Genomic DNA, 115343 nt, shown 5'->3' with positions numbered 1-115343 from the left:
GCCGAGCGCGCAGCGCCTACCGAAGACATGAAGAAGACCGCCACGCCCGGCAAGGCGAAGTGCGAAGCGGTGGCCGAGTTGCTGAACATCCCGCTCGAACGCACCATCAAGTCGATCATCGTCGCGACCGAGAACGAAGGCGCCGCGCCGACCATCTGGTTGCTGATGCTGCGTGGCGATCACGAGCTGAACGAAATCAAGGCAAGCAAGCTGCCCGGCCTGGCTGAATTCCGCATGGCGACCGAAGCCGAAATCGTCGAGACCTTCGGTACGCCGCCCGGCTACCTCGGCCCGATCGACACGAAGCAGCCGGTCAAGGTCGTGGCCGATCGCACGGTCGCGAACATGAGCGACTTCGTGGTCGGCGCGAACGAAGTGGACTTCCACATCACCGGTGTGAACTGGGGGCGCGATCTGCCCGAGCCGCTAGTTGCCGACATCCGCAACGTGAAGAAGGGCGATCCGTCGCCGGACGGCAAGGGCGTGATCGACATTTGCCGCGGTATCGAAGTCGGCCACGTCTTCCAGCTCGGCACCAAGTATTCGGAAGCGATGAACGCCACGTGCCTCGACGAAACCGGCAAGCCGCAGCCGATGGAAATGGGCTGCTACGGCATCGGCGTCACGCGCATTCTGGGCGCGGCCATCGAACAGAACTTCGACGACAAGGGCATCATCTGGCCGGAGTCGATCGCGCCGTTCGAAGTCGTGCTGTGCCCGATGGGTTACGACCGTAGCGAAGCCGTGCGCGAGCAGGCGGACAAGCTGTACGCGCAACTGGTGGAAGCGGGCGTCGACGTGATTCTCGACGACCGCGGCGAGCGCCCCGGCGTGATGTTCGCCGACTGGGAGCTGATCGGCGTGCCGCATCGTCTGGTGATCGGCGATCGTGGTCTGAAAGACGGCAAGCTGGAGTATCAAGGCCGTCGCGACGCCGAAGCCACGCTGCTGCCGGTGGACGACGCCGCGCAAACGGTCATCGGCAAAGTTCGCGCCGCGCTGGCGCGCTAACGGGAGCGGACGGTGGAATACACGTTCCTCTCCGCAACCGTCCTGCTGATCCTCATCACCGACCCGCTCGGCAACATTCCGATTTTCATCGGTTGCCTGCGGGGCGTGTCACCCGAACGTCGCACGATCGTCATCCTCCGCGAGGTGGCGATCGCGTTCGCGATCCTGCTGGTCTTCATGGTGCTCGGCGACCGCTTTCTGCGGATGATGAGTCTCACCGACCAGTCATTGCGGATCGGCGGCGGCATCGTACTGTTTCTTATCGCGCTGCGCATGGTGTTCCCGCATCCGGACGGTCCGTTCGGCGGCGACGTGCGCGGCGGCGAGCCGCTCATCGTGCCGCTGGCGATTCCCGCGCTGGCCGGCCCGTCGGCGCTGGCCACGGTGATGCTGCTGACGTCGCAGGCGCCGGGCAAGATGCTGGAATGGATCGGCGCGCTCACCGTCACGATGGTGGTCTGCGCGATCGTGCTGATGCTTTCGGAGCGGATTCAGAAATGGCTTGGCGAGCGCGCGATGATGGCGTTCGAGCGGCTGATGGGCCTCGTGCTGGTGGCGATTTCAGTCGAAATGATGCTGGGCGGTATCCGGTCTTTCGTGCATCAGCTATGACCTTGAGCGCTCACGTCACTACGGTTAAGCAATAAAAAAAGCGGCCCGCAAGCCGCTTTTTTTCTAACAGGCAATCGTAAACCTCAAGCGCCTTCGGTCAGCGCCCGAATGGTCGGCAGATTCCGCCAGTAGCCTTTGGCATCCATCCCACACCCAAACACATAACGGTCCGGCACTTCGAAACCGCAGTAGTCCGGGCGCAGCGGCTTCGCTTTCGGAATGATCTTCTCGCACAGCACGGCGCTCAAAAAGCGCTTCGCGCCCATTGCGAGAATACGGTCGCGGATCGCGGCCATCGTTTCGCCTTCATCGAGAATGTCGTCGAGGACCAGCACGACGCGATCCTTCACCGACTCGGCCGGCGCCACGCGCCATTGCATCTCGTTGCCGCCTTTGGTGGTGTTGCGATAACGCGTGAGATGGATGTAGTCGAACTCGAGCGGGAAATCGAGGTGCGGCAGCAGCATGCCGGTGAACACGGCCGCGCCGCCCATGACCGACAACACGAGCGGAAAGTCCTCGCTCATCTCGTCGCGAATGGCGGTCGCCATGCCGCTGATCGACGCGTTGACGTCCTCGGCCGAAACGATTTCTTCGGAGTGGCTGAAAATGTGGAGAGCTTCTTCGCGGTTCATGACGTCTGGCGAGCGTTGACTGTATACATAGTGTGAGGTGGGGCACCCTGAAGAAACTGCGCCTGCGGGGCGACGACGTGCGCTACAGCATAAACCCGCGCGAGCCCGACGTCAGCCGCGCGTGCGTTATTCAACTAGCGCATGCCGGGCAACATGCCCTTCATGCCGCGCATCATCTTTTGCAGATTGCCGCCCTTGAGCTTTTTCATCATCGTGCGCATCTGGTCGTACTGGTTCAGCATGCGGTTGACTTCTTGCACCTGCACGCCGGCACCCGCGGCGATGCGCCGCTTGCGGGTCGCCTTGATCAGGTCGGGCTTGGCGCGTTCGAGCGGTGTCATGGAATTGATGATGCCTTCCATGCGGCGCATCTGCTTTTCGGCCTGGCCCATGTCGGCGCCGGCGGCGGCCTGCTGGAACTGCGCGGGCAGTTTGTCCATCAGCGAGGACAGCCCGCCCATGCCTTTCATTTGCGTGAGTTGCGCGCGGAAATCGTTGAGGTCGAAGTCGCCGCCTTTCTTGACCTTGTCGGCGAGCTTCTGCGCGGCCTGGACGTCGACGCCTTTCTGCGCTTCTTCGACGAGGGCGAGAATGTCGCCCATGCCGAGAATCCGGTTCGCCATCCGGTCCGGGTGAAACACTTCGAGGCCGTCGAGTTTTTCGGCGACACCGACAAACTTGATCGGTTTGCCGGTGACATGGCGCACCGACAGTGCCGCACCGCCGCGTGAGTCGCCGTCGAGCTTGGTGAGCACCACACCGGTGAGGGGCAGCGCGTCGCTAAACGCCTTGGCGGTGTTCACCGCATCCTGACCGAGCATCGCGTCGACGACGAACAGCGTTTCCGCCGGCTTGAGCAAACTATGAAGCGCGGCGATTTCCTGCATCATCGCTTCGTCGATACCGAGACGGCCGGCCGTGTCGACCAGCAGCACGTCGTGGAAGTGACGCTTGGCCCAGTCGACGGCGGCGCGCGCGATATCGACGGGTTTCTGATCGGGTTCCGACGGGAAGAAGTCTGCGCCGACCTGCTCGGTCACCGTCTTCAACTGCGCGATAGCGGCAGGGCGGTAAACGTCGCACGAAACGGTGAGCACTTTCTTCTTGTACTTCTCGCGCAGCAGCTTGGCGAGCTTGCCGACCGTGGTCGTCTTGCCGGCGCCTTGCAAGCCGGCCATCAGGATGACGGCAGGCGGCGTGACGGCGAGGTTCAGTTCGACTGCCTTGCCCTCGTAGTCGCCGCCGATGATCGCGGTCAACTCGCGCTGCACCACGCCGACCAGCGCCTGACCCGGCGACAGACTGCTGATGACTTCCTCGCCGAGCGCTTTCTCTTTCACCTTGGCGATGAATTCGCGCACGACGGGCAAAGCCACGTCGGCTTCGAGAAGCGCAAGGCGCACTTCGCGCAGCATTTCCTGGGTGTTGGCCTCGGTGAGCCGGGCTTCGCCGCGCAGCGTCTTGACGACGCGCGCCATCCGTTGAGTCAGATTGTCGAGCATGGGGAGCGATGAACAGTGCGGCCCGAAAAGCGCGTGAAGAGGAACACGTCGCGGAGTTGGAGCCTAGTGTAAACTTCGAAGATGGATATTGTACTGTATGCCCTCACTGCGCTCCTCTACGGCGGCCTTGCCGTAGCCGGCTGGCGCTCGCACCGGCACACCGCCGTGCGTCCCATGCTCGAAAGCGTGCCGCCGATGCCTGCTCACGCAAGCGTCTCGGCGGCCTCGGGCATGAGCGCGTCGGGCCGCGTGCTGCTGTTCGTCGCGCTGCTCGCGCATGGGGTGCTGCTGCATACCACCATCTTTCCGCAGAACGCGATGGTGTTCGGTTTTGCGTTCGCCCTGTCGGCCATGTTCTGGCTCGGCGCCGGCATCTACTGGATCGAAAGTTTTTTCTTCCCGCTCGACGGCTTGCGTTTGCTGGTTCTGCCGCTCGCCTGCCTCGCTTCGTTGATGCCGTTGCTGTTCGGCGGCGTGCGCGTGTTGCCGTATTCCGCCGCGCCCCTGTTCAAGCTTCACTTTCTCATCGCCAACATCGCGTATGGTTTGTTCGCGATCGCGGCGCTCCACGCCATTCTCATGCTGCTCGTCGAGCGGCGCCTGCATGCCATGCGCGGCGGTATCTCGCCGCGCACGGCGGCCGCGGGCGACGGCTGGCTGTCGGGCTGGCTCGACACCTTGCCGCCGCTGCTCACGCTCGAGAAGTTGCTGTTCCGTCTGATCGGCGCGGGCTTCGTGCTGCTCACGCTGACGCTGTTATCGGGCATCCTGTTCAGCGAGCAACTGGTGGACCGCGCCTTGCGGCTCGATCACAAGACCGTGTTCGCGATTCTGTCGTGGCTCATGTTCGGCGCGCTGCTGACCGCGCGTAAAGTTTCCGGCTGGCGCGGCCGTGCGGCATTGCGCTGGGTGCTGGCCTCGTTCGTCGCGCTGTTGCTCGCGTACGTCGGCAGCCGTTTCGTATTCGAGGTGCTGTTGCACCGTGCAGTAGTCTGAGTGTGCCCATGCGACAAATATTCCTGTTGATCCTGTTGTTCTTCGTCGGCCAGTGGTTGGTGAAGGCGCTGCGTCGTCATGACGCGAACAATGCGGCCGGCGCCAAAGGCCGTGCCGGTTCTCGCGGGCCGGGTGCGCAACAGGCACAGCCGCAAGCCCGTCCGCAACTTCCCGAGCCGATGATCCGTTGTGTCGAATGCGGCGTGCACGCGCCGAAGAGCGACTCCGTACTCGTCGCCGGCGAGCCGTTCTGCTGCGCCGCGCATGCGCAACGTCATGGCGCGCGGCCGACGGGACGCGACGCCCGATGAGCGTCGACTTCACCGTCGATGCCGACGGTTGGGTCGCCGCCGCCCGCAAGCTCGTCTCTCCTAATCGTGAAGCACGCCCCGCCGGCGCCGAGCCGACGTTGATCGTCGTTCACAACATCAGCCTGCCGCCCGATGAGTTCGGCGGCACGGCCATCGCGGAACTGTTCCTCAACACGCTCGACTGCGATACGCACCCGTACTACGACACGCATCTGCGCGGCGTGCGGGTGTCTGCGCACTTCGTCGTGCATCGCGATGGCGCGCTCGAGCAGTTCGTGTCGTGCAACGAGCGAGCGTGGCACGCGGGACCGTCGAATTTTTTCGGGCGTGAGCGGTGCAACGATTTCTCGATCGGCATCGAACTCGAAGGCAGCGATACGACCGCGTTCGATGCGGCGCAATACCGCACGCTCGCCGCGCTGGTGAGCGCGCTCAACGCCCGCTATCCGGTCGCGGCGCTCGCCGGTCACTCGGACATCGCGCCCGGTCGCAAGACCGATCCGGGCCCGCATTTCGAATGGCGACGTCTGCAAAGCGACACCGCTTTGCCGGATAAGTATTTCCCCTATCTCAAGTTTTCCCACGACGCGCCGTAGCCCCCCTTTCGCGAGGTCACGCGCGGTGGAGAGAACGAGGCGCAGCCTCGTTCTCCGGGGAGCCGCTGTCTCGTCGCGCTATCCACTTGTCAAGCCATCGAAAGCAAATAAATCGATTTGACCTGTCTCGAAAGTCCACTATACTTGGTGCCAGAAATTCGGTTTCGCACTATATCTTGTGTTGCCAGAGGTGTTTTCCCAGCGGCGCCCCGCTCTTCGAGCATGGCGCCGCAAGCATTCCTGGCCATGAAAAAATCCCCTGCGGCGCTGCCGGTAGAGACCACCGGCGGCATCCAGCAGCACCCAGGAAAAGGACCCGGCAAGTGATCGCGACACACAAGACGAAGACCCTGCGCCATTCGAACCAGATCATGAATCGAACAATCGGGCAGGCCTCTTCGCAGTCGCATCACGCCGCCAGGCTCGACCGGTTTTTTTCCTGCCCCTCATCGCTCGCGCACGCAACGCAGCGTTCGTTTTAATCCGCAACATATCCAGGACCAGGAGCTTTGCACATGCAAACCACCGACAACGTGACGACCCGCTACGAGGGTTCACCGATTGGCCAGGCTTTCGGCCAGGCACAAGGCGCGCAATCGCTCGCGCCGCAGGCGACCTACGCCGACTACAAGGTGATCCGCCGTAATGGCAGCGTGGTGTCGTTCGAACCGTCGAAAATCGCCATCGCCGTGACGAAGGCGTTTCTCGCTGTGAACGGTGGTCAGGGCGCAGGCTCGGCGCGTGTGCGCGAACTGGTCGAGCAACTGACGCAAAGCGTCGTGCGCGCACTGCTGCGTAGCCGTCCGAACGGCGGCACGTTCCATATCGAAGATATTCAGGATCAGGTCGAACTCGCGCTGATGCGCGGCGGCGAACACAACGTCGCACGTGCGTACGTGCTGTATCGCGAGAAGCGCACGCAGGCGCGCGGTCACGACGAGCAGGCCGCCGCCACCACGCCGGGTCTGAACGTGACCGACAAGGGCGTGACGCATCCGCTCGACATGGCTGCGCTGCGCGGCATCATCGAAGCGGCCTGTGCGAACCTGGGCGACGCCGTGAGCGCCGAGCCGATCGTCGCCGAGACCGTGAAGAACCTGTACGACGGCGTGCCGATGAGCCAGGTCTACGACTCGGCTATTCTCGCCGCCCGCACGATGATCGAAAAAGATCCGGCGTATAGCCAGGTCACCGCGCGCATCCTGCTGCACACTATCCGCCGCGAGATTCTCGAAGACGAAGTCACGCAAGCCGAAATGGGTGAGCGTTACGCCGAATACTTCCCGCAATTCATCAAGCGCGGCGTGCAAGCCGAACTGCTCGACGACAAGCTGCTGCAGTTCGACCTCAAGCGTCTGGGCGCAGCGCTCGACAACAATCGCGACCTGCAATTCGGCTACCTCGGTCTGCAAACTTTGTACGACCGCTACTTCCTGCATCACGACGGCGTGCGCCTCGAAATGCCGCAGGCATTCTTTATGCGTGTCGCGATGGGTCTGTCGTTGAACGAGATCGACCGTGAAGCGCGCGCTATTGAGTTTTACAACGTGCTGTCGAGCTTCGACTTCATGTCGTCGACCCCGACTTTGTTCAACTCGGCCACGCGCCGCTCGCAACTGTCGTCGTGCTACCTGACGACGGTCGACGACGACCTCGACGGTATCTACGAAGCGCTGAAGGAAAACGCACTGCTGTCGAAGTTCGCCGGCGGCCTCGGCAACGACTGGACGCGCGTGCGTGCGCTCGGCTCGCACATCAAGGGCACCAACGGCAAGTCGCAAGGCGTCGTTCCGTTCCTGAAAGTGGTCAACGACACGGCCGTCGCCGTGAACCAGGGCGGCAAGCGCAAAGGCGCGGTGTGCGCGTACCTGGAAACGTGGCACCTGGACATCGAAGAATTCCTCGAGTTGCGTAAGAACACCGGCGACGACCGTCGTCGTACGCACGACATGAACACGGCGAACTGGATTCCCGACCTGTTCATGAAGCGCGTGCACGAAGGCGGCGACTGGACGCTGTTCTCGCCGTCCACCTGCCCGGATCTGCACGACAAGTTCGGCGCCGATTTCGAAAAGGCTTACACGGCTTACGAAGACAAGGCCGCGCGCGGCGAGTTGAAGCTGTTCAAGAAGGTGCCGGCCGCGCAACTGTGGCGCAAGATGCTGGGCATGCTGTTCGAAACCGGTCACCCGTGGATCACGTTCAAGGATCCGTGCAACATCCGTTCGCCGCAGCAGCACGTCGGTGTCGTGCACTCGTCGAACCTGTGCACGGAAATCACGCTGAACACCAGCGACGCCGAAATCGCCGTCTGCAACCTGGGCTCGGTCAACCTCGTCGCGCATCTGAAAGAACAGGCCGACGGCACGCTGGCACTCGACCACGAGAAGTTGAAGCGCACCATCAGCGTCGCGATGCGCATGCTCGACAACGTGATCGACATCAACTACTACGCGGTCGCCAAGGCGCGTAACTCGAACCTGAAGCATCGTCCGGTCGGGATGGGCATCATGGGCTTCCAGGACTGCCTGCATCTGCTGCGTACGCCGTACGCGTCGGAAGAAGCGGTCAAGTTCGCCGACACGTCGATGGAAGCGGTCTGCTACTACGCTTACTACGCGTCGACGGAACTGGCGCAGGAGCGTGGCCGTTACTCGAGCTACCGCGGCTCGCTGTGGGACCGCGGCATCCTGCCGCAAGACTCGGTGAAGCTGCTGGCCGAAGCACGCGGCGGTTACGTCGAAGTCGATTCGAGCGAATCGATGGACTGGACCGAACTGCGTTCGCGCATCGCCACCTACGGCATGCGCAACTCGAACTGCGTGGCGATTGCGCCGACGGCGACCATCTCGAACATCATCGGCGTGTCGGCCTGTATCGAACCGACGTTCCAGAACCTGTATGTGAAGTCGAACCTGTCGGGCGAGTTCACGGTGGTCAACGACTACCTGGTGCGCGACCTGAAGGCGCGCGGTCTGTGGGACGAAGTGATGGTCGCCGACCTGAAGTATTTCGACGGCACGCTCTCGCGCATCGACCGCATTCCGGCCGACCTGCGCGCGATCTACGCGACCGCGTTCGAACTCGATCCGGTCTGGCTCGTCGAAGCGGCCTCGCGTCGTCAGAAGTGGATCGACCAGGCGCAGTCGCTGAACATCTACATGGGCGGCGCATCGGGTAAAAAGCTCGACGAGATTTACAAGCTTGCATGGGTGCGCGGTCTGAAGACAACCTACTATCTGCGAACGATGGCGGCCACGCACGTCGAGAAATCGACGGTCGCGCACGGCGCGCTGAACGCAGTGAGCTCGGGTGGCGGCGAAGGTTCGGGCGGTGCTGCAGGTGGCGCGGCCGGTGGCTTCGGCGTGGGCGGCGGTGCGGCGTCGGGCGGCGGATTCAGTGCGGCTGCAAGCGGGATTGCGAGCGCAGCAGCAGCGTCGGTTGCAGTCGACGCAGCGCCGGAAGCAGACGGTCCGGTGTGCATGATGCGTCCGGGCGATGTCGGCTTCGACGAGTGCGAGGCTTGCCAGTAATAGCAGGTGAAGTAGCAGCACGAGCAGTTGCAGGATCGCTGCTTGCTGAACGACGGTAGGTGATCACCCGAACCCAGCGAGCAGCGATGCAGTAGAGAAAGCAATCCGCAGTCTGCATGTCGGAAGTCGAAGACGAGGCGCCGCACATCGAGCGCCTCGCGAAAGCGACGAGCGATGGGACCATTCACACGACGTCCACTCACATCGTTTCGACATTGCATTGAACTTCACCTCGCGGGCACTGACGAACAGGCAACGCGAGCCGAGGTGATAGACAGACGTGATGCAGAACACAGCAGCGCACTGCATCACATGCACGTCACGAGATACTGCAAAGCACGCTCCGCAATACAGATAGATAGAGCAGCGAATTGTCGCTTCGACACGTTGCTCTTCGAGTTCGCGAAGCACCTCGACACCACACGTTCAACGAGCTTCACGCGAGGCGACACAGAGAGTGTGTTGAACAAAGTGTTGTATGAACGTAGCAACGCGAATCGAAAACAGGATTTTTCATCAGCGAACTCTTTTATCGCTGATGAAAAGATGGTACAAACCGTTCTAAATTGATGGTGACATTTATGCTCAACTGGGATGACGAGATCACTGCCGTAACTCCCTCGAGCGCTACGCAACCGAATGGGTTGCGCAACGCTGCGGGATCGGCTGTCGGTTCGCAAGTCGGAACGCGTTCCGCTCCTCATGCTCCCTCGGCTCAAGAAGTGTTCGCGAACGACATCGCTGTCGCTCCGCTCGCTTCCACACCCGCTAATGGAATGGCTGCAGTGTCCGAAGCGCGCGTGAACGTTGCCGACAAGCGCATCATCAACGGCCAGACCGACGTCAATCAGTTGGTGCCGTTCAAATACAAGTGGGCGTGGGAAAAGTATCTGGCGGGTTGTGCCAACCACTGGATGCCGCAAGAAGTGAACATGTCGCGCGACATCGCCCTCTGGAAAGACCCGAACGGTCTGACCGAAGACGAGCGCCGCATCGTCAAGCGCAACCTGGGCTTCTTCGTCACCGCCGACTCGCTCGCCGCCAACAACATCGTACTGGGCACCTACCGCCACATCACGGCGCCCGAATGCCGTCAGTTCCTGCTGCGCCAGGCGTTCGAAGAGGCGATCCACACGCACGCCTATCAGTACATCGTCGAATCGCTGGGTCTCGACGAAGGCGAAATCTTCAACGCGTATCACGAGGTTTCCTCGATCCGCGCGAAAGACGAATTCCTGCTGCCCTTCATCCATTGCCTGACCGACCCGGCCTTCAAGACCGGCACGCTCGAAGCAGACCAAACGCTGCTGCGCTCGCTGATCGTGTTCGCCTGTGTGATGGAAGGCCTGTTCTTCTACGTCGGCTTTACGCAAATTCTGGCGCTGGGTCGTCAGAACAAGATGACCGGCGCGGCGGAGCAGTACCAATACATCCTGCGCGACGAGTCGATGCACTGCAATTTCGGCATCGACCTGATCAACCAGATCAAACTCGAAAACCCGCAACTCTGGACGGCTGAATTCCGCGCGGAAATCCGCGAGATCTTCCAGCAGGCGGTCGAGCTCGAATATCGTTACGCAGAAGACACGATGCCGCGCGGCGTGCTCGGCCTCAACGCGTCGATGTTCAAGAGCTATCTGCGCTTCATCTGTAACCGTCGTTGCCAGCAGATCGGTCTCGATCCGCTGTACCCGAACGAGGAAAACCCGTTCCCGTGGATGAGCGAGATGATCGACCTGAAGAAGGAACGCAACTTCTTCGAAACGCGAGTGATCGAATATCAGACTGGCGGCGCGCTGACCTGGGAGTGATCCGGCTGCGTGTCGACGAGGTAGAAGCATTCATTTTGGGGATGCCGCGGTTCGTCCGCGGCAATTTGGCCAGGAGCAGAACCGCCTGATGCAAAGCGTGCCCGGTGCGTCGCGTGCCTTCGCGATCCACAACCATGACAGGCACTTTGCGAACCCTTCAGTGGGTTGGGCAAACTTCCCCCCGGAAAAAGCCGCTGGCGTCGTCGCCGGCGGCCCGATCAAGCAATTGCCGGCGCTGGAATCCAGCGTCGACCATATCTGGCGCGCGGTGCCCAAGGGCACGGCGCGCCTTACCGCATTCATTAGCGTAAGCGCGCAGCACCTGCGTACGCCGATGAATAGCCCGCTTCGTAGCGCGCGCCCTGAGAAGCGTCCGCGGGAAGCGGGTTTTGACGAAGGGTAGTTTGAACTGACTCTCATCTGAAAACCTGAAGGAGAAAATGATGGCAACTGCTAAAAAAGCCGCCGCAAAGAAACCCGCAGCCAAGAAGGTCGCAGCAAAGAAGGCTGCTCCGGCTAAGAAGGCCGCACCGGCCAAGAAAGTCGCTGCAAAGAAAGTCGCAGTGAAGAAGGTTGCAGCGAAGAAGGCAGCACCGGCAAAGAAGGTTGCAGCGAAGAAAGCTGCACCGGCCAAGAAGGTTGCAGCCAAGAAAGTCGCCGTGAAGAAGGTTGCGGCGAAGAAGGTCGTGGCGAAGAAGGCAGCACCGGCCAAGAAAGCTGCAGCGAAGAAAGTTGCAGTGAAGAAGGTTGCAGCGAAGAAGGCCGCACCGGCTAAGAAGGCTGCGGCGAAGAAGGCTGCGCCCGCGAAAAAGGCTGCTGCTAAAAAGGCTGCCCCCGCGAAGAAGGCTGCTGCCAAGAAGGCTGCGCCCGCCAAAAAGGCTGCGCCCGCGAAAAAGGCTGCCGCTAAAAAGGCTGCACCTGCCAAGAAGGCTCCCGCGAAGAAGGCCGCCGCTCCTGCCAAGAAGGCTGCCCCTGCGAAGAAGGCTGTCGCCAAGAAAGCGGCTCCCGCACCCGCAGCGACGTCCGTCTCGAGCGCACCGGCAGCGACGGTGAAGACCGCGTTGAACCCGGCAGCAGCATGGCCGTTCCCGACGGGCAGCCGTCCGTAAGAGCCGTCCGTTAGCGGTAGAAGTATTTCGACACTCGCGTCACGGTGTCGATGATCGAGTAGCGCTTGAGTGCAGTGATCGAGCGTTACTCGGTCAGGGTCCCGTTGCCAGCTTGCTGGTGACGGGATTTTTTTTGCCCGCGATGTTCGTCATGGCCGAACGTCGTCATGGCCGCAGTTCGTCATGCCAGATCGAGCAGGCGAAAAAAAACGCATGCACAGGGGAGCGCATGCGTGTGAGGTCGTCGCAGCGGCGCACGAGGCGCGACTGCGCGAGAGGAAAAGTTTAGTGCGTGACGCGCGTGACGCCGCCGCTCGACAGCAGGCGTACGCGTTCGCCGGCGCGGAAGATTTCGCCGGTGGCGCTTTGCGTGATAGCGCGCAGATCGCCGTTATCGAGTCGCACGGTGATCTCGACACCGTCGCGTATCGCCGCGCCGTTTTCGACCGCATTGCCGGCCACCGCACCCGCGAGACCGCCGATGATGCCCGTCACGATCGACCCCGTGCCGCCGCCTAGCGCGCTACCTGCTACTGCACCGAGCGCGCCGCCGCCGATCGCGCCCAGGCCGCTCGGCTGGCCGTTGTTGGAACTGATCTTCACCGCGCGAACGCTGTCGACCGTCCCCAGGCGGACCGTCTCTTCACGCTGCGCCTGCGACGCCGTATAAACGTCGGCGGAGCTGCTGTTATACGCACAGCCCGACAACGCGAGCGATCCGCCGATCAACGTGGCCACCACCGCGCGCTTCATCGAGCGACGTATTGCGCGACTCGTTGTTTCCATTGCCTGACTCCCATGTCTGCGGTGTTACGACAGGTCGTAGCCGAACGCCTGCTTGAACCGTTCTTCGATCTGCGCGCGGGTGGGCGCATAGTTCTGCGGGCCCTGATGCTCGATCTTCAGCGCGCCCATCAGGCTCGCCAGGCGACCCGTGGTCGCCCAGCCGAGCTTGTTCTCGATGCCGTACAGCAAGCCGCCGCGAAACGCGTCGCCGCAACCCGTAGGATCCAGCACTTGCTGTGCCTTGACCGGCGGAATGTCTTCCACTTCGCCGTCGTGATGAATCTGCGCGCCGTGTTCGCCGAGCGTGACGATCAGCGCCTGCACCTTGCCCGCGATCTCTTCGACCGACCAGCCCGTCTTGTCGCTCACCAGTTTGGCTTCGTAGTCGTTGACCGCCACGTAGGTGGCAAGTTCAATCATGCGCCGCAGCGACTCGCCGTCGAACAGCGGCAAGCCCTGACCCGGATCGAAGATAAACGGTACGCCGGCCGCGGCGAGATGTTCGGAGTGCTGGATCATGCCGTCGAAGCCATCCGGCGCGACGATACCGAGCGTGATGCCCGCGGCCTGATCGGCGCGATTCAGATGCGACTGCATCATCGCGCCCGGATGGAACGCGGTGATCTGGTTGTTTTCCAGGTCGGTCGTGATCATTGCCTGCGCCGTGTACGTGTCCGGCACCACCAGCACGCTCTCGGTCGACAGGCCGAGTTGCGCGAAGCGGTCCATGTACAACTGCGCGTCGACCGCGCCGAGCGTGCCCATGATGCGCGCGTCGCCACCCAGCAGATGCAGCGAGTAGGCGATGTTGCCCGCGCAGCCGCCGAACTCGCGACGCATGGTCGGCACGAGGAAGCTCACGTTCAGGATGTGAACCTGCTCCGGCAGAATGTGCTCCCGGAAGCGACCTTCGAAGGTCATGATGTTGTCGTAGGCGAGCGAGCCGCAAATCAGCGTAGCCAAGGCGAGCGTTCCTGTAAAAATCGGATGAGAAGAGGTCGCGACGATGCGACAGCGCCGCGCACCCGGCGCGGCGCCGGCGTCCTGTGCGAAGGCGTTACTTCAGCGCCGCGAGTGCTGCGTCGTAGTTCGGCTCGTTCTTGATTTCGTCGACCAGCTCGGCGTGCACGACGTTGTCGTTCTCGTCGATCACCACGACCGCGCGTGCCGTCAGACCCGCCAGCGGGCCGCTCTTCACGTCGACGCCATACGCCTGCGCGAACTCATGGCCGCGGAACGTGGAAGCCGTGACGACGTTCTCGATACCTTCGGTCGTGCAGAAACGCGTCGCCGCGAACGGCAGGTCGCCCGACACGACGATCACCGACGTGTTGGTCAGCTTGGCCGCGGCTTCGTTGAACTTGCGGGTGGACGTTGCGCACGTCGGCGTATCGAGGCTCGGCACGATGTTCAGCACCTTGCGCTTGCCGGCGAAATCGGCCAGCGACAGCGGCTTCAGATCCTTGCCGACCAGCGAGAACGCAGCGGCTTTCTGGCCGACCGACGGGAACGTGCCGGCTACTTCGATCGGGTTACCACCCAGCGTGACTTGACTCATGTCGTTGTGCTCCGAAAAAGTCGTCAGTAATGACGGTGAACGCGCCCGGTCGAAGCCGGGCGCTCGGGATTGCGTTACGGATAGAAAATCTGTACGCGGAAATTGGAGGCGACCGCGTTGCCCGTATCGAGATGAACGATCATCGTTTCGGTCGTGTGCGCGGCCAGCCCGTTCGCGATCGTGGTGCCGGGGGCAACGTAGTCCTGCGGCCAGAGCACACGGCGAATCGCGACATTGTTCTGCGCGTCGAGCAGCGTGAGTTCGATAGCGGGGTAGGCGAGCGCGAGGTTGAAGCGGTTGCGCAGCGGCATCTTCAACTCGAGCTTGTGCGGGCCGTCGATCTGCCGCAAGTCGGACGGTTCGACCTGCAAGCCGTCGATGTCGTGCGGCGGTGTGATCTGGCAGCCTAGCTGCGCGCAGGCTTTTACATAGAGCGGTTGTGCGTGCGGGAAATAGACCAGCACGGTTTCGCGTTGCCACCAGGCGAGTTGCGCGAGCAGCGCGACGACCAGCAGTAACGCGACGATCGACCCACCGATGATCCACCCGAGGCGGCCACGCTCGGCCGGGCGCGTTTCGCGGACCACGGGGAACGGGTCGACGCCGTCGTCGACGGGGCGCACGGTGAAGGGTTCGCCGCTGGTGGCGGCGGCTGCGCCGAAGGAAGTTGGGGGCGACGCCGGGTTGGGGGCGGTAGTGGCGCCTACGCCGGCCGCGCCTACGCCGGCCGTCCCAAAGTAAGGCTCGTTATCGGGAACACCGTGAAGGCTCGCGGATTCCCGCAGAACGGGTTCATCGTCAGTAAAAGCGGAGGCACGCTCCGTTTTACGCCAGACCTGTGGTGCTTCTTCGGGTTCCGCAACCGGCGGCGCCGGTTGCGGCAACGGCGCGTGAGCGTGCTCCGCAGGCGGATCGATGTCGTAGGCAAACGGATCGAGCGGCGCATCCGGCAGATACGGCTCATGATCCGGTGCAACGTGTGCGGCCGCTACAGGTGACGTAACCGGCACACTGCCGGTGCGATGCAGCAACTCTTCGTCGATCGAAGCGTCGGCGACCGGCGCACGTGGGTCCCAGGTTTGCGAACTGAAGTCGGGCGCGGGCGGACTCACGCCCGGGAGCGCACCCATTGCCGCGGCGGCATCGACCGGTCGCGCGGACGCGAAGTCGCCGCCTTCGGGAATATCGAACAGACTGCTGGAAGCGTCGAAGACTTCGTGGCAATGCCCGCAGCGCACGAGGCCGCGGCGCAGCGAGAGCTGCGCCGGTTGCAGGCGAAAGACAGTCTCGCAGAAGGGACAACGCGTCGCCAGGAGCATAGGGATCCGTTGAGCCCGAAGGCCGTTGGTTGGACGATGCGCCTTATTCTAATGGCTTTCGCGGCGCGTTCCTGCCAGACATACCCAACCTTCGTGTTCGCGCCATACGCCGATGTCGATCCACTGCGCGTAGACCGCCGCGACTTCATCCGCCTGCCGCGCGAGGATGCCCGACAGCGCGATGCGACCGCCCGGTTTGACCTTCGAACTCAGCATCGACGCCATCAGTTTCAGCGGATTCGACAGGATGTTGGCGACCACGATATCGAACTCGCCAGTCGGGCACGCGTCCGGCAAACCGTAGGTGACGTCCGCGCGATTGCGCTCGCTATTGTGACGCGCCGACTCGACTGCCTGCGGATCGATGTCGATGCCATACACGGGATTCGCGCCGCACTTCTTCGCGAGAATCGCCAGAATGCCGGAGCCGCAACCGTAGTCGAGCACGGACTGGTTCGCCGCGACCGACTGCTCCAGCCACTCCATGCACAGGCGCGTGGTGGGGTGACTGCCGGTGCCGAAGGCCAGACCCGGATCGAGTTCCAGCACCAGTGCGTCGGGGTCCGGCGCATCGTGCCACGAGGGAACGACCCAGATGCGCTCGCCGATCGGAATCGGATCGAATTGCGACTGTGTCAGTCGCACCCAATCCTGATCTTCGACTTCACGCACGGTGAACGACGGTGCGTCTTTCAGCCCGATTTCATTGGCCGCAGCAGCCAGCAGCACGGCCGGCTCCTGGTCCGGCGAGAGCAGCGCGATCACCCGCGAGCGCTGCCACGCCGTCCGGTCCGGCGTCAGTCCGGGCTCGCCGAACAGCGGCTGCTCGTCGGGCGTGTCGGCGTCCGCATCTTCCACCGAGACGGACAGCGCACCCAACTCGAGTAACGCGTCGGAAAACTCCTCCGCGTGCTCGCGTGCCAGCTCGGCGATCAATTCCCGGTAGCTCATGGCGTCAGGCTTCTTCCGGCGCAGCTTGCTGCTTCGCCGCGAGACGTTTTTCGAGGTAGTGAATGCTGGTGCCGCCTTCGACGAACTTCGCGTCCAGCATCAGCTCACGGTGCAACGGGATGTTGGTCGAGATACCTTCCACCACCATTTCCGACAACGCGATCCGCATCCGCTTGATAGCCTGCTCGCGCGTGGCGCCGTAAGCGATCAGCTTGCCGATCATCGAGTCGTAGTTCGGCGGCACGAAATAGCCGTTGTACGCATGCGAGTCGACGCGGATACCGGGGCCGCCCGGCATGTGCCACGACGTGAGACGTCCCGGCGACGGCGTGAACTTGAACGGATCTTCCGCGTTGATCCGGCATTCGATTGCATGTCCCTTGAACACAATGTCGCGTTGACGGAAGGCGAGCTTCTCGCCGGCCGCAATGCGAATCTGTTCCTGCACGATGTCGACGCCCGTGATGAGTTCGGTCACGGGGTGCTCGACCTGCACGCGCGTGTTCATCTCGATGAAGTAGAACTCGCCGTTCTCATACAGAAACTCGAACGTGCCCGCGCCCAGATAGCCCATCTTCTTGCAGGCGTCCGCGCAACGATCGCCGATGCGGTCGATCAGGCGGCGCGCGATACCCGGCGCCGGCGCTTCTTCGATCACCTTCTGGTGACGACGTTGCATCGAGCAGTCGCGCTCGCCCAGCCAGATCGCGTTCTTGAACGAGTCGGCCAGAATCTGGATTTCGATGTGCCGCGGGTTCTCCAGGAATTTTTCCATGTAGACCTGCGGATTGCCGAACGCACGGCCGGCTTCTTCACGCGTCATGTTGACCGCGTTGACCAGCGCCGCTTCCGTGTGCACCACGCGCATGCCGCGACCGCCGCCGCCGCCGGCGGCCTTGATGATCACCGGATAGCCGACCTGGCGGGCAATTTTCACGATCTCTTTGGGATCGTCCGGCAATGCGCCTTCGGAACCCGGCACGCACGGCACGCCGGTCTTGATCATGGTTTGCTTGGCGGTCACCTTGTCGCCCATCATCCGGATCGTTTCCGGGCGCGGGCCGATGAAGGTGAAACCGGACTGCTCGACACGCTCGGCGAAGTCGGCGTTCTCCGACAGGAAGCCGTAGCCGGGGTGAATCGCTTCGGCGTCGGTGACTTCGGCTGCGCTGATCAGCGCCGGCATGTTCAGGTAGCTCAGATTCGAAGGTGCCGGGCCGATACAGACCGCCTCGTCGGCGAGCTTCACGTACTTGGCTTCCTTGTCGGCTTCCGAATAGACGACGACCGTCTTGACGCCGAGTTCGCGGCAGGCGCGCTGGATACGAAGCGCGATCTCGCCACGATTGGCAATGAGAATTTTTTCAAACATAGCGGGTTTTCGACTCATCAATAGGCGCCGGGTTGAAACAACACCGGCCGCCCCAGAGGATCGGTCGCGCGCCTTTTAAGCTGCGGGCGCGCGGGCGGCGAACAATGCGTGCCGCGTCAGCCGACCACGAACAGCGGTTGACCGTACTCGACCGCCTGGCCGTTTTCGACGAGGATTTCCTTCACCACGCCGGACTTGTCCGACTCGATTTCGTTGAGCAGCTTCATGGCTTCGATGATGCAGATGGTCTGGCCTTCCTTGACCGTATCGCCGACCTGGACGAACGGGTCGGCGCCCGGCGACGGCGCGCGGTAGAACGTGCCGACCATCGGCGAGGTCACCACGTGGCCTTGCGGTGCCGCAGCGGCGGGCGTAGCCGGCGCAGCAGCCGCGGCCGGCGCTTCGCCGCCCGGCGGCGGTGCCGGTTGTGCGTATTGCGGTGCGTACGAAGCGGACGGTTGCACGTAAACCGGCGGCGCGTTCTTGACGATGCGCACCTTGCCTTCGCCCTCGGTCACTTCGAGTTCGGAAATGCCGGACTCCGAGACGAGGTCGATCAGAGTTTTCAGTTTACGTAGATCCATCAGGAGCCCCTTTCAATGCGAGTATTGCCGGCGCAATGGCAGCCGGCGCGTATTAGACGTGTCTGGAAATCAGCCGCGCGTCGCGCCGGCGGCGAGCCGGTCGAGTGCGAATTCGAGTGCGTACAGATATCCCTTCCAGCCGAGGCCGCAGATGACGCCCTCTGCCTGGTCGGAGAAATACGAGTGATGCCGGAACGGTTCGCGACGATGCACGTTCGACAGATGAATCTCGACGAACGGGATGCCGACCCCCGCCAGTGCGTCCCGAATGGCCACGCTGGTGTGCGTGTACGCGGCGGGATTGATCAGAATGAAATCGGTTTGTTCGGTCCGGGCGGATTGGATGCGATCGACCAGCGCGCCTTCGTGGTTGCTCTGGAACGACGCGAGTTCGATGCCGGCGTCCGCTGCGCGGTCCGCCAAGGCTTGATCGATCTGCGGCAACGTCACGCGACCGTAAACCTCGGGTTCCCGGGTGCCGAGAAGGTTGAGGTTGGGTCCGTGCAGTACCAGCAGTCGCGTCATGGTCGCTTCTTTTTCCGTGGAATTGGGCGCACTTTAGCGCTGATTAGAGAAACTTGTCTAGTTTTCCAGACGAACGGTTCAGCGCCGAAGCGATGCTATAGCGGAGCCGGGCGCTCATCTTCTCCCAATTCCGCTTGATTAGCGCGCAATTTCGCTCGTTTTGCCGCTATCGGAGTGTCAAAAGAATGTTAAGTCTAGAGCGAGTCGAGCGTCTGTTTGAGCGCGGCGGGATCGATTTGGCCTAATTTTGTCGAGCGAATGTTGCCTTTTGCGTCGATCACGACGGTAAACGGTAAGGCGCCCGCAGTATTGCCGAACGCCCGCGCGAGGTCGGCGCCGCCGAATCCGGTCACGTAGATCGGGTAGGCCACTTTCACTTTTTGCAGGAACGCCTGCACATTTTTATCCGAATCGACGCCAAGTCCTACGAACTGGATCCCTTTCTTCGCGTAGTCGCGCTGCAGTTGCGACAGCGCGGGCATTTCCTCGACACAGGGGCCGCACCACGACGCCCAGAAGTTGACGACGATTGGATGGCCTTTGAGCAAACTTAGCGATTGCGGCTTGCCGTCGACGTCGGTCACCGGCGCGGCCCAGAGTTGCTGGACTGGGTTTTGACTCTGGCCGGAGGCCGTGGGCGCGGCACTGGCGACCTCGGTGTCGTGGCTCATCCAGCGGCTGGCGAAAACCCCGCCGGCCGCTGCGACGACGGCGACAAGCGCGCCCGCCAGAATCCGTCTCGTATTCATGTTGGTCTGTCTAGTTAGGGGAAGATGTATCGGCGGGCACGGGGTCGCTCTGGTCGAGCAGCAAGCGCACCGCTTGCAGATTCGCGCGCGCCGTGCGACCGCGTGTGTCGGCGCGGACCGCGCCGCGCAGGTCGTCCGTCTCGTACAGTGCGACGTGGATGCCGACCGGTGTGCCGTCGCGTCCTTCGTTCGTGGGGCGCCACAGGAAGCTCAGCGTTTCCACGTAACCGCGTCCCGCGAAATGCCGTGTCTCGGAGACGTCGTACTGAATATTGGCGTTCAGGAAGTAGATGGCGACTTCCTTTGGGTTGTCGCAGAACGCTTGCAGATGGATATCCGAATGCTCGCCGGCCGTGCCGCCCAGCACCGCGCCAGTCAGATACGGATTGAATTCGGCAAGTCGCTCCATCCAGTCGATCGCCACGCGCCGCAATCGGCGCAGCAGTGCCGGCTGGCTGTCGCCCTGGAATAAGGATTGGTACTCGCGGATTTCTTCTTCTATCTGATCGTTATCCGGCAGCCACTCGCCGGCAACGCGACTTTCGCCGACCACCTGACGGGCCGCTTTGCGTTTGGCCGTGGCGTAGTCGAGACCGTCTTCGGCAATCAGCCGGGCAGCCGCGATGGCGATTTCCTCGCGCACGCGCTGCGGATCGAAGTGTGATTTGCGGACCATCCGCGAATCATACTAGAGATTGATGACCCGCTTTTCCGGCTACCGCACGCTCCCGCAGGGTTGGCCGAACGGACGACCCGGGCTGGGGCGTGCATGAGGCGTCGGTTACAATAGCGTCCTTTGCGGACGGTCGTTTCAGCCGTCCCGCTGCACTCCCAACCCTCGCAAAACACGCCCGCGCGGCACGACAGGCTTATGCATATCCACATCCTCGGCATCTGCGGCACATTCATGGGCGGTCTCGCGGTGCTCGCGCGCGGCGCGGGTCATACCGTGACGGGCTGCGACGCCGGAGTGTATCCGCCGATGAGCACCCAGCTCGAGGCGCAGGGCATCGGTCTGATCGAGGGTTACGACGCGGCGCAACTCGACGGGCTGAACGCCGACCTGTTTGTCATCGGTAACGTGGTGTCGCGCGGCAACCCGCTAATGGAAGCGATTCTCGACCGCGGTCTGCCGTACGTGTCCGGTCCGCAATGGCTCGGCGAGCATGTTCTGAACGGCAAATGGGTGCTGGCCGTCGCCGGCACGCACGGCAAGACCACCACCAGCTCGATGCTGACGTGGCTTCTGGAAGACGCCGGCCTGAATCCAGGCTTTCTGATCGGCGGCGTGCCGCTCAACTTCGGCGTGTCGGCGCGGCTCACCGACTCGAGCTTTTTCGTCATCGAGGCCGACGAGTACGACACCGCGTTCTTCGACAAGCGCTCGAAGTTCGTCCATTACCGGCCGAAAACCGCCATCCTGAACAATCTCGAATTCGATCACGCCGACATCTTCCCCGATCTCGCCGCGATCGAAACCCAGTTCCATCACCTGGTCCGTACGGTTCCCGGCATCGGCCGCATCGTCACGAACGGTCGTGAAGATGCGCTCGAGCGCACGCTCACGCGCGGCTGCTGGAGCGAAGTCGAGCGTTTCGGTGTGCAGGGCGGCTGGGAAACCCTGCCGGCCGAAGACGGCGTGCCGGTCGACGAACGCTTCGCCGTGTATCACAACAGCGCGCGTGTCGGCGTGGTCGAGTGGCAGGTCCAGGGCGAGCACAACCGGTTGAATGCGCTGGCCGCGATCGCCGCCGCGCGTCACGTCGGCGTGCCGCCGGCGCAGGCTGCGGCATCGCTGGCGAGCTTTCGCAACGTGAAGCGCCGCATGGAAGTGCGCGGCAGCGTCGACGGCGTGACCGTCTACGACGACTTCGCGCACCATCCCACCGCGATCGACACCACGCTGGCCGGACTGCGCGCGCGCGTCGGCCGCCACAACACCCGCATTCTGGCCGTGCTGGAACCGCGCTCGAACACTATGAAGCTCGGCGTGATGAAAGCGCAATTGCCGGCCAGTCTTGCCGACGCCGATCTGGTCTTCGGTTACGGCGCGGCAAGCGGGCGCGATGCGCTCGGCTGGCAACTCGGCGAAGCGCTCGCGCCGCTCGGCGGCAAGGCGCAGGCGTTCGATAATCTCGACGCGCTGGTCAAGGCAGTGGTTCATGCAGCGCGCCCCGGCGACCAGATTCTGGTGATGAGCAACGGCGGCTTCGGCGGCGTGCATCAGAAACTGCTGGACGCCCTCTCTGCGCGAGGCTCATCGTGATTCTGTATCTGCACGGTTTTCGCTCTTCACCCAATTCGTTCAAGGCGCGCGTGCTGGCGGCGCGTCTCCTCGAGCTCGGTCGCGGCGACGAGTGGTGTTGTCCGATGCTGCCGGTCTCGCCGCTCGACACCGTTGCGCTCGCCGAATCGCTGGTGGCCAACGCGCAACCGGCGCACGTCACGCTGATCGGCAGTTCGCTCGGCGGCTATTTCGCCACGCATCTTGCCGAGAAGCACGGCTGGCCGGCCGTGTTGCTGAATCCGGCGGTCGTGCCGCAGCGCGATCTCAGCGCGTATCTCGGCGAGCAGCCGCTGTGGCACGGCGGCGGCAGCATTACCGTGGAGCCGCATCATCTGGACGAATTGCGCGCGCTGCGCGTGGACGCAATTACGCGGCCCGAGCGCTACTATCTGCTGGCCGCGACCGGCGACGAAGTGCTCGACTATCGCGAAATGCTCGCGCACTATCCCGGCGCGCGCACTACGCTGATCGAAGGGAGCGACCACGCGATCAGCGAGTTTCCGGACTATGTCGACGACGTGCTGGCGTTTTGCCGCGCCGCGGATATCCAGCCGCCGGCGCCACGCGAAGCGGCTTGAGGGCCTCGCGACCAGGCCGTGCGCATGGACGGCGCGCATGGACCGCACGCATGGACTGCACGATAAGTCCGCGCGAACCCGGCGGATCGTCCGCCAGTCACACCAGAACCAGATTCATTCGCCGGCGCGCCCAGCGCGCCGCGGATCCATTACCCCGCACCCGTTGCCGTGCCGCGCACGTAGTGACCGACCGTAGAACAGATCGGGCGCGCCGGTGGATGCAAGTCAGAACGAGAGTATTGAGTGAACGTTTTCTTCGAGGAATCGGGCAGTTTCAAGGCGGGCAGCGTGCTGTCGCGCCAGGGCGATGCTTTTCAGGTCGAGTTGCCGGGCGGCCGGCGCGCCAAGGTGCGCGCGAAGGACGTGCTGATCGAATTCGACAAGCCGAGCGCCGCCGAGTTGATGCAGCAGGCCGACGCCGCCGCGCAGGAGATCGACCTGGATTTTCTGTGGGAATGCGCATCGGACGACGAGTTTCCGTTTGCCGCGCTGGGCGCGGAGTACTTCGGCGAACGCTTCGGATCGATCGAGCGCGCGGCGCTGGTGCTGCGCCTGCACGGCTCGCCGGTGTACTTCCGCCGCAAGGGCCGCGGCATGTATCAGCGCGCGCCGCAGGAGCAACTCAAGATGGCGCTCGCCGGACTCGAGCGCAAGCGTCAGCAGGCACTCGTGCAGGCCGGCTATGAAGAAGAGCTGAAGGCCGGCCGTCTGCCGGAGGGCTTCGCGGGCGCCAAGGCGCTGGCGCTGCTCACCAAACCGGACAAGAACACTATTGAGTACAAGGCGCTCGAAGGCGCCGCTGCGGCGCGCGGTATTTCGCAGGCGCGTCTGCTGCTCGAATGCGGCGGCATTGCGTCGCCGCGCGCGTTGCACGAGGCCAAATTCCTGTCGGAGTTCTTCCCGCACGGCACGGGCTTCCCGCCGGTCACGGTCGGCAGTTTGCCGGACGATTTGCCGGAAGCGGATGTCCAGGCATTTTCGATCGACGACATCACCACCACGGAAATCGACGATGCGTTTTCCGTCGAGCATCTGAGCGACGGCCGCGTGCGGATCGGCGTGCATATCGCGGCGCCTGCGCTCGGCATTGCGCGTGGTGACGACGTCGACATGATCGCGCGCGCGCGTCTGTCGACCGTCTATATGCCCGGCGACAAGATCACGATGCTGCCCGACAGCGTGGTGGAAGCGTTCACGCTGGCCGAAGGCGGCTTGCGCCCGGCGCTGTCGCTGTATTCGATCATCAATCGCGAGACCCAGGAAATCGTCGCCAGCGAAACGCGCGCCGAGCGCGTGTTCGTGAAAAGCAATCTGCGTCACAACACGTTGGACGAACTGGTGACCGAAGAGGCGCTCGCAGCCGGTACCGGCGACTATCCGCACAAGGAGGACATCGCCGTCCTGTGGCCGTTCGCGCAGGCGTTGTTCGAAAAGCGTCAGGCGGCGCGCGCCGGGTACGGTCTGCGCCGCGAAGTGCAGCGCAACACCGACTTCAACTTCTACGTGGAAGGCGAGCACATCACGATCACGCCGCGCCGGCGCGGCTCGCCGCTCGACACGATCGTCGCCGAACTGGCGATTCTCGCGAATTCATCGTGGGGCGGCCTGCTGCACGATCATGGCGTGCCGGGCATCTATCGTTCGCAGCGTGCGTTCGGCGCGCCGACCGGTCCGAAGCGCACCCGCATGCAGACGACCGCCGCGCCGCACGAAGGGCTCGGCGTCACGCAATACGCGTGGAGCACGTCGCCGCTGCGGCGTTATGTCGACCTGGTCAACCAGTGGCAACTGATCGCGTGCGTCGAGCATGGCGTGACTGCGAAGCTCGCCGCGCCGTTCAAGCCGAAGGACGCCGATCTGTTCGCCGTCGTGCAGGGTTTCGACGATACGTACACCGCGTATGCCGATCACCAGCGGCGGATGGAGTATTTCTGGTGTCTGCGCTGGTTGAAGCAGGAGAACCGCAAGCAGGTGGTGGCGTCGGTGGTGAAGGGCGATCTGGTGCGCCTCGAAGAAATCCCGTTGCTGCTGCACGTGCCGGGCCTCGGCGTGCACGCGCGCGGTACCCGGTTGCAGATGGAAGTGATGTCGCTCGACGAACTGACGGTCGAAGCTTCCGTGCGACTGCTGCATGTGCTCGATGCGCCGACCGTGACGAGCGGCAGCGAGACCGAAGAAGCCGACGAGAGTGAAGAAGAGCTGGTCGATGCGGCGGATGCAAGTGCGGAGTCCGAGGCGGAAGCGGAGGCTGAAGCTGGCGGCGATGGGGATGGTGACGCCGCGGCCGGGGATGCTGCCGAGTCCGATGGTGCCGATGGTGCCGATGGTGCCGATGGTGCCTCCGGTCAGCAGCACGTCGCGGAGCCGGGGCGATGACTGCGAGCGCTTCCTTCGATCGCTATGCAGTGATCGGCAATCCGGTCGGGCATAGCAAGTCGCCGTTCATTCACGGGCGCTTTGCCGCGCAGACCGGCGAGCCGATCGAGTACGTTCCGCTGCTGGCTCCCGTCGATGCCTTCGTGCCGCACGTGCGGGCGTTTATCGAGGCGGGCGGACGCGGCCTGAACGTGACCGTGCCGTTCAAACTGGACGCGCATGCTTTTGCCGACACGCTGTCGCCGCGCGCGGCGGCCGCGGGAGCGGTGAACACGTTGCGGGTGGGAGCGGATGGCGTCTATGGCGACAACACCGATGGGTTCGGTCTGGTCCGCGATATCGAGGTGAATCTCGGCGTGTCGTTGAAGGGAGCGCGCATTCTGTTGCTGGGCGCGGGCGGCGCGGCGCGCGGCGTGGTGCTGCCGATGCTCGAGCGCGGACCGCATACGGTGACGATCGTCAACCGCACGTCGGCGAAAGCCGAGGCCCTGGTTGACCAGTTCGCGCCGGCTGCGCGGGACGCAGCGTGCCGCCTGAGCGGCGGCAGTGCGCGTGCGATCGAGGCGGGTGTGTACGACGTGATCGTCAACGCGACGGCGGGCAGTCTGGATGCGGCGTTGCCCGAGTGCGACGATCGCGCGTTCGGCAGCGGCACCTTGGCCTACGACATGATGTACGGCGCGCAGCCGACGGTGTTCATGGAGTACGCGAGCAAGTTGGGTGCGCGCAGCGCGGACGGACTCGGCATGCTGGTCGAGCAGGCTGCCGAATCGTTCCATGTGTGGCGCGGCGTGCGACCGTCCGGCGCGCCTGTGCTGGCCGAACTGCGTGCGTTGCTGGCGGCGCCGTCGCGGGCGTGATGGCTGATTGGCCCGAGATTTAACCCGAGAGTTGATCTGAGTGTGGAGACTACGATGACAGCAGCGCGGCGCGTTCGCATGCCGGGTTCGATGCGATGGATCGTTTACCTGGTGGCGGTGGTCGCGTTGGCGTGGCTGGCGACGCAGGCGTTTTACTTCGCGCAGATTGCGGTGTGGAATTACGTGAATCCGCGTTCAACGGCGTTCATGAGGTCGGATGCGTGGCGGTTGTCGTCCGACCGGCCCGATCTCTCGGTGCAGCGGACGTGGGTTCCCTACGATCAGATTTCGCACAATCTGAAGCGGGCAATCATCGCTTCCGAGGACGCGAATTTCGTCAATAACAACGGATACGAGACGGATGCGATCTTGCAGGCCTGGGAGCGGAATAAGGCCAAAGGCAAGATCGTGCGCGGCGGATCGACCATTACCCAGCAGTTGGCGCGGAACCTGTTTCTATCGCGGGAGAAGAGTTATATCCGCAAGGGACAGGAGTTGATCATTACGTGGATGCTCGAGACCTTGATGGACAAGGAGCGGATCTTCGAGATTTATCTGAACTCCGTGGAGTGGGGGAATGGGGTCTATGGCGCCGAGGCCGCGGCTCACTACTATTACAAGACGTCGGCGGGTCAGTTGACTGCGGCGCAGTCGGCGCGCCTGGCGGTGATGCTGCCGCAACCTAAGTATTTCGATGAACATCGGGCGTCGCCGTATCTTGCGCAGAGGGCGCGGGTTATCGCGCGGAGGATGGGTGCGGCTGAATTGCCGCAGTAGGTTTTTTGGTGTTGGTTATATGTTGATTGCCCGCGGATGTCGCGGGCTTTTTTTTGCGTGAGCGGGTTGTGTTTGTCGGTGTGTCGGTGTGTCGATCTTGGCCTTGATGGTTTTTGACAGTCCGGTTGGAGTCGTTCGGTAGGTTATGGGTTGTTTATCAATCCGTGACAGACAAGAAGATGAATCGGGACGCGTTCAGGCTGGTGTTCAGCCGACTGAGAGGAATGCTGGTTGCCGTTGAGGAGTCGGCGACGGCGGCGGGTGGGAGTGGTGGGAGCAGGCGCTCGCGGCGGGGTGTCCTGGTCGCGTCTCTTGTGGGTATTGTGCTGGGCGGCGCGGCTCCCGGTGTTTCCGTTGCCCAGATCGTGCCGGGTGGTGAGCATGCGCCTTCGGTCGTTCAGACACGTAATGGGCTGCCGCAGGTGGATATCAACCGGCCTTCGGGGGCGGGTGTTTCGGTTAATACGTATGGGCAGTTCGATGTGCCCCCGCGTGGGGGTCGTGCTGAACAATTCGCCGGTGATTGTGCAGACGCAGCAGGCTGGATTGATTAACGGGAATCCGAATCTGGGTGCTGGTCAGGCGGCGCGGGTGATTGTTAATCAGGTTAGTAGCCGTGCGGCGAGTCAGATCAATGGGCAGGTTGAAGTTGCTGGTCAGCGGGCCGAGGTGGTGATCGCCAATGGGTCTGAATCAGTGTGAACGGTGGTGGGTTCATCAACACCTCGCGCGCGATCCTGACGACGGGGACGCCGAACTATGCGGCCGATGGGGCTGTTGCCAGCTTTGATGTAAGAGGCGGGAGCATCGATGTTCAGGGTGCGGGACTCGATGGAGGTGCGACTGGTCAGATCGATCTGCTCTCGCGTGTCATGCACGCGAACGCGGCGATTCATGCGAAGAACCTGAATGTTATCGCGGGGGCTAACCGGGTCGGGCATGACGCGCTCGATGCGACGGCCATCGCCGGTGAAGGCCTGACTCCGTATATCTCCATCGACGTCAGCCAGATCGGCGGGATGTACGCGAACAGCATCGTGCTGGTGGGCACCGAAGCAGGTGTGGGTGTTTCCAGCAAAGGCGTGCTGGCGGCGCAGGCGGGTGACTTCACGGTGACCGCGGAGGGCAGGCTCATCCTCACCGGACAGACGGAGGCGAGTGGGGACATCAGGCTCTCCGGGCGCGATGGTGTCGGGAACAGCGGGACGGTCTACGCGCAACGGGATGTGACGGTGGCCTCGGCCGGTGCGCTGACGAATAGTGGCGTGGTGGCGGCTGAGCGGGACGTGACGGTTAAAGCCGCCAGCATTGCTTCAGATGGGACGCTTGGCGCCGGGATCAACGGCGACGGTTCGGTGGCGCAGGCGGGTGAACTGCGGCTCGATGCGACGGGTGCGCTGACGGCGACGGGGCGCAATGTGGCGGGTGGTAGTGCGACGATTCAGGGAGCATCGGTCAATCTCTCGGGTAGCAGGACGTCGGCGAATGGCGACCTCAGGCTGACGGCAACGGCTGGCGATCTTGCGGCCTCGAACGCCACGATCGTCGCAGGAAGAGCGCTGGATGTACGCGCTGCCGGGATGCTGCTCAACGATCGGGGCATGCTGTCCTCTGGTGGTCCGCTGACTATCAATGCGCGAACCGGTGACGGCGGCGCGAACTACAGCACCCACGGCAACACGTCGGGCAGGAACACTGGCGGTGGTTCGCCGATGCCCGGTCAGGACGATCACGGGAGCGATGGCGCAATCACACATAGCGGCATCAGCGCAGGCACGATCAGCGTGACCGATCCGGCGATTCAATTACAGGACATCGCAAGCCTGAACCGTGACACGTCGAACACGAACGGCACGATCACCACACTACCCGACGTGAACCGCCTTCTCGATCAACAGGCCGACAGGATGTCAGCTTCAGGCGCTGCAGGTGAAGCAGTCTCCCGACGCATTCACGGCGAGCAATGCGGACCTCTACAATCGAAGCACAAGTAACGGGGACGGCCAGGGCAGCACGGCGAATTCGGCGCTTGGCTGGATTGGCGATCAACTCGCGAGCGCGGGACGTGGCGCGGAGAACCTGGCGAACCAGTTCGCGGCGTTGGTGATTGCGAACGGCCCGCAGGGGCCGTATGTTGATCCAGGCGATCTGAATGGGCCAGGTGGCAACTCGAAGCCACCGGCGGCCGGTGGTTCGGCAGCGCTTGTTCCGGTATGTGCCGTGCCGCCGATGTGTGCTGCCGTGCCGGTTGTAACGCCGGGAACGCCGGGGTACGTGCCGAGCGGTACGACGCTTAACAGTCGGAACGGCGACGGCGGCAGCATTGGAGATGAAGCGAGTACTTTCTGGTCCTCTACAAAAGACAAGACGCCGGCTGAAAATGCCTACGGCCATTCAACGAAGCACGGCGATGAGTTCCCGCAATATCAGAACTCAGTGCAATATGTTCAAGCAGCGCAGGATTTTGTGGAAAACCCGCCGGATGGAACATTGACCAAGACGCGACCAAACGGCGATACGCTGTATTACGATCCGGCGACAAACACGTTTGCGTCAAAAACCAAAGATGGTGCTCCGAAAACAATGTTTAAGCCGTCCGCTGGAATGGAATATTGGAATAGACAGTGATGCCAAAAGACCTTTTTCCGTGCCCCTGCTGTAATAGCTTGACCCTTGGCGGTCGTGGGGACTATGAAATTTGTGAGGTGTGTGGCTGGGAGGATGACCCCGTACAGTCAGACGATCCAACGTTTGCAGGTGGAGCGAACCGACGCAGTTTAAATGAGTCGCGCTCGGCTTGGCAGGCAAAAAAGGATAGAGCACCGTAACAGCAAACCCGGCCGCAGCCGTAATGCCGCTCAGTTAAGCGACTGAACGGCATTTTTGTTGGTGGCGCAAATTGGTGGTAGACATGGCGCAGGGGTGTTAACTTTCTTCAGCCATGCTGATCGATGATTTACGCCCACTTGTCGAATCACAGCCGCGCTCGAATGGGGGCGGCTGGGCGGCATCTGCCGTACGAATGGATCGAGTCTGCGGTGCAGGCGAACGGAAGTGCCAGTGTTCGTCGGCGTCGTCTGAGCGTGCAATACATCGAGATTGGCGTCAACCACACCAACTCCTTATCTGAGTTATTTGCGGTTAGCGGGCCGTGAGTGTTTGCAGCATTCACGGCCTGTGTCTCTTCAAAGGTCTGCTCACGAGCCCGGTCATCGGCGAACGCTTGACTAGGCCGTCCATTACGACGATCAGCGCCTGCTGATCCTCATCGGATAACCACCAACCCCACGGCGAATCAAAAAACCCAACCAAACACTCTTACACCGTCAATTCCCACTATCTGACCAACCAATTCACATATTGGAGATCCCAACAAAACCCCACTACAATCCCCAAACCGCGCACCGCAGGAAAAAAACCATCCGCGAGTAGCGCCAGCAAAAAAACTGGAGACGAGACACCATGCCAACGCCAGAACGCCCCTTTCGCGAGCGCCGCGCCGCGCTAACCCCAAGCGCACTGCGCCACCAGCGCCCCTTCCGCGTCGCGCTGTAAGCGCAAAAAGCCACCTCACACAAAGCGAATCGCCATGAACAAAGCGATGCCAACTCACGCCTCGTCGGCAGCCGTCTCGGACGAAGTCTCAGAAGCCGTCTCAGAAGCAGCGCCCGACACCATCCCGACATCCACCCCCACGTCCACCGCCGACCCCGCGCACCGCACCAACCCGCGACCGGCCATCCCGACGTCGAAACCCCCGCGCGCCAGCGCGCCCCCCGTGCTCAACGAAATCGCACTGCCCAGCACGCTGCTCGATATCACCCCGCAACAAGCCGGCACGCAAACCCTGCTGCGCGGCCTCGCGATTCTCGAAGCCGCCGCCGCCGGCGTGCGCGACCTGCGGACTTTCGGCGCGGCCCTCGGCACGACTCGCAGCACCACGCACCGGCTGGTGAGCAGCCTCGTCCAGGCGCGCTACCTTCGCCAGGTGCAAGGCGGCTATCTGCTCGGCCCGAAGCTGATCGAACTCGGCACCATCGCGCTCGAACAGATGCCGCTCACCGCCGTCGCGCGCCAACACCTCGAATCGCTCGCGGAACAGACGCTCGACACGATCCACCTCGGCGTGCGCGACGGCGACGACGTGCTCTACATCGACAAGATCCCCGGCACGCGCGGCCTGGAAATGCGCTCGCGGGTCGGTCACCGGATGCCGCTGGCATCCACCGGTATCGGCAAGGCCATGATGCTCGACCTCACGCCGGATACCTGGCTGTCGCTGTTCGAAGCCTCCCGCCGCGCGCTCGCGGGCGTCAGCTTCAAACCGGACAACCGCCCGGATCAGCAAACCTTCATGCAGCGCATGACCAGCTACGCGGCCGGCGGCTACACGTTCGACCTCGAGGAAAACGAAGCGGCGATCCGCTGCGTCGCCGCCCCGGTCCGCGATGCGTCCGGCGCAGTAGTGGCGGCGCTGTCGGTGGCGAGCACGATTCCCTACATGTCGCTCGAACGCATGGACGAACTCATTCCCGTCGTGCAACGCGAAGCGCGGGCAATTTCGGAAGAACTCGGCTGGCGTGCTCCGCAGCCCGCAACCCGCAGGATCAAACGATGACGCAAGCGGGTTCCGCCACGCCAGCCGCCAACCAGCCTTATACGGCCACCGCGGCCAGGGCAGTCGACGCAGCCGGCGCCACCGGCGCCAGCCTCGAGCACGCCGCGTTGCTGGCGCTCGACTGGGGCACGACTTCGCTGCGCGCCTATCTCTACGACGCAGCCGGCAACGTGCTCGCGACGCGCGCGTCCACGGCCGGCATCATGAATCTGCCGCGCAGCGCCGAACAGGGCGGCTTCGACGCGGCCTTCGACGACGCCTGCGGCCCGTGGCTCGAAGCCGTCCCCGGTATTCCGGCGATCGCAGCCGGCATGGTCGGCAGCGCGCAAGGATGGCTCGAAGCGCCCTATGTCGAAACGCCGGCCAGCGCCGATGCGCTCGTGGCCGGCATCGTCCGCGTGCAGACGGCGAGCGGCGCGACGCTGCATATCGTGCCCGGCGTGTTGCAACGCGGCGAGTTGCCCAACGTCATGCGCGGCGAAGAAACGCAGATCTTCGGTGCGCTCGGCCAGGACGCGAACACCGCGGACAGTGGCAAGCGCTCGCTGATCGGCCTGCCCGGCACGCACGCAAAATGGGCGGTGGTGCAGGCACAGCGGATCGAACGCTTTCACACCTTCATGACCGGCGAAGTGTTCGCAGCGTTGCGCGAACACACCATCCTCGGTCGCACGATGCTCACGCCGGAAAGCCCGGATAACGAAGCGTTCCTGCGCGGCGTGAACATCGCGCGGGAGAAAGGCGAGGCGGGCGTGCTCGCCACGATCTTCAGCGCCCGCTCGCTCGGCCTGACCGGACAACTGTCGCGTGAGCAGCAACCCGATTACCTGTCCGGTCTGCTGATCGGCCATGAACTCGCGGGGCTCGAAGCCGTCCTCGCGCAGCAGCAGGATTCGCTAGCGGCACAAAGCCCGCGGCTGATCGGCAACGACGCATTGTGCGAACGCTACCGCCTCGCGCTCGCGCGATTCGGCTGCACGCGCGCCGAACTCGTCAGGAACGCAACCGAACGCGGACTGTGGCGCGTCGCCACCCAGGCGGGGCTCGTGCAACCGCAGGTGAAATCCGGCGCGCAGCAAACCGACGCGCCGCCCGCGCCGCTCACGAAATAAGGAAACGCCATGCAACCTCATATCAATCTGCCCGCTCCCTACATGCCGCACGCAGGCCTGATCGCGGCCTTCGAAGCGTGTCCGTTGATCGCGATCATGCGCGGCGTGACGCCCGCCGATGCCGCCGAACACGGTCAAGCCCTGTACGAAGCGGGCTTTCGCATCGTCGAAGTGCCGCTGAATTCGCCGCAGCCGTTCGACAGCATCGCGGCCATCCGCAAGGTCTTGCCGGCCGATGCGATCGTCGGCGCGGGCACGGTGCTGCATCCGAGTTTCATCGACGACGTGAAGTCCGCCGGCGGCGAACTGATCGTGATGCCGCATAGCGATCCGGACGTGGTGCGCGCCGCGAAAGCGCAAGGCCTGGCCTGCGCGCCCGGCGTGGCGACGCCGACAGAAGCCTTCGTCGCGCTGAAGAACGGCGCGGACGTGCTGAAGATGTTCCCCGCCGAACAACTCGGCAGCCACGTGGTGAAAGCCTGGCGCGCGGTGATCGCGGCGCAGGTGCCGCTGGTGCCGGTCGGCGGCATTACGCCGGACAACATGGGCCCGTTCCTGAGCGCCGGCGCCAATGGTTTCGGTCTCGGCTCGGCGTTGTACAAGCCGGGGCAGAGCGCGGCGGTGACGGCTTCGCACGCGAAGGCGTACATCAACGGTTTGCGCATCGCGCGGGCAGGCGCGAAGAAATGACGCGGCTCGCGGGCAAAACCGCTCTTGTCACCGGCGCCGGTCGCGGCATTGGCGCGGCCATCGCGCTGGCGTTCGCACGCGAAGGCGCGGCGGTCGTGCTGGCGGAACTGGACATCGACACCGCGGAGCAGACCGCGCAACGCATCGCCACCGAAACCGGCGCGCGCGTGCTGGCCGTGCGCACCGACGTCACGCAGTCGGCGTCGATGCAGCACGCAGTGAGCGAAGCGCAACGCGCGTTCGACGCGCCGCTCGACGTGCTGGTGAACAACGCGGGCATCAACGTGTTCTGCGATCCGCTGACGATGACCGACGACGACTGGCGGCGCTGTTTCGCGGTCGATCTCGACGGCGTCTGGAACGGTTGCCGCGCGGTGCTGCCGGGCATGGTGGAGCGCGGCGCGGGCAGCATCGTGAATATCGCATCGACGCATTCGTTCAAGATCATTCCCGGGTGCTTTCCGTATCCGGTCGCGAAGCACGGCGTGATCGGCTTGACGCGCGCGCTCGGTATCGAATACGCGCCGCGCAACGTGCGGGTCAACGCGATCGCGCCGGGCTACATCGAAACGCAGTTGACGCACGACTGGTGGAACGAGCAGGCCGACCCGGTCGCCGCGCAACAGGCGACGCTCGATCTGCAGCCGATGAAACGCATCGGCCGCCCGGAAGAAGTGGCGATGACGGCGGTGTTTCTCGCCTCGGACGAAGCGCCGTTCATCAACGCGAGTTGCATCACCGTGGATGGCGGCCGCTCGGCGCTGTATCACGACTAGCAGAACACGCGAGCAAAGATTCAGCAGGATGCTTCACCGGACGACGCGCTGGCCGCGTGCGTCGCCACCGGAAAAAAACGCGGCCGATACCTTCTCGTTATCAATAGTCAGGAGACACGCATCATGAAACGTAGAATTTTCCTCACGCTCGCAGCAGCGGCGACTGGCGTGCTGTTCAACGCACCGGTCGCGCAAGCCGCGGATTCGGTCAAGATCGGCTTCCTCGTCAAGCAGCCTGAAGAACCGTGGTTCCAGGACGAATGGAAGTTCGCCGAAATGGCCGCGAAAGAAAAGGGCTTCACGCTGGTGAAGATCGGTGCGCCGTCCGGTGAAAAGGTGATGAGCGCGATCGACAACCTGTCGGCCCAGAAAGCCCAAGGCTTCGTCATCTGCACGCCCGACGTCAAGCTCGGACCGGGCATCGTCGCCAAGGCGAAGGCCGACGGCCTGAAGATGATGACGGTGGACGATCGACTGGTCGACGGCGCAGGCAAGCCGATCGCATCGGTGCCGCATATGGGCATCTCGGCATACAACATCGGCAAGCAGGTCGGCGACGGTCTGGCCGCGGAAATCAAGAAGCGCGGCTGGGACATGAAGGACGTGGGCGCGATCGACGTGACCTACGAACAACTGCCGACCGCGCATGACCGCACCAGCGGCGCGACCGATGCGCTGGTCGCCGCGGGCTTCCCGAAGGCGAACATCGTGATGGCGCCGCAAGCGAAGACCGACACGGAAAACGCGTTCAACGCCGCCAACATCGCGCTGACCAAGAATCCGAACTACAAGCACTGGGTGGCTTACGCGCTGAACGACGAAGGCGTGCTCGGCGCCGTGCGCGCAGCGGAAGGCCGCGGCTTCAAGGCGGACAACATGATCGGTATCGGTATCGGCGGTTCGGATTCGGCCTTGAACGAGTTCAAGAAGCCGACCCCGACAGGCTTCTACGGCACGGTCATCATCAGCCCGAAACGCCATGGCGAAGAAACCTCGGAACTGATGTACACGTGGATCACGCAAGGCAAGGCACCGCCGCCGCTGACGCTGACGACCGGCATGCTGGCCACGCGCGACAACGTCGCCGACGTGCGCGAAAAGATGGGCCTGGCTTCAGCCAAGTAAGCCGGGTTTGATCGCGGGAAGAAAGCAGTAGAGACAAACCGTGCTGCCGGCTCGTGCCTGCAGCGAGCCATCCGGCAGCACGGTTCTTACGAAGCAAAGGAGGCGAAGTGTCAGCGACGCTACGTTTTGACAATATCGGTAAAGTCTTTCCAGGCGTGCGCGCGCTCGACGGTGTGTCCTTCGACGTCAACGTCGGCCAGGTGCACGGCCTGATGGGCGAAAACGGCGCGGGGAAATCCACCCTGCTCAAGATTCTCGGCGGTGAATATCAGCCGGACTCGGGCCGCGTGATGATCGACGGCAACGAGGTGCGCTTTACGAGCGCGGCGTCGTCCATCGGCGCAGGCATCGCGGTGATTCACCAGGAATTGCAGTACGTGCCCGATCTCACGGTCGCGGAAAACCTGCTGCTCGGCCAGCTGCCGAACTCGCTCGGCTGGGTCAACAAGCGCGAAGCGAAGCGCTTCGTGCGCGAACGCCTCGAAGCGATGGGCGTCGGGCTCGACCCGAGCGCGAAGCTGCGCAAGCTCTCCATCGCCCAGCGGCAGATGGTGGAAATCTGCAAGGCGCTGCTGCGTAATGCGCGCGTGATCGCGCTCGACGAGCCGACCAGTTCGCTGTCGCATCGCGAGACGGAAGTGCTGTTCAAGCTGGTGCGCGATCTGCGTGCGGACAACCGCGCGATGATCTACATCTCGCACCGCATGGACGAAATCTACGAACTGTGCGACGCCTGCACGATTTTCCGCGACGGTCGCAAGATTGCGTCGCACGAGACGCTCGAAGGCGTGTCGCGCGACACCATCGTCAGCGAAATGGTCGGGCGCGAGATTGCCGATATCTACAACTATTCGACGCGCCCGCTCGGTGAAGTGCGCTTCGCGGCGAAGGCGATCGAAGGTCATGCGCTCGCACAACCGGCCAGCTTCGAAGTGCGGCGCGGCGAGATCGTCGGCTTCTTCGGACTCGTGGGCGCGGGCCGCAGCGAACTGATGCACCTCGTCTATGGCGCGGATCGCAAGAAGGGCGGCGAACTGCTGCTCGACGGCAAGCCGATCAAGGTGCGCAGCGCGGGCGAAGCGATTCGGCACGGCATCGTGCTGTGCCCGGAAGACCGCAAGGAAGAGGGCATCGTCGCGATGGCGACGGTGTCGGAGAACATCAACATCAGTTGCCGGCGCCACTATCTGCGCGCGGGCATTTTTCTGGATCGCAAGAAGGAAGCGGCCACGGCCGACCGCTTCATCAAGCTGCTGAAGATCAAGACGCCGAGCCGTCGCCAGAAAATCCGTTTCCTGTCGGGCGGCAATCAGCAGAAGGCGATTCTGTCGCGCTGGCTCGCCGAGCCGGATCTGAAAGTGGTGATTCTCGACGAGCCGACGCGCGGGATCGACGTCGGCGCGAAGCACGAAATCTACAACGTGATCTATCAACTGGCCGAGCGAGGCTGCGCGATCGTGATGATTTCGTCGGAGTTGCCGGAAGTGCTCGGCGTGTCCGACCGGATCGTCGTGATGCGGCAAGGCCGTATTTCCGGCGAGCTGACGCGCAAGGATGCGACCGAACAGAGCGTGTTGAGCCTCGCGTTGCCGCAAAGCTCGACCGCGCTGCCCGACGCGGTCATGAATGCCGCCGCCAGCCAGGCGGCCTGAACCTAATCAGGACGAAAGTCCCGCAACCCGTGGGGAACGGGAGGAGTGTCGAACATGCAAGCCAGAGAAAACCTCGCGCAACAGGCCGCTAAAAGCGCGGCCGATGCGCTGATTCCGCAGACGAACGACAAAGCCAAATGGTGGCAGCAGATCACGGAGTACAGCCTGATCGTGATCTTCGTGGTGATGTTCGCCACCATGTCGCTGACCGTCGATCACTTCTTTTCGATCGAGAACATGCTGGGCCTCGCGCTGTCGATCTCGCAGATCGGCATGGTCGCCTGCACGATGATGTTCTGTCTCGCGTCGCGCGACTTCGACCTGTCCGTGGGGTCGACGGTCGCGTTCGCCGGTGTGTTGTGCGCGATGGTGCTCAACGCGACCGGTAATACGTTTATCGCGATCATCGCGGCCGTCGCGGCGGGTGCGGTGATCGGCTTCGTGAACGGCGCGGTGATCGCCTATCTGCGCATCAACGCGCTGATCACGACGCTCGCGACGATGGAAATCGTTCGCGGGCTCGGCTTCATCGTCTCGCACGGGCAGGCGGTCGGCGTGTCGTCGGACACCTTCATCGCGCTGGGCGGTCTCGCGTTCTTCGGCGTGTCGCTGCCGATCTGGGTCACGTTGCTGTGCTTCATCGTGTTCGGCGTGATGCTGAATCAGACGGTGTACGGCCGCAATACGCTCGCGATCGGCGGTAATCCGGAAGCGTCGCGGCTCGCCGGTATCAACGTGGAACGCACGCGCGTCTACATCTTCCTGATTCAGGGCGCAGTGACCGCGCTCGCCGGTGTGATCCTGGCGTCGCGTATTACGTCGGGTCAGCCGAATGCGGCGGAAGGTTTCGAGCTGAACGTCATCTCGGCGTGCGTGCTGGGCGGCGTGTCGCTGCTCGGCGGCCGCGCGACGATCTCGGGCGTCGTGATCGGCGTGCTGATCATGGGCACGGTCGAAAACGTGATGAACCTGTTGAATATCGACGCGTTCTACCAGTACCTCGTGCGCGGCGCGATCCTGCTGGCGGCCGTGCTGCTCGACCAGTTGAAGAACCGCGGTTCGCGCGACTAAGGGCTTTTCGCCCGAGCCCCCGAATCCGTCACCGATCTACTTCGCTTTTTAAGGAATCGCACGATGTCGTCTCCGGCTAATGCAAACGAACGTCTCGCGACCACGAAGTTTGCAAGTTATCCCAGTCTCATAGACCGCACGGTGTTGATCACGGGCGGTGCGACCGGCATCGGCGCGTCGTTCGTCGAGCATTTCGCGGCGCAAGGCTCGCGGGTCGCGTTCTTCGATATCGACGCGTCGGCGGGTGAGGCGCTCGCCGATCAGCTCGGCGACTCGAAGCACAAACCGCTGTTTCTGCCCTGCGATCTGACCGACGTCGACGCGCTGCAAAAAGCCATCGCCGACGTGAAGGCTGCGCTCGGCCCGATCCAGGTGCTGGTGAACAACGCGGCCAACGACAAGCGTCACCAGATTGGCGACGTGACGCGCGAGTCGTTCGACGCGGGCATCGCCGTGAATATCCGTCATCAGTTCTTCGCCGCGCAGGCGGTGATGGACGACATGAAGGCGGCGAAGAGCGGCTCGATCATCAACCTCGGCTCGATCAGCTGGATGCTGAAGAACGGCGGCTATCCGGTCTACGTGATGTGCAAGGCGGCCGTGCAAGGTTTGACGCGCGGGCTCGCGCGCGATCTCGGCCACTTCGATATCCGCGTGAATACGCTGGTGCCGGGCTGGGTGATGACCGACAAGCAGAAACGCCTGTGGCTCGACGACGCAGGGCGCCGCTCGATCAAGGAAGGGCAGTGTATCGACGCGGAACTGGAACCCGCCGATCTCGCGCGCATGGCGCTGTTCCTCGCCGCGGACGATAGCCGCATGATCACCGCGCAAGACCTGGTGGTGGACGGAGGCTGGGCGTGATCGCGAACGAACCGTCCGGTCTGCCCGTGCCGTCGCCGGTGGCGCCGTCCGCGCAACGCGCGGCGCTGCTGCTGGATTCGACCTCCACGCTGGCTGAAGGCGCCACGTGGTGCGCGCGCTCGGGCCGCTTCTACTGGACGGATATCGAAGGCCAGAAGTTGTGGCGTCACGATCCGGCCGACGGTAGCACCTCGTTGTGGCGCCTGCCCGAGCGGCTCGCTACGTTCGCGCTGTGCGCGAACGCGCGTTACCTGTTGCTGGGTCTCGCAACGCATCTCGCGTTCTTCGATCTGGAGACGGGCACGCTGCAACGTATCGTCGATGTCGAGCCGGGCCTCGACACGCGCGTGAACGACGGCCGTTGCGACCGTCAGGGACGCTTCGTGTTCGGCACCAAAGACGAAGCGTCGCCGGTGCGGACGATCGGCGGCTTCTACCGTCTCAATCACGACCTGTCGCTCGAACGCCTGCCGCTGCCGGCGCCGTCCATCTCGAACAGCATCGCGTTCAGCCCGGACGGCGCGACGATGTATTACTGCGATTCGCCGAGCCGCGAAATCCGCGTGTGCGACTATCGCGCGGACGGCTCGATCGGCAACGATCGCGTGTTCACGTTGTTGACGGATGCCGACGGCGAGCCGGACGGCTCGACCGTCGATAGCGAAGGCGGCCTGTGGAATGCGCAGTGGGGCGGCCGGCGCGTCGTGCGTTATGGCGTCGACGGCGTGGAGTCGGAGCGCGTCGACGTGCCGACCGCGCAGCCGAGCTGTGTCGCGTTCGGCGGCGCGTCGGGCAGCTTCGACACGCTGTACATCACGAGCGCGCGCATCGGGATCGAACCCGACGCGCTCGCCGACGACGCTCACGCCGGCGGCGTGTTCGTCGCGACGCCGGCCCGGCGCGGCTTGCCTGAGCCGGTGTTTCAGGGCGCGCCTGCATAGGCTGGCCGCGCCGTTTGGATTCCGAGGCGATCGATGCAAAAGAGTCGCCCAACAACAACCGTCGGCAGTGTGACGGAACGTCTTACGCCTCTCGATGGAGTCAGCCATGACTGTTGCGAATTCTGCTTCCGCGTCGTCTCAAAACACGCCGGCCGCCCGCAGCCGGCGCGCGCGGCTCGCCGCTGCGGCGAATCCGGTGCTGCCGGGGCCGAGCACGTCGGCGGTGGCGGTCGGTGAAACCAGCGGCGGCGAGGTCGCCTGCATCACGCTTGCCAACGCGCACTTGCGACTCGACGTGGCGCCGACGCTCGGCGGCGGTGTCACGCGTTTCGACTGGCGCAACGACGGCGCACTCACGCCGATTTTCCGGCGCTGCCGCCAGGTGGATTCGACGACGCAGCCGAACCAGCTGGCCTGCTATCCGCTGCTGCCGTATTCGAACCGGATTGGCGGTGGGCAATTCACGGTGGCGGGACGACGCATCGAGGTCGCGCGCAATCGCTCCGACGAGCCGCTGCCGATTCACGGCGACGGCTGGCAGTCCGTGTGGCAGGTGGCGGAGTCGGATCGTGAAAACGTGCGCCTGACGCTCGACCGGCGTGACGGCAAGCCGTACGCGTTTCGCGCGAGCCAGACCTATACGCTGAGCGGGCCGACGCTCGTCATCACGCTCGAAATCGAGAACGTGGGACGCGATGCGCTGCCATTCGGCCTGGGCGTGCATCCGTTTTTCGTACGCGACGCCGATACCGAACTCTCGGCGGCAGCGGGCGGCTTGTGGCTGGCGGGCGACGACTGGTTGCCCGTGCGCCATGTACCGGCGCCGCCGGCCTGGCAATTCGGCGTGGCGTATCCGCTGCCGGCGACCATCGTCAATCACGCGTTTACCGGGTGGAGCGGTCAGGCGGCGGTGGTGTGGCCGAAGCGGCGTCTATCGTTGAACATTGCCGCCGACACCGATTACTACGTGCTCTACACGCCGCCTCGCGAAGACTTCTTCTGCTTCGAACCGGTCGATCATCCGATCAACGCGATGAATCTGGCCGGCGGCGCGGGCGAAAACGGCATGACCCTGCTGGCGCGCGGCGAGCGGCTCACGCGTACGTTCCGCTTTACGGTGGAACGCACGGGATTGCGTTCGATGCCGGGCGCGCGCGCATCGCGGCGGCGGCAGTAAGCGGCGCCCGGCGGCTTCCGGTGGCTTCCGGGTGCTTCCGGTTGCTTCCGGCCTCGACGGTCCGCCGTCGGCGAGGAGCGGGTCGAGCGGGACGGGTAAAATACGCGCCTCTTCTGTTATCGGCTCGCCGCGAGATTCTCCATGTCCTCTTTCATCCAGACACTCAACGACGCCTGGCAGCGTACCAACTCGCTGCTGTGCGTCGGCCTCGATCCCGAGCCCAGCAAGTTTCCCGGCGCGCTCGCCGGTCGCCCCGACGCGATTTTCGAATTCTGCCGCACGATCGTCGACGCGACGGCGCCGTATGCCTCGTCGTTCAAGCCGCAAATCGCCTACTTCGCCGCTCATCGCGCCGAAGACCAGCTCGAACAACTGATCGCCCACATTCATGACCAGCATCCCGGCCTGCCGGTGATTCTGGATGCGAAACGCGGCGACATCGGCAGCACCGCCGAGCAGTACGCACGCGAGGCGTTCGAGCGCTATCGGGCCGACGCGGTGACGGTGAACCCCTATATGGGCTTCGATTCGATCCAGCCGTATCTGGAGCACGCGGGCAAAGGCGTAATCGTGTTGTGCCGCACGTCGAACCCTGGCGGGTCCGATCTGCAGTTTCTGGAGACGGGCGGCCGGCCGCTGTACCAGGTGGTCGCGCAACTGGCGGCGGAAAAGTGGAACGCCAGCGGTGAACTCTCGCTGGTGGTCGGCGCGACGTTTCCGAAGGAAATCGAAGTGGTGCGGGGGATTGTCGGCGACATGCCGCTGCTGATTCCCGGCATCGGCGCGCAAGGCGGCGACGTGCAGGCGACGGTCAACGCCGGTCGCACCGCAAATGGAACGGGCATGTTGATCAACTCGTCGCGCGCGATCATCTATGCCGGCAAGGGCGACGATTTCGCCGCGGCTGCCGCGCAGGCCGCACTGGACACGCGCGAGCGCATCAACGCGTTCCGTTGAGCAGCGAGACGGGCGTCGTTCAGCCCGCCGGCCCGAGGCGTTCGATGAACGCTGCATGCTGCGGATGCTGCGCCTTCAACGCGGTGACATCCGCAATCTCGAACTCGCTGAATTCGAAGCCCGGCGCCACCGTGCAGCCAACTAGCGCGAAGCTCGCCGGATCGGCGCATTCGGCGGCGAACCATTGGCCCGCCGTCACCACGGCCTGAAATACGGTATCCGGTTGCGTGAGCGCGTTGCCCAAACGATGGGTGAGCAGATTGCCGGCCGCGTCGAGCACGTGCACGAGCAGCGGTTCACCGGCGTAGAAATGCCAGACCTCGTCCGACCGGATTCGATGCCACGCCGAATGTGCGCCGTCGCAGAGCAGGTAGTAAATCGCGGTGGACGCCGAACGTTGGGCGTCTAATTCGCCGTCGCGACGCACTTGCGCCGCCGATCGATACGTCTCGCGGAAAAAGCCGCCTTCGGGATGCGGCTGCAGGTCGAAGCGGCGGATTAGCTCGTCGCGAGCCGTTCCGTCGCCGCGATTGTGGAGGGAAGCGGAGCGGCGCCCGGCCATCTTCAATGCTCGCGTTCGTCAAGCAAGGCCAGCACGCCGCGCAACGCGTGGGCGGCGGCCTGCGTGCGGATCTGCTCGCGGTCACCTTTGAATATTTTCGTTTCGACGGCCGTATGCAGCCGGTTGCTCCACGCGAACGACACCATCCCGACCGGTTTGGTCTCCGTGCCGCCGCCTGGCCCGGCCACGCCGGTAATCGACAGCGACACCTGCGCACGGCTATTGCGCAGCGCGCCTTCGGCCATCGCGCGCGCCACCTGCTCGCTGACCGCGCCGTGTTTGTCGATCAACTCGGCCGGCACGCCGATCATTTCGCACTTCGCCTGATTCGAATAGGTGACGAAGCCGCGCTCGAACCAGCCGCTGCTGCCGGAAATATCGGTGATCGCGGCGGCCACCATGCCGCCCGTGCAAGACTCGGCGGTGGCGAGCATCAGGCGCTCGTCGCGTAGACGGTTGCTCACGCGAATCGCAAGCTGGTGGACCACGGAATCGGTAGGCATGGGTCAATCCGGAGAACGGGAAACCAGGCGCGGGCTGCGACCTGGTGAACAGCGGCGCGCGGAAGCGCAGGGCAGCGCGGCGATCAGACCGACATGCGCCACAGCGCGATCACGAGCAGCGTGAAAAACGCAGCGACCAGGTCGTCGAACATGATGCCGAAGCCGCCTTTCAAACGCCGGTCGAAATAGCCGATCGGCGGCGGTTTCACCATGTCGAAAAAGCGGAACACGATAAAGGCCCAAAGCTGGCCGACCAGCGTGACTGGCGTGACCATCAGCAACACCAGCCAGAACGCGATGATTTCATCCCACACGACCTGCGACGGATCGGCGGTGCCGAGGCGCTTCGCCGTGAAACTGCATACCGCGATGCCGCCAATGAAGCCGACGGCGATCAGCACGCCCCAGTCGATGACCGTCAGATAACGGCTCAGCACGGCGAACGAGACCCAGGCGAACAGCGTGCCGACGGTACCCGGCGCGACCGGCGACAGACCACTGCCGAAGCCTAGCGACAACAGGTGCAGCGGATGCGACAGCATGAAGCGCGCGGTGGCTCGACGTGGGCGCGGCGCATCGGGCGGCGGGCTGCCGAGGAGATCGGCGGCGGGGCCGAGCGGAGAGTCAGTCATGAAAGTGGTCGAAGCCTTGCAACGTCAGGGAGAGCGGCGCGCCGGCGGCATCGCGCCACGCAATGGCCGGGCGGTCGGCCGCCGCTTGAAGTGCGCTTATTGTACCGATGCGGGTGAGCGGAACCTGCACGTCGCGACCGGCCGCTTCGATCAGCGCGCGCCGGGCGACGGGCGCGGTGAAGCAAAGTTCGTAATCGTCGCCACCGGCCAGCGTGCAACGCTGCTGAATTTCCGGCGAGAGGCGGCGTAGAGCGTCGGAGCGTGGAACCGCATCGACATCGACGGTGGCCTGCAGGTTCGAGCGCTCCAGGATGTGCAGCAGGTCGCCGGCCAGCCCGTCGGACAGGTCGAGCGCCGCGTGAGCGATGCCGCGCAGAGCGAGACCGAGCGCAATACGCGGTTCGGGGCGTTCGAGGGCGCGGCTAAACGTCGCAGTGTCGCTGGCATTGGCGGTCCACTCGCTGCGGCGCACGCCGAGGCCCGCGCGCGCATCGCCGAGCGTGCCGGAAATCCAGATGTCGTCGCCGGCCTGCGCCGCATCGCGGCGTAGCGCCGCTTGCGGCGGCACGCTGCCGAACACGGTAATGCACAGGTTCAGCGGGCCGCCGGTCGTATCGCCGCCGATCAGCGTGCAATCGTGGCGCTCGGCTAGCGCGAACAGCCCTTCGCTGAACGCAGCGAGCCACGCTTCGTCCGCCTTCGGCAGGGAAAACGCCAGCGTGAACGCTTGCGGTCGCGCGCCCATGGCGGCTAGATCGGACAGATTGACGGCGAGGGCTTTGTGCCCGAGCGCAGCGGGATCGACATTGGGAAAGAAGTGCCGGCCTTCTACCAGCATGTCCGTCGAAATGGCCAGCATCTCGCCGGATCGCGGCACGAGCAGCGCGCAGTCGTCGCCGATGCCCAGCGAGCCGTCGGCGGCGCTCGATGATCGGGCGGCGGCGCGGCGGGCGAAAAAGCGATCGATCAGCGAGAACTCGGAGAGCATGGAGGCGGTCAACAAGGTAAGTACGGAGAACTGCCGCTAATTAGTTGGAACGTGCCGGTATCGGTTTCGATGGTGTCGGCATCATCGGTGTTTTTCGCAGCGGCCGTAGGTTATCCGGCATGCGGCGCGGCGTAAACTTTCGCCATATTCCAGTCGCGGCAGTTGTACCCGTTTTGAAGGAATTGGCTACGCGATTGGGGCTACAATGCCGTCGAACATCTATTCTAATCTGCCCTTCGAAGCCCGCCTTTATGTCGACTCCCGCCAATAGCAAACTCCGCGAAGCCGCTCTCGATTATCACGAATTCCCGACTCCGGGGAAAATCGCGATCGCCCCGACCAAGCAGATGATCAACCAGCGCGACCTCGCGCTGGCTTACTCGCCCGGCGTCGCGTTCGCTTGCGAAGAAATCGTCGAAAACCCGTTGAACGCCGCGCGCTTCACCGCGCGCAGCAATTTGGTCGGCGTCGTCACGAACGGTACCGCAGTGCTGGGTCTCGGCAACATCGGCCCGCTGGCGTCGAAGCCGGTCATGGAAGGCAAGGCCGTGCTGTTCAAGAAGTTCGCCGGCATCGACGTGTTCGATATCGAGCTGAACGAGTCGGACCCGCACAAGCTGGTCGAGGTGATCGCCGCGCTCGAGCCGACTTTCGGCGGTATCAACCTCGAAGACATCAAGGCGCCGGACTGCTTCATCGTCGAACGCGAATGCCGCAAGCGCATGAAGATTCCGGTTTTCCACGACGACCAGCACGGTACGGCAATTGTCGTGGCCGCCGCCATCACGAATGGTTTGAAGGTGGTCGGTAAGGACATCTCCAAGGTCAAGCTGGTGTCCTCCGGCGCGGGCGCCGCGGCGCTGGCGTGTCTGGATCTGCTGGTCGACATCGGCCTGCCGCTCGAAAACATCACCGTGACCGATCTGGCCGGTGTGGTGTACAAAGGCCGCGTCGAACTGATGGACCCGGACAAGGAACGCTTCGCGCGTGAAACCGACGCCCGTACGCTGGCTGAAGCCATCGGCGGCGCGGATATTTTCCTTGGTTTGTCGGCCGGCGGCGTGCTCAAGCAGGACATGGTCAAGCAGATGGCCGACAAGCCGCTGATTCTGGCGCTGGCCAATCCGACGCCGGAAATCCTGCCGGAACTGGCGCTGGAAGTGCGCCCGGACGCCGTGCTGTGCACGGGCCGCACCGACTATCCGAATCAGGTGAACAACGTTCTCGTGTTTCCGTTCCTGTTCCGCGGCGCGCTCGATGCGGGCGCGACGACAGTGACGCGGGAAATGGAAATCGCGGCGGTCAATGCGATCGCCGAACTGGCGCGTCAGGAGCAGAGCGACATCGTCGCGACGGCTTATGGCATTCAGGACCTGTCGTTCGGTCCGGAATATCTGATTCCCAAGCCGTTCGATCCGCGCCTGATCGTCAAGGTCGCGCCGGCGGTGGCCAAGGCTGCGATGGACTGTGGCGTAGCCGAGCGTCCGATTGAAGACATGGACGCGTACGAACAGCATCTGCAGCAGTTCGTGTATCACAGCGGCACGACCATGAAGCCGATCTTCACGCTGGCGCGCGGTGTCGAGCCGGAGAAGAAGCGCATCGTGTTCGCGGAAGGCGAAGAAGAGCGCGTGCTGCGCGCAATGCAGATCATCGTCGACGAAAAGCTGGCCAAGCCGATCCTGATCGGCCGTCCGGCGGTGATCGAACAGCGGATCGCGCGGTACGGTCTGCGTCTGGTCGCGGGCAAGGACTTCACGGTGGTCAATACCGACCACGACGAGCGCTATCGCGATTTCTGGCAGGAATACTACAAAATGATGTCCCGCAAGGGCATCAGCGCGCAGATGGCCAAGCTGGAAATGCGCCGCCGCACCACGTTGATCGGCGCGATGCTGGTCCAGAAGGGCGAGGCGGACGGTTTGATCTGCGGCACGGTGAGCACGACGCATCGGCATCTGCACTTCATCGACCAGGTCATCGGCAAGAAGGAAGGCTGCAACGTCTACGCCGCGATGAACGGCCTGGTGCTGCCGAACCGCCAGATTTTCCTCGTGGATACGCACGTGAACGTCGACCCGACGCCGGAGCAACTGGCGGAGATCACGATCATGGCCGCCGAAGAGGTGCGTCGTTTCGGCATCGAGCCGAAGGTCGCGCTGCTGTCGCATTCCAACTTCGGCACGAGCAACGCGCCGACTGCGCAGAAGATGCGCGACACGCTGGCCATCCTGCGCGAGCGGGCGCCGGAGCTGCACGTGGACGGCGAAATGCACGGCGACGTCGCACTCGACGCCAACCTGCGCCGCGAAGTGCTGCCAGATTCGACGCTCGAAGGCGACGCCAATCTGCTGGTGCTGCCGAACATCGACGCCGCGAACATTTCCTACAACCTGCTGAAGACGGCGGCTGGCAACAACATCGCCATCGGCCCAATGCTGCTGGGCGCGGCGAAGCCGGTGCACGTGCTGACGGCGTCGGCGACCGTGCGCCGGATCGTCAACATGACGGCGTTGCTGGTCGCCGACGTGATTGCGGCTCGCTAATCCTGTAGGGGCGTGACGCAGGCGCCTGCCCGCTGAACGGGTTTGGTGCCCGCGAAAAAAAGGCGTGCCCGCAACGGGCACGCCAGAGGGTGAGCCGGGGAACAGCCACCCAAAACGGCAACCGGCACGAGTTGCCGCCGGGACATCACCTGCCTTCGGGCATCTTCAGGATCTGGACTTTCGTTGCATCGGTAGCGACGAAGCGAAGCGGCCTCATGGCCAATCGCCTGTTTGCTTGCTTGTTTCGGATCTGGTCTTTTTCGTGGTCTCCTACGCACTTCCCCCGACCGCGTTCCCGCGACTTCGGGACAAAGTTTAGCTTGGTCGAGCTAAATATTCTGTCAAAAGTCGTCAAAGCCGCAGCCATGGGCCTTTCCCACGCGATTGGCCTATCCGGCCGTCCGCCGAGCGTTGATTCCGGGGGCCATTAGCGATACCCTTACGACTTTCATGGTCGTCAAACTCGTGATCTGACAGCGGGGAACCCTGATAAATGGCACGCAAGTGGCTGCGCATCAAAGGCGTGCTAATCAGTACCGCGGCATGTTGCGTAGTGTCCAGCACCGTGCCGGCTGCATTTGCCCGCACTGCCACGGCGCCCGCCGAGATGGGCGCAGAGACGCAGGGCACCGTTGCGTTGGCGCGATTACCACGCGAAGCCGTCGGTACATTGAACTTGATTGCCGCTGGCGGGCCTTACCCGTATGAAAAGGACGGCATCGTATTCGGCAATCGTGAACGCTTGCTGCCGGGCCATCGGCGCGGCTATTACCACGAATACACCGTTCCCACGCCTCGCTCACGTAATCGCGGGGCGCGTCGCATCGTCTGCGGAGGTCCGCTCCAGCGAACCGATAACTGTTACTACTCGGACGACCACTACACCAGTTTCAATCGTATTGTTGAATGACATCGGGATGAACGGCATGAGCGACAACGTCTACGCGCACGACTCCGGAGTCGCGAGGGATCTTTTCGCGGCCGGCGACGGCAATTTGTTCCAACGCGTCATGCAGATGCGTGCCGGCGATCAGGGCCGGGATAACCAGAGCGAAGCGAGCACTGTGCTTTCATCGAACGAGGAGTCCATGAGCCTTTTCAAGACCGTGCGACCGAACATCGTACAGTCGATCCGCGCGTTTCGCGTGCAGGATCTCGCCGACGAGGCCCAGCAACTCGGCCAGCATTTTCTCTACGCGTATTGCGCGAATGCGCAGTCGAAACAGGAAGTGCTCGAGACCATCGCGACATCGTTTCTGTTTCCCAAACACTTCGGCAAGAACTACGATGCGCTCTACGATTGCTTGACCGAGCTGGTTCATAAAGCCGGCACGCAACCGGGTTTCGTGATCGTGCTCGAGCAATTGCCGGTCGCTCAGAAATTCGACAAGGAAGGGCGCGAAACGCTGCTGGACGTATTCCGCGAGGCGGCCGAATTCTGGGCCGAGCGCAAGGTGGCGTTCAGGGTGTTTTATTCGTTTGCCTGATCAGGCTACGTAAGTCAGCAAAAAACAAGGCCCGCCGAATGGCGGGCCTTTTCATTAGCGAGTTTGGATTCGCCAGGACCGCTTACCATCCACCCCAACGCGCCGCTAAAGCAGACAGCACTGCGATGCCGGCCGTCTCGGTGCGCAATACGCGCGGTCCGAGACCGACAGCGGTAAATCCATGATCGGTAGCGGCCGCTTCTTCGGCCGCCGAAAAACCGCCTTCCGGGCCGACCAGCACAGTCACCCGACCTTGCGGCGGCGTGACCGGCAGCGCGGCAAAGCTGATGCTGGCGCGCGGCGACAGGAGAATCCGCAATTCGTTTTCTTCCGGCTTGCGCGGCAACGCGCCGAGCCACGTGGCGATTTCCCGCACTGGCATGACGTCCGGCAGCCGGTTGCGCCCGCATTGTTCGCACGACGCCCGCACGATGCCCTGCCAATGCACGTGCCGGCGTTGCGCCCGTTCACCGGAGAGCCGCACGACGCTGCGCGTGGTCGTCAGCGGAACGAAGCACGATGCGCCCAGTTCGACCGCTTTCTCGATGAGCCAGTCCATCTTGTCGCCGCCGGCAATGCCTTGCGCGAGCGTGAGGTGGTACGGCGGTTCGACTTCGATAGCGCGGAACTCGCGGAGTTTGACCGACGCCGAGCGGCGCTCGACTTCGACGAGTTCGGCGCTGTACTCGCCGCCTTCGCCGTTGAACAGGACGATCGAGTCCCCGGGCTGCAGGCGCAGCACGAGGATGTGGCGGGTGACGTCATCGGGAAGCTGCAAGATGTCGTCGGGTTGAAGCGGCTTGCCGACGAAGAAGCGGGGCATCAGAAAAATACTCATTGGGTCAGGAAAGGTGGCGAGCGAGCGCCCAGCGATAGCCGTCCGGATCTTCGACCTGGGCGAAGCGATCGCCCCAGAACTGATCCTGTGGCTCGCTCAGCGATTTCGCGCCGGCGGTGAGCGCCCGGGCGTAAACCGCGTCGACATCGTCGACATAGACATAGAACGATTGCGGCGCAATCAGGCCCGCGCTTTTGGGGGTTTTGGCCTCGGAGCCGAACGCGCCTTCCGGCGCGAACATCACGATCAACTGGCCCTGGTAGGTCATCTCGACATGCATGACGACGCCGTCGTCCTGAACGCTGTCGCGCACCTCGAAGCCGAACGCGGCACGGAAGAACGCAGTCGCGGCGCTGGCATCGCGGACCGTCAGATAAGGGGTCAACCAGGGCACACCGGCGGGGCGGGAGGCGGTCATGGAGTTCTCCGGATCGATGGGGTTGGCGGGACGCATGCTGCAAGACCCGGTCGACATCCGCTTATCGACATTCCGATAGCGGGCGTTGACCGAACCGTGCATTCTGCCCACGCATTAGCTCGAAGGCTTTAAGAATTGACTTAGTTTACCGTGCACCGCCCGCGAAACCGAGAACAGCGCGGCGTGCTGGGCGGCGTCATAGTGCTGCAGCGAATCGATGCCGCGCTCGGCGAGCCGGGCGGCAAGCGTGTCGGGTGCGAGGGCGGCGGGGTCGGCCGCGAGTGAGTCGCTGGCGAGCGCCATCAACCAGAGGGAGCCGTATAGCGGAATGTACGTGTTCATGGTTCGCACGACGCGAAAGCTGGCGCGCAGGTCGTTCAACAAGCGTGCGACCCGCTCCGCGTGAAAATACGGCGAGCCGAGATGCAGTGAAACAAGCGCGTTCGGGCTCATGACCTGTTTGAGACGAGTGTAAAAATCCGCCGTGTACAAGCTGGCGGCGGGAGAGTCGGGCGGCGTCAGGTCGAAAACGACGAGGTCGAATTTGTCCGGCACATGCGCTTTCGCTACGTATTCCGCCGCATCGCCGATCGCCACTTCCACTCGCGGATCGTCGAACGCGCCGCCGTGCACCTCCGGCAAATACTCGCGCGTCAAGCGCACCACCTCGGCATCGAGTTCCGCGACCACGATGCGCGCAATACCGCGATGGGCGAGCAATTGCCGGGCCGCGCCGCCGTCGCCGCCGCCGAGCACCAGCGCGGCACGCGGCGCGGGGTGCGTCAGCGCGGCCGGATGCACCATGCACTCGTGGTAGATAAATTCGTCGCCGGTCGCGGTCATCGGACGGCCGTCGAGCGTGAAGAGTCGGCCCAGTTGCATCGTCTCCCACACCTCGATGCGCTGCCACGGCGACTGGACGCTCGCCAGCCGCCGCGCCCCGGGAAATCCATAGACGGCGTCGGGGCTCGGATGGAACAACAGGTCAACGCTCACGGCAGACGACTCCATGTGAACAGCGTGTCGTTTCAGGGTTGGGTAATTGTAAAGGCCGCCGTTGGGCGCAGCGCGTGGGCGTGGCGGAGCGCACATCCGCGCGCCTTTCGGGGCGGGCGTCCGGCTGCCTTCTGTTAGAATGGCGAGCTTTCAGCCTTGTCCGATTGCTCTGCCCGTTTCGCGTCTAGCGGCGCCGCACCGTGCGCCGAGGCGGATTGGCTGCCGAGCTTCCGGGCTGCAAGCGCGTACCGCTTTCTGACTCTGTCTCCGGACTCGACATGACGACTTCGTCTCCCGCACCCACCTCTTTAATGGCCAACGCAATTCGCGCGTTGTCCATGGACGCCGTTCAAAAAGCGAATTCCGGCCACCCCGGCATGCCGATGGGCATGGCCGAAATCGGCACGGCGCTGTGGTCGCGCCATCTGCGTCACAACCCGAAGAACCCGCTGTGGGCCGACCGCGACCGCTTCGTGCTGTCCAACGGTCACGGCTCGATGCTGCTGTACTCGCTGCTGCATCTGACCGGCTACGATCTGCCGATCGACGAGCTGAAAAACTTCCGCCAGATGCATTCGAAGACGCCGGGTCACCCCGAATACGGCATCACGCCGGGCGTCGAGACCACCACCGGCCCGCTCGGCCAGGGTCTGGCCAACGCGGTCGGCATGGCACTCGCCGAATCGCTGCTTGCGACCGAATTCAACAAGCCCGACGCATCGATCGTCGACCATCACACGTATGTCTTCGTCGGCGACGGCTGCCTGATGGAAGGCATCTCGCACGAAGCCTGCTCGCTCGCCGGCGTGCTGAAGCTGAACAAGCTGATCGCGTTTTACGACGACAACGGCATCTCGATCGACGGCGACGTGGTGCACTGGTTCCACGACGACACCCCGAAGCGTTTCGAAGCGTACGGCTGGAATGTCATCCCGAACGTGGTCGGCCACGACGTCGACGCAGTCGACGCCGCCATCAAGCAAGCCAAGCTGTCGGACAAGCCCACGCTGATCTGCTGCAAGACGGTGATCGGCGAAGGTGCGCCGACCAAGGCCGGCAGCCACGATTCGCACGGCGCGCCGCTCGGCGACAAGGAAATCGCGGGTACCCGCGAAGCGATCGGCTGGAAGTGGGAGCCCTTCGTGATTCCGCAGGAAGTCTACGCAGCGTGGGACGCCAAGGAAGCCGGCGCCCGCAATGAAGCGGATTGGGACAAGGCGTTCGCCGCTTATCAGGCCAAATACCCGCAGGAAGCGGCCGAGTTCACCCGTCGCATGGCCAAGCAACTGCCGGCCGACTGGGCCGAACAGGCCAAGGCGATCATCGCCGGCGCGAACGAACGCGCGGAAACCATCGCCACGCGCAAGGCGTCGCAACAAGCCATCGAAGGGCTGTCGGCCGTGCTGCCGGAACTGCTGGGCGGTTCCGCCGACCTGACCGGCTCGAACCTGACCAACTGGAAAGCCGCCAAGCCGGTGCGCGTAAATGCCGAAGGCAAAGCCGCCGGCAACTACGTCAACTACGGCGTGCGCGAATTCGGCATGAGCGCCGCGATCAACGGCGTGGCGCTGCATGGCGGTTTCAAGGCGTTCGGCGGCACGTTCCTGACGTTCTCCGACTACAGCCGCAACGCGCTGCGCGTCGCCGCGCTGATGAAAGCGCCGTCGATCTTCGTGTTCACGCACGACTCGATCGGTCTGGGCGAGGACGGCCCGACGCACCAGTCGATCGAACACGTTGCGAGCCTGCGCCTGATTCCGCATCTGCAAGTCTGGCGTCCGGCCGACACCGTCGAAACCGCGGTGGCCTGGACCCATGCGGTCGAACATCACGGCCCGTCGTGCCTGATCTTCAGCCGTCAGAACCTGCTGTTCTCGGAGCGCACCGACGCGCAGATCGCCAATATCGAGAAGGGCGGTTACGTGCTGCGCGACTGGAACGACGAGATTCCCGCCCGCAAGATCATCCTGATCGCCACCGGTTCGGAAGTCGAACTGGCGTTGAACGCGGTCGAGCCGCTCGCGCGCGAAGGCATCGCGGCACGCGTCGTGTCGATGCCGTCCACGACGGTGTTCGACGCGCAGGACGCCGAGTACCGCGAGCGCGTGCTGCCGCATGGCGTGCGCCGCGTCGCGATCGAAGCGGGTGTGACGGATTTCTGGCGCAAGTACGTGGGTCTGGAAGGCGGCGTGGTCGGGATCGACACGTTCGGCGAATCGGCCCCGGCGGGCGTGCTGTTCAAGCATTTCGGCTTCACCGTCGAACACGTAGTAGAGACGGCCAAAGCCGCACTGGGCTGATTCCGGTGCGCATTGCCGCTGCCGCCCTCGGGCGAACGCACGGCAACGCCGCCCGGTCAGACCGACATGGACGATTTTTTTTCAGCCATCAGGAGATAGACCATGACGATTCGCGTCGCAATCAACGGCTACGGCCGGATCGGCCGCAATACCCTGCGCGCCTTCTATGAAAACGGCAAGAAGCACGATATCGAAATCGTCGCCATCAACGACCTTGGCGATGCCAAAACCAACGCTCACCTGACGCAATACGACACCGCGCACGGCAAGTTCCCGGGCGAAGTGTCGGTGGACGGTGACTACCTGGTCGTGAACGGCGACAAGATTCGTGTGCTGGCGAACCGCAACCCGGCCGAACTGCCGTGGGGCGAACTGAATGTCGACGTCGTGCTGGAATGCACGGGCTTTTTCACCACCAAGGAAAAGGCCAGCGCGCACATCAAGGGCGGCGCGAAGAAGGTGATCATCTCGGCACCGGGCGGCAAGGACGTCGACGCGACCATCGTCTACGGTGTGAACCACCATGTGCTGAAGGCATCGGACACGGTCATCTCGAACGCGTCCTGCACGACCAACTGCCTGGCACCGCTCGTCAAGCCGCTGAACGACAAGATCGGCCTGGTGAACGGTCTGATGACCACGATCCACGCGTACACGAACGATCAGGTGCTGACGGACGTGTATCACGAAGACCTGCGCCGCGCGCGTTCGGCGACGCATAGCCAGATCCCGACCAAGACCGGCGCTGCGTCGGCGGTCGGCCTGGTGCTGCCGGAACTGAACGGCAAGCTCGACGGTTACGCGATTCGCGTGCCGACGATCAACGTGTCGGTGGTCGATCTGTCGTTCATCGCCGCACGCGACACGACCGTCGACGAAGTCAACGCGATCATGAAGGAAGCGTCCGAAGGCTCGTTGAAGGGCATTCTGGGCTACAACGAAGCGCCGCTGGTATCGATCGACTTCAACCACAACCCGGCTTCGTCGACGTTCGATGCGACGCTGACCAAGGTGTCGGGCCGTCTGGTGAAGGTGTCGAGCTGGTACGACAACGAGTGGGGCTTCTCGAACCGCATGCTGGATACGGCTGTGGCGCTGGCTAACGCAAAATAAGTGGCGAAGTAAGCCGCGAAGTAAGCGCAGCTGTAGAAAAAAACCGCTCTCCGGAGCGGTTTTTTTTCGTTCCCGAATCTTTCGCGAAGCGGTGCGGCGAACGCAAAAAACCCCGGCGAGTCACCTCGACCGGGGTCTTTTCATATCGATCGAGCCGCGCCCCCCGACGCGGCCCGGCCCGCATCAATGCTTGCGATGCGGGCAGTTCTCTTTGGTACACATGCCGTACAGCGCCAGCGCATGTTCCTGCAGCTTGAAGCCGCGTTCTTTCGCGATGGACTGTTGACGGTTCTCGATTTCGGAGTCGAAAAACTCTTCGACCAGCCCGCAATCGAGGCATACGAGGTGGTCGTGGTGCGACCCCTCGTTCAATTCGAACACCGCTTTGCCGGACTCGAAGTTGCTGCGAGACAGCAGGCCGGCCTGCTCGAACTGCGTCAGCACCCGGTACACCGTGGCGAGACCGATATCGAGTTCTTCGTGCAACAGATTGCGGTACACATCTTCGGCGGTCAGGTGACGCACCGGGCTGTGCTGGAAAATTTCAAGGATTTTGAGGCGCGGCAGGGTCGCCTTGAGCCCGATATTCTTGAGATCGGTTGGATTGGTCATGGCAAGGGATCCCTAGAGTACAATGCTGGGCTCTCATAGTAATGTGTTTTTGCTGTTCTGGTCATCTTCGATGAATGAAACTCGCGCGGCTCGTCAGTGGGCCCGCACGGTGAGTGAAATGATTTCAAAATCTCAATGGATTTACCGGGGGAGCCGCATGCGGGGTACCTTGATCGCTGTTGCGACTGTCGCGGTTCTTGCCGGATGTTCCACGTACGACAGCCTCACGCAGCGCATTGCCCAGAGCATTACGCCGTATCGCATCACGGTCGTGCAAGGCAATTTCGTTTCGAAGGAAGCGGCATCGCAAATGCAGGTCGGCATGTCTCGCGCCCAGGTGCGCCAGCTGCTCGGCACGCCGCTTCTCACCGACATGTTCCACGCCGATCGCTGGGACTATGTGTTCTATTTCAAGCGCGGCTCGACCAACGTCGTTCAGCAGCGCGACTTCGTGGTGATGTTCGCGGGTGACAACGTCGCCAGCTGGACGGGCGGCGACGATCTGCCGTCCAACCTCGAATTGCTGGCCGAGATCGACGGCGACAAGCGCGGCAAGAAATCCGCCGCCGCACCGGTTGCTGCGAGCGGTGCCAATGCTGCGGCCGCCGCCACCGGCGCAAGCACGTCGTCGGCCGCTGCGTCCACCGCGCCGCTCGACACGACCCGTTCGCCGTCCGTCGATGGCGCTGCTGCCGCCGGTACGCCGTCTACCGACGCTAACGCGGAAGCCGCGCAAGCTGCGAATCGCGCGACCAATGCCGTGCCGGCGCCGTCGCGCACCGCGCAGCCTTCGGTGCGCTCCGGTGCGCCGACCGCCAATGGCGGCGGTATTCCGTCGCAAGGTCCGACGGCCGCCGGTCAGCCGCAGTTCCAGTTCCATCGTCCGCCGCCGCCGCAAACGCCGGGCGCGACCGACAACCCGGTCGGCCCGACGGGTGGGGCAAACGGAACCATCGGCACTTCGAGCGGAGCAAGTGGAGCAAGCGGTCCGACGTACAACGCGCCGCTCACCGCACCGCCCACGACGTCGGGAACGAGCCAGTAATCCTGTTGTCCCTGTCTTAACCAGTGCTTAGGACGTTAAGACGGGCGACCTGATCCGAGCGATCGGTCGCCCGTCGGCATCTCCGGTTTTTCAGTCTTGCGCGGCGCTGCAGTGTGCTGTCCGCCGCCGCTTTATCCACTTTGACCCGCGTTTGCCGGGTGTTGCCTTCCGAACCCTCGTCATCATGAAAATTGCCATTGCTGGCGCATCGGGCCGTATGGGCCGCATGCTCATCGAAACCGTTCTCAACGACGCCGACGCCACGTTGTCCGGCGCGCTCGACCGTGCGGGTTCGCCGCAACTGGGTCAGGACGCCGGCGCGTTTCTCGGCAAACAGACGGGCGTCGCGCTGACGGACGACATCGAGCGCGTTTTCGCCGAGTCCGATTACCTGATCGACTTCACGCGCCCCGAAGGCACGCTGGTGCATCTGGAAGCGGCGCAGCGTCACAACGTGAAGATGGTGATCGGCACTACAGGTTTCGATAACGAACAAAAAGCGCAACTGCGCGCCGCATCCGACAAGATCGCCATCATGTTCGCGTCGAACATGAGCGTGGGCGTGAACGTCACGCTGAAGCTGCTCGAATACGCGGCGAAGCATTTCGCGACCGGCTACGACATCGAGATCATCGAAGCGCATCATCGTCACAAGGTCGACGCGCCCTCGGGCACCGCGCTGACCATGGGCGAAGTGATCGCCGGTGCGCTCGGCCGCAATCTCGACGACTGTGCGGTCTATAGCCGCGAAGGCGTGACCGGCGAACGCGATCCGTCGACCATCGGTTTTTCGGCGATTCGCGGCGGCGATATCGTCGGCGATCATACGGTGCTGTTCGCGGGTCTCGGGGAGCGCATCGAGATCACGCACAAATCGTCGAGCCGTCTGTCGTATGCGCAGGGCTCGCTGCGCGCGGTGCGTTTCCTCGAAAACCATGCCACCGGTTTCTTCGACATGCAGGACGTGCTCGGTCTGCGCTAATGCATCCCCTGTAGGCATTCCCCGTAGGCATTCCCCGCCTGAATTCACTTTCTCGAAGCGAGGTCAGATGGCAGGCAGCAGCGGCATCATCCATTACCTGCAAACCAGCGACGCCATCACGCATGGCGTCGCTTACGTGCTGCTGGCCATGTCGATTGCGAGCTGGTGCTTTCTGATCGTCAAAAGCTGGATGTTGACGCGCGCCAGACGGCAGGCGCCGCGTGCGATCGGTCAGTTCTGGCAGGCGCAGACACTGTCCGAAGGCGTCGCCGCGCTCCGGCGCGCGGACCGCGAGCGCGTCTTTACGCCGCTTGCCGAAGCCGCGCTGCATGCCGCCGAGGTCGACATTCCAGGTGCGCTGCTCGCACGCGTCGAGCGCGGCGAGCGGGTGTTGCGGGCGTTGCGGCAAGCACTCAACGCATCGCAGCGGCGCCTGGAGTTCGGTCAGGTGCTGCTGGCGTCGGTAGCGAGCACGGCGCCTTTCGTCGGTTTGCTCGGCACGGTGTGGGGCATTTATCACGCGCTCGGCAGCATTGCGGCAAGCGGCCAGGCGCAGATCGAAAACGTCGCCGGGCCGGTTGGCGAAGCGTTGATCATGACGGCCTTCGGCCTCGTGGTCGCGATTCCGGCGGTGCTCGCTTATAACGTGCTGGGGCGCATGGTGCGGCAGTTGTCGGAAGAACTCGACGGCTTCGCGCACGATCTGCACGCTTATGTCTGCGCGCCGGCGGACTCGCCGAAGGCGCCGCTGCCCGCGCAGTCTTCCCCAATGCGCACGCACTGAGCGCGGCGCCCGGCCAGAAGGAGGCGACATGGCATTCGGTGGACTCGACAAGAAGCAGACGGCCGCGCCGCTGGCCGAGATCAACATGACGCCGTTGATCGACGTGATGCTGGTGCTGCTGGTGATTTTCATCATCACCGCGCCGCTGTTCTCGCACGCCATCCGGCTCGATCTGCCGAAGGTCGCGGCCGCGCCCGCGCGGCAGACGCCGCAAACCATCGCGCTGTCCATCGACGCCGCCGGCAAGCTGTATTGGAACGGTCAGTCCATCACGCTCGAACAGATGCGCACGCGGTTCACCCAGGCCGGTAAAGCCGCGGATCAGCCCGACATCCAGCTACGCGCGGAGCGTTCGACCCGTTACGAAGTGATCGCCCAGGTGATGGGCGCGGCGCAGCAGGCGGGGCTCGAGCACATCGGTTTCGTGACCGATCCGCCGCCGCCGGCCACGAATTCGCCGAAGCCGTAGCCGCGTCCGCGCCGCTTTCGCCAGGCTCGACCAGACTGCGTGTTCGGCCTCACCGCCAGCCTTACCAACCCACGCGGCGCACCCGTCCGCGAACGGTATAATCAGCCCTTTCCCCGCCGCCGGGGAAACACGCCATTTCATCCAGCAGAGCACCAAGCGGCCGGTGCGAAAGCACCGAACCCAGCGACTCCATCACATCATGCAAGAAAAATACGTTCCCTCCGAGGTCGAAGCCGCCGCGCAAGGGCAATGGCGCGCCATCGACGCGTACAAGACCACGGAAACCTCCGACAAGCCCAAGTACTACTGCGTCTCGATGCTGCCGTACCCGTCGGGCAAGCTGCACATGGGGCACGTGCGCAACTACACGATCAACGACGTGATGTACCGCTACCTGCGGATGAACGGCTACAACGTGCTGATGCCAATGGGTTGGGACGCGTTCGGCATGCCGGCGGAAAACGCCGCGATGGCCAACAACGTGCCGCCGGCGAAGTGGACCTACGACAACATCGCGTACATGAAGAAGCAGATGCAGTCGATGGGCCTCGCCATCGACTGGTCGCGCGAAGTCGCCACCTGCAACCCCGACTACTACAAGTGGAACCAGTGGCTGTTCCTGAAGATGCTCGAGAAGGGCATCGCGTACAAGAAAACCGGCACGGTGAACTGGGACCCGATCGACCAGACCGTGCTCGCGAACGAACAGGTGATCGACGGGCGCGGCTGGCGCTCGGGTGCGCTGGTCGAGAAGCGCGAAATCCCGATGTACTACATGCGTATCACGCAATACGCTGACGAACTGCTGAACGACCTCGAAGGTCTCGGCTGGCCCGAGCGCGTGAAGGTCATGCAGCAGAACTGGATCGGCAAGAGCTTCGGCGTGAACTTCGGGTTCCCGTATGAAATCGACGGCGAACAGAAACTGCTGCGCGTGTTTACCACGCGCGCCGACACGGTCATGGGCGTGACGTTCTGCGCGGTCGCCGCCGAGCATCCGCTCGCCACGCGTCTCGCGCAAGGCAAGCCGGAACTGCAGGCGTTCATCGAAGAATGCAAGCGTGGCGGCGTCGCGGAAGCCGATGTCGCGACCATGGAAAAGAAGGGCATGGGCACGGGCTTCTACGTCACGCATCCGCTGACGCAGGAACAGGTCGAAGTGTGGATCGGCAACTACGTGCTGATGAGCTACGGCGAAGGCGCGGTGATGGGCGTGCCGGCGCACGACGAACGCGACTTCGCGTTCGCGCTGAAATACGACCTGCCGATCAAGCAGGTCGTCGCGCTCGATGGCAACACGTACTCGACCGACGCGTGGGCCGAATGGTACGGCGACAAGACCGGCACGCTGATCAACAGCGGCAAGTACGACGGCCTCACTTACGAGAAAGCGGTCGACCAGATTGCCGCGGACCTGAAAGAACTCGGTCTCGGCGACAAGCAGATTACGTGGCGTCTGCGCGACTGGGGCGTGTCGCGCCAGCGTTACTGGGGCACGCCGATTCCGATCATCCACTGCCCGACCTGCGGCGACGTGCCGGTGCCGGAAAAAGACCTGCCGGTGGTGCTGCCGGAAGACCTCGTGCCGGACGGCTCGGGCAACCCGCTCGCAAAGTCCGAAGCGTTCGTGAACTGCACCTGCCCGACCTGCGGCGGCGCGGCCAAACGCGAAACCGACACGATGGACACCTTCGTCGATTCGTCGTGGTACTTCTACCGCTACGCGTCGCCGAACGCGGCGACCATGGTCGACGAGCGCACCGATTACTGGGCGCCGATGGACCAGTACATCGGCGGCATCGAGCACGCGATTCTTCACCTGCTGTACTCGCGCTTCTGGGCCAAGGTCATGCGCGATCTGGGCCTGATCAAGTTCGGCGAGCCGGCGAAGAACCTGCTCACGCAGGGCATGGTGCTCAACGAAACGTATTTCCGCGAAAGCGATGCCGGCAAGAAGACCTGGTACAACCCGGCAGACGTCACCGTGTCGTTCGACGACAAGGGCCGCCCGGTCGGCGCGGTGCTGAATTCGGACGGCCAGCCGGTGGTGCTCGGCGGCGTCGAGAAAATGTCGAAGTCGAAGAACAACGGCGTCGATCCGCAATTGCTGATCGACCAGCACGGCGCGGACACCGCGCGTCTGTTCGTGATGTTCGCAGCGCCCCCCGAGCAGCAGCTCGAATGGTCCGGTTCGGGCGTGGAAGGCGCGAGCCGCTTCCTGCGCCGCGTGTGGAACTTCGGCCAGGCGAACCAGGCGGCGCTGCGCGCCGGCGGCAAGTTCGACGCCGCGCAGCTTGGCGAGACCGACAAGGCACTGCGCCGCGAAATCTACACGGTGCTCAAACAGGCCGACTTCGACTATCAGCGTCTGCAGTACAACACGGTGGTGTCGGCGGCCATGAAAATGCTCAACGCGCTCGACAGCGCGAAAGGCGCGAACCCCGGCGTGCTGCGCGAAACCTATAGCGTGATGCTGCGCGTGCTGTACCCGGTCGTCCCTCATCAAACGTTCCAGTTGTGGCAGGAACTCGGTTACGCCGACGAATTCGGCTCGCTGCTCGACGCTGCGTGGCCTAAGGTCGACGACAAGGCGCTCGAGCAGGCCGAGATCGAACTCGTGCTGCAGGTGAACGGCAAGGTGCGCGGCGCGTTGACGGTCGCGAAGGACGCATCGCGCGAGTCGATCGAACAGCTCGCTGCCGCGCATGAAATGGTTGCGAAATTCAGCGAAGGCCGCGCGCCGAAGAAGATCGTCGTGGTGCCGGGCCGTCTCGTGAACGTGGTTGTGTGATCGAACGCCGTCCGCCGCTATCTACTGCGAACCAGGAGCCAATGTGACTCGCAGATCGTTTATGACGCTGGCTTGCAGCGTGTTGATGTTGTCCGCCTGCGGCTTCCAGCTGCGCGGGCAGCAGGACTATGCCTTCAAACGCCTGTACCTCGCGGGTGGCTCCGCGCCGGCGAATGCGCGGCTCACGCGCATGGTGCAGGGCGGTAGCGACACGGTCATCGTGACGTCGCCGGCGAACGCCGACGCTACGCTGACCATCGCCGAAGCGCGCACCATCAACACGCTGACGCTGAACAGCCTGGGCGTGGTCGAGGAGTATCAGATGAACCTCTCGATGAACTACACGCTGACCGGCAAGGACGGCACTGTGCTGATTCCGCAGAGCGTGATCGCACTGAACCGCGCGATGACGTATAGCGACCAGTACTCGCAGGCGAAGTCGGCCGAGTCCGACATCCTGTTCGCGGATATGGAAAGCGATGCCATCGACCAGTTGACGCGGCGCCTGTCCGTCGTGAAGTCGCTGCATCCGGCGCCGGGTCAGGAAGTGCCCGCGCTCGCGCCGCGCGCGCCGTTGCCGCCGCCGCCGCTGTGACCGGCCGGTAGCCATGCAACTGCGTCTGGACGCGCTCGAAGCGCATCTCGCCAAAGGACTCGCCGGTCTCTACGTCGTGTACGGCGACGAGCATCTGCTGGCGCAGGAAGCGACCGACCGCATCCGCGCGAGCGCGCGGGCGGCCGGCTTCACCGATCGGTCGGTGTTCACGGTCGAGCGCGGTTTCGACTGGAGTTCGCTGCTGGGCGCGAGCCAGTCGATGTCGCTGTTCGGCGACCGTCAACTCGTGGAGTTGCGCATTCCGTCGGGCAAGCCCGGCAAGGAAGGCGCCGATACGCTGAAGGCGCTCGCCGCCGCGGTCAACGACGACGTGCTGACCATGATCACGCTGCCCCGACTCGATGCAGCCACGCAGAAGTCGGCGTGGTTTTCGGCGTTATCCGATGCGGGTGTCGCGCTGAAAATCGATCCGGTCGAGCGCGCGCAGTTGCCGAATTGGGTCGGGCAACGGCTCGCCGCGCAAGGTCAGCGAGTCGCGGCGGGTGAAGAAGGCCGACGTGCGCTCGCGTTTATCGCCGAGCGGGTGGAAGGCAATCTGCTGGCCGCGCATCAGGAAATCCAGAAGCTCGGCTTGTTGTATCCGAGCGGCGCGTTGAGCTTCGAACAGGTTCAGGACGCCGTGCTCAACGTCGCCCGTTACGACGTGTTCAAGCTGAACGAAGCGATGCTCGCGGGCGATGTCGGCCGGCTGTCGCGCATGCTCGACGGGCTGCGTGGCGAAGGCGAGGCCGCCGTGCTGGTGCTGTGGGCGGTGGTCGAGGAAGTGCGCACGCTGTTGCGGATCAAACGCGGTGTCGCGGCGGGCAAGGCGCTGGCCATGCTGGTGCGCGAGAACCGAGTGTGGGGCCCGCGCGAACGGTTGATCGGGCCGGCGCTGTCGCGCGTGACCGAGGCTTCGCTGGAGAAGGCGCTGGCTCTCGCCGCGCGGCTGGATCGGCAGGTGAAGGGCTTGTCGGGCGGCACGCCGGGCAATCATCGGAACGATCCGCCGCCCGATCCTTGGGACGGCCTGTTCGAACTGGCGATGACGGTGGCTTCGCCAGGCAAGGGCGGCTCGGTGCCACCGCCGCCGTCGCGACCTCGTAGCGCTGCCGCTGCGGTCCGTCCGACGCCGCGCTAATCCCACCGAGGGTTGCGGCGAGCACGCCGCGAGCAGAAGCGCCGCCTCCCGACTTACAATCGCTGATCGTTCGTCCGATCGCTTTCTCATTCTGTTAGCCCGCTGCATGGCATCGTGCGCGGCATCACGAGACTCACCATGATGGATATCGACCAGTACATGACCGACCTCGGTCGCCGCGCCCGGCACGCTTCGCGTGCGATGGCGCGCGCGTCGACGGCGGTGAAGAACGCCGCGCTCGACGCGGTCGCGCAGGCGATCGAACGCGACGCCGCGCTGCTGAAAGAAGCCAATGCGCGCGACCTCGCCCGCGCCCGCGACAAAGGTCACGACGCGGCTTTCATCGACCGTTTGACGCTGTCGGACAAAGCGCTGCGGACGATGGTGGAAGGCTTGCGGCAAGTCGCCGGACTGGCGGACCCGATCGGTGAGATCAGCAACATGAAGTATCGGCCGAGCGGCATTCAGGTCGGGCAGATGCGGGTGCCGCTGGGCGTGATCGGCATCATCTACGAATCGCGGCCTAACGTGACTATCGACGCGGCTGCGCTGTGTCTGAAGTCGGGCAATGCGACGATTTTGCGCGGCGGTTCGGAAGCGCTCGAGTGCAATACGGCGCTGGCGAAGCTGATCGGCGAAGGGCTGGAAGCCGCCGGTTTGCCGCAGGATGCGGTGCAGGTGGTGGCGACGGCGGATCGCGCGGCGGTGGGCAAGCTGATCACCATGACCGAGTATGTCGACGTGATCGTGCCGCGCGGCGGCAAGAGCCTGATCGAGCGGCTGATGAAGGAAGCGCGCGTGCCGATGATCAAGCATCTCGACGGTATCTGCCACGTGTACGTCGACGATCGTGCCGATATCGCGAAGGCGCTGACGGTTTGCGACAACGCCAAGACGCATCGCTACGGTACTTGCAACACGATGGAGACGTTGCTGGTCGCGCGCGGGATTGCGGCCGACGTGCTGCCGCCGCTGGGCAAGTTGTATCGCGCGAAAGAAGTCGAATTGCGGGTGGATGCGGCGGCGCGCGCGGTGTTGTCGGAAGCGGGCGTCGGGCCGCTGGTCGATGCGACCGAAGAAGACTGGCGCACCGAATATCTCGCGCCGGTGCTGGCGATCAAGGTGGTCGACGACCTCGACGCGGCGATGGATCACATTAGCGAGTACAGCTCGAAACATACCGATGCCATCGTCACCGAAGACCACGATCGCGCGATGCGCTTCTTGCGCGAAGTCGATTCGGCGAGCGTGATGGTGAATGCTTCGACGCGTTTTGCCGATGGTTTCGAATTCGGTTTGGGCGCGGAAATCGGCATCTCGAACGACAAGCTGCACGCACGCGGCCCCGTTGGCCTGGATGGGCTGACGTCGCTGAAATACATCGTTCTGGGACATGGGGAAGGGCGGCAATAAGCCGCTGTTGCGCCTTTCCTGTCAACAAGTCGTTCGGGGATTTTCGATGCTTTGGGTCAAAACGTTTCACATCGTGCTGGTTAGTTCGTGGTTCGCCGGTCTGTTCTATCTGCCGCGAATTTTCGTGAACCTCGCGATGGAAACCGAACCCGCCGCGACCGCGCGTCTGCTCACCATGGCGCGCAAGCTGTTTCGATTCATGACCTTTATCGCGGTGCCCGCGCTGGCTTGCGGGCTGTGGTTGTGGCTCGCCGTGGGGATCGGGCAAGGTCAGGGCTGGATTCACGCGAAGGTCGGCGTCGTCGTGCTGCTGCTCGTTTATCACGCGTATTGCGGGGTGCTGCTGCGGACGTTCGAGCGCGGCGAGAATCGGCGGAGCGACAAGTGGTACCGGATGTTCAACGAACTGCCTGTGTTGGGTATGTTGGCGGCGGTGGCGTTGGTGGTGATCAAGCCGTTCTGATTGCGTCCGGATCGTTGCAAAAGGGTGGGTTGCCGGGAGTCGGCTACCTACCCTTTTTCATTGTGGGGTGGGCGAAATTGAGACGGCTTTTTGCGATTCGGCCTGTTTTATAATTCGTTCCGCTGTCGGCACTAACCGGCAGTCAGGTTTAGCAGCCTGTGCCAAAAACCGCACACCCGCTTAGGCGGGGCGTGCGTTTGCCTCTGCACGTCTCTATCTCAATGGGCGGGCCGTGGTGGGGAGCCGCAAGGCTCGCCGGTTTGTTTTTGGCCCGGTCTGCTAACCCGCTATGTGCCCGCTCACCCCCGTCTAGCGAGTGTCGGGCGATCCAGGAACCTACCGGGAATCGCACCATGAGCTAAATCACCAGCCACGTTGAAGCCTGTTCACGTCCACCCGTCGATGCTTTGCAATACGAGAAACTGGCGCTGTCGGCGTTCGGTTCCTGCGAGCGGCAGTTGAATCAATTGAATCGGTTGACCACGCTCGCGACGTCCATCTGCAGGATTCCTGCGCTGACGCATGACGAGCGGCGGAGTCGTCAGGCGCTGCTCGAATTGTTGTTGGAGACGTGCGAGACGTATGAGCGCGAAGTCGAATGCGATCGCGAGTTGTATCAGGTGATCGCGCTCGATGCGCGGGGCGTCGCGCATCAGAGGATCACGGCGGAGGCGGCGGCCGAGTTGCTTGCTGAGGCCGCGGCTACGTCGCATTGAGGGGGTTTTTCTTTCTGAAGCAAAAAGGCGTGATCCTTGTGGATCACGCCTTTTTGTTTTCGGCGCTTTGGCGCTTTGGCGGATGCAGGTTGTTATCTGCGAGTCATCTGCGATGACAGGATTCGCCAGCCTTCGGCGCGGCGGATGAACACATCCGTGAAGGAATAGTCGACCGGCTGAGCGCCCGGGTTCGGCTTGAACCGATTGATACCGGTGACGATGGCCGTGTCGCCGGTCAGACGCACATTCAGATCGGCCAACGTCTGCGACGACCCCGGTTGCGGCGGCGATGCGAGCAGGAGATCGGACTTGCTACGGCGCTGACCGTTGGCAGATGTCTCGATGAAAGCGTCGTCGAGCAGCTTTTCCAACGTGACGCGGTCGGTCGTGGAGACGGCAGTGATCCATGTTTGCTCCATCGCTTTTAGCGTGGCTTCGTCGTCGGCTGGGGAGGCGAATGCTGCGGAAGAAAAGCCGTGGATCAGGAGCGCGATGAGTGTAAGTCGGGTGAGAAATTTCATGATATAGACCTCGAGAATTCGTTGATGGTTGGATGAATTGAGGAGTTGTATTTTTCGTTCTTGGATGTGTTTGAAGTTTTGGATTTTTTTGATTAAGAAAGCAAATTTATTTTTCTTGTTTTTGGATTCGGATATTTCAGATGAATTTTTGCGAAATTTCGTATTTGGAGAATTATCGTCTTATCTGTTTTAGGATAAATAAGACTGTTCTTAAATAATTGTGTTTGAGGGTTTTGGTGAGAGCGGGTGTAGGGGTTCTCCTGGCGCCGGTATGTCTATTCATATCAGATCGTCAGTGTCAACGTTGGGCAGCAAATTTCTAGACAGGAGGCGTTTAAGAACTATCCTATTCAATACGCAATTTAAGGAGATTAAATTTACGACTTCGCAGCATTGTTAATGAGATGTTCAGAGTTTTCTCATTTCCCGCGATCGTCATTTTTTTGATCCTTCGGTTGTCGTTGACCAGATTTGTCGCGCCTATTAGTTCGCGACGGGCAACGTGCAGCTTGTCACTTTGAATAGGTGAATTTGTGAATAAATCTTATAAAACCGTTTGGAATGAAACGACAGGCACGTACGTGGCCGCCGCTGAAACGGCGAAAAGCGGAGGGAAGAAGAGTAAGAGTCGGAAGGTGCTTTTGGCGGCCGTTTCGCTGGCTGCCGGCGCTGGTTATGTCGTCGATGTGCAGGCAGGCGCGCTGGATGGTGGGACCGCTAGTGGTTCTACGTCGATTGCCTATGGTTCAGGCGCGAAAACGGGGGCCGCGGCCCCCGGTGCGATCGCCATTGGAAACTCATATACAAGTAGCGGAGTTACCTATACAACGAGCGCTTCTGCCCAGGATGCAATTGCGATAGGTAACGGTTCGACCGCTTCAGGCCAGGCGTCTACTGCCTTAGGTCATCAGTCTGTTGCTAGCGCATTTAACGCTTCGGCTTTCGGTGTAGGAGCGCAGGCCACGGCGACAGCCGCTCTTGCAAGCGGACATGGCGCAGTGGCGTCAGGCGCGCAGTCTGTTGCACTCGGTGATGTTGCTGCGGCAACTGCAGCAAATTCAGTAGCACTGGGCGCTGGGTCGACCACGACGGCAACGTTGACTGCGGCCGGTTATAACCCTGGGAGTGGCACGCTGTCGGGCACGGCTTCGGTGGCGAATGGTGAAGTGTCGGTGGGTTCGACGGGGAAGGAGCGTCGAGTCACGAATGTTGCGGCGGGTTCGGCCGCGACGGACGCGGTCAACGTTAGTCAGCTTCAGTCGGAGGACATCAAGGTTAATCAGGTCGGCACGACGACGGCAAGTGCACTGGGCGGCGGCGCGGCCTACAGCGCAACGACCGGCGCAATCAGCGCACCAAGTTTTGCGCTGACCAACGCCAATAGCATCAGCGGCACGACCGGCGCGGCAGCCAACGTTGGCTCGGCTTTCGGCACAGTAGATTCGGCGCTCGGGAAACTGAACACGTCGATCGCAAATATGACAACGGGGGGCACTGGGATCAAGTACTTCCACGTCAACTCAACGCTGGCAGACTCGTCAGCAGTTGGGCACGAAAGTATTGCTATAGGGGGCGGGGCGACAACCACCCATATCGATTTCGAAGGTGTTCCCGAGATCGGTTCTATTGCTATTGGTAGCAACGCTACGACGACGTGGGGGCAGAATATCGCGATTGGTAGCAATGCACGCGCTACCGATGGGAATTACGATGGTGGCTACAACGTCGCTCTAGGCTCAAACGCTAACGCGACGGCCAGCACCAATCTTTGGGGGCACAACACGGCAATAGGCGCAAACACGAAGGTTAGCAGCGTCAATTCAGTTGCTTTGGGATTTGGTGCTACAACGGGCGGAGACGGCGCAACGGCCATTGGAGCAGGCGCGTCTGCGGCGGGACAGAACGGCATTGCTCTGGGCGCGTCATCGACCGCAGCCGATATCAACGCAATCGCCATTGGAACAAGCGCTTCTGCCGCAGGACAGAATAGCATTGCTCTAGGCAGAAATGCCCGCACGACACAGGCCGAAGCCTTGGCCGTCGGTACTAGCACGACCGTTGCCGCAAGCAGCGGTATTGCGTTAGGTAATAACAGTAGTGTCACCACGGCTGCCTCTAACTCGGTGGCTCTGGGCCGCAACTCGGTGGCAGACCGCGCCAACGCTATTTCAGTCGGGAACTCGGGCTCACCGCGCCAGATGGAGTACCTGTCAGCAGGAACGTCGGCAACCGACGCGGTGAACGTTTCGCAGCTCACACCCGTTGTTAATGCGTTGGGTGGTGGATCGGCAATCAACAATACGACAGGCGTCGTAACAGGCCCTAGCTATGTTGTTCAGGGTAGCACCTACACTAACGTCGGCCAGGCGTTGGGTGGCCTGGATACGGCGACTACGGCCAACACCAGCAGCATCAGCACGATTAACACGCAGATCACCAACATCAACAACGGCGCGGGCGTCAAATACCTCCACGTCAACTCGACGTTGGCTGATTCGTCGGTGGGCGTTAACGGTGGCATATCTATCGGTGGCGGAGCTTCGACCCCAAATTTTGCCAGCGCACACGATAACACTGCTATCGGGACGAATGCGCTTGCCAAAGGCTATAACGCAATTGCGTTGGGCACCGGGGCAACGACGGCCAGTTCACAAGTTGCTGACGCTGCCGACGACCTGATCGCTATCGGCAACAACGCATTTGCCAATTATCAACACAACATTGCCATTGGCGGGAATTCAGTCGCCGGTACTATCTGGGTAGGCGCCGAAGCTATAGCTGTCGGCGAAAACTCCACCGCCTCGGCGGCCAATTCGGTCGCGATGGGCTCATCGGCAACCGCTTCGGCGGCCAACTCGGTTGCATTAGGAGCAGGTTCGACTACGTCTGCCTCGTTGACTGCGTCCGGCTACAACCCTGGCAGTGGCACGCTGTCCGGCACGGCATCGGTGGCGAATGGCGAAGTGTCGATGGGTTCGACCGGCAAGGAACGTCGTGTGACGAACATTGCTGCCGGTTCGGCCGCAACGGATGCGGTGAACGTCAGCCAGCTCCAGTCAGAAGACACCAAGGTCAATCAGATCGGCACGACCACGGCGAGCGCATTAGGCGGCGGCTCCGCCTTTAATTCGACCACGGGCGCAATCAGCGCTCCGAGCTTTACCCTGACCAACGCCAACAGCATCAGCGGCACCACCGGCGCGGCCACAAACATCGGCTCGGCTTTTGGCACGGTAGACACGGCATTGGGCAAGCTCAATGCAACGGTCACGAACATGACCGCCGGCGGCGCTGGCATCAAGTACTTCCATACGAATTCCTCGCTGGCTGATTCGTCCGCAGTGGGGGTCGGTTCCATTGCTATTGGGGGCGGCGCGTCGACAGGCCAACTAACGTCAATTGCGATCGGACAAAATGCGGTCATTAGCGCTGAGGCTCCGAACGCAATCGCCATTGGGGCAAATACCTCTGTGACGGGGCTCAATACCATTGCTTTGGGCAGAAATGCCAGCGTGACACAGGCGGAAGCCATGGCTCTCGGAACCAGTGCGGTCGTCGCTGCAAATAGCGGCATTGCGTTAGGTAATAACAGCAGTGTTACCTCGGCAGCTACCAACTCGGTGGCCTTGGGACGCAACTCCGTGGCAGACCGTGCAAATGCAATTTCAGTGGGAAGCTCGGGTTCGTTGCGCCAGATGGAATACCTGTCAGCAGGGACGTCTGCGACCGACGCAGTGAACGTTTCGCAACTCACCCCCGTTGTCAACGCGTTGGGTGGCGGATCGGCAATCAACAGTACGACAGGCGTCGTAACAGGCCCTAGCTATGTCGTTCAGGGCAACACCTACACGAACGTCGGCCAGGCGTTGGGTGGCTTGGATACGGCGACTACGGCCAACACCAGCAGCATCAGCACGATCAACACGCAGATCACCAACATCAACAACGGCACGACCGGTCTCGTGCAGCAGGACGCGACCACCAAGGCGATCACGGTTGCAGCAGCAACAGCGGGCACGTCGGTCGACATCACTGGCACGGCAGGCACCCGCAAGCTGACCGGCGTAACGGCTGGCACGCTCAGCGCGACCAGCACCGACGCAGTCAACGGATCGCAGCTCAACGCGACGAACCAGAACGTCACGGCCGTGACGAACACGGTGAACAACATCAACAACGGTGCGGGCCTGAAGTATTTCCACACGAACTCCACGCTGGCGGATTCGTCGGCAACCGGCACGGACGCCGTAGCCATCGGCGGTAACGCGAAAGCAACGGCGGCTAACTCCATCGCACTGGGTTCAGGCTCGACGACGACTGCAACGCTGACGGCAGCGGGCTACAACCCGGGCAACGGAACCTTGTCGGGCACAGCGTCGACGGCAAACGGTGAGGTGTCAGTAGGTGCGACAGGCAAGGAACGTCGCATCACGAACATCGCTGCAGGCTCGGCCGCCACGGACGCGGTCAACGTCAGCCAGTTGCAATCGGAAGACGCAAAGCTCAACCAGAGCGGCACGACCACGGCAACCGCATTGGGCGGTGGCGTGACTTACAGCGCAACGACCGGCGCAATCACCGCACCGAGCTACACGCTGACCAACGCCAACACCATCAACGGCACCACCGGTGCGGCAGCTAACGTCGGCACCGCGCTCACCACAATGGATACCGCATTGGGCAAAGTCAACACGGCCACCGCAGCGAACACCAGCAGCATCAGCACGATCAACACGCAGATCACCAACATCAACAACGGCGCGACGGGTCTGGTGCAGCAGGACGCGACTACGAAAGCGATCACGGTAGCGGCAACCACGGCAGGCACCTCGGTCGACTTCAAAGGCACGGCAGGCACCCGCAAGCTGACCAGCGTAACGGCCGGCACGCTCAACGCCAGCAGCACGGACGCCGTCAACGGTTCACAACTCTACGCAACCAACCAGACCGTCGCGCAAAACACGACCGACATCGCCGCCAACACCTCGGACATCGCCAAAAACACCGGCGACATCTCGAGCATCGACAACCGCGTGACGACCGTCGAAGGCTCGGTGACCAACATCACCAACCAGATCAACGAAGGCGAAATCGGTCTGGTCAAACAGGACGCAACGACCAACGCAATCACCGTAGCCGCAGCAACAGCCGGCACGAGCGTCGACTTCACCGGCACCGCAGGCACGCGTCAACTGAAGGGTCTGTCCGCAGGCACTGAAGACAATGACGCAGTCAACGTCGGCCAGTTGAAGGCCGCCGGTTTGAACACCGACGGCTCGGGCAACGTGACGAACTCGTTCGTTGCCTACGATGACGCAACCAAAGGCAAAGTCACGCTCGGCGGTACGGGTGGCACGACACTGACCAACGTCAAGGCAGCCGCCTTGTCGGCATCGAGCACGGACGCCGTCAACGGTTCGCAACTCTACGCAACGAACCAGACGGTCGCCCAAAACACGACCGACATCACCGCCAACACAACCAGCATCACCAGGAACACCGCCGACATCAACACGATCAACACGCAGATCACCACGATCAACAGCGGTCTGGCCGACGCGGTGCAGTACGACTCATCGGCACACGACGTGGTGACGTTAGGCGGCACGAACGGCACGACGCTGTCCAACGTAAAAGCGGGCGTCGCCGACATGGACGCCGTGAACCTGGGTCAATTGAAAGCGATGGGTCTGAACACCGACGCCTCGGGCAACATCACCAACGCCTTCGTTTCCTACGACGACGCCACCAAGGGCAAGATCACGCTCGGCGGCGGCAACCTGGGCACGACCATCACGAACGTGAAGATCGGCACCCTGTCGGCCAGCAGCATGGATGCAGTGAACGGTTCGCAGTTGTACGCAACCAATCAGACGGTGGCGCAGAACACGTCGGATATCGCCAAAAACACCGGCGATATCTCGAGCATCGACAACCGCGTGACCAATGTCGAAGGATCGGTGACCAACATCACCAACCAGATCAACGACGGTGAAATCGGCCTGGTGAAACAGGACGCAACGACCAACGCAATCACCGTAGCCGCGGCGACCGCTGGAACGACCGTCGACTTCACCGGCACCGCAGGCGCCCGCGAGTTGATTGGCGTAGCAGCCGGCACCACGGACCAGTCCGCCATCAACCTCAGCCAGTTGAAACCGATGGTGGCGGCACTCGGCGGTGACGCAACGATCAACGCGGATGGCTCCATCACCGGTCCGACGTACCACATGCAAGGCGGTACGCAGTCCACGGTGGGCAGCGCGCTCGACACGCTCGATTCGAACATGACGTCGCTGAAGGATCAGATCAACGACCCCGGCTTCAACCTCGTCCGACAGGACCTGGTCACGCGCGACATCAACGTGGCGGCCGGCACCGACGGCATGCGCGTCAACGTGTCCGGCACCGCCGGCAACCGCATCGTCACCGGCGTGGCGGCGGGCGCGGTCCACGCGACGAGCGTCGACGCGGTGAACGGCTCGCAACTGTATGCGAGCGCGGCGAGCACCGCAGCGGCGATCGGCGGCGGTTCGACCGTCAACGAGGACGGCACGATCTCCGCGCCGACTTACGTGATCGGCGGCACGACGGTGAACAACATCGGCGACGCCATCACCAACGTCGACAACCGCGTCTCGAAGAACACGACGGACATCACCGACATCCAGACCACCATCAACACGATGAGCGGTTCGGTGACGAACGCCGTGCAATACGACTCGGCATCGCACGACAAGGTGACGCTCGGCGGCCCGGACGGCGCGCCGAAGGTGAAGCTGACCAACCTGCAGGATGCGGAGCTCTCCGCGACCAGCACCGATGCCGTCACCGGCGCGCAGTTGTGGACCACCAACCAGCAAATGGCCGATCTGAGCCAGACGGTGAACAACCAGATTGCAAACGGTAGCGCCGACATCGCGACCAACACGACGAGCGGTTCGGCGTCGGCGACCGGCGAGAACTCCATCGCGATGGGCGGCGGCTCGCAGGCGAGCGGGGCGAACTCGGTGGCGATCGGCGACGGCTCGATCGCGGATCAGGCGAACACGGTGTCGATCGGCTCCGACGGTAACGAACGCCGCATCACGAACCTCGCCGACGGCAAAGCGCCGACGGATGCGGTGAACATGCGTCAGATGCAGTCGGGTATGACGGAACTGGGTCGCAACGCGTACAGCGGTGTAGCCGCAGCAACGGCGCTGGCGATGATCCCCGAAGTCGATCAGAACAAGAACTTCGCAATCGGCGTGGCGACGGCAAACTACAAGGGCTATCAAGCTTCGGCAGTGGGCGCATCGGCTCGCATCACCCCGAATCTGAAGATCAAGATCGGCGCGGGTACGGGTTCGGGCGGCACGACCATCGGCGCGGGTGCGTCGTATCAGTGGTAAGCGTCTGACGTAAGCGAGTTATGCGGTAATCCGCTCACTCTTCAGGGCTCCCTTCGGGGAGCCCTTTTTACGTCAGCGCGCCAATCATCGCGACATCACCCGCGCGCATCCACGCGCCGGCGATGAATCACCTCTTTGGTCTGCGCGAGTTTCTCCACCAGCTCCGGTCCGCGACTCAACGCAACACCGACCGCGAGAATATCGCCGATCGCGAGGTGCGAAATGCGCGAGGTCATCGGCGAAAAAATGTCGGTGTCTTCATCGACGTTGGCGAACAGGCCGACCGATGCAAGGCGCGCGAGCGGCGAGTTTCCGTGCGTGATCGCAATCACCTTCGCGCCCGCCGCGAGCGCGGCTTTGACCGCGTCGAGAATATCGCGGGTGCGGCCGGTGTTCGAAATCGCGACCACCACGTCGCCCGCCCCGAGCAACGCGGCCGACATCAAAAACGTGTGCGGGTCCGAGTACGCGACGCTCGGCATGCCGAGCCGGAAGAACTTGTGCTGGACGTCCTGCGCGGCGATACCCGAGCCGCCAGCGCCATAAAATTCGACGCGTCGCGCCTGCGAAAGCAGCGCAATGGCGGCCGCCACGCTATCCGACGAGAGGTTGTTGCGCACCTGGATCAGCGCGCCGATGGTGCGGTCGAGCACCTTGGCGGCGACACCCGGCGTCGGTTCGTCGGGACGCACGTCGCGGTAGACCGCGGGCACTTCCGCAGCGATACCTTGTGCGAGCCGGATCTTGAACTCGCGAAAGCCGGAGAACCCCAACGCATGACAGAACCGCGCGATAGTCGGCTGGCTCACGCCGGCGCGCGCGGCGACTTCGGTCATCGACAGATCGAGCACTTCGCGCGGCGCCTCGATCACGTAATCGGCCAGCTTGCGCTCGGACGGCCGCAACTGTTCGCGCATGGCTTCGACTTGGGACAGCATCATCGGAAAACTCGCACTATGCTGAGGAATGCACGGACTATATCCGATCGGAAGAGAAGGTACAAAAACTACATAAGCCACGCTAGGTGTTATCCCTGGTTACATCGGTGAATTGCTGTAAGCCATATGCAGTAAGCCTTATCGGCCGTGATGTCATTGCCGCACCGCACCACCGTCCGACGTTGCGACCATGTAGTTTTTCTACTAAGATGGCGGCTTCAATCAGCGCGACATCCCGCGATACCCGCCGGCACAGCGCTAGCGTTCAGTCAAAAGCGTCTAAACCGGCGACGAAGGAGCTCCGATGGTTTCCCCGCATTCGCAATTGTTGAAAGTCACGCAGCGCGTCGTCGAACGCAGCCGGCCTACGCGTGAGGCCTATCTGTCGCGCATCGAGCAGGCGCAAGGCAAGTTTCCGGCACGCGGCGCGCTGTCCTGCGCCAATCTGGCCCACGGTTTTGCAGGGCTAGAAGGCCGCGACAAGCTCGCCATCAAGGCGATTCGCGAGCCGAACATCGGCATCGTGTCGTCGTACAACGAGATGTTGTCCGCGCACGCGCCGTACAAAAACTACCCGGACATCATCAAGGAAGCCGCGCGTGAAAACGGCGGCGTCGCGCAATTCGCGGGCGGCGTGCCGGCCATGTGCGACGGCGTCACGCAAGGCAACGCGGGCATGGAGCTGTCGCTGTTCTCGCGCGAAGTCATCGCGATGAGCACGGCCGTCGCACTCACGCACAACATGTTCGACGCGGCGCTTTGCCTCGGCATTTGCGACAAGATCGTGCCGGGCCTGTTGATCGGCGCGCTGCAATTCGGTCATCTGCCGACCATCTTCGTGCCGGCCGGCCCGATGGGCAGCGGTCTGTCCAACGACGACAAAGCCAAGACCCGCCAGGCGTTCGCCACCGGTCAATGCGGCCGCGACGCGCTGCTCGAAGCAGAAGCCGCCGCGTATCACAGCCACGGCACCTGCACGTTTTACGGCACGGCCAACAGCAATCAGATGCTGATGGAAGTGATGGGCCTGCATCTGCCGAGTTCGGCTTTCGTGCATCCGCATACGCCGTTGCGCGATGCGCTCACCGCGCAGGCTGCGCGACGCGTGCTCGATCTGACCGTGGAGCGCGGCAATTACATGCCGATCGGCCATGTGGTCGACGAGAAAGCCATCGTCAACGGCATTGTCGCGTTGCTCGCGACCGGCGGCTCGACCAATCACACGCTGCATCTGGTGGCGATCGCGCGCGCGGCCGGCATCGTGATCGACTGGGACGATTTCGATACGCTGTCGCAATCGGTGCCGCTGCTCGCGAAGATCTATCCGAACGGCAAGGCCGACGTGAACCACTTCCACGCGGCCGGCGGCGTCGCGTTTCTGGTACGCAATCTGCTGGAAGGCGGGTTGCTTCATGAAGACGTGAACACGGTGGCGGGCCGCGGTCTGCATCACTACACCGAAGAGCCGAAGCTGCTCGACGGCAAGCTGCAATGGGTGCCGGGCGCGCCGAAAAGCGAAGACACGGCCGTCTTGCGCGCGATCGACGAACCGTTCCAGCCTGACGGCGGTCTGCGTCTGATGCAAGGCAAGCTGGGGCGCGGTGTCATCAAGATTTCGGCGGTGGCGGCGCAGCATCGCAAGGTCGAGGCGCCGGCCATCGTGTTCGATTCGCAGGAAGCCGTGCAGGAAGCGTTCGACAATGGCGCGCTGAAGCGCGACTTCATCGCCGTAGTGCGCTTCCAGGGCGCGCGGGCCAACGGAATGCCCGAGCTGCATCGTTTGACGCCGCTGCTGGGCGTCTTGCAGGATCAGGGTTTTCATGTCGCGCTGGTGACGGACGGTCGCATGTCCGGTGCATCGGGCAAGGTGCCCGCAGTGATCCATCTTTCGCCGGAGGCCTTGCTGCATGGTCCGATCGGCAAGGTGCGCACGGGCGACAAGCTGATTATCGATGCGGATGCCGGCGTGCTCGACATCGATATCGATGCAGGCGAATGGGCGGCGCGACCGAACGCGTTGCCGCTGCATCAGGCGGATAACGAAGTCGGCTTCGGCCGCGAACTGTTCGGCGTGTTTCGCGCGGCTGCGGCGCCGGCGGAAGAAGGCGCATCGGTGTTCGGACCGATGGTCGGCGAATCCCGCACGCAGGCGGCAGTCCACGCGCCGGGCCACGCAGGTTAAAGAAGCCTCGCAAGCCACGCAAGCAGGATCACTCACAGCGCAAGCGCTGCAGAAACAAGGAGTCTGACAATGACGGCTAAAACAGTAAGCGATATCGTCCGCCTCGGTCCGGTGATTCCGGTGCTGGCGTTCGACTCGGTCGAGCAGGGCGAACACGTGTCGCGCGCGTTGCACGCGGGCGGCGTCAAGGTACTCGAAATCACGCTGCGCACGGCGGCCGGCCTCGAAGCGATCGAACGCGCGAGCCAACTGGCCGAAGACATCGTGGTCGGTGTCGGCACGATCACGAAGCCCGAGCACTGCGCACAGGCGAAAAAAGCGGGCGCGCAGTTCGGCGTGTCGCCCGGTCTGACGAAAGACATGCACAAGGCCGCGCAGGACGCCGGTTTGCCGCTGCTGCCGGGCGTGATGACGCCGAGCGACATCATCGCCGCGCTCGAACTCGGCTATGAAATCGTGAAGTTCTTCCCGGCGCAGCAAGCAGGCGGCGTGCCGATGTTGCAGGCGTTCCACGGCCCGTTCCCGAACCTGAAGTTTTGCCCGACCGGCGGCATCACGGCGGAAACGGCGACCCATTTCCTGTCGCTGCCGAACGTGGTCTGCGTGGGCGGCTCGTGGCTCACGCCGAAAGCCGCGCTCGCTGCGGAGAATTGGGACGAAGTGACGCGGCTCGCGCGCGCCGCGAGCACGCTGGCCGCGCCCGCGCACTAATTCGCGCACTGACCGATCTGGCGCGCAGGCCGCCGGTCCGTTCTGAATAAATCCCTGTCGATGCAGCGTTTATCCGCTGTCGCGACGGGGATTTTTTTACGACATAGCCGCTGGCGCGCCTTCGAAACCTGACAACAAGTAAAATCCAGCGACCGCTTCATAAGCGGGATCCGCCGACGCTGGTGGAAGGCGCGACCGGCCACGGCGCCAGCGCGGCTGTGCGCCCGGAATGAATAAACCCAAAAACGTTGAGGAGGCGCTTTCATGGAAGCTGTCCACGGCAGCATGCTGCTGGTCTACGCGGCGATCGCCATCGCTCTCTTGATCCTGTTGATTACGCGCTACAAGGTCTATCCGTTCCTCGTGCTGATCATCGTGTCGTTGCTGCTCGGGCTGGTCTCGGGCATGCCGATCGGCACCATCGTCAAATCGTTCGAAACCGGCAATGGCAACACGCTCGGGCATATTGCGATCGTGGTGGGCCTCGGCACGATGCTCGGCAAGATGATGGCCGAGTCGGGCGGCGCGGAGCGTATTGCGACGACGCTGATCGACCGGTTCGGCGAGAAGCATATTCACTGGGCGATGATGGTCGTGGCGATCATCGTCGGCCTGCCGGTGTTCTTCGAAGTCGGCTTCGTGCTGCTGATACCGATCGCGTTCAACGTCGCGAAGCGCACCAACAAGTCGCTGCTGCTGGTGGGATTGCCGATGGTGGCGGGGCTATCGGTTGTGCACGGTCTGATTCCGCCGCATCCGGCCGCGATGCTCGCGGTGCAGCAGTATCACGCGGATATCGGCAAGACCATCGCGTATGGGTTGATCGTCGGCATCCCGACGGCTATCGTCGCCGGACCGCTGTTCGCGCTGCTGATCAGCCGTTATATCAAGCTGCCCAAAGACAATGCGCTGGCTTCGCAATTCCTCGGCTCGGGTGGCGCGAATACGGCGAACGCGGCGGACGGCGTCGGTAGTGCGCCGCAGCAAGTCACGCCGAAGCGCGAGATGCCCAGTTTCGGCATTACGCTGTTCACGATTCTGCTGCCGGTCATCCTGATGCTGCTCGGCAGTTGGGCCGATCTCGTCCTGCCGCCGAAAACGCTCGGCAACGACCTGCTGCGCTTCGTCGGCAATTCGGACGTCGCGCTGCTGATCGCGGTGCTGGTCAGTTTCTGGACCTTCGGCGCGAAGCGTGGCTTCAATCGCGAGCAGATCCAGAAGTTCTGCGGCGAATGTCTGGCGCCGATCGCGGGCATCACGCTGATCGTCGGCGCGGGCGGCGGCTTCGGGCGCGTGCTGATGGACAGCGGCATTTCGAAGGAAATTGTCAACGCGGCGACGTCGGCGCACCTGTCGCCGCTATTATTCGGGTGGCTCGTCGCGGCGCTGATTCGCCTCGCGACGGGTTCGGCCACGGTCGCCATGACGACCGCTTGCGGTATCGTCGCGCCCATCGCGGCAGCGGGCGCCATCCAGGTTCAGCCGGAACTGCTGGTGCTCGCCACCGGCTCGGGCTCGCTGATCTTTTCGCACGTGAACGATGGCGGCTTCTGGCTGATCAAGGAATACTTCGGGATGACGGTGGGGCAGACCTTCAAGACATGGTCGCTGCTGGAAACCATCATCTCGCTGATGGGTTTGGGTTTGACCTTCGCACTCGCGGCGGTCGTGTAAGGAGTTTCAGATGATTTTGATCGCAATGGGCGTGTCGGGCGCCGGCAAAACGAGAATCGGCGAAATGCTGGCCGAGCGCCTGCAGTGCGCGTTCACCGACGGCGACGCGTTTCACAGCGCCGCCAACAAGGAGAAAATGCACAAGGGCATTCCGCTCACCGACGAGGACCGCGAGCCGTGGCTGAAGACCATCCGCGCGGCGATCGAAGGCAAGCAGAAGGCGGGCGAGACGGCGGTGTTCACGTGCTCGTCGTTGAAGCGCAAGTATCGCGACATTCTTCGCGACGGCGACAAGGACGTAGTGTTCGTGTATCTGAAAGGCTCGCGTGAAGTGCTCGAAGAGCGGCTCAAAACGCGTACCGGGCATTTCTTCGATCCGTCGCTGCTGCAAAGCCAGCTCGATACGCTGGAAGAGCCGGGCGCCGACGAAGCGATCACGGTCAGCATCGAGCTGTCTCCGGAAGCGATCGTCGACGAGGTGTTGGCGCAGTTGAAGACGCGCTAACGCTGGGTTGGCAAGCTAGCGTCGGCAAGAAAAAAACCGCTCCTCGGAGCGGTTTTTTCATGCAGCAACGCCGTGGAAAAAATCAGGCGATGCGCTTCGCCAACTCAATGGCCTTGCCGATATACGAACCCGGCGTCATGGCCAGCAAACGGTCCTTCGCGTCTTGCGGAATGTTCAATCCGCTGACGAAAGTTTGCAGCGCCTCGCGCGTAATGCCCTTGCCGCGGGTCAATTCCTTCAACTGCTCGTACGGATTTTCGATACCGTAACGACGCATCACCGTTTGCACCGGCTCGGCCAGCACTTCCCAGCAGTTGTCGAGGTCTTCGTTCAGACGTTGCGCATTTACTTCGAGCTTGTCCAGACCGCGGATCAGCGAGTCGTACGCGAGCAGCGAGTAGCCGAACGCGACGCCCATGTTGCGCAGCACGGTGGAGTCGGTCAGGTCGCGCTGCCAGCGCGAGATGGGCAGCTTGTCGGCGAGATGGCGCAGCGTCGCGTTGGCGAGGCCCAGATTGCCTTCGGAGTTTTCGAAGTCGATCGGATTGACCTTGTGCGGCATCGTCGACGAACCGATTTCGCCGGCCTTCGTGCGTTGCTTGAAATAGCCGACCGAAATATAGCCCCACACGTCGCGGTCGAGATCGAGCAGGATCGTGTTGGCGCGCGACACGGCGTCGAACAGTTCGGCCATGTAATCGTGCGGTTCGATCTGGATGGTGTACGGATTGAACGTGAGGTTCAGACGCTGTTCGACCACGTCGCGCGAGAACGCTTCCCAGTCGAACTCCGGATACGCGGACAGATGCGCGTTGAAGTTGCCGACCGCGCCGTTCATTTTGCCGAGCAGTTCGACCGCGGCAATACGCTCGATCGCGCGCGAGAGGCGAGCGGCGACGTTGGCGATTTCCTTGCCGAGCGTGGTCGGGCTGGCCGGCTGGCCGTGCGTGCGCGACAGCATCGGCTGAGCGGCTTGCGCGTGAGCCAGCGCGACGAGGCGTTGATGCACCGAGCGCAGCGCCGGCAAAATGACGTGTTCGCGTGCGCCGGCCAGCATCAGACCGTGCGACGTGTTGTTGATGTCTTCCGAGGTGCAGGCGAAGTGAATGAATTCGCTTGCACGTTCCAGTTCTTCCTGACCCTTCACCGATTCCTTCAGCCAGTACTCGACCGCTTTCACGTCGTGATTCGTCACGCGCTCGATTTCCTTGATGCGGGCGGCGTCGTGCGCGGTGAAGCGCTCGGCCAGTTGCAGCAGGAACTGTTCGGCCGCGTCCGAGAAGCGCGGCACTTCGGCGAAACCGGCGTGCGACAGCGCGATCAACCAGTGGATTTCGACCTTCACGCGATTGCGCATGAATGCGGCTTCCGAGAGCCAGTCGCGCAGGGCTTCGGTTTTCGACGCGTAGCGGCCGTCGAGCGGGGAGAGCGCGTTCAGCGCGAACAGGGTGTCGGGGCGGGTGTCGGACATGATCGGGGGCGAATTCGGAGTGAGCGCTCGACAAGAGCGGATCGGGAACGGAGGGAGCCGCGAATTTTACCACTGTGCGGCGTGCGGCCCGGCGTCGCGGCTTCACGGGCTGGCCGCCGGGTCTTCCCGCTCGCGCTCGCGCCGCTAGAATGCTGACTTCCTCCCTTCCGCTGGCAAGCAGGCTCCGCATGGAACTGAAATGGCTCGAAGACTTCGTTTCGCTCGCGGAAACGCGTAGTTTCAGCCGCTCGGCCGAACTGCGGCATGTCACGCAGCCGGCGTTCTCGCGCCGCATCCAGGCGCTGGAAGGGTGGCTGGGCACGGAATTGATCGATCGTTCGGTTTATCCGACACGGCTCACGGCGGCCGGCCAGGTGTTCAACGAGCAGGCGTTGGCGATGCTGTCGCAGTTTCACGAGGCGCGCGCCTTGCTGCGCGGGCATACGGCGACGCCGCAGGCGACCATCGAGTTCGCCGTGCCGCACACGTTGTCGCTGACGTATTTTCCGCGCTGGCTGCAGCGCATCGAAGCGCAGATGGGCCCGATCCACACGCGGCTGCGCGCGCTGAACGTGCACGACGCGGCGCTCTCGCTGGTGGAAGGCGGTTGCGATCTGATGATGGGTTATCACCATCCGAGCCATCCGGTCGCGCTCGATCCGGCGCGCTTCGACATGCTGACGCTCGGCACCGAACCGATCAGCCCATTCTCGGCGCCGGCGCGCGCGGGACGTCCGCGTCACTCGTTGCCGGGCAGCGCCGGGACGCCCGCCCCCTATCTCTCGTACACGCCGAACGCGTATCTCGGCCGCATGACCGAGGTGATTCTTGCCAACGCGCCGGAGCGTCTGTATCTGGATCGTCTGTACGAAACAGATATGGCCGAAGGCCTCAAGGCGATGGCGCTCGCCGGTCACGGCATTGCGTTCCTGCCGCATAGCGCGGTGGAAGACGCGGTCGCCGACGGCAAGCTGATCCGGCTCGACCGCGCAAGCCGCGGCACGCCCGAAGGCCAGCTCACGCTGAGCATGGAAATCCGCCTTTACCGCGACAAACTGGCGGCGAAAAGCGACGATGCGCGGCAGACGGTGGCGCGGCAACTCTGGGATGTCGTCGCCGAAGAACTGGCGCAAGGCGACGTCTGACGAAAGCCGCCGGCACGCGGCAATCACGCCGTATTTTCGTGGTTATGCAAAAAAAACATAATCGGATAATGAAACGGCATTGGATTTCACTACGGCGTTTTTCGACAATGCTGGTACTCGATCAACGCCGGAGCGTTCATGTCTTCCCAGCAGCAAGTCGCCGAAACCGTCTTAACCTCCCAGTCCATTCCCTCCTACCTCAATAGCGACAACCTCGGCCCGTGGGGCAACTACCTGCGCCAGGTCGACCGCGTCGCACCCTACCTCGGCTCGCTGTCCCGCTGGCTCGAAACTCTCAAACGTCCCAAGCGCATCCTGATCGTCGACGTGCCTATCGAACTCGATAACGGCACGGTCGCGCACTTCGAAGGCTATCGCGTGCAGCACAACGTGTCGCGCGGTCCGGGCAAGGGCGGCGTGCGGTATCACCAGGACGTGACGTTGTCGGAAGTGATGGCCCTGTCGGCGTGGATGTCGGTGAAGAACGCGGCGGTCAACGTTCCTTACGGCGGCGCGAAAGGCGGTATCCGCGTCGATCCGCGTACGTTGTCGCGCGGCGAACTGGAGCGCATGACGCGCCGCTATACCAGCGAAATCGGCATCATCATCGGACCGAATACCGACATTCCCGCGCCGGACGTGAACACGAACGAGCAGATCATGGCGTGGATGATGGACACCTACTCGATGAACCAGGGCCAAACGGCCACGGGCGTCGTGACCGGCAAGCCGATCACGCTCGGTGGTTCGCTGGGCCGCCGTGAAGCGACCGGCCGTGGCGTGTTCGTAGTGGGCACCGAAGCGGCGCGTCGTATCGGCTTCGATATCGAAGGCGCGCGCATCGCGGTGCAGGGTTTCGGTAACGTCGGCGGTATTGCCGCGCGACTGTTCCAGGAAGCGGGCGCCAAGGTGGTGGCGGTGCAGGATCACACCGGCTCGCTGTACAAGGCCACCGGTATCGATGCCGTGGCGTTGCTCGAGCACGTGGCGCAAACCGGCGGCGTGGGCGGTTTCCCGGAAGCCGATGCGGTCACGAACGAAGAATTCTGGACGGTCGAGTCGGACATCCTGATTCCGGCCGCGCTGGAAAACCAGATCACCGAGAAGAACGCGGCGAAGATCAAGACGAAGATCGTCGTGGAAGGCGCAAACGGCCCGACCACGACCGCGGCGGACGACATTCTGCACGACCGCGGCATTCTGGTGATTCCGGACGTGGTGGCCAACGCGGGCGGCGTGACGGTGTCGTACTTCGAATGGGTGCAGGACTTCTCGAGCTTCTTCTGGACCGAAGACGAGATCAACCAGCGACTCGAACGCGTGATGCGCGAAGCGTTCGCGGCGGTGTGGCAAGTGTCGAGCGAGCAGAAGGTCTCGGTGCGGACCGCGGCGTTCATCGTCGCCTGTAAGCGGATTCTCGAAGCGCGCGAGTTGCGCGGTCTGTATCCGTGAGTCGAGTCTGAGTTTTTGTAGTGTGATGTTTGAAACGGCCGTTGCGTTGTATTGCACGGCCGTTTTTGCGTGTCCGGTGAGACTGGAGGACCGGATGAGCGGTGCTGCACACCCCGCGCTGCAAACCCGCAACAAAGATGGTTTACAGCAATACTTTCAGAATAATTACTTTGCTAAACTGGCGCCCGTTCTTGCCAAGGAGATCTCACATGAAGGTTAAAAAAGCTGCGCTGCTGCTCGCGACTCTCGGACTGTTTACCGTTGGCGCGCACGCGCAAGACGCAGGCACATTAAAGAAAATCAAGGACACGGGCGTCATCTCGCTGGGGCATCGCGAATCGTCGATTCCGTTTTCGTATTACGACGACAAGCAGAACGTGATCGGCTATTCGCAGGAATTCGCGCTGAAAGTCGTGGACGCCGTGAAGCAGAAGCTGAATCTGCCGGACCTGAAGGTCAAGCTCACGCCGGTCACGTCGCAAAACCGTATTCCGCTGGTGCAGAACGGCACGGTCGACATGGAATGCGGCTCGACCACGAATAACCTCGAGCGCCAGCAACAGGCTGCGTTCTCGAACACGATCTTCGTGATCGGCACGCGTCTGATGACCAGGAAGGACTCCGGCGTCAAGGACTGGGCCGACCTCAAGGGCAAGACGGTTGTCACCACGGCCGGTACGACGTCCGAGCGCCTGCTTCGCAAGATGAATCAGGACAAGAGCATGGGCATGAACATCATTAGCGCGAAGGATCATGGCGAGTCGTTCCTGACGCTTTCCACCGGCCGCGCGGTCGCGTTCATGATGGACGACGCACTGCTCGCCGGCGAACGCGCCAAGTCGAATACGCCGGGCGATTTCGTGATCGTCGGCGCGCCGCAATCGCATGAAGCGTACGGCTGCATGATTCGCAAGAACGATCCCGAGTTCAAGAAGGTCGTGGACGATGCGATCGCCAAGGTCGAAACCTCGGGCGAAGCGGACAAGATCTACAAGAAGTGGTTCGAATCGCCGATTCCGCCGAAGGGCCTGAACCTGAACTTCCCGGAAAGCGACGACGTGAAGGCGCTCTTCAAGAGCCCGAATGACAAGGCCATCGATTAAATCTCAGCGGTTCAACTAACACGCCAAACGACAACGGAAGGGGCCACGCGCTTCTTCCGTTTCTTTTTGCTGGAGTCTTGGTCATGTCATATCACTGGAACTGGGGCATTCTGCTGAGTCCGGTTTCCACCGGCGAGCCCACCACGTATCTCGGCTGGCTGCTGTCCGGCTTCTGGGTGACGATTACCGTGTCGCTCGCCGCATGGGTCATCGCGCTGCTGGTCGGCTCGTTGTTCGGCGTGCTGCGCACGGTGCCGAACAAATGGGCGTCGGGAATCGGCACGCTGTACGTCGCGATTTTCCGCAATATCCCGCTGATCGTGCAGTTCTTCATCTGGTATCTGGTGATACCGGAGTTGCTGCCGGTGTCCATCGGCAACTGGTTCAAGCAACTGCCGCCGGGCGCGCAGTTCTTCTCGTCGTCGATTCTTTGCCTCGGGTTGTTCACCGCCGCGCGCGTGTGCGAACAGGTGCGCTCGGGTATTAACGCGTTGCCGCGCGGTCAGCGCGCCGCGGGCCTCGCGATGGGCTTCACGCAGTGGCAAACGTACCGTTACGTGCTGCTGCCGGTGGCCTACCGCATCATCGTGCCGCCGCTCACGTCCGAGTTTCTGAATATCTTCAAGAACTCGGCGGTGGCATCGACCATCGGTTTGCTCGATCTCTCGGCGCAGGCGCGTCAACTGGTCGACTACACGTCGCAAACGTACGAGTCCTTCATCGCGGTCACGCTGGCGTACATGCTGATCAATCTGGTCGTCATGCAGGCGATGCGCTGGGTCGAAGCCAGAACCCGGTTGCCCGGCTATATCGGAGGCAAGTAATGCACCATTTCGACTGGAGCGGTATTCCCGGCGCGCTGCCCACGCTGTGGACCGGCGCGATCGTCACGCTGAAGATCACCTTGATTGCGATCGTGTTCGGTATCATCTGGGGCACGGTGCTCGCGATGCTGCGGCTGTCGTCGTTCAAGCCGTTCGAGTGGTTCGCGAAGGCCTATGTCACGATCTTCCGTTCCATCCCGCTGGTGATGGTGCTGTTGTGGTTCTTCCTGATCGTGCCGCAGGTGCTGCAGAACGTGCTCGGCCTGTCGCCGGATATCGACATTCGTCTGGCTTCTGCAATGGTGGCTTTTTCGCTGTTCGAAGCGGCCTACTATTCGGAAATCATTCGCGCCGGCATTCAGGCGGTGCCGCGCGGGCAGGTCAACGCGTCGTTCGCGCTCGGCATGAACTATCCGCAGGCCATGCGCCTCATCGTGTTGCCGCAGGCGTTTCGCGCGATGGTGCCGCTGCTGCTCACGCAGGGCATCGTGCTGTTTCAGGATACGTCGCTCGTCTACGTGATCAGTCTCGCCGACTTCTTCCGCACCGCCACGAATATTGGCGACCGTGACGGTACGAACATCGAAATGGTACTGTTCGCGGGCGCGTGTTATTTCGTGATCTGTGTGATCGCGTCGAGCCTCGTCAAAGGTCTTCAGAAAAAGGTCGCAAGATGATCTCCATCAAGAATGTTTCGAAGTGGTACGGCCAGTTCCAGGTGCTCACCGACTGCACGACGGAAGTGAAAAAAGGTGAAGTGGTGGTCGTGTGCGGGCCGTCGGGTTCGGGCAAGTCCACGCTGATCAAAACGGTCAACGGACTGGAGCCGTTCCAGAAGGGCGAGATCGTCATCAACGAGCAATCGCTGACTGACAAGAAAACCAATCTGTCGAAGTTGCGCGCGAAAGTGGGCATGGTGTTCCAGCACTTCGAACTGTTTCCGCATCTGTCGATCGTGCAGAATCTGACGCTCGCGCAAATCAAGGTGTTGGGTCGCTCGAAAGACGAAGCGACCACCAAAGGCTACAAGCTGCTCGATCGTGTCGGTCTGCGTGCGCATGCGGACAAGTTTCCGGGGCAACTGTCGGGCGGTCAGCAGCAACGCGTGGCGATTGCGCGCGCGTTGTCGATGGACCCGATCGCGATGCTGTTCGACGAGCCGACCTCGGCGCTTGATCCGGAAATGATCAACGAAGTGCTCGACGTGATGGTCGAACTCGCGCAGGAAGGCATGACCATGATGTGCGTGACGCACGAAATGGGCTTCGCGAAGAAAGTCGCGCACCGCGTGATTTTCATGGACAAGGGTTTGATCGTGGAAGACGACCGCAAGGAAGATTTCTTCGCGAATCCGAAGTCGGATCGCGCGAAGGATTTCCTCGCGAAGATTCTTCACTAATAGCGCTGCGTGTAAAAAAGCCGCTTCGGTTCGTCGTGAACCGAAGCGGCTTTTTTCATGGTGACGGTGCTTACGACTCGAACGCGGCCGCGTCGTCCGCGGCTTCCAGATCGATGTCGGGCGCGGCGGCGGGTGCGTTGGCAGGCGTAATCGACGCTGCGATCGTCGTGGCCGACGCCGACGCATCCAGTGCCGGATTGCGCAGCTTTTCCAGCACCGAAGCGGGCACCGGCACGTTGACGCGGCTGATCACTTCGCCGTGCTGGAACAGCAGCAGATCGCCGGGTTCGAAAGCGGTCCACACTTCGTTGTCGGTGAGCGGCTTGGTTGCGATGACGGCCACGCGGTCTTCCGGCGTGGTGTATTTGGCGAAGTCGATCGACACGTCCGCGTCGACCAGATGCGCGGTGGAAAACGGCCAGCGCCGCACGATGTAATGCAGATGCGTCGAACAATGCGCGAACAGCGCCTGACCGTTCGACATCAGAAAGTTGAATACGCCGAATTGCGTGATGTCGCGGGTGAGGGTTTCGAGCGCCGCGAACAGTTCGTCGAGCGGCGGCTGCGAGCCGGGAAACGTCTTGCGCAAACCCTGCAGCAGCGCGCAAAAAGCGAGTTCGCTATCGGTCGTGCCGACCGGCTGATAAACGCCGGTGAGCGGCGGCGAAAAATTCTTCAGGTCGCCGTTGTGCGCGAAGATCCAGTGACGTCCCCACAATTCCCGCATGAATGGATGGCAGTTTTCCAGCAGGATGTGCCCCTGCGTCGCCTTGCGTATATGCGCGATGGTGTTCTTCGATTTGATCGGGTAGCGCTTGACCATGTCGGCGATCGGCGACGTGGCCGACGATTGATGGTCGATGAACAGACGGCACGCTTTGTCTTCGAAGAAGGCGATGCCCCAGCCGTCTGCGTGATGGTCGGTGACGCCGCCGCGCGCCGCGAAGCCGGTGAACGAGAACGTGACGTCCGTTGGCGCGGCGCAGTTCATTCCGAGAAGTTGGCACATGTTGCGGGTAAGCCTGTGAACGGGGCGAGCCGTTACAATGATGACTTTCCAAGCATATCACCGAGCCAGAATCGCCAAATTGCGAATTGAGGCGGGTTGGAGCCTTATTTGCCTGTGTTTGCAGAGGGTTTTTGCGTTCCGCCTGCGCGTGGGCATGTAGCCTTCATTTGCCTTCATTTGCCTTTAGCTTCATTTACGCGCTTTGTTCGTTTTTGTCTCGCTTTCGCTTCTGTCTCGCTCCTGTCCGAGAGTCTCGATTCCCATTCGCCATGACCGCTCCCCACGCTTCCTCCGCTTCCGCCCCTGCCTCCCGTATCGACTCGCTGACGTTCACCCGCCCGGACGACTGGCATCTTCACGTGCGTGACGGTGAGATGCTCGCCGCCGTGCTGCCGGATACCGCGCGTCAATTCGGTCGCGCGATCATCATGCCGAACCTGAAGCCGCCGGTCACGACCACGGCCATGGCGCAGGCGTATCGCGAGCGCATCATTGCCGCGATTCCCGAGGGCGCGAAGTTCGAACCGCTGATGACGCTGTATCTCACCGACAACACGCCGCCCGACGAAATCCGCCGCGCACGCGACAGTGGTTTCGTGCATGGCGTGAAGCTTTATCCGGCCGGCGCGACGACCAATTCGGATGCGGGCGTCACCGACATCATGAAGTGCGCGAAAACGCTCGCGGCGATGCAGGAAACCGGCATGCCGTTGCTCATCCACGGTGAAGTAACGGATTCGTCCATCGATCTGTTCGACCGCGAGAAAATCTTCATCGACCGGGTTCTGACGCCATTGCGCGCCGCGTTCCCCGGGCTCAAGGTCGTGTTCGAACACATCACCACCAAGGACGCCGTCGACTACATTCGCGAAGCGGGCGCAGCGCCTGAGCTGCTGGGCGCGACAGTGACCGCGCATCATCTGCTGTACAACCGCAACGCGATTTTCCAGGGTGGCATTCGTCCGCATTACTACTGTCTGCCGGTGTTGAAGCGCGAGACGCATCGCGTGGCGCTGGTCGAGGCGGCGACCTCGGGCAATCCGCGCTTTTTCCTCGGCACCGATAGCGCGCCGCATCCGAAGGGTTTGAAGGAGCACGCGTGTGGATGCGCGGGCTGCTACACGGCCTTGCATGCGCTCGAGCTCTACGCCGAAGCGTTCGATAACGCCGGTGCGCTGGATAAGCTCGAAGGCTTCGCCAGTTTCTTCGGCGCGGATTTCTACGGCTTGCCGCGCAATGCGGAGCAGGTCACGCTTCGTCGTGAAGAATGGACGCTTCCCGCCGAACTTCCGGTCGGCGATACGCCGGTCGTGCCGCTGCGCGGCGGCGAGTCGATCGGCTGGCGTCTGGTTTGAGCGCACGGTAGATGTCGGCGCGCGCGAGTTCCGGGTTCGACGATATCGACTGGTCGCAAGCGTGGTTCGCGCCGTTGGCCGAGCGCGGCCGGCGCTGGCAACAGGCCGCGCTGAGCAGTCACGCGGCGCTGCTCGCCGAGATGAACGCCGACGCCGCGCAGTGCCGGATTCGCCTGACTAGCGGACGCGGCAAGCCGCTCGCCTTCATCGCTCAGGACGATCTGCCTGCCGGCGCGGCCTACGAAGCGCATATCGCGGCAACGGGGCAGGTGCCGACGCGCCACAATCTGCACGACTTTTTCAACGCGTCGATGTGGTTTGCGTTTCCGCGGATCAAGGCGGCATTGAACGCGCGGCAGTCCGTCGCGATCGACGCGTTGGGTGTCGGTCCGACCCGCGGCGGCGCGCGCGACACGCTGACGTTGTTCGACGAAAACGCCTTGCTGTTCGCTTGCGCCGACCCTCTGTTGAGCGCCGCGCTACGCGGTTTCGACTGGCCGACGCTCTTTCTCGGGCAGCGCGACGCGTGGGGTTCGCGGTGCGAGGTCCGCTGCTTCGGTCACGCATTGCTCGAGAAGCTGGTGGCGCCGTTCAAGGCGTGCACCGGCCATGCGTGGATCGTCGAAGTGCCCGCGGATTACTTCGTATGGGCTTCGGAAGCGCGCAATGCGTGGCTCGACGAAGCCGTGAGTACGGCGCTGCTCGGCGCTCACATTTTGACGAGTCGTCTGTTTGCGCCGCTGCCCGTGCTCGGCATTCCGGACTGGTGCCCGGAGAACGCATTGCCGGCGTTTTACGACGACACGACCGTGTTTCGCACCGGACGGCGCGTTCGCGCAAGCGAGTAATGGCAGGGTGGATGCCCGGCAGTGTTAGAATCCGCCGCAGCAAAGTAGGCCAGGCAGTCGCGGCTTCGACGGTTTCGGCCGGAGAGGGCGAGGAAAGTCCGGACTCCACAGGGCAGGGTGATGGCTAACGGCCATCCGTGGCGACACGCGGAACAGGGCAACAGAAAGCAAACCGCCGATGGCCCGGCGCAAGCCGGGATCAGGTAAGGGTGAAACGGTGCGGTAAGAGCGCACCGCGGCTGCTGCAAGGCAGACCGGCAAGGTAACCTCCACCCGGAGCAATTCCAAGTAGGCAAGCTAGCATCTTCGAGATGCAGGACGGGGCCCCTGTCACGCTTGCGGGTAGGGAGCTTGAGCGCGTCAGTAATGGCGCGTCTAGAGGAATGACTGCTACGCGCGTCATGTTTTCGGACGTGACGTGTGCACAGAATCCGGCTTATCGGCCTGCTTTGCCACCCGACAAAAAAATGCCGGCGTCCGTAGGGACGCCGGCATTTTTATTTGAGCGAGCGGCTGGACTCAGCCCGGAACGATGTCGAACGAGTGCGTGAGTTCGGCGGTCTTCGCGATCATGATCGACGCCGAGCAGTATTTGTCGTGTGACAGGTTGATCGCGCGTTCGACGGTGGCCGGGTTCAGGTTCTTGCCCGTCACGGTGAAGTGGAAATGAATCTTCGTGAACACTTTCGGGTCTTCGCTGGCGCGCTCGGCCTTCAACGTCACCGAGCAGCCGGCGATTTCCTGGCGGCTTTTCTTCAGGATCATCACGACGTCGTAGGCGGTGCAGCCGCCCGTGCCGAGCAGAACCATCTCCATGGGACGCGGCGACAGGTTGCGGCCGCCGCCTTCGGGCGCGCCGTCCATCGTGACCAGATGACCGCTGCCCGTTTCCGCGGCAAACGCCATGCCGTCCTGCCCCATCCAGCTTACTTTGCATTCCATGCTGTACTCCACCGCGCTGCGCAATATCGAGACGGCATTGTAGCCCGCTGAAGGCGCCTCCGCCCGAGGTGTCCCTGGACGGAAATTATGCGGAACGGGGCTTGGCGTGTTGCGGTGCAGTATGCGCAGTCGATTGGGGAATGCCCGCGGTCATTTAGGGGTTTTACTCTAGACGTGACGGAAGTGCTGCTGCGGGTAATCTCGCTGGAGCCCTTGATGCATATAGAAATTAGGCAAAATCACGAAGTCCATCGGGCTTGCCGCATTATGAGATTGCGTTTCGCCATGTAAATGTTCTTGCGTTGCACAAGGCACCCCCATATACTCGTCCTTGTCTCCTCCACCTCCTCCATTGGTGGATTAAACCCGAACCAACCAGTTCGGGTTTTTTTTCGCCCTGCTTTTGCCTCGCCTTTGCGCGACCCGACTCAATTAAGCGGCCGTTTTTACGTCTCGTCGCTGCCAGCTCCCGCAAGTTTTGACTCCGACTTGCAAATTCCTCTATAATTCAAGGCTTTTCCGCATTCGCGCCCGCGGAGGAAGAACCAGGGAGAGCCTGCACGCGCCATGATGCGCACACTACAAGCAGGAAAAAACATATTGGGCGCAGCAATTTTTTTGGATCGATCATGAAGACGTTTTCCGCAAAAGCCCATGAGGTGACGCGCGAATGGTACGTGATTGACGCGACGGATAAGGTTCTCGGGCGTGTCGCCAGCGAAGTGGCACACCGTCTTCGCGGCAAGCACAAGCCTGAATTCACTCCGCACGTCGACACCGGTGATTTCATCATCGTTATCAACGCCGGCAAGTTGAAAGTCACGGGCAACAAAGCTACTGACAAGAAGTACTACCGTCACTCGGGCTACCCGGGCGGTATCTATGAAACGACGTTCGGCAAGATGCAGGAACGCTTCCCGGGCCGCGCGCTCGAGAAAGCGGTCAAGGGCATGCTGCCGAAGGGCCCGCTCGGCTACGCGATGATCAAGAAGCTGAAGGTCTACGCTGAAGCAACGCATCCGCATTCGGCGCAACAGCCGAAAGCGCTCGAGATCTAAGGGGAGCCCACATGATCGGTAACTGGAATTACGGCACGGGCCGCCGCAAGAGCGCCGTCGCACGCGTCTTCATCAAGGCAGGCAAGGGCGATATCGTTGTGAACGGCAAGCCCATCGCCGATTACTTCTCGCGCGAAACGTCGCTGATGATCGTGCGTCAGCCGCTGGAACTCACGAACCACGCTGCCACGTTCGACATCAAGGTCAACGTGACGGGTGGCGGTGAAACGGGTCAAGCTGGTGCCGTTCGCCACGGCATCACCCGCGCGCTGATGGACTACGACGCAACGCTGAAGCCGCAACTGTCGCACGCTGGCTTCGTGACGCGTGACGCTCGTGAAGTCGAACGTAAGAAGGTCGGCTTCCACAAGGCACGTCGCCGGAAGCAATTCTCGAAGCGTTAATCGTTTCGGGTGCGCACCGGCTTTCGGGCCGGGTCGCTGCAAAAGCCGCCAACGCTTTCGCGAAGGCGGCTTTTTTTTAGGCGCGGGGCGTCGCCCCTCGCGCGATTTCGCTGCAGGCGGAATGAGGGCCTGTCGGTCGCTGCGTAAAAACCCATTGATTTTGTGGGCTTCAGCACGATATCGAGATCAGCCCTACAATGGCGGATAAGTTTTTTTGGAGAGTTCGAATGAACGCTGTCACCGAAGCACCTGTGACCGAGATGCCCGCCCCCTTCGTTTTTACCGACGCAGCGGCTGACAAGGTCAAGCAACTGATCGAAGAAGAAGGCAATGCGGACCTCAAGCTGCGCGTTTTCGTGCAAGGCGGCGGCTGCTCGGGCTTTCAGTATGGTTTTACGTTCGACGAAGCCGTGAATGAAGACGACACGGTCATGAACAAAAGCGGCGTCCAGCTGCTGATCGACTCGATGAGCTACCAGTATCTGGTCGGTGCCGAGATCGACTATAAGGACGACATCAACGGCGCGCAGTTCGTCATCAAGAACCCGAACGCCACGACCACCTGCGGTTGCGGTTCGTCGTTCTCGGTTTGATAACGGTTTAATCTGCTAGCGGTACAAAAAACGGAGCTTCGGCTCCGTTTTTATTTTGTGCGCGTGCCGCTGTTATCGCGGATAAATCGCGCCTAACACGCGCTCGGCCGCTGCGCCCGTTACCGCCGGCAAATTGCCGGGCAGACGCGCGACACACCGCATCGCAAGCCACGCGAACGCGAGCGGTTCGACCTGACTCGGCGGAACACCCAACGCATCCGTGGTCATCACCGGCACGCCGCTGACGCCGCTGTCTTCCAGCGCCTGCTGCAGTGCCCGAAGTATCTCGGGATTGCGCGCGCCGCCACCACACACGTAGACCGCCTTCGCATCCGACGCATGCCGTTCGATCTCGCGCGCGATCGTTACCGCGGTCAATGCTACCAGGGTCGCCTGCACATCGGCCGGCGCGAGTGCAGTGAACGGCTGCAGTTTCGCGTCGAGCCAGGCAGCGTTGAACAGATCGCGGCCGGTGCTCTTCGGCGGTTGCTGGACGAAGAACGGCTCGTCGAGCAGCGCATTGAGCAGCGAGCGGTCCACCTGACCGCCGGCCGCAAAGTGGCCGTTCTCGTCGAAAGGTTTGCCGAGATGCCGCTGCGCCCATTCGTCGAGCAACGCATTGGCCGGGCCGCAGTCGAAACCGCGCACGCTGCCCGTCGCGTTCAGAATCGTGATGTTGCTGATCCCGCCGAGATTGCAGACTACGCGCGTGTCGTCCTTCGCGCCGAAAACGGTCGCGTGGAACGCCGGCACGAGCGGCGCGCCTTGACCTCCGGCGGCGACGTCGCGGCTGCGGAAATCCGCGATCACGTCGATATGCATCATTTCGGCGAGCAGCGCGGGGTTGTTGATCTGCCGCGTGTAGCCTTTTTCCGGTCGATGCCGCACCGTCTGCCCATGCACGCCGATCGCCCGCACCTCGGCGGCCGGCACGCGGCAGCCGCGCAACAGGTCGTGGCAGCACACCGTATAGCGCGTCGCCAGCGCGTTAGCGGCCAGCGCTTCGCGTTCGATCTCGTTCTCACCGGGTTGCTGTAACGCGAACAGCGCCTCGCGCAGGCTCTCGGCAAAGCCGACGAACGCCTCGGCCAGCACGACCGGCGCCTGTCCTTCGGTGAAGCGGACGGCCACGCCGTCAACGCCGTCCATGCTCGTGCCGGACATCAGTCCGAAGTAGACGCCGTCTGCGGTGTCTTGCGCCACGTTGCTGCTCCTGTCCAAGGTTCGTTGCGAAGGTTGTAGCAGATTATCGTCGCGAGCGCGGTCGAATTGGGCTACCCGATGTGCGGACCCTCCCGCGTGGCGGGCAGAAATTGCGTTGCTGCACCGGCACCCCCCCGACTTGGAGGGTGCGCCGGCGCGCATCTATGGGACAATCTCTCCTTTTGCGACTTCAAGTTTCCAGCATGAGCACCGAGTCCACCAAGCCTAGCCCCGCCGTTTCCGCCGTCCCGGCTTTCCCGATCACCGACGAAGTTCGTCACGCGCTCGCCGTCACCAAACGCGGCGTCGACGAATTGCTGATCGAAGACGAATTCGCGCAAAAGCTGGCCAGAAGCGCGGCGACCGGCAAGCCGTTGCGCATCAAACTCGGGCTCGACCCGACGGCGCCCGACATCCACATCGGCCATACGGTCGTGCTCAACAAGATGCGGCAGTTGCAGGACCTGGGGCACACCGTCATTTTTCTGATCGGCGACTTTACTTCGCTCATCGGCGATCCGTCGGGCCGCAATGCCACGCGTCCGCCGCTCACGCGCGAACAGATCGAGTCGAACGCGAAAACGTATTTCGATCAGGCCGCGCTGGTGCTCGACCGCGACAAGACCGAAATCCGCTATAACAGCGAATGGTCGATGCCGCTGGGCGCCGACGGCATGATCAAGCTCGCTTCGCGCTACACGGTCGCGCGCATTCTCGAGCGGGAAGATTTCACCAAACGCTTTCAGGGCGGCGTGCCTATCTCGATCCACGAGTTCCTGTATCCATTAATGCAAGGCTACGATTCCGTCGCGCTCAACGCCGATCTGGAACTGGGCGGGACGGACCAGAAGTTCAATCTGCTGGTCGGCCGCGAGTTGCAGAAGCAGTACGGCCAGGAACAGCAGTGCATCCTGACCATGCCGCTGCTGGAAGGCCTCGACGGCGTCGAGAAAATGTCGAAGTCGAAGCACAACTACATCGGCATCAGCGAAAAGCCGTCGGACATGTTCGGCAAGCTGATGAGCATCTCCGACGTGCTCATGTGGCGTTATTTCGAGTTGCTGTCGTTCCGCCCCATGGACGAAATTGCGGGCTTCAAGAAGGAAATCGAGGCAGGCCGCAATCCGCGTGACTTCAAGGTGCTGCTCGGTCAGGAAATCGTCGCGCGCTTTCACTCGCCGGCCGACGCCGAGCGTGCGCTCGAGGACTTCAACCACCGCGCAAAGGGCGGCGTGCCGGACGACATTCCCACGGTGATGCTGGCGGGCGCGCCGCTCGCCATCGGGCAATTGCTCAAGCAGGCCAATCTCGTGCCGTCCACGAGCGAAGCGCTGCGCAACATCGAGCAGGGCGGCGTGAAAATCGACGGCGCAACCGTGTCGGACAAGGGCCTCAAGGTCGAAGCCGGCGAATACGTGGTGCAGGTCGGCAAGCGCCGTTTTGCCCGCGTTACGCTGACAGCCTGATGCCGGCGCTGACGGTCACCTCGCTCAACTCGCTCACCTTACGGTTCGTGCGGCCATGATCGCGTTGATCCAGCGCGTGCGCCGCGCCGAAGTGCGAGTGGGCGATCGGGTGACGGGCGCCATCGAGGCAGGCCTGCTCGCGCTCGTGTGCGCCGAACGTGGCGATACCGAGGCCGCCGCCGACCGCTTGCTCGCCAAGGTACTCGGCTACCGGGTGTTCAGCGACGCGGCCGGCAAGATGAATCTGTCCGTGCAGAATCTCGACGGCGCCGGGCGCGCGGGTGGCCTGCTGCTGGTGTCGCAATTCACGCTGGCGGCGGATACCAACAGCGGCTTGCGTCCGAGCTTCACGCCCGCCGCGCCGCCGGACGAAGGCAGGCGGCTGTTCGATTACTTCGTCGCTGCCGCGCGCGGCAAACATCCAACTGTCGAGACGGGCGAGTTCGGCGCCGATATGCAGGTTTCGCTCGTGAACGACGGCCCGGTCACGTTCTGGTTGCAGACGAACGCCTGACGTCGGCCGCCCACCATCGAGCAATCGGCCCATCCTCCAAACCTTCCTCCCATGACCACGCAAATCCTGTTCATTCGCCACGGCGAAACCGAGTGGAATCGCATCAAGCGCATTCAAGGTCACATCGACATTCCGCTGGCGACCACAGGCGTCGAGCAGGCGCAGCGTCTCGCGCAACGTCTCGCGCAAGAGGCTCAGGAGGCGCAGGACGGCGAGATGCGACTGGACGGGATCTACTCGAGCGACCTGCAGCGCGCGCAGCAAACCGCGCAGCCTATTGCCGACGCGCTCGGTCTGCCGCTGCAATTGCGCGAAGCGTTGCGTGAGCGCTCGTACGGCGCGTTCCAGGGGCTGGACAGCGACGAGATCGCGGTCCGTTTCCCCGAGCCCTACGCTCACTGGCAAACCCGCGATCCCGATTTCGCACCGCCGGAAGGCGAGTCGCTGCGCCAGTTCTACGAGCGCGTGGTGCAAGCCGTTCGACCGCTGGTGGCCGCGCATCCGGGCGGCCGTATCGCCTGTGTGGCGCATGGCGGCGTGCTCGATTGCGTACGCCGTTTCGCCGGTAAGTTGCCGCTCGACGCACCGCGCGATTACGCGCTGTTGAATACGAGCCTCAACGTGGTGGATTTCATCGACGATGGGAGCCGGGCTGTCATCGTGTCATGGGCAGACGTGTCGCATCTCGACGCGCCCAGCGCGGACGACAGTTTCAGGCGGAGCCCCGCGGCCGCGAAATGAGCCGGGCCGCAGGCGCGCGCTATGTCCGGCGCGTGTTGGTCCGCGGGTTAGTCCACACTCACTCCGCCCCACCATCAGCCGCCACGCGCCGACGCGCCCGCTTCGACACCCCGTTCACCAGCCCCCAGCGGATCACCGGCGCGAGCGCCCGCACGCCGGGTCTCGCAACCGCTCGACGAAGCAGCGCGAACCGCTTGAACCCGAGCATCGTCTGCGCCCAGTCCGGCAACAAATCCACGCCAGCGGTCAGCATCAGCGAGGCCGCCGGCCGCATCGCGGCGCTCGGGACGGGCGCGTTCATCAGAACCCGCACCACTTCGCGCGTGCGCTCGCTGGCCACCAGCGCCGGTTGCATCGCGAGCAGGTAAGCATCGATCGCGGCGCGTGAGCGCGGTATGTCGGCTGCGCCCAGCATTTCCGCGATTCGGGCCGTTTCCGCGAAGTAGCGGTCCTGATCGGCCAGCGGCAACCGCGGATTCACATAGCGCAGATGCGCGGTCATGAAGCTCGATACTTCGGCGACATGCACCCAGGTCAGCAACTCGGGATCGCTCGCGCGATAAGGCTGGCCGTCCGGCCCGACACCCGTCACGCCAAGGTGGATCCGCCGCACACGTTCGATCAAGGCGAGCGCATCGTGACGGTTGCCATAGGTCGTACCGGCAATGAACGTCGCGGTGCGACGCAGTCGTCCGAGAATGTCGGTGCGAAACGTGGAATGGTCCCAGACGCCGGCGAGCGCCAGCGGATGCAAGGCCTGCAGCAGTAGGGCGCTGACCCCGCCGGTCATCATCGACGTGAAGTCGGCGTGGATGGTCCAGCACGCCGAGTCGGGACCGAAGAGGCCGGGGTCGCCCGGCGGCGAAGAGTAATCGAGGGTTGGCCCGCTGCCGCTAGTCAGATGCGTGACGCCCGCGGCCAGTTTGGCGCGGATTCCACCGGTAAGCCGATGCACCAGCCCGACGCCAGGCGAAGGCTGCGAGCCTGAGCCCACTTCTCGATCTGACATTCCCAAATCGCCCCTACGCTATGCCGTCGAGTTGGCCGTTCAGGGCGCGGCCGCGTCCCACAAGCCGGGCACCGCGCTCGACGAGTCCGGTGCGGCGAGGCCGAAATGACGATAGGTCAGCAGCGTGGCGACCCGTCCGCGCGGCGTGCGTTGCAGGAAACCTTGCTGGATCAGATACGGTTCGAGCACGTCTTCGATCGTGTCGCGCTCTTCGCCGATGGCCGCGGCCAGATTGTCCACGCCGACCGGGCCGCCGTCGAATTTGTGCAAGATGGCTTCGAGCAGTTTGCGGTCCATCAGGTCGAAGCCGACCGCATCCACGTCGAGCATTCTGAGCGCGGCATCGGCCACTTGCGCAGTGATGTTGCCGTCGGCTTTGACCTCGGCGAAATCGCGCACGCGGCGCAGCAGGCGGTTGGCGATTCGCGGCGTACCCCGCGCGCGCTTGGCGATTTCGAAAGCGCCATCCGGGTGGATTTGCGCGTTCAGCAGCGAAGCCGAACGGGTGACGATGCGCGCCAGTTCTTCGGCGTTGTAGAACTCGAGCCGCGCGACGATACCGAAGCGGTCGCGCAGCGGATTGGTCAACATACCGGCACGGGTCGTGGCGCCCACCAGCGTGAACGGTTGCAGGTCGAGCTTCACGCTACGCGCGGCCGGTCCTTCGCCGATCATGATGTCGATCTGATAATCCTCCAACGCGGGGTACAGAATTTCTTCGACGACCGGCGAGAGCCGGTGAATTTCGTCGATGAACAGCACGTCGTTGGCTTCGAGATTGGTGAGCAGCGCGGCGAGGTCGCCCGCGCGTTCCAGGACCGGACCGGAGGTCTGCCGCAGATTGACGCCCATTTCCCGCGCGATGATGTGCGCGAGCGTGGTTTTACCGAGACCCGGCGGCCCGAACAGCAGCACGTGATCAAGCGATTCGGAACGGCGCTTGGCAGCCTCGATGAAGATTTCGAGCTGGCCGCGGACCTTTTCCTGCCCGACGTATTCTTCGAGCTGGCGTGGGCGCAGCGCCCGCTCGAACGCTTCTTCGTTCGGCGAGACGGGCGTGGCCGCGATGATGCGCTCGGCGGCGAGTTTGTCGGTTTCGATCATGCAGGCATTGTACAGCGAGCCACCTTGCGTCCAAGGCTCATTGGGCGCGGCCGATCAGGCCGCTGAACCCCGCGCTGAACGCGCGCCTAACCCTTCGACAACGCCTTCAACGCGAGCTTGATGCCTTCGGACACGCCCGTGCCGGCCGGCACGTTCTTGATGGCGGCGAGCCCCTCTTTCTCCGAGTAACCCAGCGCGAGCAGCGCATTCAGAATGTCGGACGCATGGTCGGATGCGGATGCCGCACCGGCCATTGCGCCGAGATCCGCGCCGAGCTTGCCCTTCAGTTCGAGCAACAGCCGCTCCGCCGTTTTCTTGCCGATGCCCGGCACGCGAGTCAGCCGCGCCGCGTCCTGCAGCGTGACGGTCTGCGACAACTCGTGCACGCTCATACCGGACAGTACCGCGAGCGCCATGCGCGCGCCGATGCCGGAAATCTTCAACAGTTCGCGAAAGGTCGAGCGCTCTTCGGCGGTACCGAAGCCGTACAGCAGATGCGCGTCTTCACGCACGATCATTTGCGTGAGCAGCACGATGCGCTCGCCGGTGGACGGCAGGTTGTAGAAAGTGCTCATGGGCACGTCGACTTCATAACCGATGCCGTTGCAGTCGACGAGCAGATGCGGCGGGTTTTTTTCCAGCAGAACGCCGGCAATGCGACCGATCATGGCGAATTAATCGTTAGAGAAAGGGTGGAAGAAAAAAGGCGAGTGTAGCGTGCTCAACCGACAAGACGCCCACGCCGTACCCGCAGGCCTTTCTTGGCTAGCGCAGGTGCAATGCCGCCCAATGTGCTCAACGTCGCGCCGCTATGCGCATGGCAGATTGCCATGCCGAGCGCGTCGGCCGCATCGGTGCCGGGAACGCCTGAGAGGGCAAGAAGGCGCACGACCATCTGCTGCATCTGCTCCTTGGTCGCACGGCCGTAGCCGACCACGGCCTGCTTCAACTGCAACGCCGTGTATTCGGCGACCGGCACGCCGCCCGCCACCAGCGCGCAGATAGCGGCCCCTCGCGCCTGGCCGAGCAGCAGCGTGGACTGCGGATTCACGTTGACGAACACTTTCTCGATGGCGGACTGGTCGGGCGCATGCTCGCGGGTCAGTGTCGAAATACCTTCGAAGATGGTGCCGAGCCGCGAGGGCAGATCGGCGTCGGCTGTCTTGATGACGCCGCTCGCCACGTAGCTGAGCTTGTGACCGCTCTGGTCGATGATGCCGAAGCCGGTCACGCGCAAGCCGGGGTCGATGCCGAGAATTCTCATGAAGTGCCGCACAAGCGGTAAAAACCTGGTGCCTGCGATACTACAACGAACGCATGGCGCGGCGGGCGGCGCGGCGGTTGATCGGCGGAATAAAAAGTGCTCGGGACAAGCGTATGGAGCCGCGTCCGGAGGAGGGCAGCAGATGAAGCGCTACGGCAATCTCAGTGGAGCATCGGGCGTCGACGCTTATCAGGTCGGCGACGATCGTATCGGCGTACGTTTCCGTTCCGGCGACGTGTATTGGTACACGAAGGCGGGCATCGGCGCGAAACACCTGACGGCACTCAAACGTCTGGCGTTGCAAGGCCAGGGTCTGGCGACCTATATCAGCACCCATCCCGACGTGAAAGATCGCTACGAGAGCAAAGAGCCGGACGACTGAGCCGGGCCGCCGAAAAAAAAGCCCGGTGGGCTAATCCACCGGGCTTTTGCATCTGGACGAATCTCAGTGCCGGAAGTGACGCACGCCGGTCAACACCATCGCGATGTTGTGCTCGTCCGCGGCGCCGATCACTTCGTCGTCACGCATCGAACCGCCCGGTTGAATCACGCAGGTCGCGCCCGCTGCCACTACCACGTCCAGACCGTCGCGGAACGGGAAAAACGCGTCCGACGCCACGGCCGAACCGGCCAGCGTCAAACCGGCGTTCTGCGCCTTGATGCTGGCGATGCGCGCCGAGTCCACGCGGCTCATCTGACCCGCGCCGACGCCGAGCGTCATGCCGTTCGCGCAGAACACGATGGCGTTCGACTTCACGTACTTGGCGACGCGCCACGAGAACAGCAGGTCGTCCATTTCCTTCGCCGTCGGCTGACGCTTCGTGACGACGCGCAATTCGTCCGGCTGCACGTTCTTCGAGTCGAGCGACTGCACCAGCAGGCCGCCGCCGACGCGCTTCAGATCGAACGCGTTATGGCCTTCGCCCAGCGCGATTTCCAGCAGACGCACGTTCTGCTTCGCCGCGAACACCTGGCGAGCCGCTGCGCTGAACGACGGCGCGATCAACACTTCGACGAACTGTTTGGCCACTGCTTGCGCCGCCGTTTCGTCCACTTCGCGATTGAACGCGATGATGCCGCCGAACGCCGAAGTCGGGTCCGTCTGGAACGCCTTCGCATACGCTTCGTTGGCGTCGAGTCCGACCGCCACGCCGCACGGATTCGCATGCTTGACGATCACGCAGGCCGGTACGTCGAAGGTCTTCACGCATTCCCACGCTGCGTCGGAATCGGCGATGTTGTTGTACGACAGTTCCTTGCCCTGCAACTGGTTGTAGTTCGCCAGTGCGCCGGCCGGCACGGTGAGGTCGCGGTAGAACGCGGCGCTCTGGTGCGGGTTTTCGCCGTAGCGCAGGTCCTGCACCTTGTCGAACGCCAGATTGAACGTGGCCGGGTACGTGTTGCGCGACGCGTGCTGCAGTTCGTCGGTGAGGCTGGTCAGATAGTTCGTGATCGCGCCGTCGTATTGCGCGGTATGCGCGAACACCTTGGTCGCAAGGCGGAAATTCGTCTTGTACGACAGCGTGTTGCCGTTGCCGCGCATTTCGTCGAGCACGACCGCGTAATCCGCCGGATCGACCACCACCGTCACGTCGCGATGATTCTTCGCGGCCGAGCGCAGCATGGTCGGGCCACCGATGTCGATGTTCTCGATCGCGTCTTCCAGCGAGCACTCTTCTTTCGACACCGTCTGCACGAACGGGTACAGGTTCACCACCAGCAGGTCGATGGTCGGAATGTCGTGCTTCTCGAGTGCCGCCATGTGTTCCGGCAGATCGCGGCGCGCGAGGATGCCGCCGTGCACCTTCGGATGCAGCGTCTTCACACGCCCGTCGAGCATTTCCGGGAAGCCGGTGTAATCGGCGACCTCGGTGACGGGCAGACCCGCGTCCGCGAGCAGTTTCGCGGTGCCGCCGGTCGACAGGATCTTGACGCCGAGGTCCGACAGCGACTTGGCGAAGTCGAGAATGCCGGACTTGTCGGAAACGGAAATGAGCGCTTGCTTGATCATGATGAAGACGAAAAGCCGAAGGGGAACGTGGCAGGGCGCCGGAAAACTACAACGGTTACAGCAAACCGTGCTGTTGCAGTTTCTTGCGCAGCGTATTGCGGTTGATGCCGAGATACTCGGCGGCCAGCGACTGGTTGCCGCCGGCCTGCTCGAGCACCACTTCGAGCAGGGGTTTTTCTACGCATGAAATGACCATGTCGTAGACGTCGTGCGGATTCGATCCGTCGAGATCCTGGAAGTACACGCCCAGGCTGTCGCGGACGGATTGTTCGATATTGTTCTTGCTCATGCTGCTAGTCGGTCGGTATGGTCCGGCTCGCCGTCGTTCCTGTCGGACGTCTCGTCGACGTAGACAAGCCGGTCGGAGATCGCCTTTTGGGCGTCGAAGAATTCGTTGACGGCGAGGAGTTGTTCGCGCGTGGTGTCCAGCGTATTCATGCGATGGCGGAACACGTTGGCGCCAGAAAGGCCGCGAGTGTACCAGCCGATGTGCTTGCGCGCAGTCCGTACACCCGTAAATTCACCGTAGAAAGCGTAGTGATCTTCGAGATGTTCGTTCATCACCTGCTGGATTTCGTCGATGCGCGGCGGCGGCAGCAACTCGCCCGTTTGCAGGAAATACCCGATCTCGCGAAAGAGCCACGGTCGCCCTTGCGCGGCACGTCCGATCATGATGGCGTCGGCGCCGGTGGCGGCCAGCACGTCACGGGCTTTGCGCGGCGACGTGATGTCGCCATTGGCCACGACCGGAATGCGCACGGCCGCTTTGACGGCCGCAATGGTTTCGTATTCGGCGTCGCCGTGATACAGGTCGGCGCGCGTGCGGCCGTGCACGGTGAGCATGGAGATGCCGGCCGCTTCGGCGAGGCGCGCGACGCTCAGCGCGTTCTTGTTGTCGCGGTTCCAGCCGGTGCGGATTTTCAGTGTGACGGGCACGGCGTCGGGGCCGATGCCCACTGCGCCCACCACCGCCTCGACGATGCGTTGCACGAGCGGCTCGTTCTGCAGCAGGGCCGAACCGGCTGCGACGTTGCAAACTTTCTTGGCCGGACAGCCCATGTTGATGTCGATGATCTGCGCGCCGTTGGAGACGTTGTAGCGTGCCGCTTCGGCCATCATCGCCGGGTCGGCGCCGGCGATCTGCACGGCGATGGGCTCGACTTCGCCGGTGTGATTGGCGCGCCGCATGGTCTTTTCGCTTTTCCACAACTGCGCGTTCGACGCCACCATTTCCGATACCGCATAGCCTGCGCCGAGCCGCTTGCACAGTTGCCGGAACGGCCGGTCGGTGACGCCGGCCATCGGGGCGACGAACAGGTTGTTACGCAGAATGTGGGAGCCGAGAGTGGGCATGACGTGGACGCGCGCGCGACCGATTGCTCAACAAATCTCAATCGGAGCATTCGCGAAATGCGAGGGAAAACCGCCATTTTAGCGTTAACAGATAGCCGGCACCCGACATGTACCGGCCGTAACCCATTAAATCTTCTATGAAAGTGCGCCAGTTCATAGAAGTCGTGGCGCTAACCGCGGGTTCGCCGGGTGACGCGAAACACGACTTCGACTGCACTGCGTCCGGCATCCTGGCCGGCGCAAGTTTTAGCTCAGCGGCGTTGCCCAAACATCATCTGGCGGGCGAGCGCGGTCTTGACCGGCGGCACGAATTCGAGCGCGGTCAGCGCGAGGCCGCGCATGATCGCGAGCGGCGCGAAGTCGAGCGTGAACAGACGCGCGAGGGTGTCGGTGGCGCCGATCGTCAGGCGGCGGTCGAGCGCGCGGCGTTGCGCGAAGCTCGCAAGCGCAAGCGCAGTTGGCCCTTGTGCTGACAACGCGTCGGCCAGCGCGTGTGCGTCGCGCAAACCGAGGTTCAGCCCCTGGCCCGCGACCGGATGCAAGGTCTGCGCCGCGTTGCCGATGGCGACGATGCGGCCGTTCACCAGCGTCTCGACGGCATTCAGGCCTAGCGGAAACGACGCGCGTCCCTTGATGTGCGTGAAGCGGCCCATGCGGTCGCCGAACGCTGCGCCGAGTTCGGCGAGGAACGCGTCGTAGCCGAGTTGCGCGCGCCGCGCGGCTTCGTGGGGCGAGCAGCACCAGACCAGCGCGTACTCGGCGCCGCGCACGCCGCCCATCGGCAGCAAGGCGATCGGCCCTTGTTCGGTGAAGCGCTCCCACGCGACATGCGGTTGCGGGGCCGACACCGTGACGGTGCCGACCAGCGCGGTTTGTCCGTAGTCGCGGCTGGCGATGTTGGTGATGTCGGCGTTGGCTTTGCCGTGGCTTTCAACGGCGTTGCCGTTTTTCTGATCGCCGAACAGGCCGCCTTCGGCGTTCACCAGAATTCGCGTACGCAGATGCCGGATCACGCCCGCGGTGTCGATCGGCACGCTCACGCCGTCGTGCGTCTGCTCCGGCGTGCCGGCGGAGGTGGAGCGGAACCAGTGGACGTTGCTCGCATGAACCGCCGCGGCGAGACCGTGCACGATCGAACCGTAGCGCAATACGTAGCCGAGCGCGGGTAGCCCGTGTTCGCGATGGTCGATCAGCGTGCGGCCGAAATGTCCGCGCTGCGACACGTGAATGCGCTGGATTGCGGTCGCGTCCGCCGGCCAGCGCAGCGGTTCGAGTATCGTCCGGCTGCCGTGCGACACCGCGATGGCGCGCGGGTCGGCAATCGAATCTTCGGGCTCGCGCGCGTCGACCAGGGCGATTTTCAGCGCCTGGGTCGCGCTACGCCGCGCCAGCCAGCCGGCGAGCGCGAGGCCGACCGGACCCGCGCCGACGATCGTCACGTCGAAATCGAACGGCGCAACCGTCGACGCAGACGAGCCCGACTGGGAGGATCGGGCGTGTTTCAGAATCACGGTCGATGGCGTTACGTCTTTCATCGCGGCTCTACTGGGTGATGGCGTGTGAAGCGGGAGGAGAAGCGGCAAGCGACGCCGCGGGCGAAGCCGCACCCGACGCGCAAGCTGCCTGCATCAGTGCTTCGATTTCGTCGGCGGCCACGGGCACGTCGCGCGTGATGAGTTCGCAACCGGTCGGCGTGACGATCGCGTCGTCTTCGATGCGGATGCCGATGTTCCAGTAGCGCTCGGGCACGCCTTCGGCAGGACGGATGTACAGGCCGGGTTCGATGGTCAGCGTCATGCCTGCCTGCAGCGTGCGCCACGGCAGCATGCCCGCTTCGTCGCGCGGCGCACCGCGTTCGCGATAGTCGCCCACGTCGTGCACGTCCATGCCGAGCCAGTGACCGGTGCGGTGCATATAGAACGGCGCGAACGCGCGCTCGGCGATCACGGCGTCGACCGACGCATACTTCGTGCGGTCGAGAATGCCGGTGTCGAGCAGACCTTGCGACAGCACCCGCACGGCCGCCTGGTGCGGATCGTCGAAGCTCGCACCGGCGCGCGTCGCGTCGATAGCGGCCTGCTGCGCGGCCAGCACGATGTCGTACAGCTCGCGCTGCGCCGGCGTGAAGCGGCCGCTCGCCGGGAAAGTGCGCGTGATGTCCGACGCGTACCCGTCGAGTTCGCAGGCCGCGTCGATCAGGATCAGGTCGCCGTCTTCGGCAACCGCGTTGCCGGCCGGGTAGTGCAGCACGCAGGCATTCGCACCCGCCGCGACGATCGACGTATAAGCGGGCGCCTGCGCGCCGTTTTTGCGGAACACGTAGAGCAGTTCGGCTTCCAGTTCGTACTCGTGCACGCCCGGATGGCAGGCCTGCATGGCGCGCCGGTGCGCCTGCGCGGAAATCTGCCCGGCGCGGCGCATGATGGCGAGTTCGTGGTCGTCCTTGACGAGCCGCAGGTCGTCGAGCAGCGGAATCAGATCGCGTGCGACGGCCGGCACCGCGACGCCGCTGCGGCCTTGCGCGCGTACCGTGTCGAGCCAGCCGCGCACCTGTTCGTCGAGTTGCGCCGATGCGCCGAGCGCGTAATGCAGCGTAGGCTGGTCGGCCAGCAGCGCCGGTAGTTTGACGTCGAGTTCGCTGACCGGGTAGGCGGCGTCGAGGCCGAACGCCTCGCGCGCGCCTTCGGGGCCGAAACGGAATCCTTCCCAGGTTTCCCGCTCGACGTTTTTCTCACGACAGAACAGGATGGCCGCGGGATCGCCCGCCGCGGGATCGCCGGCCGCCGGATCGCCGGGCGCCGCGCTCGCATCGAGCACGAGCCATGCTTCGGGTTCGGTGAAGCCGGTCAGATAGTAGAAGTAGCTGTCGTGCCGGTATGGGTAATCCGCATCGCGATTGCGGAGCTTTTCCGGCGCGGTGGGGACGATGGCGACGCCGCCGCCCGCGGCGCGCAGCGCGGCGAGTACGCGCTCGCGGCGCGCGCGGTAGACGTCGATGGCAACGGGGGATTGGGTCGGCAGGTTCATCGTGCGATTGTAGCGCCCACTTCGCGATCGGCGGCATCGGCCGTTCGGCCAGGTAGACGGCGAGCGCGCGGCGCGGCAATGTTGCAATCCATCCACAGCGAGTCTGCACGCGGCTCGCGCGGACGATACCCGGCTGCGGACCGCGTCCCACCACTTATACTTTCGCCGGATTCAGGAAAAGGCAGAGGGTCATGATGAAACTCATCGGTTCGCTCGCCAGCCCCTTCGTGCGCAAAGCGCGCATCGTGCTGGCCGACAAGAAGATCGACTACGAACTGGTGCCGGAAAACGTCTGGGCACCCGACACGGCCATTCACACGTTCAACCCGCTCGGCAAGGTGCCGTGCCTCGTCATGGAAGATGGCGAAGCGGTGTTCGACTCCCGGGTGATCTGCGAATACGTGGATACGCTGTCGCCGGTCGGCAAGCTGATTCCGCCGTCGGGACGCGAGCGGGTCGAGGTGCGGTGCTGGGAGGCGCTGGCGGACGGACTGCTCGACGCCGCGGTGCTGATTCGCGCCGAAGGCACGCAGCGCACGCCGGAGCAGCGTGTCGAAGCATGGGTCGCGCGGCAGCAGCGCAAGATCGACGAGGCATTGATCGCCATGTCGCGAGGACTCGCCAGCAAGCCCTGGTGCGCGGGCAATCGCTACTCGCTCGCGGATATCGCGGTAGGCTGCGCGCTGGGCTACCTCGATTTCCGCATGCCCGAGTTGAACTGGCGCGAGCTGCATCCGAATCTGGACAAGCATTTCCAGAAGCTTGCGCTGCGCCCGGCGTTCATCGATACGGTGCCGGTGGCTTGATCAGCTTGATTAGCTAGACCGGCGCGCCTAACTCGACGCGCTCACCACACTCGCCTACCTGCCGCGAGGTCGGGCGCGAGGTCAGCCGCGCCGCCGCCTGAGCCCGGGTCCGAACGCGAAGCCGAACGCCAGCAGCAAAACCGACACCGCGAGCACCGTATTGTTGCCGCTGGTCACATAGGGCGTATTGCCGCTCGTGCCTTGCACCGTCACGTCGAGCGAACCGATCGTGTAGGGCTTCAGGCGGCCGAGCACGCGGCCGTCGGCGTCGATGGCGGCGGTCGTGCCGGTATTCGTCGCGCGCAGCATCGGCCGGCCGGTTTCCAGCGAGCGCATGCGCGCAATCTGCAAGTGCTGGTCGAGTGCGATCGTATCGCCGAACCACGCCAGATTCGTCGAGTTGACCAGTACGCCGGCCGGCGTGTCGCTGTCGTGAATGTTGCGCGCAATCTCCTCGCCGAAAATATCCTCGTAGCAGATGTCCACCGAGACCGGCTGGTTATGCACGAGGAACGGCTTCTGCACCGGCGCGCCGCGTGCGAAGTCGCCGAGCGGAATGCTCATCAGATTCACGAACCAGCGAAAGCCCCACGGCACGAACTCGCCGAACGGCACGAGGTGGTGTTTGTCGTAGCGGTACACGTCGCGGCTGCCCGGCGTCACGCCGAACAGGCTGTTGGTGTAATCCACCACCTGACCTTGCGGCGTGATCGTGCCGCCGATCGCGCCGAACAGAATCGCGCTGCCCGTCTTATCCGAGAACGTGCGCACGGCCGAGGCGAACGGCGCCGGCAGTTGTTGCGCAAGCACTGGAATCGCGGTTTCCGGCGTAACGATCAGGTCGGCCGGCTTCGACGTGATCATCTGCTGATACTGGTCGATTGCGGCTCGCATGCCGGCTTCTTCGAATTTCATTTCCTGCTTCACGTCGCCCTGCAGCAGCCGCACGGTCAGCGGCGCGTTGGCCGGCGTGGTCCAGTGCGCGAGCGGCAGCAGCAGTCCGACGACGATCAGCGCGATGGCCGCGACGCCGGGCACGAAGCCGTTGCCCGACCCGGTAGCCGAACCGTTGCGCAAACCGGTGGTGCGACGTGCGGAGCGCAAGGCGATCCACGATTGCACCAGCAAGGCCGCCGCCAGCGCCAATACCCAACCCACGCCATACACGCCTACGACCGGTGCAAATCCGGCAAACGGGCCGTCCACTTGCGGATAACCGCTCGCGAGCCACGGAAAGCCGGTGAACACCGTGCCGCGCAGCCATTCGCCGATGGCCCACGCGCTGGCGAACGCGAACGCGCCATGCCAGGTCGGGGCGAAAGGCAACCGCGGCAACCGCGGCAACCGGTCATCCGCAGCCCCATGGCGGGCGTGACCCGCGCAGAACGACCAGACGCCGGCGGCGAGCGCCGGATAAACCGCCAGATACAGCGAGAACAGCACGACCGCCGCGCCCGCGAGCGGCGCGGCCATGCCGCCGTAGTCATGCATGCTCACATAGAGCCACCACACGCCCGTCACGAAGTTGCCGAAGCCGAATGCGCCGCCGGTCAGCGCGGCGCTTTTCCAGCCGGTGGTGCGCGTGAGCCATGCGAAGAACAGCGCGAAGATCGCCAGTTCGAGCCAGCCGCCGTGCGGCGTCGGCGCGAACGACAGCGTGTTGGCCGCGCCGGCGAGCAGTGCGACGAGATAGTGCCAGCGGGGCAGGGCGCGCCCGCGTGTGATTTGTGCGTCGGTGTCGCCCGCGCCTCGGCGCGAACGTGAAGTGATCGGGTCGGCCATCGTTGCGCGGTCGGCTTGAATAGAAAGAGGAGGGGAAAAGGCCAGCAAACCCGGAGGCGGCAACGCAAAGCGCGCCGCGCCGTTGCAAGCTCAGGTCTGCACGTGCTGCGCTTCGCGCTCGCGCTGGCCGGCCAGCGGATCGCGGCGCACCAGCAGCATATGAATCTGGCGGGCATCGCCGCGCAGGATTTCGAAGATCAGATCGTCGAGCCGTACTTTTTCACCGCGATGCGGGACGCGTCCGAAGTGATGCGTGACAAGTCCACCGATAGTGTCGACCTCGTCGTCCGAGTAGTGCGTGCCGAACGATTCGTTGAACTGCTCGATCTCGGTCAGCGCCCGCACGCGGAAGCGGCCGTCCGGCGACGGGATGATATTGCCGCTTTCCTCGTCGAAATCGTATTCGTCCTCGATGTCGCCGACGATCTGTTCCAGCACGTCTTCTATCGTGATCAGGCCGGCCACGCCGCCGTATTCGTCGACTACCACCGCGAGGTGATTGCGATTCACGCGGAAGTCGTGCAGCAGCACGTTCAGTCGTTTCGATTCGGGGATGAACACGGCCGGGCGCAACATGCCGCGCACGTCGAACTCTTCTTCGGCGTAGTAGCGCAGCAGGTCTTTGGCCAGCAGTACGCCGATGATGTTGTCGCGATTGCCTTCGAACACCGGGTAGCGCGAGTGCGCTTTTTCCAGCACGTAGGGGATGAATTCGGCGGGGCTGTCCGCGATGTTGATCGCGTCCATTTGCGCGCGCGGCACCATGATGTCGCGGGCGCTGAGTTCGGAGACCTGGAACACCCCTTCGATCATCGATAGCGAGTCGGCGTCGATCAGGTTGCGTTCGTGCGCGTCCTGCAGGATTTCCAGAAGCTCGCTGCGCGAGTCGGGCTCGGGCGAGATGAAGTCGGTCAGACGCTCGAGCAGCGAGCGTTTTTCATGCGGTTTGTCGGAGTGTCGTCGACTGGGATACGTGTCGTTCATGGTAGTGCGCCCGGCAAGACTGGGCGCGCTGTTACGGAGCGTTAAGGATACACCAGGCACATGGCAGGACCGTGTCCCGCCGGGCTGGGCGAAGGGTGCGGCGGTGAGAAACAGCGGCGTCGCGCACCATGGCGGGCGACAGGCGTGGGTCAATCCTAACTGATAAAACCGGAACGGGCGGTTTGGAGCAAAAAAGTCGGGCGCCGGGCGTTCCCGTCCGTCCTGTCACGTTTGCCCGGCTTCCCTGCTCTCTTCGCAGCCTACCTCGCGGCAACGTTCGAGCAACGCTTCGAGCGCGCGGTCCGGCATGCCGCTTTCGCGCAACGCATGCACGGTGCGGCTTACGTAATCGAGCGTGGTGCCATAGCGTCCGCATGCGCAACCGAACACCGTCTTCACGATGTCGTCCGGCAGTTTGCCGGTGTACGTCGGCACGTCGCGGCGCATCACGAAGGCGAGCGCATCGACGCGCCGCCCGTCGGCGAGCACGCACGGCAGCCACGCCGGCCGGTATGAACCCATCGCCATTTCGCGGCGCCAGAGCGCATCGAGATGCGGCGCCGAGCCATCGGCGGCAAGACGGAACGCGATGCCCGTGCATGAACCGCCACGGTCCAGCGCCAGCACGAGCCCCGGTTGTTCCGGCGTGCCGCGATTCACGCGCGACCATAAATAAAGGCCGCGATGATAGCCATGGACTTTGGCCGGCGTCGCCTCGACGGTCGGCAGGCCGGGATTCCAGATCAGCGAGCCATAGCCGAACAGCCACAGGTCGCTCTGCCGGTCCCAGTCGCGCAACGTGCATTCGAGCGACGCGCGCAATTCGTCGTCGGTCAGAAGCCGCGACTCGCCGAGCGCCGGCGGATAGTCCGGGCAGGGCAGGCGGGTGTCGGAGGCGGGGGACGAGGTGCTCACGGTCGGCTCGGGTGCGGTGGACGACGGCTATTGATAAGGATCGGGAAAGCCGAGCTTGCCGAGAATCTCGGTTTCGATGGCTTCCATTTCTTCGGCTTCGGCTTCGACCTCGTGGTCGTAGCCCTGCGCGTGGAGCGTGCCGTGCACCAGCAGATGCGCGTAATGGGCAAGAAGCGGCTTGCCCTGCTCGGCCGCTTCTTTCTCGACGACCGGGCAGCACAGGATCAGATCGCCCGTGACCGGATCGTCTTCCGATTCGGCGTAGGCGAAAGTCAGCACGTTGGTCGAGTAGTCTTTGCCGCGATAGGTGCGGTTGAGCGTGCGGCCCTCTTCGGCGTCGACGAAACGCACCGTCAGTTCGCCGTCGCCGAAGAGGGCGGCCTTGATCCAGCCGGCCACCGTGGCGCGCGGCAGCAGCGCCTTGTGTTCGGGCCAGGCTTTGGCGGCCGGGAATTGCAGATTCAACGTCAGTTTCGGGGTGCGGCTCATGCGTGTGAGTGGGGATGCGTGGACTTCGGCGTGGACTTCGGCGTGCCCGACGCCGGCCGGCGCCGCGAATCACGCCGCCGGTCAGCGTTCGTCGACGGGCGTGCCGACAAAATTATCGACGTGTCAGCGTGAGTCCGCCGGATTGGCGTGCTTAAGCGCATGGGCATCGTACGCCTCCACAATTCGTGCGACCAGTGGATGGCGTACCACATCGGCGCTCGTAAATCGTGTTAGGGCGATGCCGCGCACGTCGGAGAGCACCTGCTGCGCTTCGATCAGGCCGCTCTTGTGGCCGCGCGGCAAGTCGACCTGGGTCGTGTCGCCGGTCACCACCGCTTTCGAGCCGAAGCCGATGCGCGTGAGGAACATCTTCATCTGTTCGGGCGTGGTGTTCTGCGCCTCGTCGAGGATGATGAACGCGTGGTTCAGCGTGCGGCCGCGCATGTACGCGAGCGGCGCGATTTCGATCATCTGCCGCTCGAACATCTTGGCGGTCTTGTCGAAGCCGAGCAGGTCGTACAGCGCGTCGTAGAGCGGTCGCAGATACGGATCGACCTTCTGCGCGAGATCGCCCGGCAGGAAGCCGAGCCGCTCGCCGGCTTCCACGGCTGGCCGCGTCAGCACGATGCGTTTGACCTGATCGCGCTCGAGCGCATCCACCGCGCAGGCCACCGCCAGATACGTCTTGCCCGTACCCGCCGGGCCGATGCCGAAGGTCACGTCGTGCGCGATGATCTGCTTCAGATACTCGCGCTGCGCGGGCGTGCGGCCGCGCAGATCGGCGCGCCGCGTGTACAGCTTCGGGCCGACCGTTTCGGGATCTTCGTCGCCGGTGTCGGCGGGCTGGTCGAATGGATGGTCGGGGTTGCCGGGGAAGCGCGGGTCGAGGTCTTCCGTGCCCTGCGCGTGGCCGTTCGCACGATGCCGCGCCGGATGACGCACTTCGACCAGCGCGAGCTGGATGTCGTCGACCGATAGCGGCGCGCCCGCTTTCTCGTAGAACTTTTCGAGCGCGGTGAGCGCGAGCTTCGAGCCGCGACCGCGAATCGTGATGCGATGACCCCGGCGTTGCAGCGTGACGTCGAGCGCCTGCTCGATCTGCCGCAGATTCTCGTCGAGCGGTCCGCAGAGGTTGGCGAGCCGCGCGTTGTCGTCGCGCGGTGCGGTGAATTCCAGATGCGGCTGAGTGGTCTTCAAGGCGGTGTTTCGATCCTGTCGGTTTCGAGACGCGGTGGGCGTGGCTTGAAAGTGGGGCTAAAAGTGCAGCTTTTAAGCGAGCCGCAAGTCACGGCTCTTCAGTGTGGTTGCATCGAAGCCGCTCAATGCGTCGTCGCGGTGGCGTCGTCGTGCACCAGCACGAGTTCGCCCCGCAGCGAGTGTGGGTAGGCGTGGACGATTTTCACGTCCACCATCTGCCCGATCAGACGCGCGTGCGACGCGAGCGGCGCCGGGAAATTCACCACGCGGTTGTTCTGGGTGCGGCCCGCGAGTTCGTTCGGGTCCTTGCGCGCCGGGCGCTCGACCAGAATGCGCTCGATCTTGCCGACCATCGCGTCGCTAATGCGCTGCACGTTTTCTTCGATGGTGGCCTGCAGATGCTGCAGCCGCTTGAGCTTGACCTCGCGCGGCGTGTCGTCGTGCAGATTCGCGGCCGGCGTGCCGGGGCGCGGGCTGTAGATGAACGAGAAGCTGGTGTCGTATTGCATCTCGTGCACGAGCGCCATCATCTTGTCGAAGTCTTCTTCCGTCTCGCCGGGGAAGCCGACGATCATGTCGGTCGACAGCGACAGGTCCGGGCGGATCGCGCGCAGCTTGCGAATGACCGACTTGTATTCGAGCACCGTGTAGCCGCGCTTCATCGCCATCAGGATGCGGTCGGAGCCGTGCTGCACCGGCAGGTGCAAATGGCTGACGAGCTTGGGCACCTTCGCGTAGGTGTCGATCAGGCGCTGCGTGAATTCCTTCGGATGCGACGTGGTGTAGCGAATCCGCTCGATGCCCGGAATGTCCGCGACGTATTCGATCAGCGTCGCAAAGTCGGCGAGGTCGGTCGAACCGAGCGTAATGCCGGCTCGGTATGCGTTCACGTTCTGGCCGAGCAGCGTGACTTCGCGCACGCCCTGGTCGGCGAGACCGGCGATTTCGGTCAGCACGTCGTCGAGCGGGCGCGACACTTCCTCACCGCGCGTGTACGGCACCACGCAATAGCTGCAGTACTTGCTACAGCCTTCCATGATCGACACGAACGCGCTCGGGCCGTCGACACGGGCCGGCGGCAGGTGATCGAACTTTTCGATTTCCGGGAACGAGATGTCGACCTGGGCGCGGCCGCTGGCGCGGCGCTGGTCGATCATCTGCGGCAGACGGTGCAGCGTTTGCGGACCGAACACGAGGTCCACGTATGGCGCGCGGGCGACGATCGCCGCGCCTTCCTGACTGGCGACGCAGCCGCCGACGCCGATGATGAGGTTGGGATTCGCTTCCTTCAGCTCGCGCACGCGGCCGAGGTCGGAGAACACTTTTTCCTGGGCTTTTTCACGTACCGAGCACGTGTTGAACAGAATCACGTCCGCGTCTTCCGGCGTGTCGGTCTTGACAAGTCCGTCCGCCGCGCCGAGTACGTCGACCATCTTGTCGGAGTCGTACTCGTTCATCTGGCAGCCGAACGTCTTTACATAAACTTTCTTGGTCATCGAATTTCGCCGGTCGCAGTGGTTAACCTGGGGGCGTCAATTAAAGGTGAAGTGGGGGCGGTGCGATGGGCGGCGTTTGCTAGCCACCGTGCCCGTTTTTAGCGTAATTCGGGATTATAGCCCTTCACCGGAAGCGGTTTCAGCGGCCGTTTCGTCGGGATCGGGCCCGGGCGGCAAGCCCAGCAGCCGTTCCAGTTCCCCCGACACCTGCGCGAAACGCTCGCTCAGGAAGTCCAGCAGCACGCGCACGCGCGGCGCCATGAAGCGGTTGCGGTGATAGAGCGCATGCAGCGGGGCGTCCGGGTAACGCCAGTCGGGCAACAGGATTTTCAGCCCATCGGCACGCAGATCGGCTTGTACGTCCCACATCGACTTGATGACGATGCCGTAGCCGCGCAGCGCCCATTCGCGGGCCACCGCGCCGTCGTTGGTTTCGCGCGCGGAGTCGAACGGCACGGTGTAGTGCTGCACCTCGGCGCCGCGCGTAAAGCGCCATTCGTTGGCGCGGCCCGACGCGGTGCCGAGCACGATGCAGTCGAAATTCGCCAGATCGTGCGGGTCCTCCGGCTCACCCTTGCGCGCGATGTAGTCCGGCGACGCGCACAGCACGCGCCGGTTCGGCGCCAGCTTGCGCGCCACCAGCGAACTGTCCTGCGGTACGCCGAAGCGAATCGCCAGATCGATGTCTTCCTGCACGAGATTGGCCAGCGAGTCCGACAGCGTCAGCGCGAAGGTCACTTCCGGATACAGCACGTTGAACTCGTCCAGCCAGTGCATCAGCAGATTGCGGCCGAAGTCGGAGGTCGCCGAAATGCGCACCTTGCCGCGGACCACGCCCTGACCGGCATGCAGCGCCGCTTCGGCGTCGTCGAGCGATTGCAGCGCCTGACGGCAGCAATTGAGATAAAGCCGGCCTTCGTCGGTCAGCCTCAACTGGCGGGTAGTGCGTTCGAACAGGCGCGCTTTCAGGCCGGCTTCGAGCTTGGCCAGACGCGCGCTCGCGGCAGCCGGCGTCAGACCGAGCTTGCGGCCCGCGGCGGACAGGCTGCCCTGCAACGCGGCTTCGACGAACAGGCGGATGTCACCAAGGTTATCCATCTCACGACTTTCAAGCAGAATTTGAAAATGCTTCAAATGCTACGCCAATTATCAAAATGACGCGGCGCAGCGACAATCCACTCCTCGAAAACCCTGAGACGGCGGCAGCGCCGTTTTCCGCCATGCAACTCGATCACGCCA

General features: G+C 63.2%; 109 protein-coding genes, 1 other RNA gene and 2 pseudogenes (2 of these 112 only partly in view). 70 read left to right on the top strand and 42 right to left on the bottom strand.

The window, feature by feature from the left end; all coding sequences use genetic code 11:
• Nucleotides 1-1011, top strand: the 3' portion of a protein-coding gene (locus tag FQ746_RS24310; RefSeq protein WP_144112172.1) for a proline--tRNA ligase. The gene continues 726 nt to the left of window position 1, outside the view; only the last 1011 of its 1737 coding nucleotides appear in the window; its start codon lies off the left edge, out of view; it ends in the stop codon at nt 1009-1011.
• Between the two features lie 12 nt (nt 1012-1023).
• Nucleotides 1024-1623: a MarC family protein gene (locus FQ746_RS24305; protein WP_144112170.1), complete on the top strand. Its 600-nt coding sequence runs from the start codon at nt 1024-1026 to the stop codon at nt 1621-1623.
• A gap of 83 nt (nt 1624-1706) precedes the next feature.
• On the opposite strand, the gene FQ746_RS24300 is transcribed toward FQ746_RS24305, so the two are convergent.
• Entirely contained in the window at nt 1707-2258 is a 552-nt protein-coding gene (locus FQ746_RS24300) for a hypoxanthine-guanine phosphoribosyltransferase (protein WP_144112169.1), read from the bottom strand.
• 134 nt (nt 2259-2392) lie between these two features.
• On the bottom strand, nt 2393-3760 hold the full coding sequence (gene ffh, locus FQ746_RS24295) for a signal recognition particle protein (RefSeq protein ID WP_144112167.1): 1368 nt from the start codon (nt 3758-3760) through the stop codon (nt 2393-2395).
• Nucleotides 3761-3841: 81 nt separating this feature from the next.
• Here ffh and FQ746_RS24290 point away from each other — a divergent pair, with 81 nt between their 5' ends.
• The 7 genes from FQ746_RS24290 to FQ746_RS24260 all read left to right on the top strand — a co-directional run bounded on the left by FQ746_RS24290 (nt 3842) and on the right by FQ746_RS24260 (nt 12116).
• Nucleotides 3842-4756: an inner membrane protein YpjD gene (locus FQ746_RS24290; RefSeq protein WP_144112165.1), complete on the top strand. Its 915-nt coding sequence runs from the start codon at nt 3842-3844 to the stop codon at nt 4754-4756.
• An 8-nt stretch (nt 4757-4764) separates the two neighbouring features.
• Entirely contained in the window at nt 4765-5067 is a 303-nt protein-coding gene (locus tag FQ746_RS24285; protein ID WP_144112163.1) for a PP0621 family protein, read from the top strand.
• Complete coding sequence (gene ampD, locus FQ746_RS24280; RefSeq protein WP_144112161.1) at nt 5064-5663, top strand: 1,6-anhydro-N-acetylmuramyl-L-alanine amidase AmpD; 600 nt, start codon at nt 5064-5066, stop codon at nt 5661-5663. Before FQ746_RS24285 ends, ampD begins: the two co-directional genes overlap by 4 nt.
• 515 nt (nt 5664-6178) lie before the next feature.
• A complete protein-coding gene (locus FQ746_RS24275; RefSeq protein ID WP_144112159.1) occupies nt 6179-9196 on the top strand; it encodes a ribonucleoside-diphosphate reductase subunit alpha in 3018 nt (1005 codons plus the stop codon).
• Between the two features lie 581 nt (nt 9197-9777).
• Nucleotides 9778-11007 carry a ribonucleotide-diphosphate reductase subunit beta gene (locus FQ746_RS24270; protein ID WP_144112157.1) on the top strand — a complete coding sequence of 410 codons (1230 nt, stop codon included), beginning with the start codon at nt 9778-9780 and terminating at the stop codon, nt 11005-11007.
• An 88-nt stretch (nt 11008-11095) separates the two neighbouring features.
• Nucleotides 11096-11410: a hypothetical protein gene (locus FQ746_RS24265; protein ID WP_144112155.1), complete on the top strand. Its 315-nt coding sequence runs from the start codon at nt 11096-11098 to the stop codon at nt 11408-11410.
• Between the two features lie 40 nt (nt 11411-11450).
• Nucleotides 11451-12116 carry a histone H1-like DNA-binding protein gene (locus tag FQ746_RS24260; protein ID WP_144112154.1) on the top strand — a complete coding sequence of 222 codons (666 nt, stop codon included), beginning with the start codon at nt 11451-11453 and terminating at the stop codon, nt 12114-12116.
• Between the two features lie 285 nt (nt 12117-12401).
• Here the strand turns inward: FQ746_RS24260 and FQ746_RS24255 are convergent, their stop codons facing one another.
• From FQ746_RS24255 to FQ746_RS24210, 10 genes are all read right to left on the bottom strand, one after another.
• A complete protein-coding gene (locus tag FQ746_RS24255) occupies nt 12402-12902 on the bottom strand; it encodes a glycine zipper 2TM domain-containing protein (RefSeq protein ID WP_186310826.1) in 501 nt (166 codons plus the stop codon).
• 24 nt (nt 12903-12926) lie between these two features.
• Nucleotides 12927-13865 carry a carbohydrate kinase family protein gene (locus FQ746_RS24250; protein WP_144112153.1) on the bottom strand — a complete coding sequence of 313 codons (939 nt, stop codon included), beginning with the start codon at nt 13863-13865 and terminating at the stop codon, nt 12927-12929.
• A 94-nt stretch (nt 13866-13959) separates the two neighbouring features.
• Entirely contained in the window at nt 13960-14460 is a 501-nt protein-coding gene (gene tpx, locus FQ746_RS24245) for a thiol peroxidase (RefSeq protein ID WP_144112152.1), read from the bottom strand.
• Between the two features lie 74 nt (nt 14461-14534).
• Nucleotides 14535-15779, bottom strand: coding sequence for a zinc-ribbon and DUF3426 domain-containing protein (locus tag FQ746_RS24240; RefSeq protein ID WP_144112151.1), 1245 nt, complete (start codon nt 15777-15779; stop codon nt 14535-14537).
• Between the two features lie 48 nt (nt 15780-15827).
• A complete protein-coding gene (gene prmA, locus FQ746_RS24235) occupies nt 15828-16730 on the bottom strand; it encodes a 50S ribosomal protein L11 methyltransferase (protein WP_144112150.1) in 903 nt (300 codons plus the stop codon).
• Nucleotides 16731-16734: 4 nt separating this feature from the next.
• Nucleotides 16735-18102: an acetyl-CoA carboxylase biotin carboxylase subunit gene (gene accC, locus FQ746_RS24230; protein ID WP_144112149.1), complete on the bottom strand. Its 1368-nt coding sequence runs from the start codon at nt 18100-18102 to the stop codon at nt 16735-16737.
• A 116-nt stretch (nt 18103-18218) separates the two neighbouring features.
• Complete coding sequence (gene accB / locus FQ746_RS24225; protein WP_144112148.1) at nt 18219-18686, bottom strand: acetyl-CoA carboxylase biotin carboxyl carrier protein; 468 nt, start codon at nt 18684-18686, stop codon at nt 18219-18221.
• Between the two features lie 69 nt (nt 18687-18755).
• Nucleotides 18756-19211 (bottom strand): type II 3-dehydroquinate dehydratase, encoded by a 456-nt coding sequence (gene aroQ / locus FQ746_RS24220; RefSeq protein ID WP_144112147.1) that lies wholly within the window; start codon nt 19209-19211, stop codon nt 18756-18758.
• A 194-nt stretch (nt 19212-19405) separates the two neighbouring features.
• Nucleotides 19406-19960 (bottom strand): TlpA family protein disulfide reductase, encoded by a 555-nt coding sequence (locus tag FQ746_RS24215; RefSeq protein WP_144112146.1) that lies wholly within the window; start codon nt 19958-19960, stop codon nt 19406-19408.
• Nucleotides 19961-19970: 10 nt separating this feature from the next.
• On the bottom strand, nt 19971-20636 hold the full coding sequence (locus FQ746_RS24210; RefSeq protein ID WP_144112145.1) for a UDP-N-acetylmuramate--alanine ligase: 666 nt from the start codon (nt 20634-20636) through the stop codon (nt 19971-19973).
• Between the two features lie 195 nt (nt 20637-20831).
• Here FQ746_RS24210 and mpl point away from each other — a divergent pair, with 195 nt between their 5' ends.
• The 21 genes from mpl to pyrF all read left to right on the top strand — a co-directional run bounded on the left by mpl (nt 20832) and on the right by pyrF (nt 41821).
• Complete coding sequence (gene mpl / locus FQ746_RS24205; protein WP_144112144.1) at nt 20832-22226, top strand: UDP-N-acetylmuramate:L-alanyl-gamma-D-glutamyl-meso-diaminopimelate ligase; 1395 nt, start codon at nt 20832-20834, stop codon at nt 22224-22226.
• Nucleotides 22223-22825 (top strand): YqiA/YcfP family alpha/beta fold hydrolase, encoded by a 603-nt coding sequence (locus tag FQ746_RS24200; RefSeq protein ID WP_144112143.1) that lies wholly within the window; start codon nt 22223-22225, stop codon nt 22823-22825. The genes mpl and FQ746_RS24200 overlap by 4 nt, the downstream gene beginning before the upstream one ends.
• A gap of 243 nt (nt 22826-23068) precedes the next feature.
• Nucleotides 23069-25201 (top strand): ribonuclease catalytic domain-containing protein, encoded by a 2133-nt coding sequence (locus tag FQ746_RS24195; protein WP_144112142.1) that lies wholly within the window; start codon nt 23069-23071, stop codon nt 25199-25201.
• Complete coding sequence (gene aroE, locus FQ746_RS24190) at nt 25198-26061, top strand: shikimate dehydrogenase (RefSeq protein WP_144112141.1); 864 nt, start codon at nt 25198-25200, stop codon at nt 26059-26061. Before FQ746_RS24195 ends, aroE begins: the two co-directional genes overlap by 4 nt.
• A gap of 54 nt (nt 26062-26115) precedes the next feature.
• Complete coding sequence (mtgA, locus tag FQ746_RS24185) at nt 26116-26838, top strand: monofunctional biosynthetic peptidoglycan transglycosylase (RefSeq protein WP_144112140.1); 723 nt, start codon at nt 26116-26118, stop codon at nt 26836-26838.
• 179 nt (nt 26839-27017) lie between these two features.
• On the top strand, nt 27018-27392 hold the full coding sequence (locus tag FQ746_RS35315) for an ESPR-type extended signal peptide-containing protein (RefSeq protein ID WP_313955579.1): 375 nt from the start codon (nt 27018-27020) through the stop codon (nt 27390-27392).
• Nucleotides 27340-27540, top strand: a complete 201-nt coding sequence (locus FQ746_RS35310; protein ID WP_260854145.1) for a filamentous hemagglutinin N-terminal domain-containing protein — start codon at nt 27340-27342, stop codon at nt 27538-27540. The genes FQ746_RS35315 and FQ746_RS35310 overlap by 53 nt, the downstream gene beginning before the upstream one ends.
• Nucleotides 27537-28832, top strand: coding sequence for a hypothetical protein (locus tag FQ746_RS24180; RefSeq protein WP_260854144.1), 1296 nt, complete (start codon nt 27537-27539; stop codon nt 28830-28832). Before FQ746_RS35310 ends, FQ746_RS24180 begins: the two co-directional genes overlap by 4 nt.
• Nucleotides 28768-29466 (top strand): hypothetical protein, encoded by a 699-nt coding sequence (locus tag FQ746_RS34870; RefSeq protein ID WP_186310825.1) that lies wholly within the window; start codon nt 28768-28770, stop codon nt 29464-29466. Before FQ746_RS24180 ends, FQ746_RS34870 begins: the two co-directional genes overlap by 65 nt.
• Nucleotides 29466-29666: a CPCC family cysteine-rich protein gene (locus tag FQ746_RS24170; RefSeq protein WP_144112139.1), complete on the top strand. Its 201-nt coding sequence runs from the start codon at nt 29466-29468 to the stop codon at nt 29664-29666. Before FQ746_RS34870 ends, FQ746_RS24170 begins: the two co-directional genes overlap by 1 nt.
• 761 nt (nt 29667-30427) lie before the next feature.
• Complete coding sequence (locus FQ746_RS24160; protein WP_144112138.1) at nt 30428-31456, top strand: IclR family transcriptional regulator; 1029 nt, start codon at nt 30428-30430, stop codon at nt 31454-31456.
• Complete coding sequence (locus FQ746_RS24155; RefSeq protein WP_144112137.1) at nt 31453-32568, top strand: 2-dehydro-3-deoxygalactonokinase; 1116 nt, start codon at nt 31453-31455, stop codon at nt 32566-32568. Before FQ746_RS24160 ends, FQ746_RS24155 begins: the two co-directional genes overlap by 4 nt.
• 9 nt (nt 32569-32577) lie before the next feature.
• Entirely contained in the window at nt 32578-33258 is a 681-nt protein-coding gene (locus FQ746_RS24150; protein WP_144112136.1) for a 2-dehydro-3-deoxy-6-phosphogalactonate aldolase, read from the top strand.
• Entirely contained in the window at nt 33255-34034 is a 780-nt protein-coding gene (locus tag FQ746_RS24145) for an SDR family oxidoreductase (RefSeq protein ID WP_144112135.1), read from the top strand. Before FQ746_RS24150 ends, FQ746_RS24145 begins: the two co-directional genes overlap by 4 nt.
• Before the next feature lie 123 nt (nt 34035-34157).
• Nucleotides 34158-35159 (top strand): arabinose ABC transporter substrate-binding protein, encoded by a 1002-nt coding sequence (locus FQ746_RS24140; protein WP_144112134.1) that lies wholly within the window; start codon nt 34158-34160, stop codon nt 35157-35159.
• Between the two features lie 107 nt (nt 35160-35266).
• Nucleotides 35267-36811, top strand: a complete 1545-nt coding sequence (gene araG, locus FQ746_RS24135; protein ID WP_144112133.1) for an L-arabinose ABC transporter ATP-binding protein AraG — start codon at nt 35267-35269, stop codon at nt 36809-36811.
• 54 nt (nt 36812-36865) lie between these two features.
• Complete coding sequence (gene araH, locus FQ746_RS24130; protein WP_144112132.1) at nt 36866-37882, top strand: L-arabinose ABC transporter permease AraH; 1017 nt, start codon at nt 36866-36868, stop codon at nt 37880-37882.
• Between the two features lie 63 nt (nt 37883-37945).
• Complete coding sequence (locus tag FQ746_RS24125; RefSeq protein ID WP_144112131.1) at nt 37946-38746, top strand: SDR family NAD(P)-dependent oxidoreductase; 801 nt, start codon at nt 37946-37948, stop codon at nt 38744-38746.
• Complete coding sequence (locus FQ746_RS24120; RefSeq protein ID WP_260854151.1) at nt 38746-39687, top strand: SMP-30/gluconolactonase/LRE family protein; 942 nt, start codon at nt 38746-38748, stop codon at nt 39685-39687. The genes FQ746_RS24125 and FQ746_RS24120 overlap by 1 nt, the downstream gene beginning before the upstream one ends.
• A gap of 106 nt (nt 39688-39793) precedes the next feature.
• The gene (locus tag FQ746_RS24115) at nt 39794-40864 is read left to right on the top strand and encodes an aldose 1-epimerase (protein WP_144112130.1); all 1071 of its coding nucleotides are present in this window, start codon (nt 39794-39796) and stop codon (nt 40862-40864) included.
• Nucleotides 40865-41005: 141 nt separating this feature from the next.
• Nucleotides 41006-41821, top strand: a complete 816-nt coding sequence (gene pyrF, locus FQ746_RS24110; RefSeq protein WP_144112129.1) for an orotidine-5'-phosphate decarboxylase — start codon at nt 41006-41008, stop codon at nt 41819-41821.
• A gap of 19 nt (nt 41822-41840) precedes the next feature.
• Here the strand turns inward: pyrF and FQ746_RS24105 are convergent, their stop codons facing one another.
• The 4 genes from FQ746_RS24105 to thiL all read right to left on the bottom strand — a co-directional run bounded on the left by FQ746_RS24105 (nt 41841) and on the right by thiL (nt 44506).
• The gene (locus tag FQ746_RS24105) at nt 41841-42383 is read right to left on the bottom strand and encodes a cupin domain-containing protein (protein WP_144112128.1); all 543 of its coding nucleotides are present in this window, start codon (nt 42381-42383) and stop codon (nt 41841-41843) included.
• A gap of 2 nt (nt 42384-42385) precedes the next feature.
• Nucleotides 42386-42886 (bottom strand): CinA family protein, encoded by a 501-nt coding sequence (locus FQ746_RS24100; protein WP_144112127.1) that lies wholly within the window; start codon nt 42884-42886, stop codon nt 42386-42388.
• Between the two features lie 83 nt (nt 42887-42969).
• Entirely contained in the window at nt 42970-43518 is a 549-nt protein-coding gene (locus FQ746_RS24095) for a phosphatidylglycerophosphatase A (RefSeq protein ID WP_186310824.1), read from the bottom strand.
• On the bottom strand, nt 43511-44506 hold the full coding sequence (gene thiL, locus FQ746_RS24090; protein WP_144112126.1) for a thiamine-phosphate kinase: 996 nt from the start codon (nt 44504-44506) through the stop codon (nt 43511-43513). The genes FQ746_RS24095 and thiL overlap by 8 nt, the downstream gene beginning before the upstream one ends.
• A 251-nt stretch (nt 44507-44757) precedes the next feature.
• On the opposite strand from thiL, the gene FQ746_RS24085 reads away from it, so the two are divergent.
• The 3 genes from FQ746_RS24085 to FQ746_RS24075 all read left to right on the top strand — a co-directional run bounded on the left by FQ746_RS24085 (nt 44758) and on the right by FQ746_RS24075 (nt 48539).
• Nucleotides 44758-47052, top strand: a complete 2295-nt coding sequence (locus FQ746_RS24085; protein WP_144112125.1) for an NADP-dependent malic enzyme — start codon at nt 44758-44760, stop codon at nt 47050-47052.
• A 493-nt stretch (nt 47053-47545) separates the two neighbouring features.
• Nucleotides 47546-47962, top strand: a complete 417-nt coding sequence (locus FQ746_RS24080; RefSeq protein ID WP_144112124.1) for a ribonuclease — start codon at nt 47546-47548, stop codon at nt 47960-47962.
• 16 nt (nt 47963-47978) lie between these two features.
• Nucleotides 47979-48539 (top strand): barstar family protein, encoded by a 561-nt coding sequence (locus FQ746_RS24075; protein WP_144112123.1) that lies wholly within the window; start codon nt 47979-47981, stop codon nt 48537-48539.
• Nucleotides 48540-48621: 82 nt separating this feature from the next.
• Here FQ746_RS24075 and FQ746_RS24070 read toward each other — a convergent pair whose 3' ends face one another.
• The 3 genes from FQ746_RS24070 to speE all read right to left on the bottom strand — a co-directional run bounded on the left by FQ746_RS24070 (nt 48622) and on the right by speE (nt 50791).
• Complete coding sequence (locus FQ746_RS24070; protein WP_144112122.1) at nt 48622-49362, bottom strand: 16S rRNA (uracil(1498)-N(3))-methyltransferase; 741 nt, start codon at nt 49360-49362, stop codon at nt 48622-48624.
• A 19-nt stretch (nt 49363-49381) separates the two neighbouring features.
• Nucleotides 49382-49795 carry a VOC family protein gene (locus tag FQ746_RS24065; RefSeq protein WP_144112121.1) on the bottom strand — a complete coding sequence of 138 codons (414 nt, stop codon included), beginning with the start codon at nt 49793-49795 and terminating at the stop codon, nt 49382-49384.
• A 114-nt stretch (nt 49796-49909) separates the two neighbouring features.
• A complete protein-coding gene (gene speE / locus FQ746_RS24060; protein WP_409932420.1) occupies nt 49910-50791 on the bottom strand; it encodes a polyamine aminopropyltransferase in 882 nt (293 codons plus the stop codon).
• 278 nt (nt 50792-51069) lie between these two features.
• Here speE and tkt point away from each other — a divergent pair, with 278 nt between their 5' ends.
• Both tkt and gap read left to right on the top strand, forming a co-directional pair.
• Entirely contained in the window at nt 51070-53091 is a 2022-nt protein-coding gene (gene tkt / locus FQ746_RS24055) for a transketolase (protein ID WP_144112119.1), read from the top strand.
• Between the two features lie 102 nt (nt 53092-53193).
• The gene (gap, locus tag FQ746_RS24050; RefSeq protein WP_144112118.1) at nt 53194-54204 is read left to right on the top strand and encodes a type I glyceraldehyde-3-phosphate dehydrogenase; all 1011 of its coding nucleotides are present in this window, start codon (nt 53194-53196) and stop codon (nt 54202-54204) included.
• 183 nt (nt 54205-54387) lie between these two features.
• Here the strand turns inward: gap and fur are convergent, their stop codons facing one another.
• Nucleotides 54388-54816 (bottom strand): ferric iron uptake transcriptional regulator, encoded by a 429-nt coding sequence (gene fur, locus FQ746_RS24045; protein ID WP_144112117.1) that lies wholly within the window; start codon nt 54814-54816, stop codon nt 54388-54390.
• A 157-nt stretch (nt 54817-54973) separates the two neighbouring features.
• On the opposite strand from fur, the gene bamE reads away from it, so the two are divergent.
• The 10 genes from bamE (at nt 54974) to FQ746_RS23995 (ending at nt 65215) form a co-directional block, all read left to right on the top strand.
• The gene (bamE, locus tag FQ746_RS24040) at nt 54974-55861 is read left to right on the top strand and encodes an outer membrane protein assembly factor BamE (RefSeq protein ID WP_144112116.1); all 888 of its coding nucleotides are present in this window, start codon (nt 54974-54976) and stop codon (nt 55859-55861) included.
• Between the two features lie 184 nt (nt 55862-56045).
• A complete protein-coding gene (gene dapB, locus FQ746_RS24035; protein WP_144112115.1) occupies nt 56046-56843 on the top strand; it encodes a 4-hydroxy-tetrahydrodipicolinate reductase in 798 nt (265 codons plus the stop codon).
• A 67-nt stretch (nt 56844-56910) separates the two neighbouring features.
• Nucleotides 56911-57627, top strand: a complete 717-nt coding sequence (locus FQ746_RS24030; RefSeq protein WP_144112114.1) for a MotA/TolQ/ExbB proton channel family protein — start codon at nt 56911-56913, stop codon at nt 57625-57627.
• Nucleotides 57628-57655: 28 nt separating this feature from the next.
• Nucleotides 57656-58096, top strand: coding sequence for an ExbD/TolR family protein (locus FQ746_RS24025; protein ID WP_144112113.1), 441 nt, complete (start codon nt 57656-57658; stop codon nt 58094-58096).
• 199 nt (nt 58097-58295) lie between these two features.
• Nucleotides 58296-60887: a leucine--tRNA ligase gene (gene leuS, locus FQ746_RS24020; RefSeq protein ID WP_144112112.1), complete on the top strand. Its 2592-nt coding sequence runs from the start codon at nt 58296-58298 to the stop codon at nt 60885-60887.
• Nucleotides 60888-60930: 43 nt separating this feature from the next.
• A complete protein-coding gene (gene lptE, locus FQ746_RS24015; protein ID WP_144112111.1) occupies nt 60931-61482 on the top strand; it encodes an LPS assembly lipoprotein LptE in 552 nt (183 codons plus the stop codon).
• 13 nt (nt 61483-61495) lie between these two features.
• Nucleotides 61496-62623 (top strand): DNA polymerase III subunit delta, encoded by a 1128-nt coding sequence (holA, locus tag FQ746_RS24010; RefSeq protein ID WP_144112110.1) that lies wholly within the window; start codon nt 61496-61498, stop codon nt 62621-62623.
• A 141-nt stretch (nt 62624-62764) separates the two neighbouring features.
• Complete coding sequence (locus FQ746_RS24005; protein WP_144112273.1) at nt 62765-64036, top strand: glutamate-5-semialdehyde dehydrogenase; 1272 nt, start codon at nt 62765-62767, stop codon at nt 64034-64036.
• Between the two features lie 46 nt (nt 64037-64082).
• Nucleotides 64083-64499, top strand: coding sequence for a CopD family protein (locus tag FQ746_RS24000; RefSeq protein ID WP_144112109.1), 417 nt, complete (start codon nt 64083-64085; stop codon nt 64497-64499).
• Between the two features lie 362 nt (nt 64500-64861).
• Nucleotides 64862-65215: a hypothetical protein gene (locus tag FQ746_RS23995; RefSeq protein ID WP_144112108.1), complete on the top strand. Its 354-nt coding sequence runs from the start codon at nt 64862-64864 to the stop codon at nt 65213-65215.
• A 92-nt stretch (nt 65216-65307) separates the two neighbouring features.
• Here FQ746_RS23995 and FQ746_RS23990 read toward each other — a convergent pair whose 3' ends face one another.
• On the bottom strand, nt 65308-65736 hold the full coding sequence (locus FQ746_RS23990; protein WP_144112107.1) for a nuclear transport factor 2 family protein: 429 nt from the start codon (nt 65734-65736) through the stop codon (nt 65308-65310).
• Between the two features lie 533 nt (nt 65737-66269).
• Here FQ746_RS23990 and FQ746_RS35630 point away from each other — a divergent pair.
• Nucleotides 66270-66638: pseudogene (locus FQ746_RS35630) on the top strand (ESPR domain-containing protein); the annotation flags it as partial.
• A gap of 99 nt (nt 66639-66737) precedes the next feature.
• Nucleotides 66738-73130: pseudogene (locus FQ746_RS23980) on the top strand (YadA-like family protein); the annotation flags it as partial.
• Between the two features lie 95 nt (nt 73131-73225).
• On the opposite strand, the gene FQ746_RS23975 reads toward FQ746_RS23980, so the two are convergent.
• Complete coding sequence (locus FQ746_RS23975; RefSeq protein ID WP_144112105.1) at nt 73226-74071, bottom strand: MurR/RpiR family transcriptional regulator; 846 nt, start codon at nt 74069-74071, stop codon at nt 73226-73228.
• Nucleotides 74072-74372: 301 nt separating this feature from the next.
• Between FQ746_RS23975 and edd the strand changes: the two genes are divergently transcribed.
• The 4 genes from edd to FQ746_RS23955 all read left to right on the top strand — a co-directional run bounded on the left by edd (nt 74373) and on the right by FQ746_RS23955 (nt 79140).
• On the top strand, nt 74373-76250 hold the full coding sequence (edd, locus tag FQ746_RS23970; protein ID WP_144112104.1) for a phosphogluconate dehydratase: 1878 nt from the start codon (nt 74373-74375) through the stop codon (nt 76248-76250).
• 69 nt (nt 76251-76319) lie between these two features.
• Nucleotides 76320-76961: a bifunctional 4-hydroxy-2-oxoglutarate aldolase/2-dehydro-3-deoxy-phosphogluconate aldolase gene (gene eda, locus FQ746_RS23965; protein ID WP_144112103.1), complete on the top strand. Its 642-nt coding sequence runs from the start codon at nt 76320-76322 to the stop codon at nt 76959-76961.
• Between the two features lie 264 nt (nt 76962-77225).
• Nucleotides 77226-78635, top strand: coding sequence for a GntP family permease (locus FQ746_RS23960; protein ID WP_144112102.1), 1410 nt, complete (start codon nt 77226-77228; stop codon nt 78633-78635).
• A 10-nt stretch (nt 78636-78645) separates the two neighbouring features.
• Nucleotides 78646-79140, top strand: coding sequence for a gluconokinase (locus FQ746_RS23955; RefSeq protein ID WP_144112101.1), 495 nt, complete (start codon nt 78646-78648; stop codon nt 79138-79140).
• Nucleotides 79141-79222: 82 nt separating this feature from the next.
• Here FQ746_RS23955 and purB read toward each other — a convergent pair whose 3' ends face one another.
• Complete coding sequence (gene purB, locus FQ746_RS23950) at nt 79223-80611, bottom strand: adenylosuccinate lyase (RefSeq protein ID WP_144112100.1); 1389 nt, start codon at nt 80609-80611, stop codon at nt 79223-79225.
• Between the two features lie 188 nt (nt 80612-80799).
• Between purB and FQ746_RS23945 the strand changes: the two genes are divergently transcribed.
• The 7 genes from FQ746_RS23945 (at nt 80800) to FQ746_RS23920 (ending at nt 86534) form a co-directional block, all read left to right on the top strand.
• Entirely contained in the window at nt 80800-81756 is a 957-nt protein-coding gene (locus FQ746_RS23945) for a LysR family transcriptional regulator (RefSeq protein ID WP_144112099.1), read from the top strand.
• 138 nt (nt 81757-81894) lie between these two features.
• On the top strand, nt 81895-83208 hold the full coding sequence (locus FQ746_RS23940) for a Glu/Leu/Phe/Val family dehydrogenase (RefSeq protein ID WP_144112098.1): 1314 nt from the start codon (nt 81895-81897) through the stop codon (nt 83206-83208).
• Between the two features lie 94 nt (nt 83209-83302).
• Nucleotides 83303-83428: a hypothetical protein gene (locus FQ746_RS35305; RefSeq protein WP_260854142.1), complete on the top strand. Its 126-nt coding sequence runs from the start codon at nt 83303-83305 to the stop codon at nt 83426-83428.
• Nucleotides 83418-84311 carry a glutamate/aspartate ABC transporter substrate-binding protein gene (locus tag FQ746_RS23935; protein WP_144112097.1) on the top strand — a complete coding sequence of 298 codons (894 nt, stop codon included), beginning with the start codon at nt 83418-83420 and terminating at the stop codon, nt 84309-84311. Before FQ746_RS35305 ends, FQ746_RS23935 begins: the two co-directional genes overlap by 11 nt.
• An 83-nt stretch (nt 84312-84394) precedes the next feature.
• Complete coding sequence (locus FQ746_RS23930) at nt 84395-85135, top strand: amino acid ABC transporter permease (protein WP_144112096.1); 741 nt, start codon at nt 84395-84397, stop codon at nt 85133-85135.
• Nucleotides 85135-85812 (top strand): glutamate/aspartate ABC transporter permease GltK, encoded by a 678-nt coding sequence (gene gltK, locus FQ746_RS23925; RefSeq protein WP_144112095.1) that lies wholly within the window; start codon nt 85135-85137, stop codon nt 85810-85812. Before FQ746_RS23930 ends, gltK begins: the two co-directional genes overlap by 1 nt.
• Nucleotides 85809-86534 carry an amino acid ABC transporter ATP-binding protein gene (locus FQ746_RS23920; protein WP_144112094.1) on the top strand — a complete coding sequence of 242 codons (726 nt, stop codon included), beginning with the start codon at nt 85809-85811 and terminating at the stop codon, nt 86532-86534. The genes gltK and FQ746_RS23920 overlap by 4 nt, the downstream gene beginning before the upstream one ends.
• Nucleotides 86535-86604: 70 nt before the next feature.
• On the opposite strand, the gene FQ746_RS23915 is transcribed toward FQ746_RS23920, so the two are convergent.
• The gene (locus tag FQ746_RS23915) at nt 86605-87543 is read right to left on the bottom strand and encodes a class II glutamine amidotransferase (RefSeq protein ID WP_144112093.1); all 939 of its coding nucleotides are present in this window, start codon (nt 87541-87543) and stop codon (nt 86605-86607) included.
• A 269-nt stretch (nt 87544-87812) separates the two neighbouring features.
• Between FQ746_RS23915 and pyrC the strand changes: the two genes are divergently transcribed.
• The 3 genes from pyrC (at nt 87813) to rnpB (ending at nt 90201) form a co-directional block, all read left to right on the top strand.
• Nucleotides 87813-88898: a dihydroorotase gene (pyrC, locus tag FQ746_RS23910; protein ID WP_144112092.1), complete on the top strand. Its 1086-nt coding sequence runs from the start codon at nt 87813-87815 to the stop codon at nt 88896-88898.
• An 11-nt stretch (nt 88899-88909) separates the two neighbouring features.
• Entirely contained in the window at nt 88910-89746 is an 837-nt protein-coding gene (locus FQ746_RS23905; RefSeq protein WP_144112091.1) for a DUF3025 domain-containing protein, read from the top strand.
• 41 nt (nt 89747-89787) lie between these two features.
• An RNA gene (rnpB, locus tag FQ746_RS23900) (RNase P RNA component class A) lies at nt 89788-90201 on the top strand.
• Between the two features lie 64 nt (nt 90202-90265).
• On the opposite strand, the gene FQ746_RS23895 is transcribed toward rnpB, so the two are convergent.
• Complete coding sequence (locus tag FQ746_RS23895) at nt 90266-90688, bottom strand: OsmC family protein (RefSeq protein WP_144112090.1); 423 nt, start codon at nt 90686-90688, stop codon at nt 90266-90268.
• A 629-nt stretch (nt 90689-91317) separates the two neighbouring features.
• On the opposite strand from FQ746_RS23895, the gene rplM reads away from it, so the two are divergent.
• The 3 genes from rplM (at nt 91318) to erpA (ending at nt 92743) form a co-directional block, all read left to right on the top strand.
• Nucleotides 91318-91746: a 50S ribosomal protein L13 gene (gene rplM, locus FQ746_RS23890; protein WP_020069304.1), complete on the top strand. Its 429-nt coding sequence runs from the start codon at nt 91318-91320 to the stop codon at nt 91744-91746.
• Between the two features lie 11 nt (nt 91747-91757).
• Entirely contained in the window at nt 91758-92150 is a 393-nt protein-coding gene (rpsI, locus tag FQ746_RS23885) for a 30S ribosomal protein S9 (RefSeq protein ID WP_073429098.1), read from the top strand.
• 227 nt (nt 92151-92377) lie between these two features.
• Nucleotides 92378-92743: an iron-sulfur cluster insertion protein ErpA gene (erpA, locus tag FQ746_RS23880; protein WP_144112089.1), complete on the top strand. Its 366-nt coding sequence runs from the start codon at nt 92378-92380 to the stop codon at nt 92741-92743.
• A 72-nt stretch (nt 92744-92815) separates the two neighbouring features.
• Here the strand turns inward: erpA and FQ746_RS23875 are convergent, their stop codons facing one another.
• Entirely contained in the window at nt 92816-93946 is a 1131-nt protein-coding gene (locus FQ746_RS23875; protein WP_144112088.1) for an anhydro-N-acetylmuramic acid kinase, read from the bottom strand.
• 203 nt (nt 93947-94149) lie between these two features.
• Between FQ746_RS23875 and tyrS the strand changes: the two genes are divergently transcribed.
• The 3 genes from tyrS to FQ746_RS23860 are packed head-to-tail and all read left to right on the top strand — an operon-like array spanning nt 94150 to nt 96667.
• Nucleotides 94150-95412: a tyrosine--tRNA ligase gene (gene tyrS / locus FQ746_RS23870; protein ID WP_144112087.1), complete on the top strand. Its 1263-nt coding sequence runs from the start codon at nt 94150-94152 to the stop codon at nt 95410-95412.
• Nucleotides 95413-95467: 55 nt separating this feature from the next.
• On the top strand, nt 95468-95926 hold the full coding sequence (gene dtd, locus FQ746_RS23865) for a D-aminoacyl-tRNA deacylase (RefSeq protein ID WP_144112086.1): 459 nt from the start codon (nt 95468-95470) through the stop codon (nt 95924-95926).
• Between the two features lie 51 nt (nt 95927-95977).
• The gene (locus FQ746_RS23860; RefSeq protein ID WP_144112085.1) at nt 95978-96667 is read left to right on the top strand and encodes a histidine phosphatase family protein; all 690 of its coding nucleotides are present in this window, start codon (nt 95978-95980) and stop codon (nt 96665-96667) included.
• A 58-nt stretch (nt 96668-96725) separates the two neighbouring features.
• On the opposite strand, the gene FQ746_RS23855 is transcribed toward FQ746_RS23860, so the two are convergent.
• From FQ746_RS23855 to ruvC, 4 genes are all read right to left on the bottom strand, one after another.
• The gene (locus FQ746_RS23855; RefSeq protein ID WP_144112084.1) at nt 96726-97676 is read right to left on the bottom strand and encodes an oxygenase MpaB family protein; all 951 of its coding nucleotides are present in this window, start codon (nt 97674-97676) and stop codon (nt 96726-96728) included.
• A gap of 39 nt (nt 97677-97715) precedes the next feature.
• Nucleotides 97716-98780, bottom strand: a complete 1065-nt coding sequence (gene ruvB, locus FQ746_RS23850; RefSeq protein ID WP_144112083.1) for a Holliday junction branch migration DNA helicase RuvB — start codon at nt 98778-98780, stop codon at nt 97716-97718.
• A gap of 86 nt (nt 98781-98866) precedes the next feature.
• Complete coding sequence (ruvA, locus tag FQ746_RS23845; RefSeq protein ID WP_144112082.1) at nt 98867-99448, bottom strand: Holliday junction branch migration protein RuvA; 582 nt, start codon at nt 99446-99448, stop codon at nt 98867-98869.
• A 53-nt stretch (nt 99449-99501) separates the two neighbouring features.
• Nucleotides 99502-100044 (bottom strand): crossover junction endodeoxyribonuclease RuvC, encoded by a 543-nt coding sequence (gene ruvC, locus FQ746_RS23840; protein ID WP_144112081.1) that lies wholly within the window; start codon nt 100042-100044, stop codon nt 99502-99504.
• Between the two features lie 142 nt (nt 100045-100186).
• Here ruvC and FQ746_RS23835 point away from each other — a divergent pair, with 142 nt between their 5' ends.
• Nucleotides 100187-100426 carry a hypothetical protein gene (locus FQ746_RS23835; protein ID WP_144112080.1) on the top strand — a complete coding sequence of 80 codons (240 nt, stop codon included), beginning with the start codon at nt 100187-100189 and terminating at the stop codon, nt 100424-100426.
• Between the two features lie 63 nt (nt 100427-100489).
• On the opposite strand, the gene purH is transcribed toward FQ746_RS23835, so the two are convergent.
• The 5 genes from purH to FQ746_RS23810 all read right to left on the bottom strand — a co-directional run bounded on the left by purH (nt 100490) and on the right by FQ746_RS23810 (nt 106435).
• Complete coding sequence (purH, locus tag FQ746_RS23830; RefSeq protein WP_144112079.1) at nt 100490-102055, bottom strand: bifunctional phosphoribosylaminoimidazolecarboxamide formyltransferase/IMP cyclohydrolase; 1566 nt, start codon at nt 102053-102055, stop codon at nt 100490-100492.
• Nucleotides 102056-102110: 55 nt separating this feature from the next.
• Nucleotides 102111-102344, bottom strand: a complete 234-nt coding sequence (locus FQ746_RS23825) for a Fis family transcriptional regulator (protein ID WP_020069294.1) — start codon at nt 102342-102344, stop codon at nt 102111-102113.
• On the bottom strand, nt 102341-103408 hold the full coding sequence (gene dusB / locus FQ746_RS23820) for a tRNA dihydrouridine synthase DusB (protein WP_144112078.1): 1068 nt from the start codon (nt 103406-103408) through the stop codon (nt 102341-102343). The genes FQ746_RS23825 and dusB overlap by 4 nt, the downstream gene beginning before the upstream one ends.
• Nucleotides 103409-103659: 251 nt before the next feature.
• Nucleotides 103660-104943 (bottom strand): UbiH/UbiF/VisC/COQ6 family ubiquinone biosynthesis hydroxylase, encoded by a 1284-nt coding sequence (locus FQ746_RS23815; RefSeq protein WP_144112077.1) that lies wholly within the window; start codon nt 104941-104943, stop codon nt 103660-103662.
• Nucleotides 104944-104950: 7 nt separating this feature from the next.
• Nucleotides 104951-106435, bottom strand: coding sequence for an aminopeptidase P N-terminal domain-containing protein (locus FQ746_RS23810; protein ID WP_144112076.1), 1485 nt, complete (start codon nt 106433-106435; stop codon nt 104951-104953).
• 191 nt (nt 106436-106626) lie between these two features.
• Here FQ746_RS23810 and FQ746_RS23805 point away from each other — a divergent pair, with 191 nt between their 5' ends.
• Nucleotides 106627-107241, top strand: coding sequence for a glutathione S-transferase family protein (locus FQ746_RS23805; RefSeq protein WP_144112075.1), 615 nt, complete (start codon nt 106627-106629; stop codon nt 107239-107241).
• An 81-nt stretch (nt 107242-107322) separates the two neighbouring features.
• Here FQ746_RS23805 and lnt read toward each other — a convergent pair whose 3' ends face one another.
• The 7 genes from lnt to FQ746_RS23770 all read right to left on the bottom strand — a co-directional run bounded on the left by lnt (nt 107323) and on the right by FQ746_RS23770 (nt 115202).
• On the bottom strand, nt 107323-109023 hold the full coding sequence (lnt, locus tag FQ746_RS23800; RefSeq protein ID WP_144112074.1) for an apolipoprotein N-acyltransferase: 1701 nt from the start codon (nt 109021-109023) through the stop codon (nt 107323-107325).
• 90 nt (nt 109024-109113) lie between these two features.
• A complete protein-coding gene (locus tag FQ746_RS23795; RefSeq protein ID WP_144112073.1) occupies nt 109114-110007 on the bottom strand; it encodes an HlyC/CorC family transporter in 894 nt (297 codons plus the stop codon).
• Nucleotides 110008-110232: 225 nt separating this feature from the next.
• Entirely contained in the window at nt 110233-110922 is a 690-nt protein-coding gene (locus FQ746_RS23790) for a gamma-glutamylcyclotransferase (protein ID WP_144112072.1), read from the bottom strand.
• Between the two features lie 27 nt (nt 110923-110949).
• Nucleotides 110950-111411 (bottom strand): rRNA maturation RNase YbeY, encoded by a 462-nt coding sequence (gene ybeY / locus FQ746_RS23785; protein WP_144112071.1) that lies wholly within the window; start codon nt 111409-111411, stop codon nt 110950-110952.
• A gap of 123 nt (nt 111412-111534) precedes the next feature.
• Nucleotides 111535-112608 (bottom strand): PhoH family protein, encoded by a 1074-nt coding sequence (locus FQ746_RS23780; protein WP_144112070.1) that lies wholly within the window; start codon nt 112606-112608, stop codon nt 111535-111537.
• Nucleotides 112609-112730: 122 nt separating this feature from the next.
• Nucleotides 112731-114104: a tRNA (N6-isopentenyl adenosine(37)-C2)-methylthiotransferase MiaB gene (gene miaB, locus FQ746_RS23775; protein WP_144112069.1), complete on the bottom strand. Its 1374-nt coding sequence runs from the start codon at nt 114102-114104 to the stop codon at nt 112731-112733.
• 114 nt (nt 114105-114218) lie between these two features.
• Nucleotides 114219-115202: a LysR family transcriptional regulator gene (locus FQ746_RS23770; protein WP_144112068.1), complete on the bottom strand. Its 984-nt coding sequence runs from the start codon at nt 115200-115202 to the stop codon at nt 114219-114221.
• 122 nt (nt 115203-115324) lie between these two features.
• On the opposite strand from FQ746_RS23770, the gene FQ746_RS23765 reads away from it, so the two are divergent.
• On the top strand, nt 115325-115343 hold the beginning of the coding sequence (locus FQ746_RS23765; RefSeq protein ID WP_144112067.1) for a VOC family protein. Its footprint extends 380 nt past the window's final position; 19 of the gene's 399 nt are visible here — the first part of the coding sequence; it begins with the start codon at nt 115325-115327; its stop codon lies off the right edge, out of view.

It is taken from the genome of Paraburkholderia sp. BCC1886 (assembly GCF_900996245.1).
Classification (GTDB): Bacteria; Pseudomonadota; Gammaproteobacteria; order Burkholderiales; family Burkholderiaceae; genus Paraburkholderia.
The sequence above is the reverse complement of the archived record's forward strand: the minus strand, read 5'-3'. Positions and strand labels throughout refer to the sequence as shown.

Coding starts and splice junctions, on each gene's coding strand:
- FQ746_RS24300 (WP_144112169.1), bottom strand. CDS start 2,258: ATGAACCGCGAAGAAGCTCTCCACATTTTCAGCCACTCCGAAGAAATC.
- ffh (WP_144112167.1), bottom strand. CDS start 3,760: ATGCTCGACAATCTGACTCAACGGATGGCGCGCGTCGTCAAGACGCTG.
- FQ746_RS24290 (WP_144112165.1), top strand. CDS start 3,842: ATGGATATTGTACTGTATGCCCTCACTGCGCTCCTCTACGGCGGCCTT.
- FQ746_RS24285 (WP_144112163.1), top strand. CDS start 4,765: ATGCGACAAATATTCCTGTTGATCCTGTTGTTCTTCGTCGGCCAGTGG.
- ampD (WP_144112161.1), top strand. CDS start 5,064: ATGAGCGTCGACTTCACCGTCGATGCCGACGGTTGGGTCGCCGCCGCC.
- FQ746_RS24275 (WP_144112159.1), top strand. CDS start 6,179: ATGCAAACCACCGACAACGTGACGACCCGCTACGAGGGTTCACCGATT.
- FQ746_RS24270 (WP_144112157.1), top strand. CDS start 9,778: ATGCTCAACTGGGATGACGAGATCACTGCCGTAACTCCCTCGAGCGCT.
- FQ746_RS24265 (WP_144112155.1), top strand. CDS start 11,096: ATGCAAAGCGTGCCCGGTGCGTCGCGTGCCTTCGCGATCCACAACCAT.
- FQ746_RS24260 (WP_144112154.1), top strand. CDS start 11,451: ATGGCAACTGCTAAAAAAGCCGCCGCAAAGAAACCCGCAGCCAAGAAG.
- FQ746_RS24255 (WP_186310826.1), bottom strand. CDS start 12,902: ATGGAAACAACGAGTCGCGCAATACGTCGCTCGATGAAGCGCGCGGTG.
- tpx (WP_144112152.1), bottom strand. CDS start 14,460: ATGAGTCAAGTCACGCTGGGTGGTAACCCGATCGAAGTAGCCGGCACG.
- FQ746_RS24240 (WP_144112151.1), bottom strand. CDS start 15,779: ATGCTCCTGGCGACGCGTTGTCCCTTCTGCGAGACTGTCTTTCGCCTG.
- prmA (WP_144112150.1), bottom strand. CDS start 16,730: ATGAGCTACCGGGAATTGATCGCCGAGCTGGCACGCGAGCACGCGGAG.
- accC (WP_144112149.1), bottom strand. CDS start 18,102: ATGTTTGAAAAAATTCTCATTGCCAATCGTGGCGAGATCGCGCTTCGT.
- accB (WP_144112148.1), bottom strand. CDS start 18,686: ATGGATCTACGTAAACTGAAAACTCTGATCGACCTCGTCTCGGAGTCC.
- aroQ (WP_144112147.1), bottom strand. CDS start 19,211: ATGACGCGACTGCTGGTACTGCACGGACCCAACCTCAACCTTCTCGGC.
- FQ746_RS24215 (WP_144112146.1), bottom strand. CDS start 19,960: ATGAATACGAGACGGATTCTGGCGGGCGCGCTTGTCGCCGTCGTCGCA.
- FQ746_RS24210 (WP_144112145.1), bottom strand. CDS start 20,636: ATGGTCCGCAAATCACACTTCGATCCGCAGCGCGTGCGCGAGGAAATC.
- mpl (WP_144112144.1), top strand. CDS start 20,832: ATGCATATCCACATCCTCGGCATCTGCGGCACATTCATGGGCGGTCTC.
- aroE (WP_144112141.1), top strand. CDS start 25,198: ATGACTGCGAGCGCTTCCTTCGATCGCTATGCAGTGATCGGCAATCCG.
- mtgA (WP_144112140.1), top strand. CDS start 26,116: ATGACAGCAGCGCGGCGCGTTCGCATGCCGGGTTCGATGCGATGGATC.
- FQ746_RS35315 (WP_313955579.1), top strand. CDS start 27,018: ATGAATCGGGACGCGTTCAGGCTGGTGTTCAGCCGACTGAGAGGAATG.
- FQ746_RS24170 (WP_144112139.1), top strand. CDS start 29,466: ATGCCAAAAGACCTTTTTCCGTGCCCCTGCTGTAATAGCTTGACCCTT.
- FQ746_RS24160 (WP_144112138.1), top strand. CDS start 30,428: ATGAACAAAGCGATGCCAACTCACGCCTCGTCGGCAGCCGTCTCGGAC.
- FQ746_RS24155 (WP_144112137.1), top strand. CDS start 31,453: ATGACGCAAGCGGGTTCCGCCACGCCAGCCGCCAACCAGCCTTATACG.
- FQ746_RS24150 (WP_144112136.1), top strand. CDS start 32,578: ATGCAACCTCATATCAATCTGCCCGCTCCCTACATGCCGCACGCAGGC.
- FQ746_RS24145 (WP_144112135.1), top strand. CDS start 33,255: ATGACGCGGCTCGCGGGCAAAACCGCTCTTGTCACCGGCGCCGGTCGC.
- FQ746_RS24140 (WP_144112134.1), top strand. CDS start 34,158: ATGAAACGTAGAATTTTCCTCACGCTCGCAGCAGCGGCGACTGGCGTG.
- araH (WP_144112132.1), top strand. CDS start 36,866: ATGCAAGCCAGAGAAAACCTCGCGCAACAGGCCGCTAAAAGCGCGGCC.
- FQ746_RS24125 (WP_144112131.1), top strand. CDS start 37,946: ATGTCGTCTCCGGCTAATGCAAACGAACGTCTCGCGACCACGAAGTTT.
- FQ746_RS24115 (WP_144112130.1), top strand. CDS start 39,794: ATGACTGTTGCGAATTCTGCTTCCGCGTCGTCTCAAAACACGCCGGCC.
- pyrF (WP_144112129.1), top strand. CDS start 41,006: ATGTCCTCTTTCATCCAGACACTCAACGACGCCTGGCAGCGTACCAAC.
- FQ746_RS24105 (WP_144112128.1), bottom strand. CDS start 42,383: ATGGCCGGGCGCCGCTCCGCTTCCCTCCACAATCGCGGCGACGGAACG.
- FQ746_RS24100 (WP_144112127.1), bottom strand. CDS start 42,886: ATGCCTACCGATTCCGTGGTCCACCAGCTTGCGATTCGCGTGAGCAAC.
- FQ746_RS24095 (WP_186310824.1), bottom strand. CDS start 43,518: ATGACTGACTCTCCGCTCGGCCCCGCCGCCGATCTCCTCGGCAGCCCG.
- thiL (WP_144112126.1), bottom strand. CDS start 44,506: ATGCTCTCCGAGTTCTCGCTGATCGATCGCTTTTTCGCCCGCCGCGCC.
- FQ746_RS24085 (WP_144112125.1), top strand. CDS start 44,758: ATGTCGACTCCCGCCAATAGCAAACTCCGCGAAGCCGCTCTCGATTAT.
- FQ746_RS24080 (WP_144112124.1), top strand. CDS start 47,546: ATGGCACGCAAGTGGCTGCGCATCAAAGGCGTGCTAATCAGTACCGCG.
- FQ746_RS24075 (WP_144112123.1), top strand. CDS start 47,979: ATGAGCGACAACGTCTACGCGCACGACTCCGGAGTCGCGAGGGATCTT.
- FQ746_RS24070 (WP_144112122.1), bottom strand. CDS start 49,362: ATGCCCCGCTTCTTCGTCGGCAAGCCGCTTCAACCCGACGACATCTTG.
- FQ746_RS24065 (WP_144112121.1), bottom strand. CDS start 49,795: ATGACCGCCTCCCGCCCCGCCGGTGTGCCCTGGTTGACCCCTTATCTG.
- tkt (WP_144112119.1), top strand. CDS start 51,070: ATGACGACTTCGTCTCCCGCACCCACCTCTTTAATGGCCAACGCAATT.
- gap (WP_144112118.1), top strand. CDS start 53,194: ATGACGATTCGCGTCGCAATCAACGGCTACGGCCGGATCGGCCGCAAT.
- fur (WP_144112117.1), bottom strand. CDS start 54,816: ATGACCAATCCAACCGATCTCAAGAATATCGGGCTCAAGGCGACCCTG.
- bamE (WP_144112116.1), top strand. CDS start 54,974: ATGCGGGGTACCTTGATCGCTGTTGCGACTGTCGCGGTTCTTGCCGGA.
- dapB (WP_144112115.1), top strand. CDS start 56,046: ATGAAAATTGCCATTGCTGGCGCATCGGGCCGTATGGGCCGCATGCTC.
- FQ746_RS24030 (WP_144112114.1), top strand. CDS start 56,911: ATGGCAGGCAGCAGCGGCATCATCCATTACCTGCAAACCAGCGACGCC.
- FQ746_RS24025 (WP_144112113.1), top strand. CDS start 57,656: ATGGCATTCGGTGGACTCGACAAGAAGCAGACGGCCGCGCCGCTGGCC.
- leuS (WP_144112112.1), top strand. CDS start 58,296: ATGCAAGAAAAATACGTTCCCTCCGAGGTCGAAGCCGCCGCGCAAGGG.
- holA (WP_144112110.1), top strand. CDS start 61,496: ATGCAACTGCGTCTGGACGCGCTCGAAGCGCATCTCGCCAAAGGACTC.
- FQ746_RS24005 (WP_144112273.1), top strand. CDS start 62,765: ATGGATATCGACCAGTACATGACCGACCTCGGTCGCCGCGCCCGGCAC.
- FQ746_RS24000 (WP_144112109.1), top strand. CDS start 64,083: ATGCTTTGGGTCAAAACGTTTCACATCGTGCTGGTTAGTTCGTGGTTC.
- FQ746_RS23990 (WP_144112107.1), bottom strand. CDS start 65,736: ATGAAATTTCTCACCCGACTTACACTCATCGCGCTCCTGATCCACGGC.
- FQ746_RS23975 (WP_144112105.1), bottom strand. CDS start 74,071: ATGATGCTGTCCCAAGTCGAAGCCATGCGCGAACAGTTGCGGCCGTCC.
- edd (WP_144112104.1), top strand. CDS start 74,373: ATGGTTTCCCCGCATTCGCAATTGTTGAAAGTCACGCAGCGCGTCGTC.
- eda (WP_144112103.1), top strand. CDS start 76,320: ATGACGGCTAAAACAGTAAGCGATATCGTCCGCCTCGGTCCGGTGATT.
- FQ746_RS23960 (WP_144112102.1), top strand. CDS start 77,226: ATGGAAGCTGTCCACGGCAGCATGCTGCTGGTCTACGCGGCGATCGCC.
- FQ746_RS23955 (WP_144112101.1), top strand. CDS start 78,646: ATGATTTTGATCGCAATGGGCGTGTCGGGCGCCGGCAAAACGAGAATC.
- purB (WP_144112100.1), bottom strand. CDS start 80,611: ATGTCCGACACCCGCCCCGACACCCTGTTCGCGCTGAACGCGCTCTCC.
- FQ746_RS23945 (WP_144112099.1), top strand. CDS start 80,800: ATGGAACTGAAATGGCTCGAAGACTTCGTTTCGCTCGCGGAAACGCGT.
- FQ746_RS23940 (WP_144112098.1), top strand. CDS start 81,895: ATGTCTTCCCAGCAGCAAGTCGCCGAAACCGTCTTAACCTCCCAGTCC.
- FQ746_RS35305 (WP_260854142.1), top strand. CDS start 83,303: ATGAGCGGTGCTGCACACCCCGCGCTGCAAACCCGCAACAAAGATGGT.
- FQ746_RS23935 (WP_144112097.1), top strand. CDS start 83,418: ATGAAGGTTAAAAAAGCTGCGCTGCTGCTCGCGACTCTCGGACTGTTT.
- FQ746_RS23930 (WP_144112096.1), top strand. CDS start 84,395: ATGTCATATCACTGGAACTGGGGCATTCTGCTGAGTCCGGTTTCCACC.
- gltK (WP_144112095.1), top strand. CDS start 85,135: ATGCACCATTTCGACTGGAGCGGTATTCCCGGCGCGCTGCCCACGCTG.
- FQ746_RS23920 (WP_144112094.1), top strand. CDS start 85,809: ATGATCTCCATCAAGAATGTTTCGAAGTGGTACGGCCAGTTCCAGGTG.
- FQ746_RS23915 (WP_144112093.1), bottom strand. CDS start 87,543: ATGTGCCAACTTCTCGGAATGAACTGCGCCGCGCCAACGGACGTCACG.
- pyrC (WP_144112092.1), top strand. CDS start 87,813: ATGACCGCTCCCCACGCTTCCTCCGCTTCCGCCCCTGCCTCCCGTATC.
- FQ746_RS23905 (WP_144112091.1), top strand. CDS start 88,910: ATGTCGGCGCGCGCGAGTTCCGGGTTCGACGATATCGACTGGTCGCAA.
- FQ746_RS23895 (WP_144112090.1), bottom strand. CDS start 90,688: ATGGAATGCAAAGTAAGCTGGATGGGGCAGGACGGCATGGCGTTTGCC.
- rplM (WP_020069304.1), top strand. CDS start 91,318: ATGAAGACGTTTTCCGCAAAAGCCCATGAGGTGACGCGCGAATGGTAC.
- rpsI (WP_073429098.1), top strand. CDS start 91,758: ATGATCGGTAACTGGAATTACGGCACGGGCCGCCGCAAGAGCGCCGTC.
- erpA (WP_144112089.1), top strand. CDS start 92,378: ATGAACGCTGTCACCGAAGCACCTGTGACCGAGATGCCCGCCCCCTTC.
- tyrS (WP_144112087.1), top strand. CDS start 94,150: ATGAGCACCGAGTCCACCAAGCCTAGCCCCGCCGTTTCCGCCGTCCCG.
- dtd (WP_144112086.1), top strand. CDS start 95,468: ATGATCGCGTTGATCCAGCGCGTGCGCCGCGCCGAAGTGCGAGTGGGC.
- FQ746_RS23860 (WP_144112085.1), top strand. CDS start 95,978: ATGACCACGCAAATCCTGTTCATTCGCCACGGCGAAACCGAGTGGAAT.
- FQ746_RS23855 (WP_144112084.1), bottom strand. CDS start 97,676: ATGTCAGATCGAGAAGTGGGCTCAGGCTCGCAGCCTTCGCCTGGCGTC.
- ruvB (WP_144112083.1), bottom strand. CDS start 98,780: ATGATCGAAACCGACAAACTCGCCGCCGAGCGCATCATCGCGGCCACG.
- ruvA (WP_144112082.1), bottom strand. CDS start 99,448: ATGATCGGTCGCATTGCCGGCGTTCTGCTGGAAAAAAACCCGCCGCAT.
- ruvC (WP_144112081.1), bottom strand. CDS start 100,044: ATGAGAATTCTCGGCATCGACCCCGGCTTGCGCGTGACCGGCTTCGGC.
- FQ746_RS23835 (WP_144112080.1), top strand. CDS start 100,187: ATGAAGCGCTACGGCAATCTCAGTGGAGCATCGGGCGTCGACGCTTAT.
- purH (WP_144112079.1), bottom strand. CDS start 102,055: ATGATCAAGCAAGCGCTCATTTCCGTTTCCGACAAGTCCGGCATTCTC.
- FQ746_RS23825 (WP_020069294.1), bottom strand. CDS start 102,344: ATGAGCAAGAACAATATCGAACAATCCGTCCGCGACAGCCTGGGCGTG.
- dusB (WP_144112078.1), bottom strand. CDS start 103,408: ATGCCCACTCTCGGCTCCCACATTCTGCGTAACAACCTGTTCGTCGCC.
- FQ746_RS23815 (WP_144112077.1), bottom strand. CDS start 104,943: ATGAAAGACGTAACGCCATCGACCGTGATTCTGAAACACGCCCGATCC.
- FQ746_RS23810 (WP_144112076.1), bottom strand. CDS start 106,435: ATGAACCTGCCGACCCAATCCCCCGTTGCCATCGACGTCTACCGCGCG.
- FQ746_RS23805 (WP_144112075.1), top strand. CDS start 106,627: ATGATGAAACTCATCGGTTCGCTCGCCAGCCCCTTCGTGCGCAAAGCG.
- lnt (WP_144112074.1), bottom strand. CDS start 109,023: ATGGCCGACCCGATCACTTCACGTTCGCGCCGAGGCGCGGGCGACACC.
- FQ746_RS23795 (WP_144112073.1), bottom strand. CDS start 110,007: ATGAACGACACGTATCCCAGTCGACGACACTCCGACAAACCGCATGAA.
- ybeY (WP_144112071.1), bottom strand. CDS start 111,411: ATGAGCCGCACCCCGAAACTGACGTTGAATCTGCAATTCCCGGCCGCC.
- miaB (WP_144112069.1), bottom strand. CDS start 114,104: ATGACCAAGAAAGTTTATGTAAAGACGTTCGGCTGCCAGATGAACGAG.
- FQ746_RS23770 (WP_144112068.1), bottom strand. CDS start 115,202: ATGGATAACCTTGGTGACATCCGCCTGTTCGTCGAAGCCGCGTTGCAG.